This is a genomic window from Streptomyces sp. NPDC028419 (assembly GCF_055565515.1).
The window spans coordinates 1-113701 of record NZ_JBVHUE010000001.1 but is presented as its reverse complement, the minus strand read 5'-3'; the positions used below and the strand labels follow the sequence as shown (position 1 = coordinate 113701).

The following is a 113701-nucleotide window of genomic DNA, read 5'->3' as shown; positions in this document are numbered from 1 at the left end:
GCCGCCCGCTCTCCACCAACCAGGGGGTCATGCTGCGCGCCGCGGACGCGTACATGGACACCGAGGCCATCCGGGTGACGGCGTACGAGGCGGCGTGGCGCATCGACCAAGGGCTCCCCGCGCACGAGCACGCGCTGACCGCCGCCTGGTGGGCCTCGGAAGCGGGCAAGCGGGTCGTGCACGCGGGCCAGCACCTGCACGGCGGGATGGGCGCCGACCTGGACCACCCCGTACACCGGCACTTCCTCTGGGGGCGCCAGCTGGACGCGTACCTCGGCTGTGGCAGCGAACTACTGGCGGAACTGGGCGCCGTACTGGCGCAGGAGGGCTGAGGGATGAGAGCCGACGCGATGAGGGTGGGCGACAGCCTGCCGCCGCTGGAGATACCGGTCACGCGCACGCTGATCGTCGCGGGCGCGATCGCCTCCCGCGACTACCAGGACGTGCACCACGACGCTTCGCTGGCGCGGGAGAAGGGCTCTCCGGACATCTTCATGAACATCCTGACGACCAACGGGCTGGTCGGCCGCTACGTCACCGACCACCTCGGGCCGAGCGTCGTGCTGCGCAGGGTGGCGATCCGCCTCGGCGCGCCGAACTATCCGGGCGACACGATGACCCTCACCGGTACGGTCACCGCCGTCGCCGAGGACACCGTCGAGATCAAGGTGGTCGGCGCCAACGGCATCGGCCACCACGTCACCGGCACGGTCACCGCGACCCTGGCGGAGGGCGCGGCATGAGCGTCCACGCCCGGGACTCCCTCGGGGGCCGCGCCGCCATCGCCGGGATCGGCGCGACCGAGTTCTCCAAGGACTCGGGACGCAGCGAACTGCGCCTCGCCGTCGAGGCCGTGCACGCCGCGCTCGACGACGCGGGGCTCACCCCCGCCGATGTGGACGGCATGGTCACCTTCACGATGGACACCAGCCCCGAGATCACCGTCGCCCAGGCCGCCGGCATCGGGGAACTGTCCTTCTTCTCCCGCGTCCACTACGGCGGCGGGGCGGCCTGCGCCACCGTGCAACAGGCCGCGCTGGCCGTGGCGACCGGAGTCGCCGAGGTCGTCGTCTGCTACCGCGCCTTCAACGAGCGCAGCGGCCGTCGCTTCGGGTCCGGGGTGCAGCAGCGCGAGCCGTCCGCGGAGGGCGCGGCGCTCGGCTGGTCCCTGCCCTTCGGCCTGCTCACCCCGGCCTCCTGGGTGGCGATGGCCGCGCAGCGCTACCTGCACGCGTACGGGCTGACCCCCGAGGCCTTCGGACACGTGGCCGTCACCGGCCGCCGGCACGCCGCCACCAACCCGGCCGCCTGGTTCCACGGCAAGCCGATCACCCTCGCCGATCACGCCGCCTCGCGCTGGATCGTCGAGCCCTTGCGGCTGCTGGACTGCTGCCAGGAGACGGACGGCGGTCAGGCGATCGTCGTCACGAGCGTGGAGCGGGCCCGCGAGCTGCGCCGGGCACCCGTCGTCATCACCGCGGCGGCACAGGGGGCGGGGCGCCGCCAGGAGGCGATGACGAGCTTCTACCGGGACGACCTCACTGGCCTGCCGGAGATGGACGTGGTGGCCCGGCAGCTGTGGCGGACCAGCGGGCTGCGCCCCTCCGACATCGACGTCGCCATCCTCTACGACCACTTCACGCCCTTCGTGCTGATGCAGTTGGAGGAGTTCGGCTTCTGCAAGCCGGGGGAGGCCGCCGATTACGTCGCCGCCGACGCGCTCCCCCTCAACACCCACGGTGGCCAGCTCGGCGAGGCGTACCTGCACGGCATGAACGGCATCGCCGAGGCGGTGCGCCAGCTGCGCGGCAGCTCGGTCAACCAGGTCGCGGGCGCGGCCCACGCCCTGGTCACGGCCGGAACCGGGGTGCCGACCTCCGGCCTGGTCCTGGGTGTCGACGCCTAGGCCCTGTCGTCAAAGTGCCGTCTGCCTCGCGACGCCTGGCACGCACTCTCGCCGCACCGGGCGAAAGCCAAGTACGTCCAGTACGCGGGCTTCCGCCCGGCACGGCGAGAGCACGCACCAGACGCCGCGGGGCCGCCCTTCGGGCGACGACGGCACTTTGACGACAGGACCTAGGACGGCTCCGGGGCCCGGGCGGGGTAGGCCGCGGAGCGCCAGGTGCGCGGTCCCCCGCCTCCTCCACCTACAGGAGGTGGGGGAAACCCCCGGCCTACAACCTGAGAGGGACGCGGTTTCGGCACCTGCGGCCGATCCCCCGAGCTGCCGCCGCTCCTAGCGTGGGGGTATGACCACGCCAGTGTGCACGTACGCATCGAACCAGTCGTCGCACCCGTCGTCGTACCGGTCGCACCCGTCGTACCCGTCGTTCTCGTCGTACGTACGGACCCGGGGGACGTCCCTGATGCGTACGGCGCGCTCGCTGACCGCCAACCCGTGCGATGCCGAGGACCTGCTGCAGACGGCCCTCGCCAAGACCTACGTCGCGTGGGACCGGATCGAGGACCACCGGGCCCTCGACGGCTACGTCCGCCGGACCCTGGTCAACACCCGCACCTCCCAGTGGCGCAAGCGCAAGGTCGACGAGTTCTCCTGCGACGAGCTGCCCGAGACGGACGTGGCGCCGGCCGCCGATCCCGCCGAGGCGCAGGCACTGCGCGACGCGATGTGGCGCGCGGTGACCCGGCTGCCCGACCGGCAGCGGGCCATGGTGGTGCTGCGCTATTACGAGGACCTGAGCGAGGCCCAGACCGCCGAGCTGCTCGGGGTCTCGGTCGGCACGGTCAAGAGCGCCGTCTCCCGGGCCCTGGTCAAGCTGCGCGAGGATCCGGAGCTGACCCCGGTCCGCTGATGTTTCACGTGAAACAGCGACTCTCCCTCTCCGGGTAGTGACATGCCGAGCGGTACGTGAGCAGAATCGGCAGCATCCGTAGCCGCCGCAGCGCTGCAGCGCCCACCGGGAGGACGCTTTGCTGAGCACCATGCAGGACGTACCACTGCTTGTCAGCCGCATACTTCGACACGGCATGACGATCCACGGAAAGTCCCAGGTCACGACCTGGACCGGGGAGGCCGAGCCGCACCGGCGCAGCTTCGCGGAGATCGGTGTCCGAGCCACCCGGCTGGCCAACGCCCTGCGGGACGAGCTGGGTGTTCAGCAGGACGACCGCGTGGCGACGCTGATGTGGAACAACGCCGAGCACGTGGAGGCGTACTTCGCGATCCCCTCCATGGGGGCGATCCTGCACACCCTGAACCTCAGGCTGCCCCCCGAGCAGCTGGTCTTCATCGTGAACCACGCCGTCGACCGGGTCGTGCTCGTCAACGGCACCCTGCTGCCGCTGCTGGCTCCGCTGCTGCCGCACCTGCCCACCATCGACCACGTCGTGGTGTCGGGCATCGGTGACCGCTCGGTGCTCGACGGTCTGGGCGTCCAGGTGCACGAGTACGAGGACCTGCTGGCCGGCCGCCCGGACACCTACGCCTGGCCGGAGCTGGACGAACGCCATGCCGCCGCCATGTGTTACACCTCCGGCACCACCGGGGACCCCAAGGGCGTCATCTACTCCCACCGCTCCATCTACCTGCACTCCATGCAGGTCAACATGACCGAGTCGATGGGCCTGACCGACCGCGACACCAGCCTCATCGTGGTCCCGCAGTTCCACGTCAACGCCTGGGGCCTGCCGCACGCCACCTTCATGACCGGCATCAACATGCTGATGCCGGACCGCTTCCTGCAGGCCGCTCCGCTCGCCGAGATGATCGAGCGCGAGCGCCCCACGCACGCGGCGGCCGTCCCCACGATCTGGCAGGGGCTGCTCGCCGAGGTCACCGCGCACCCGCGCGACCTGACCTCCATGAAGCACGTGACCATCGGCGGCTCGGCCTGCCCGCCCTCCCTCATGGAGGCGTACGACAAGCTCGGCGTCCGCGTATGCCACGCCTGGGGCATGACCGAGACCTCCCCGCTGGGCACCATGGCCCACCCGCCGGCCGGTCTGAGCGCCGAGGAGGAGTGGCCCTACCGTCTCACCCAGGGACGCTTCCCGGCGGGCGTGGAACCGCGGCTCGTCGGCCCGGGCGGCGACGTGCTCCCCTGGGACGGCGAGTCCGCCGGCGAGCTGGAGGTGCGCGGCAACTGGATCGCGGGCGCCTACTTCGGCGGTGCGACGGGCGAACCGCTGCGTCCCGAGGACAAGTTCAGCGCCGACGGCTGGCTCAAGACGGGTGACGTCGGCGTGATCAGCCCCGATGGCTTCCTGACGCTGACGGACCGGGCCAAGGACGTCATCAAGTCCGGCGGGGAATGGATCTCCAGCGTCGAATTGGAGAACGCCATCATGGCCCACCCAGAGGTCGCCGAGGCGGCCGTGGTGGCCGTCCCGGACGAGAAGTGGGGCGAGCGGCCGCTGGCCACGGTGGTCCTCAAGGAGGGCGCGACGGTTGACTACGCCGGCCTGCGGGCCTTCCTCGCCCTGTCCATCGCCAAGTGGCAGCTGCCGGAGCGCTGGTCGATCATCGAGTCCGTACCGAAGACGAGCGTGGGCAAGTTCGACAAGAAGGTGATCCGCAAGCAGTACGCGGAAGGCGCCCTGGACGTCGCCACGCTCGACTAGCCGGCCCCGCGGCTGACCACGGGGGGCCCGGACGGCTCCGGGCCCGCCGGGTCAGCCGCGCGTGAGCCACGGCCGCAGCAGTTTGCTGACGGCGGGCATCGCGACGTACGTCATCAGGGTGCTGAAGACGACGGCGAAGGCGGCCGTCCGCAGCACGAAGTGCACGTTCACGAGGTAGGGCCCGAGCAGCGCGTTGCCGAGCAGCGAGATCGGGAAGATGGCCAGGCCCGAACTGACCGCCATCTTCCAGCGCGGCGGCGCCGGCCGGGTGGTACCGGGCTTGGCGAACCACGTCTCCATGCCGTGCAGTTCGCGCCGGGCTATCTCGGTGTGGTGATGGCCGTGGCAGTTGGCGAACCACTCGGACCGCTCGGCGGAGTCCTGCCACCGCTGGAAGGCCGCCTGATGGCGGAAGCGGTGGACGAGGAACCACGGCCCGCCCTCGGTCGCCGGGCGGAACAAGCCGTACCCGAGGTGGTCCGGGAAGGTCGCCGCGGTCTCCAGGATCCCGCGCGCCCAGACCTCGAACGCCTCCTCGTGGCCCGGCTCCACCTGCCGGGCGATGAGGAGGCTCACCTCTCCGTTGTCGGCGGGGACGGTGTGCTCGGTCGTGTCGATGATGGCCATCGGACCAGGGTGGCTAATTGGTCCCGATCTTGGCGAGCAGGTCCACGATGCGGCCCTGCACCTCCGCCGTGGTGGACCGTTCGGCGAGGAACAGCACGCTCTCGCCCGAGCCCAGCCGCGGCAACTCGGACGGGTCGATCCCGGCCGTCGTGTAGACGACGAGCGGGGTCCGGTTCAACTGCCCGTTGGCGCGCAGCCAGTCCACGATCCCGGCCCGCCGTCGACGGACCTGCATCAGGTCCATGACCACGAGGTTCGGCCGCATCCGGCTGGCCAGGTCCACCGCGTCGGTGTCGGCGCCCGCCCGCGCCACCTGCATCCCGCGCCGCTCCAGGGCGGCGGTGAGCGCGGTGGCGATCTCGTCGTGCTGCTCGATCAGCAGCACGCGGGAGGGGTGCTGCTCGCTGTCGCGCGGAGCGAGCGCCTTGAGGAGCACGGCGGGATCCGCGCCGTACGCCGCTTCGCGCGTCGCGTGCCCCAGCCCGGCCGTCACCAGGACGGGCACCTCGGCGGCGACGGCGGCCTGGCGCAGTGACTGAAGAGCGGTCCGGGTGATGGGTCCGGTCAGCGGGTCCACGAACAGCGCGGCGGGGAACGCGGCGATCTGCGCGTCCACTTCCTCGCGCGAGTGCACGATCACCGGGCGGTAGCCGCGCTCGCTCAGCGCCTGTTCGGTCTGTACGTCCGGGGCGGGCCAGACCAACAGTCGCCGCGGGTTGTCCAGCGGCTCGGGCGGCAGCTCGTCGTCCATCGGGCGCGGTGCGGGCCGGTTGACCACCTCGACGGCGCCACCGGGCCCGTCGAGCGGCTCGGGGCCCTCCGCGGCGCCGGCTTCGGGTGCTCCTATGGCGAAGGCCCGACCCTGGGGCGCGGGTTCGGACAGCCGCCGCCTGCGGCCGGAGCCGGAGTCCACGGCAATGCCCTGGCCCAGGGTGCTGCCCAGGGGGCGCACGCTGATCGGCTGGCCGGCCGGAGCCTGGGCCGCGGTGTCCGCGGACTGCCGGGCACCGGGCAGCGCCACCGAGGCGGCCGGCTCCTCCTCCTCGGGAGCGGTCCGCGCGGCAGGGACCGGCCAGGCGGGGGTGGCCGGTAGGGCCCGGCGGCGCCCGGTGGGCGACTCGGGGGAAGCGTCGGGCTCCGCCGTGACCGGCGGCGCGGCCTTGGCCGGTGCCGGGGGCGCGAGGGGGGCCTGCGGAACGGCAGCCTGCGGAGCGGCGGCCGCCTGCGGTGCGGCGGCCTGCGGGGCGAGGGGCTGCGGGCTGCCGAGCGCCCGCCGGACACCGGCGTTGCTGGTCCCGGTGCCGGGTACGGGAGCCGCGGGCGCCAGGCCCGTGGCGGGCACCGGCTGTGAGGGGCGGTCCGCCGCGTCGTTGCCCTGCGCGGGGCCCAGCGCGCGGCGGCGGCCCGCGGGGGCCTCGCCGGGCGGTCCCTGCACGGGAGCGGGCGGGAGGGCGGGCATGCCCTGCGGGGGCACCGGCCGCCGGGCCGGGCCGTCCGCGGGTCCGTTGCCGCCGGTGGCGCCCTCCGCGTCACCGCTGTCGCCGTCACCGGCACGGCCGCGCCGGCGACCCGTACCGAGACCGGCCGGGTTCACCGGGGACGGGGCCAGACCGCCGCCCGCGGGGGCGTCGGCGGCGTCCACGGCATCGCCCGCGCGGCGCCGCCCGGACGGCAGCGCGAGCGCGCCGCCCGAACCGGGCTCTGCCGCGGCGGGCTGACCGGAACGGACCTCGTCGTCGAGGAAGGCGTCCACGCCGCGCCGGGCCCGACGGCCACCGGGACCGTCCCCCGCGCCGTCCTTGCCCGCGTCGTCCTTGCCCCGGCCGACCGCCGCGGGCTCGGGCGGCGGGTCCGGCAGGGTCACCGTGCCCGCCCCCGCCCCCAGGGGAAGTTCCAGGACGAACGCACCGCCGGGCGCGCCGGGCACCTTCACGGTCTGGAGGACTCCGCCGTGCGCGGCCACGATGCCCCGCACGATCGGCTCGTGCACCGCGTTGCCGCCGCTGTACGGGCCGCGCACCTCGATCCGTACGACCTCGCCGCGCTGCGCGGCGGCGACCACGATCGTCGAGTCCGTGTAGCCACTGCCCTGAGGGGTCTTGCCGGTGGCGTCCACCCCGGCGACGTCCGCGATCAGGTGGGCCAGCGCCGTGGAGATCCGGTCCGCGTCCACCTCGGCCTCGATGGTCGGGGCGTGGACGGCGAACTGCACGCGCCCCGGCCCGATCAGTTCGACCGCTCCGTCGACGCCGGCCGTGACGACCCCGTCGATCAGCACCTTCTTCTTCGCGAGCTTCTCGGTGCCCGCGTCCAGCCGCTGGAAGCCCAGCACGTTGTCGACCAGCGTGGTCATCCGGGCGTAGCCCGCCGACAGGTGGTGCAGCAGTTGGTTCGCCTCGGGCCACAACTGCCCGGCGTCGTCCGCGGCCAGGGTGGCCAGTTCGCCCCGCAGCTCCTCCAGCGGGCCCCGCAGGGAGTCGCCGAGGACCGCCAGCAGCTGCGCGTGGCGCGCCGCCAGGGCGTCGTAGGGGCGCCGGTCGGTGAAGGTCATCACGGCCCCCACCAGCAGCTCTCCGTCGCGCACCGGTGAGGTCGTCAGGTCGACGGCGACGGGCTTGCCGCTCTTGTTCCACAGCACTTGTCCGCGCACCCGGTGCTTGCGTCCGCTGCGCAGGGTGTCGGCGAGCGGGGACTCGTCGAAGGGGAACGGGGAACCGTCGGCGCGCGAGTGCTGGATCAGGCCGTGCAGTTCGCGGTTGCCCAGGTCGGTCGCGCGGTATCCGAGGATCTGCGCGGCGGCCGGATTGACCAGCACCACGCGTCCCTCGGTGTCCGTGCCGACGACGCCCTCGGCGGCGGCGCGCAGGATCATCTCGGTCTGGCGCTGCGAGCGGGCCAGCTCGTTCTCGGTGTCGAGGGTTCCCGTGAGGTCACGGACGACGAGCATCAGCAGCTCGTCGCCCGTGTAACCGGGGCTCGGGTCGCGGTAGGCGTCGCGGCCGTCGAGGTTGGCGCTGGTGACCTCGACCGGGAACTCGCTGCCGTCGGTGCGGCGCGCGACCATGCGCGTCGGCGTGGCGCGCTGTTCCTTGTCCTCGTCGGGACGGCGCATGGAACCCGGGATCAGCTTCGAGTCGAATCCGGGCAGGAGGTCGAGCACTCCGCGCCCCACGAGTCCCGTTCCGGGACTCTCCAGCATCTCGAGCGCGATCGAATTGGCGTTGACGACTGTGCCGTTGGCGTTCACGAGCAACAGTGCGTCAGGAAGAGCGTCGAGTATTGCTGCGAGGCGAGCAGCGCCTCGGGATGGCCTGCTGCTCACGACGAGCTTCCTCCCTGACCACGACTACCGGCATGTCACGGGAGGAGTCTAAGGCCACCTCCCCCCGGCGGGGCGGCGGATGCGATGCCCGAGTCGGGCATATCCCGCATCCCGACCGCATCCTCCCTGGTCAGGAACGCGCACTCGGAAGCAGAGGTTCCAAGTCGTTCCACCGACGGATCTCGCACCCGTTGCTGCGGTCGAACCGGGCGTTCACCTCGTGTCCGTGCCAGGTTCCGGTGACCCGGGCGGTCGCCGGCCCGCCGTCCTGCTGGGTGCAGAGCTGCCGCTTCGAGACCGGGGCGAAGGGGTCTTTGCGTTCCTTGGCGAGTTCGGCGAGCCGCGCGCACGCCTTGGCCGCCTGCGGGTGCGTACCGCTCGGCGGCGGACCGCACTCCAGTCGGTACTCCCCGTCCGCGCGCGGATTGCCGGTGGAGGACACGCTGACGGTGAGCCGGTCGGGTGGCGCGAGCAGGCCCAGGGGCAGCGGTGGGAGGGGTCCGGTGGCGGCGGCGGCCAGGGCGGAGGTGGTGACGGCGAAGGCGGCGAGACGCAGCATGGGGCACTCCAGGTCGTCCGTACGTCGTACGCCTGCCCAACGACGCGCCCGCCCCGATGTTCCGTGGGCAATGCGTGCTCTTAAGGCTTTGCCCTGGGGGCTTGCTGCCTAGTACCGTAAGAGCGGATTGGTGAGCGGCCCTGCGCCTGTGTCATCATCTGCACGCACCTTCGTACGCGGGGGTGTGCTGGAGGCGTCGCCTAGTCCGGTCTATGGCGCCGCACTGCTAATGCGGTTTGGGGCTTACCCCCCATCGAGGGTTCAAATCCCTCCGCCTCCGCACCTCACCGAAGCCCCGGTCCTCTTGGACCGGGGCTTCGGTGCGTTCGGGGCGCGGTCGGTGCGTTCCGGGTGCGGGAGGCGGCGCAGACCCTCGCTGTCCGAGCCGTGGAGGCGCGGGGGACACCCGCCGGGGAATCACCCGTTCCAGGGCGTTTCCGCAGGTCAGGGGCCATGTGGCTAATGGATTTCGCGTCCCGCCGAGGTCCATGTATTGTTGTTCTCGCAAGGCCAACGGGGCGCAAAACCCCGGGAAGCACAAGCACTCGTAGCTTAACGGATAGAGCATCTGACTACGGATCAGAAGGTTGCAGGTTCGAATCCTGCCGAGTGCACAGCCCAAGAGGCCCCCTGGAGAAATCCAGGGGGCCTCTTGCGTTGAACCTGTCGGTGAGCCTGTCAACGGAACGAGGGGGGCCCTCATGGGTCTGTTCGGGAACGCGCACACGGTCGACCCCGTGTCGGCGCAGCGGGACTACGCGCGGCTGCTGGGGCACGGGGAGCAGGTGCACGCCGCGTACTTGTTGATACGCGACACGATCCTCTTCACCGACCGGCGGCTCGTGCTGGTCGACAAGCAGGGGATCACGGGCAAGAAGGTGGAGTACCACTCGGTGCCCTACCGCAGCATCACGCACTTCTCGGTGGAGACGGCCGGGCACTTCGATCTGGACGCCGAGCTGAAGATCTGGATCTCGGGCACCGCGGCGCCCCTCCAGAAGACCTTCACCAAGGGCGTCGACATCTATGAGGTCCAGGCGATCCTGACGCAGTTCGTCGCCCGCTAGCGAGAGCGGGCCGAATGAAATTTGGCCCGATGGTGGTATTGCAGGATGGGGTACCGTCTCGGTGAGGGGTCGCCGGAGTCGCCGGGATCCGCGGGACACCGGCGGGGCGGTAGGCACACGTGGACGACATCGACCGGGCGTTGATCTTGCGGCTGCAGGAGGACGCCGGACAGTCCTACGCCGCCCTCGGCACGGCCGTCGGGCTCTCCGCCGGGGCCACCCACGAGCGGGTGCGCAAGCTGCGCGAGCGCGGGGTCATCCGCCGGACCACCATCGACGTGGACCCCGCGGCCGTCGGCAGCGGGGTCCTCGCCTACGTCCACGTCGATTCCACCGCCTGGATGGGTGAGTCCGCGGCCGCCTTCGCGGCGATCCCGGAGATCCAGGAGGCCCACATCATCGCGGGCACCGCCTCGGTCCTGGTCAAGGTCCGTACGGCCACGACCGAGCGGCTCCAGGACGTGCTGCGCAGGCTCTACGCCATCGAGGGCGTGAGCGGCACCCAGGCGACCGTGGTCCTGGAGACCTTCTTCGAGCGGCCGCTCCCGCTGTGACCTGGCGGTGCACCGGCATGGGATGGAGCGGCGGGCAGCCCTCCATCGGCTGGTACGCCGAGGGCCGCGGCCCGGGGCCCGGAGCCGACGAGCGCAGGAGCGTGCTCGCCTACGGGCAGCGCCTGTCCTTCGTCGGCCGGGGCGAGCGGCGCTGCCTCGGCGTCCGCCGGGCCGGGAAGCGGACGCCGTGTCCCACCGCCGCCACCGTCTCCGAGCGCGCGGGCAACGCCCAGTGCCCCGAGTGCGCCAGGCTGGACCGGTCCTTCTCGGTGGCCGCCGACACCAACGTCGCGGATCCGCGCACCTACCGCGTCTACCTCGCCTGGTTCGGGCCCGGCCTGGTCAAGGTCGGCATCACCGCCGAGGAGCGCGGTCCGGACCGGTTGCGCGAGCAGGGCGCGGTGACCTGGAGCTGGCTCGGACGCGGACCGTTGATGGCGGCCCGGCGCACCGAGGAGCTGCTGCGGGCCGCCCTCGGGGTGCCCGACCGGATCGCCTACGCCCGCAAGCGCGCCGTACGGGCTCAGCTGCCACCCGCCGAGGAGCGGGCCCGGGAGGTGGCCGACCTGCACGCGCGGGCCGGCGCGCTCGCCGACTGGCCCGAATCGCTGGAGCGCACGGGGTGCGAGGTCGCCGACCACGCCGGGCTGTTCCGGTTGGACGCCCTGCCGGTGCCCGCGCGGGTGATCACCGGGATGATCCCCGGCGGAGCCGTCGACGGACTGCTGGTGGGCGCGGCCGGGCCGGACCTGCACTTCGCCGACGGGCTCGTGGTCGACACCCGGCTGTTGGCCGGCTGGGCGCTCGTCGCCCCGGAGGGGTCGCACCCGCCCGTGCCCGCGCCGTGGACGGACCTCGCGCCCCCGCCCGCCGCCGAGCAGGACGGGCTCTTCTGACCCCGGGCATGGACACGCGAGGGGGCCGCCGCCGAAGGTGGGTGCCATGAGCAACCAGTTGAGCGGCGCGGCGGCCGCGCCCGGTACGACCGGGTCGGTCCGTGCCTTCCGGGAGCGGCTCGGGCTCCCCGGGCTGATCGACGTCCACACGCACTTCATGCCCGAACGCGTGCTGGCCAAGGTGTGGGACTACTTCGACGCCGTCGGTCCGCTGACCGGCACGCGATGGCCCATCACCTACCGGCACGAGGAGCGGTACCGGGTCGACCTGCTGCGGGAGTTCGGCGTCCGGGCCTTCACGGCGATGCTGTACCCGCACAAGCCCGCCATGGCCGCCTGGCTCAACTCCTGGTCCGCGGAGTTCGCCGCCCGCACCCCCGACTGCCTGCACACCGCGACCTTCTTCCCCGAGGCGGGGGCCGAGGAGTACGTGCGCCGGGCGGTGGAGGGCGGCGCCCGCGTCTTCAAGGCACACCTCCAGGTCGGCGCCTACGACCCGAACGACGAGCTGCTCGACCCCGTCTGGGGGCTGCTCGCCGAAGCCGGTGTCCCCACGGTGATCCACTGCGGTTCCATGCCCACCCCGGCCGCCTTCACCGGGCCCGAGCCGCTGGCCCGGCTGCTCGCCCGGTACCCCCGGCTGCCGTTGGTCATCGCGCACATGGGGATGCCGGAGTACACCGAGTTCCTGGACCTCGCCGACCGCCACCCCGAGGTCCGCTTCGACACCACCATGGCCTTCACCGACTTCTCCGAGCGGATGAGCCCCTTCCCGGTCCGCGAGCTCGGGCGGCTCGCGGCGCTCGGCGACCGGATCCTGCTCGGCACCGACTTCCCGAACATCCCCTACCCCTACGAACACCAGCTGGCCGCCCTCGAAGGGCTCGGCCTCGGGGACGACTGGCTGCGCGCCGTCTGCCACGACAACGCCGCCCGGCTCTTCGACCTCTCCTGAGCATCGGAGAGGGGATTCTCAGGAGAATCACAGAAAGGGCCAAGGGGGCTTTCACCGGCGCAGGCGAGCGTGGGCGCCATGACTGCGACGACCACTTCCCACGCGTCCACGTCCACCAGCAACCCCATGGCCCTCGTCCGGCCCGATGGCGGCCCGTGCCGGGTCCTCGTCGTGGACGACGAGGCATCGCTGTCCGAGCTGCTGTCCATGGCCCTGCGCTACGAGGGGTGTGAGGTCCGCAGCGCGGGTGACGGAGCGGGTGCGGTGCGGACAGCGGCGGAGTTCCATCCCGACGTGGTCGTCCTCGACATCATGCTCCCGGACATGGACGGGCTGGCCGTCCTCGGCCAGCTGCGCCGCCGGCTCCCGCAGGTCCCGGTGCTCTTCCTCACCGCGAAGGACTCGGTCGAGGACCGCATCGCCGGTCTGACGGCGGGCGGCGACGACTACGTCACCAAGCCCTTCAGCCTGGAAGAGGTGGTCGCCCGGCTGCGGGGTCTGGTCCGCCGCTCCGGCGCGGCCCAGGCCGCGCGCGGCGAATCCGTGCTGGCCGTGGGCGACCTGCGGCTCGACGAGGACAGCCACGAGGTGAGCCGGGGCGGTCGGGAGATCCACCTGACCGCCACCGAGTTCGAGCTGCTGCGCTACCTCATGCGCAACCCGCGCCGGGTGCTCAGCAAGGCGCAGATCCTGGACCGCGTGTGGTCCTACGACTTCGGCGGCCAGGCCAACGTGGTCGAGCTGTACATCTCCTACCTGCGGCGCAAGCTGGAGAGCGGCCCCGGCCTCCCGCCGCTGATCCACACCCGGCGCGGCGCCGGATACCTGATCAAGCCGAGCGAATAGTGGCGCTGCGGATCCCCGGTCGGCGGCCCTGGTCCCTGCGGACCCGGCTCGTCGTCTCGGCCGTGCTGCTCATCGCGGTGGTGGGCGCGGCCATCGGTACCGTCACCATCCTGGTCCTGCGCTCCTACCTCGTGGGTCAGCTCGACCGTCAGCTCACCACCTCGGTGAACATGGCCTCCCGGGGACCCGGAGCCGAGAAGCCCACGCGGGACACCCTCGCCTTCGTCCTGGGACCCGGCAGCCCCTTCGGCGCGGCCGGAGTGCGCCTCGACTCGGACGGCAAGGTCATCGCGGCGGCCCGTAGCGTGCCCGCCGACGGCCCCGCCCCCGACCACCGCCAGACGCTCACCGATCCCCAGACCAAGGCCCTGCTGGAGGCAGCCGGGAAGGCCAGGTCGGGGGAGGAGCGGCCCGTCGACGTACGGCTGCACGGCCTGGGCAACTACCGCGTGCTCACCGCCGCCGACGGCAGCCTCGTGCTCGGCTTCCCCCTCGACGGGGTCGACTCCACCGTGAACACCCTGATCGGCGTGGAGGTCTGCGTCACCCTCGCCGGCCTGATCGCCGCCTCCCTCGCCGGGCAGGCGCTGGTCGCCGTGGCCCTGCGGCCGCTGCGCCGGGTCGCCGCCACCGCGACCCGGGTATCGGAACTGCGCCTGCACAGCGGCGAGCCCGCCCTCGACGAGCGGGTCCCGGAGGCGGAGGCGGATCCCCGGACCGAGGTCGGCCAGGTCGGCGCCGCCCTCAACCGGATGCTCGGCCACGTCTCCGCCGCGCTCACCGCCCGCCAACAGAGCGAGACCCGCGTCCGGCAGTTCGTCGCCGACGCGAGCCACGAACTGCGCACCCCGCTGGCCTCCATCCGCGGGTACGCCGAACTCACCCGCCGGGGCCGCGAGGAACCCGGACCCGACACCCGGCACGCCCTGGGCCGGATCGAGTCCGAGGCGACCCGGATGACCGGGCTGGTCGAAGACCTGCTGCTGCTGGCCCGGCTCGACGCGGGCCGCCCGTTGTCCTACGCCGCCACGGACCTGGCACCCCTGGTCGTGGACGCCGTCAGCGACGCCCGCGCGGCCGGACCCGAACACCACTGGAGACTGGAGCTGCCGTCCGAGGCGGCCCCGGTGGCCGCCGATCCGGCCCGGATCCAGCAGGTCCTGGTGAACCTGCTGGCCAATGCCCGCACCCACACCCCGCCCGGCACCACCGTCACCGCCCGTGTTTCACGTGAAACAACCTCCGTCCGCGTCGAGATCGAGGACAACGGCCCCGGCATCCCGAGCGAACTGCTCCCCCACGTCTTCGAGCGCTTCGCGCGCGGCGACGCCTCCCGTTCCCGCCACGCGGGCTCCACCGGGCTCGGGCTCGCCATCGTGCAGGCCGTCGTCTCGGCCCACGGCGGGACGGTCGGCGTCCGCAGCGCGCCCGGACGGACCCGCTTCGAGGTCCGGCTCCCCCTCCACACCGAGCCCGGACATCCGGCGGCCGTGGACGCACCGGCCGGCCACTCACAGACGGGCCACAGGCTCACCACACAGCCGTGACAGCCCGCCCCGCGAGAGTCGGTGCATGCCAACCGACCTCTTCCCCGGGACGGGGACCCTGCCCGCCCGGGCACCGCTCGCCCCCGTGCCCGGCGCGCCCGTACTCGACGTGGTCATCCCGGTCTTCAACGAGGAGAAGGACCTCGGCCCCTGCGTGCGCCGGCTCCACGAGCACCTGACGCGCACCTTCCCCTACGCCTTCCGCATCACCATCGCCGACAACGCCAGCACCGACCGCACCCCCGAGGTCGCGGACGCCCTGGCCCGGGCCGTCGCCGGAGTCCGCAGCACCCGGCTGGAGGAGAAGGGCCGCGGCCGGGCCCTGCGCACCGTCTGGTCCGCCTCCGACGCGCCGGTCCTCGCCTACATGGACGTGGACCTCTCCACCGACCTCAACGCCCTGCTCCCACTGGTCGCCCCGCTGATCTCCGGGCACTCCGACCTCGCGATCGGGACCCGGCTCGCCCGCTCCTCGCGGGTGGTGCGCGGCGCCAAGCGCGAGTTCGTCTCCCGCGCCTACAACCTGATCCTGCGCTCCTCGCTCTCCGCCCGCTTCAGCGACGCCCAGTGCGGCTTCAAGGCGATCCGGCGCGACGTCGCCGAGCGACTGCTGCCCCTGGTGGAGGACTCCGGCTGGTTCTTCGACACCGAACTGCTCGTCCTCGCCGAGCGCGCCGGGCTGCGCATCCACGAGGTGCCCGTCGACTGGGTGGACGACCCGGACTCCACGGTCCACATCGTCCGCACCGCCACCGAGGACCTCAAAGGGGTCTGGCGGGTGGGCCGGGCCCTCGCGGTCGGCGCCCTCCCCCTCGACCGGATCGCCCGCCCCTTCGGCGACGACCCGCGCGACCGCGCGCTCAGCGGAGTCCCCCGGGGCCTGGCCCGCCAGCTCATGGGCTTCTGCGCGGTCGGCCTCCTGAGCACCCTGCTCTACCTGGCGCTCTACTCCGCCTTCCGCGCGGGCGCCGGACCCCAGCTCGCCAACGGCGCGGCCCTGTTGCTCTCCGCCGTCGCCAACACCGCCGCGAACCGCCGACTGACCTTCGGCGTTCGCGGCCGTGACCGGGCTGTGCGCCACCAGGCCCAGGGCCTGGTGGTCTTCGCCATCGGGCTGGCCCTGACCAGCGGCTCCCTGGCCGCCCTCGGCGCGGCCACCACGACTCCCGCGCACGGCACCGAGCTGGCCGTCCTGGTGACGGCCAACCTCGCCGCGACCGTGCTGCGCTTCCTGCTCCTGCGCGCCTGGGTCTTCCCGGACCGCTCCGCCCCTGTGAAGGAGACCCTCCGATGACCGCGGCCGTGCCCCTGCTGGACTCACCCTTCCCCGAACGCGCCCCGGCGGCCGCGATCGCGCTGCGGCCCCGCTGGGAGCGCCCCGCGTTCCTCGCGCTCCTGCTCGTCACCGCCGTCCTCATGCTGTGGGACCTGGGCGCTTCCGGCTACGCCAACTCCTTCTACTCCGCGGCCGTCCAGGCGGGGAGCGAGAGCTGGAAGGCCTTCTTCTTCGGTTCCTCCGACGCGGGGAACTCCATCACCGTCGACAAGCCGCCGGCCGCCCTGTGGCCGATGGCCCTGTCCGTCCGGCTGTTCGGCCTCGGCAGCTGGCAGATCCTGGTCCCGCAGGCCCTCATGGGAGTCGGTACCACGGCCGTCCTCTACGCCGCCGTACGCCGCCAGTTCGGCCCGGTGGCCGGGCTGCTGAGCGGCTCGGTCTTCGCGCTCACCCCCGTGGCCGCGCTGATGTTCCGCTTCAACAACCCCGACGCCCTGCTGGCCCTGCTGATGACCGTCACCGTCTACTGCGTCCTGCGCGCCCTGGACGGCGCCCACACCAGGTGGCTGGTCGGGGCCGGTGTCGCGGTCGGCTTCGCCTTCCTCACCAAGACCCTCCAGGCGTTCGTCGTCCTGCCGCCGCTCGCCCTGCTCTACGCCGTCTGCGCGCCCACCCGGCTGCGCCGCAGGCTCGGCCAACTCGGCCTCGCCGCGCTCGCCATGGTGGCCGCCGGAGGCTGGTGGGTGGCCGTCGTCGAGCTGTGGCCCGCCTCCTCCCGCCCGTACATCGGCGGTTCGCAGAACAACTCCTTCCTGGAACTCACCCTCGGCTACAACGGACTCGGCCGGATCAACGGTGACGAGACCGGCAGCGTCGGTGGCGGCGCGCGGGCCGGTGGCGGTCCGGGTGGCGGCGGGGGCGGTGGTTGGGGCGAGACCGGCATCGATCGGCTCTTCTCGGCCAACATCGGCGGCCAGATCTCCTGGCTGCTGCCCGCTGCCCTGGTGCTGCTCGTCGCCGGACTGGTGATCACCTGGCGCGCCCGGCGGGCCACCGACTCCCTGGAGGGCATGGCCCGGGCGTCCTTCTTGGCCTGGGGCGGCTCCCTGCTGATCACCGCACTCGTCTTCAGCTACATGCAGGGCATCTTCCACGAGTACTACACCGTGGCGCTGGCGCCGTACGTGGCCGCGCTGACCGGCATGGGAGTGGCCGTGCTGTGGGAGGAGCGGGGTGGCCGGGCCGCCGGTATCACCCTGTCCGGTGTCCTCGCCCTGAGCGCGGTGTGGTCCTACGTCCTGCTCGGCCGGGCCGAGGGCCATCTGCCCTGGCTGCGCTGGGCGGTGCTGGTGGCCGGGCTCCTCGCGGCCGCGGCGCTGCTGGTGGGTGCCCGCCTCGGACGCCGGGCCGTGCTGGTCGCGGCCGCGGTGGGCGTCGCCGCCGTACTGGCCGGGCCCCTGGCCTACACCGTGGACACGGTGGGTACGGCGCACACGGGCTCGATCGTCACGGCCGGTCCCGCGGTCGCGGGCGGCCGGGGGCCGGGCGCCATGGGGCCGCGGTTCGCCGGGGCGGAAGGCGGGCCCGGCCGGGCCGGCTTCCCGCAGGGCGCTCCGCCGCGGGGCGCGGGCCTGGGCGCCGGGCGCGGTGCGGCGGCGGGCGGCGGGCCCGCGGGCCAGGGCGCCCCGGGCGGCGCCGGCGGCTTCGGCGGCGCTCCCGGCGGGAGCCGCGCGGGTGGCGGCGGGGGCATGGGCGGGTTGCTGGGCGGTACGAGGACGAGCGCGGCGGCCACGGCGGCCCTGCGCGCGGACGCGGACCGCTACACCTGGGCGGCCGCGGCCGTCGGTGCGCAGAACGCCGCGAGCTACCAGCTGGCCTCGGGCGAGCCGGTCATGCCGATCGGCGGCTTCAACGGCAGCGACCCGTCACCGACCCTGGCGCGGTTCCAGGCGTACGTGAAGGCCGGCAAGATCCACTACTTCATCGGTCAGGGCACGGAGGAGGGCGCCGAAACGGGCGCCGGCGGCCGGGCCGTCACCCGCGGCGGCGGGGGCCCCGGAGGCGGCACGAGCAGCGCCATCGAGACCTGGGTGAAGGCCAACTACCGCCCCACCACGGTGGGCGGAGCCACCTTCTACGACCTCACCCCGTCCTGAACCGACCACAACACGAGGGGCACCCTCTAGCATCATCAAGAGGGCGGACCGGGCATTCCGGGTCGATCCACCTGTCTTGAGGAGGGTGCCTCCATGGCCACCACGGCGGACCCCGTGACCATCCGGACCAGCGTGTGGCTGGCCGCGCGGCCCGCCTCCGGGGCCAGACGGCGCAGCGAGGACACCTCCGGACTGGACCGGGACCGGATCACCGGCGCCGCGGTCGGGCTGCTCGACTCCGACGGGCTCGCCCGCTTCTCCATGCGCCGCCTCGCGGGCCGGCTCGGAGTGACCGCGATGTCCCTGTACTGGTACGTCGACACCAAGCACGACCTGCTGGAACTCGCCCTGGACAGCGCCTTGGGCGAGCTCACCCTGCCCGCGGACTCGCCCGCCGGGGGATGGCCCGCCCGGCTGCGTTCGCTGGCCTGCGGATACCGCGGGCTGCTCGCCGAGCGGCCGTGGGTGGCGACGCTGGCCACCGAGTACCCCAACATCGGCCCGCACGCCCGGGCCTTCGACGCGGCGCTGCTGCGGCTGCTCGACGCCACCGGGCTGACGAACGCCGGCCGGACCGGAGCCCACCTCGCCGTGTCGCAGTTCCTGCACGGCTGTGGGGGTCCGGTCCGGCGGGCGCCCGAGGGCGACTTCCACTTCGCCCTCGACGTCCTCATCGCGGGCATCGAGGCGAAGACGGGGCCTTGGACGGGGCCTTAACCGATCGACTCGGAACGGGCCGGCACCTGGGCCTCGGCGACCGCGGGGGCGGCGGCCGTGCCGGCGGCCGGGGAAGCGGCGGCCGGAGCCTCGGCCATCGGCTTCGAGCGCAGTGCCACCTCCTTGATGAAGACCACCAGCACCAGCGCGAGCAGCGCGGTCGGGGCGGCGTAGAGGAAGACGTCGCCGACGCCGTGGCCGTAGGCGGACTCGATGACCGTGCGGAAGGGCGCGGGCAGCGTCTTCAGGTCGGGGATGGCCCCGCCGCCGGTGCCGCCGTGGCCCATGGCCGCGGCCTTCGGGCCGAGCTCGGCCAGGCCGTCCTTGACGTAGTGCGTCACCCGGTTCGCCATCACCGCGCCGAGCGCGGAGACGCCCACGGCGCCGCCGAGCGAGCGGAAGAAGGTGACGACCGAGCTGGCCGCGCCCAGGTCCTGGGGGGCCACCTGGTTCTGGGTGGCGAGGACCAGGTTCTGCATCATCATGCCGAGACCGAGGCCGGTCAGCGCCATGTAGATCGCGATGTGCCAGTACGGGGTGTCGTAGCGCAGGGTGCCGAGCAGGCCCAGTCCGGCGGTCAGCAGGACGCCGCCGGAGACCAGGAACGCCTTCCACTTGCCGGTCTTGGTGATGACCTGACCGGAAACCGTGGAGGAGACGAACAGGCCGCCGATCATCGGAATCGTGAGGATTCCGGACATCGTCGGGCTCTCACCGCGGGCCAACTGGAAGAACTGACTGAAAAACACGGTGCCCGAGAACATCGCGACGCCGACGAACAGCGAGGCGGCCGAGGCCAGCGTGATGGTCTTGTTGCGGAAGAGGCGCAGCGGGATGATCGGGTCGCTCGCCTTGGACTCGACGAAGAGGAAGAGCAGGCCGAGGACCACGGCCCCGCCGGTCATCGTCCAGGTCTGCCAGGAGATCCAGTCGTACGAGGTGCCGGCCTGGGTGACCCAGATCAGCAGCGTGGAGACGGCGGCGCTGATGAGGAAGGCGCCGAGCCAGTCGACCTTGACGTCGCGGCGGACGACCGGGAGCCGCAGGGTCTTCTGGAGCACGATCAGCGCGATGATCGCGAAGGGCACGCCGACGTAGAAGCACCAGCGCCAGCCGAGCCACGCGGTGTCGGTGATGACCCCGCCGAGCAGCGGGCCGCCGACGGTGGCGACGGCGAAGACCGCGCCGAGGTAGCCGCTGTAGCGGCCGCGCTCGCGCGGGGAGATCATCGCGGCCATCACGATCTGGGCGAGGGCGGACAGGCCGCCGACGCCGATGCCCTGGACCACCCGGCAGGCGATCAGCATGCCGGTGTTCTGGGACAGGCCCGCGACGACCGAGCCGAGGACGTAGATCACCAGGGATATCTGGACCAGCAGCTTCTTGCTGAAGAGGTCGGACAGCTTGCCCCACAGGGGGGTCGCGGCGGTCATCGACAGCAGGGCGGCGGTGACCACCCAGGTGTAGGAGGACTGGGTGCCGCCGAGATCGCTGATGATCTGCGGCAGCGCGTTGGAGACGATCGTGGAGGAGAGGATCGCCACGAACATGCCGAGCATCAGCCCGGACAGCGCCTTCATGATCTGCGGGTGCGTCATGGGTGCGCCGTCGGGCATGGGCTCCGACTGGCCGCCTCCCCGCACACCGGTGGGTGTGGTCGTAGCCATGTGAATCCTTACGTTCTAGAAGCTCGATCGGAGTCGGGCCAGCAGGGTGGTCAAGGTGGTGACGTCCTCGGCGGACCAGTCGCCCAGCGTCCGCTCCAGGGCGGCCGTGTAGCGGACGCCGAGTTCGCGGAGCAGGCTCCGGCCCGCCGGGGTGAGGCGCAGGATCCGGCAACGGCCGTCGCCGGGGTCGGCCTCGCGGGCGATCCAGCCGCGCTCGGCCACGTGAGCCACGTGGCGGCTGGTGACCGAGATGTCGATGGCGAGCAGCTCGGCGAGGCGGCTCAGCCGCATCTCGCCGTGCCGGTCGAGGACGGTGAGCACGGCTGCCGAGCCGGGCGGGCAGTCGGGCGGGAGGGTACGGGCGAGGTCGCGCTTGATCGCGCCGATCCCGGTGAGCTGGCGGGCCAGCTCTTCGTACAGCTCGTACTGCGTGCCGGTCCGTGTCGCGTCTCGCGTGAGCACCGCGCTCCCCTCCCCATCTTGTTGCTTTGAGCAACCATAGAAGCAGATGGTTGCTACAGGCAAATGAATCCGGGGTGGAGGGCGGTAAAGGAATCGGAAAACCCGCTAGGGTCCTGAGCCATGGCTGCACACACCAACTCCCAGGGCCCCGAGGGCAACTACGACCCCGCGGGCAGCACCCAGATGTTCCGTGCCTTCGTGGACGAGGCGGAGGCCGCCCGTCCGGCGGCCGCGGCCGCCTCGCACCGGCAGCAGGCTTCCAGGACGGGGGTGTGGCTGGCCGCGGTGGTCGCCCTCGTGGTCGTCATCGGCGTCGTCGCCTGGCTCGCGCTGAGCTAGAACGCCCGAGCGGGCGGCTCAGCTCCAGGTGGCGGTGACCCGCTGGGTCTCGATGTGCATGCCCAGGGGCACCCGCCAGGACTCCACGCACACCGTGTACGTCTGCGTCTTCGCCGCCCCGCCCGCGATCGGTGCGGGCAGGGGCTGGGTCGAGGTGATGGTGGCCCAGTCGATGCCGAGCGCGCCGATGATGTGGGTGGAGAAGGTCACCGTGCCCGAACGGGCCGCCGTGGTGCCCGTGTTGGTGAAGGTGACGCCGACCCGCTCGCACCAGCGGTCCGCGGCCGCCGACCGGGCGGGGGCGCCGAGCTGGATCCGGGCCGGGGTCGCCGCCGGGGGCTTGGGCGGCGGGGGCGTGGTCGAGCCACCGGAGCCGGCCGAGCCGCCGGACGTGCCGGAGCCGCCCGAGCCGCCTGACGTGCCCGTGCCGCCTGACGTGCCCGTGGCGGGTGGGGGTGCGGTGGTGCCGGGGGTGTCGCCGGGTCCGCCGGCCGGGGTGGATCCGGGGGCGCTCGCGGAGCCCGTGGGGGCGCCCGGGACGGCTCCGCCCGCGCCGGAGCCCGCGGTCGGCGGGTTTCCCGGGGCAGGGGGCGACGTACTGCTGGGCGGGGCGGAAGCGCCCGCGGGGCCGGCGAGGGGTTGGTACTCCACCGCGCCCTTGGGGGCCACGGTCTCCCCCGCGCCCCGCTCGGAGCCGGGAGCGGCGGCGCCCACCGCGACGTAACCGTCGCGCGGCGGACCGCCGCAGCCCGTCAGGGTCGCGGCGGTCACGCACACGGCAAGCAGGGTGAGCGATCCCTTTCGCATCGCGCCAGTTTTCCTGACGGATCGTCAATTGGGAAGCGCCCGCGGCATGGTTACCCGGCTCGCCCGACGTGCCCGCGGTCCGGGCTACTCGCCGATCAGGCCCTGGCGCAGCTGCGCCAGAGTGCGGGTCAGCAGCCGGGAGACGTGCATCTGCGAGATGCCGACTTCCTCGCCGATCTGCGACTGGGTCATGTTCGCGAAGAAGCGCAGCATGATGATCTGGCGCTCCCGGGGCGGCAGTTTGGCGAGCAGCGGCTTGAGCGACTCGCGGTACTCGACGCCTTCGAGCGCGGTGTCCTCGTAGCCGAGGCGGTCCGCGAGCGAGCCTTCGCCGCCCTCGTCCTCCGGTGAGGGCGAGTCCAGCGAGGACGCGGTGTACGCGTTGCCGACGGCGAGGCCGTCGACGACGTCCTCCTCCGAGACCCCGAGTACGGCGGCCAGCTCGGGCACGGTCGGCGAGCGGTCCAGCTTCTGGGCCAGCTCGTCGCTCGCCTTGGTCAGCGCGAGGCGCAGCTCCTGGAGCCGGCGCGGGACGCGGACGGACCAGGAGGTGTCGCGGAAGAAGCGCTTGATCTCGCCCACGACGGTCGGCATGGCGAAGGTGGGGAACTCCACGCCGCGTTCGCAGTCGAACCGGTCGATCGCCTTGATCAGGCCGATCGTGCCGACCTGGACGATGTCCTCCATCGGCTCGTTGCGGCTGCGGAAGCGGGCCGCCGCGTAGCGCACCAGGGGCAGGTTCAGCTCGATCAGGGTGTCGCGCACGTACGCCCGGTCGGGGCTGTCCGCCTCCAGCGCGGCGAGGCGGTGGAACAGGGAGCGGGAGAGCGTGCGGGTGTCATTGGGCGCTGTGGGCGCTGGCGGGGCTTCCGTGCGGTCGGACACAGCCGGCGTCTCGCTCTTGACGAGCGTGAGCACCTTGGAGCTGCCCTGTTCTACGGACATGCCACCCCCTTGGGATCGCGGACGGTCGCGGCGGGCGCGCCCGTCGGAGGAACGCAGCCTCCACCTGAATACCGGAGGCGGGGCTGCGGCAAACGCGGTTCCAGCAGAATGTCACATGTCGGCAACACGCTGTAGCGCCAAGTCGACATATAACTCCAGCGACAGAAGGGGTGTCAGCGGTTCTGTCGGTAAAGCGTCCGGAGGCTTTCACCCGTTCCGGTTACGCCTCGATCCTGTTTGCGGACCGCAGTCGCGCGAAGCTCCGGGCGAGCAGTCGGGACACGTGCATCTGGGAAACTCCCAGCTCCGCGCTGATCTGTGACTGTGTCAGGTTGCTGTAGTAGCGCAGCAGCAGGATCCGCTGCTCGCGCTCGGGCAACTGGACGAGCAGGTGGCGGACCAGGTCGCGGTGCTCGACCCCGGTCAGCTCGGGGTCCTCGTAGCCGAGCCGGTCGAGCAGGCCGGGCATGCCGTCGCCCTCCTGGGCGGCTTCGAGCGAGGTCGCGTGGTAGGAGCGGCCCGCCTCGATGCAGGACAGCACCTCGTCCTCGCCGATGCGCAGCCGCTCGGCGATCTCGGGGGTCGTGGGCATGCGGCCGTGGAGCGTGGTGAGGTCCTCGGTGGCCGCGTTGACCTGGACCCACAGCTCGTGGAGGCGGCGCGGTACGTGCACGGTGCGCACGTTGTCGCGGAAGTACCGCTTGATCTCGCCCACGACGGTCGGCATGGCGAAGGTGGGGAACTGGACCCCGCGTTCCGGATCGAACCGGTCGATCGCGTTGATGAGCCCGATCGTGCCCACCTGGACGACGTCCTCCATGGGCTCGTTGCGGCTGCGGAAGCGGGCGGCCGCGTACCGGACGAGCGGGAGGTTCGCCTCGATGAGGGCCCCCCGCACCCGGCTGTGCTCGCTGGTGCCCGGCTCCAGGCCCTTGAGCCGGCCGAAGAGCACCTGGGTGAGGGCCCGGGTGTCGGCGCCCCGGGTGCTGGGGGCGCGCGGGGCGAAGGGGGCGGTGGTGACCGTGGTGGTGGCGGTGCTGCTGGTGCTGGTGGCGGTGCTGGTGGTGCTGGTGACGGTGGTCGCCGTGTCCGCGTCGGACGGTGGATCGTCCTGGGGATCCTGCTGGGGTGGCACTTGAGGCGCAGTACTGGCCGGCACGGTCACGCCACCCCTTCAGTCAAGTTAACCAATCAGTCAAAAGCGGTCATAGCATCACAAGACATGTGCACTGTGCGCAAGCACCGTATATCGCCGTGTTGAGGGCAAGTTGGGCATTTGGCGGGTATCCAGGGGCAATGTGAAATCGAACGGCGAGCATGACCGGGGAACGCGAAAGGTCCCCCACCCGTCGGAGTGGGGGACCGGAGGTCCGGAAGCCGCAACGGCGTACGAGTTCAGCGCACCAGTTCGGTCATGAACTGGCCGATACCGGAAGCGGCATCCGAGATGCCCTGGAATCCGATCTGAACGAATTCCGCCGCTTTGACCGGTTGAGTGATGATCACATAGAGCACGAAGACGACGAGTCCGCCCACGACGATCTTCTTGATGTCCACGAGCGGGTTCGGCCTCCCCTGCCAATCCTTGCAACGTCGAGTGAGTCTAACCGCTCCGGTTCGATCACTCACCTGTCCTTTAAGGACCAATGACCTGACGGTCCAGGCCCTTTGCCGCTGCGGGGACGGGGGTGGGAGGGGCAGGATTGAAGACGAGCCCACCGGTTCTGGCAGGAAATCGGTGAGCTAGGGACAGGACCTCACTGCGGGGTCCGAGCCGCAAGCTTCCCCCCTGACTGCGGCTCGGGCTGGCAGGTCCCGTCCTCATCGGGGGAAGTGACTTGTCCCCCCGATGTCACTTCCCCCGTCCCCACCGTACGAAGGTCCCGACTCCGGTCGGGGCCTTCTGCGCGTTGGCCCCCCTATTCGATCTATTCGATGCCGGTCGCGAGGTTGGTCACCGGCGCCACCGTGTCCGTCAGGGGCGAGAGCTGGTCGGGCAGGGTCATCAGCTGGTTGAGCTGCTGCAGGGGCTCGCTGACCTTCGCGCCGATCTCCTGGACCGATCCCGGCGTCGCTCCCTCCGGCATGCCGGGGGCGGCGACCGGCAGGTCCGGCAGGGTGATCGGGGCGGCGGAGGCGACGGGGGCGGTGGCGGCGGCGAAGCCCGCCGTGGCGCCCGCGAGGGCCAGGGCGGCGAGCATGCGCTGGGTCTTGGTCATGCCGTGTCAACGGCCGAGCACCCGCCCGGTCACGCACGCCCGGTCCGACGCGGCCCCGGGCTCACCGGTGCGGAGTACGTCGGGGGCGCGTGGACGCGGCGCGGATCGACGGTTCCCGGAACGCCGAGAGCCCCGACCCTTGCGGGGCGGGGCTCTCGGACCAGAGCGGTAGCGGTGGGATTTGAACCCACGGATAGCTTGCACCATCACACGCTTTCGAGGCGTGCTCCTTCGGCCGCTCGGACACGCTACCGAGAGAGAGCTTAGCCCAAGGTGGGCCGTGCTCTGAAATCGATAGGCGGCGGGGGGTGAACGGTCCCCCGGAGGGTGCGGTCAGAGGTTCCGGAAGAAGCCCGTCAGCTGCTGCGCGCACTCCTCGGCGAGCACGCCGGCGATCACCTCGGGCCGGTGGTTGAGCCGGCGGTCCCGCACGAGGTCCCAGAGCGAACCGGCGGCGCCCGCCTTCTCGTCGCTCGCGCCGTAGACGACGCGCGCGATCCGGGACTGTACGAGCGCGCCCGCGCACATCACGCAGGGCTCCAGGGTCACCACGAGGGTGCACCCGGGCAGCCGCCACTCGCCGAGCCGCGCGGCGGCCCGGCGGATGGCGACCACTTCGGCGTGCGCGGTCGGGTCACCGGTCGCCTCGCGTTCGTTGTACCCGGTCGACAGGACGCTCCCGTCCGGGCCGAGCACGACGGCGCCGACGGGTACGTCACCGGCCGGTACCGCCCGGGCGGCCTCCGAGAGCGCCAGGCGCATGGAGGTCCGCCACGGGTCCCGGACCGGATCGGATCCGGCGCCGGGGTCGGATCCGCTACCGGTGCCGGGGTCGAGGTCGGGGTGGACAGGGGGGTCGGGAACGGGGTGGTGCGAAGGGCCCACTAGCGAACGGCCTCCAGCACCTCGGTCGCGCCGAGCGACTCGGCGATCTGCGAGAGCGCGTCCCCGTCGAGGTCCAGCAGTTCCTTGTGGCCCACTCCGAGGTCGTCGAGCAGCCGGGGGTCGCCGAGCGGCCCCGCGGGCACCGGCTCGACGCCGGTGTCCTCGTCGTCGTCGATGTCGTCCTCGGTGGAGGACCCTTGCTCGAACACGGCGACCACGTCCTCCTCGCCGTCCTCGGTGCCGTCGAGGTCCAGCTCGTCGAGTACGTCTTCCTCCTCGTCGCTGCCGAGCAGCTCTTCGGTGAGCATCGAGCCGTAGGAGCTGCGGGAGGCCGCGGCGGCGTTGGAGACGAAGATCCGCGGGTCCTCCTCCCCGTCCACGCGGACGACGCCGAACCAGGCGTCCTCCTGCTCGATGAGGGCGACCACCGTGTCGTCGTCGACAGCGGTGGAACGGGCGAGATCGATCAGATCGGTCAGCGACTCGACGTTGTCGAGATCCGTGTCGCTCGCTTCCCACCCGTCTTCGGTGCGCGCGAGCAGTGCGGCGAAGTACACCGTGACTCTCCCACTGGTGATAGGCGTGCCGGATGGAGGTCCCCCCGGCCGGAGGATGGGGTCGAACGGCCGTCGTGCTCGCCGTCGTGCCCCGCCCAATCGGCATCGTGGCAGAAACAGCGGCTTTGCGAGAGGTCTTCCGCGCTTGCGTCGTGCCGTGCCGTGTCGCCGGTGGGCTGCTCGGGGGGTGTCCGGCGGGGGCGCGCGGGTCGCTCGGGGGGCCTGTGCCGGGGGCGTCCGGGGTGGCGCGAGAGGCGTACGGGCGGGCGTGGCGGAGGTCGTGCGCGGTCGCGGGGATCCCCGTGCGGACACGGGGCGGGCGGGTCCGCGGGCGCCGTCCGCGCACCCGTCACCAGCGGAAGGTGCGCATCCGCATCTGCTGGCGCATCCGGGCCGCGCGGGCGCGTCGGGGCTGCACCCGGTCGCGCAGCTCACGGGCCTCGTTGAGATCGCGCAGGAACTGCGCGCGTCGCGCTCGTCGCTGCGCGGCGCTCTCCTGCGGCTGCGGTGCTTCCCTGTCCTCTTCGGTCGGCTGAACGTCGGGCATCGGCCACCACCCCGGCTGGTCCGGTCGTCCTCCTCCGCGTCGCGAAGCAGACCCCCCGCCCCCCACCTTCCCCCGGACCCGCGGGTTGATGCCAGTGGATCCGCGGCATCTCGGCAGGTCACACGAGCGGCCGGGCCGGGCGGGCGGGGGATCCGAGGAGCGGGCCCCGGGGCAGCTCCGCGGTGGGTCGGCGAGCCCGGCCCCGGATCGGGCCACGAGGTAGGTCACAGGCCGCGGCCCGTTCGCGCGGGCTCCGGGGGCGGTCCGCCCGGTTACTGTGGAGTCATGCGGATTCATGTCGTCGACCACCCGCTGGTGGCGCACAAACTCACCACTCTGCGCGATGAGCGCACGGACTCCCCGACCTTCCGGCGGCTCGCCGACGAGCTGGTGACCCTGCTCGCCTACGAGGCCACCCGGGACGTGCGCACCGAGCAGAGCGACATCACGACTCCGGTCGGCCCGACGACGGGTGTGAAGCTCTCCTACCCGCGCCCCCTCGTGGTGCCGATCCTGCGCGCCGGTCTCGGCATGCTCGACGGCATGGTGCGGCTGCTGCCCACCGCCGAGGTCGGCTTCCTGGGCATGGTCCGCAACGAGGAGACCCTGGAGGCCTCCACGTACGCGACGCGCATGCCCGAGGACCTCTCCGGGCGCCAGGTCTACGTCGTCGACCCGATGCTCGCCACCGGCGGCACGCTGGTCGCGGCGATCCAGGAACTGATCAAGCGCGGCGCCGACGACGTCACGGCCGTGGTGCTGCTGGCCGCGCCCGAGGGCGTCGAGGTCATGGAGCGCGAGCTGGCGGGCGCCCCGGTGACCGTCGTGACGGCGGCCGTGGACGAGCGCCTCAACGAGCACGGCTACATCGTGCCGGGCCTGGGCGACGCGGGCGACCGCATGTACGGCTCCGCGGAGTAGCACGGCAGCGGAACAGCCAGGCCCCACACCGGAGCGCCCCCGAGCACGGCTCGGGGGCGCTCCGGCACGTCAGCGGTAAGGCACGTCAGCAGGTCGCGGCGGGCGCGGGCCTCGGGTGGGCCAGGAGGGCCAGCGTCTTGTCCGCGTCCTCCTTCTTCGTCAGTTCCTTGAAGGAGTCGCCGAGGATCAGGTCGACGTCCGCGCCCTCGCGGGCGTCGGTCTGCGGTGTGGCGCCGGCCAGCTGCGCGCCGAGCACGGAGAAGACGGCCTTGTCGGTCCTGGGCGAGCCCAGCAGTATCCCGGCTCCGGTGACCTTCTTGTCGAAGTCGGCCGGGGCGTTGCCGACCTGGCCGATCAGGAAGCCGCGTTTCTTCAGTTCGTCGCCGACGGCCTTGGCCAGCCCCGCGCGCGGGGTGGCGTTGTAGACGTTGACGGTGATCTGGCCGGGCTGCGGCAGTGCGACGGCCGGGCTGGCCTTGGGCGCGGCGGCCGGTTCGCCCCGCGCGCCGCCCGTGGTTCCCGCCTTGGCGACCTTCGCGCAGTCCTTGGCGGCCGTGGCCACGGGGCGTTTGCCGTCGCCCCCGAAGACGCCGATGAGCTGCAGTGCCCCGTAGCCGAGCAGCGCGAGCGCGACGACCGCACCGAGCACGGCGAACACGATCCTCCGGCGACGCCGGGGACGGTGCATGCGGGGGTAGGCAGCTCCCGTGACGCGGTACTTTCCGCCCATGCCGGGGGGAGTGAGCATGCTCATGGGCGGCAGCGTAGTGCGGCCCGGTGACGATGCCTACTAAATGATCTGTTCATAGGCCAAGGGAGACCCGAAAGGCGCAATCCCGGGGATTCCCGGCACCCGACCCGGCTGCCTTGAGCAGCTACCCGGCCGGGACGCGGCGGGGACCCAGCCCATGCGGCGGGGACTCAGCCCATTTCGAGGACGCGCGCGTGCAGCACCTGGCGCTGCTGGAGCGCGGCGCGGACGGCGCGGTGCAGTCCGTCCTCCAGGTAGAGGTCGCCCTGCCACTTCACGACGTGCGCGAAGAGGTCGCCGTAGAAGGTCGAGTCCTCGGCGAGCAGCGTTTCCAGGTCCAGCTGTCCCTTGGTGGTCACCAGCTGGTCGAGCCGGACCGGGCGCGGGGCTACGTCCGCCCACTGCCGGGTGGTTTCCCTGCCGTGGTCGGGGTACGGCCGGCCGCTTCCGATGCGCTTGAAGATCACACGGAAAGCCTACCGGTCAAGGGCCTGCGGGCGCAGCCTCGCCTCCCTGGTGCAAAAGTGGCAGATAGCCCTATTACGGGAGTGATGCATGAGCGAGAGCAGCCACCAGAGCAGCGAAACGGCCGACCGGATCGTTTCCGGGTACGCCTTCACCGGACCGGCACTCGACCTGGGGGCGCTGCTCTGGGACGGGACCTGCCTGCCGGACCACCAGATCCGCATCCCGCTGTCCATGCTCAACCGCCACGGCCTGGTGGCGGGTGCGACCGGCACCGGCAAGACCAAGACCCTCCAGCTGATCGCCGAGCAGCTCTCGGCGAACGGGGTGCCCGTCTTCCTCGCCGACGTCAAGGGCGACGTCTGCGGCATCTCGGCCCCGGGCGTGCCCGGCGAGAAGGTCCAGGAGCGGGCGAAGGACGTGGCGCAGGACTGGCAGCCCACGGGTCACCCCTGCGAGTTCTACGCGCTGGGCGGGATCGGCCCGGGAATTCCGGTCCGGGCGACCGTGACCAGTTTCGGGCCGGTACTGATGTCGAAGGTGCTCCAGCTCAACCAGACGCAGGAACAGTCGCTCGGCCTCATCTTCCATTACGCCGATGCCAAGGGCCTGGAGCTCATCGACCTCAAGGACCTGCGGGCCACCGTCGCATTCCTCGTCTCCGACCAGGGGAAAGCCGAGCTGAAGGGGATCGGCGGGCTTTCCACGGTCACCGCCGGGGTGATCCTGCGCGCGCTCACGGCGTTCGAGCAGCAGGGTGCCTCGGAGTTCTTCGGGGAGCCGGAATTCGACACCAGTGAATTCCTCCGTACGGCCGCGGACGGGCGCGGCACGGTCTCCGTGCTGGAGCTGCCCGCCGTCCAGGACAGACCGCAGCTCTTCTCCACCTTCCTCATGTGGCTGCTCGCGGACCTCTACACCGACCTGCCGGAGGTCGGCGACCTGGAGCGGCCCAAGCTCGTCTTCTTCTTCGACGAGGCGCACCTGCTCTTCAACGGCGCGTCCAAGGCGTTCCTCGATTCCATCACCCAGACCGTCCGGCTCATCCGTTCCAAGGGCGTGGGCATCTTCTTCGTGACGCAGACGCCGAAGGACGTGCCCGCCGACGTCCTCGCGCAGCTCGGCAACCGGGTGCAGCACGCACTGCGCGCCTTCACCCCGGACGACGCCAAGGCCCTGAAGGCGACGGTGAAGACCTTCCCCCGTTCGGAGTACGACCTGGAGGAGCTCCTCACCCAGCTGGGCACCGGCGAGGCCGTCGTCACCGTGCTGAGCGAGAAGGGCGCGCCGACACCGGTGGCCGCGACCCGGCTGCGCGCCCCGCAGTCCCTGATGGGCCCGGTCGAGCCGGCCGTCCTCGACCAGGCGGTGAAGGCCTCGCTGCTCTACTCGCGCTACGCCGAACCGATCGACCGGGAATCGGCGTACGAGAAGATCGGCGCCGAACAGGCGGCCGCCGAGGCCGCGGCCGAGGCGGCGGCCGCCGCGGCGGAGGCGGAGAAGCAGGCGAAGGCGGCCGAGAAGGCGGCGCGCAGCGCTCCGAAGCCGGATCCCTCGCTGGCCGAACAGGTGGTGGGCAGCGGGCTGTTCCGCTCCCTGGCCCGCTCGATCGGGACCCAGCTGGGCCGGGAGATCTCCCGCTCGATCTTCGGCACGGCGAAGCGGCGCCGCTGAGGTCCCGGGCCCCGGGCCGGTGCTTCCAGGGGGAATCGAGCCATCCGGGTGACGTCGCCGTACCGGACGCTGAGAGACTCCTGGGATGCGGACCGAACTCACCGACACCACGTCCAGCCAGGTAAACCGGGCCCTCCTGGAGGCCCGCCGGGCCGTGGGCAGCCCGACCATGGGCCTCGTCCTGACCCTGGTCGTGGTCACCGACGAGGAGAACGCCTACGACGCCGTCCGCGCGGCCTCGGAGGCCTCGCGCGAGCACCCCTGCCGGATCATCGCGGTCATCAAGCGGACCTCGCGCGGTCCGCACAAGCTGCGCCAGACCCGGCTCGACGCGGAGCTGCGGGTCGGCTCGGACGCGGGCAGCGGGGAGGTCGTGCTGCTGCGGCTGCACGGCGAACTGACCGGCCACCCCGGTTCCGTGGTGCTGCCGCTGCTGGTGCCGGACGCGCCCGTCGTGGCCTGGTGGCCCGCCGACGCCCCGGCCGATCCGGCCCGGGACGCGCTGGGCGCGCTGGCCAAGCGCCGGATCACCGACGCGCAGGCGGCGCTGGACCCGGTCGCGGTGCTGGACGAGCGCGCCGCGGTGTACGCGCCCGGGGACACCGATCTGGCGTGGACCCGGCTGACGCCCTGGCGGGCGCTGCTGGCCGCGGCGCTGGACCAGAAGCCGCTCCCGGTGACCGGCGGGTCCGTGGAGAGCGAGGCGGACAACCCGAGCGCCGAACTGCTCGCCCGCTGGTTGGAGGACCGGCTCGGGGTGCCCTTCACCCGGGTGACCACCGAGGGGCCCGTCATCACCCGCGTCCGGCTGGAGACCACGGGCGGCGAGATACGGGTGGACCGGCCCAAGGGAGCGCTGGCGACGCTGGTGCTGCCGGGGAGTCCGGACCGTACGGTCGCGCTGAAGATCCGCAGCGACGCCGAGCTGATCGCGGAGGAGCTGCGGCGCCTGGACGCCGACGAGACCTACGGCTCGGCGCTGCGCCGGCGGCCGCTCCAGGCGGCGCTCTCGGCGTAGTGGTTGTCGTACACGGGCGAGGAGTCCTTGATGTCCTGGACGGTGGCCTCGCCCGCGTTGACCCGGCCCAGCAGCCGGTAGTAGTCGAAGCGGCCCATGCCGGGCGTGAAGCCGACGAGGACCTCCGCGGTGTGCCCGGCGGCGGGCGCGAAGGCGTGCTTGACGCCGGGCGGGACGGCGAGGAAGTCGCCCTTGCCCAGCGTCTGGACCTCGTCGTCGACCAGGACGTCGAGCTGACCCGAGGTCACGAAGAAGAACTCGGTCGCCTTGGTGTGGAAGTGCACCGGGGCGCCGGCCGCGCCCTCCTCGAAGACCGCGGTGTTGCAGGTCAGCGCGCCGCCGGTGGTGTCGGAGTCGGCGAGCAGGGTGATCAGGCTGCCGGGGGCGTCGGAGATGGCCTCGGCGGTGGCGGAGCGGGTCAGGTGCGCGGTGTGGTGTGCGGCTGCGGTGTTCATGTCCCCTAATCTACGGGCCCTGTTGACCGGATTCAGGGGCCAATTCCGGCACTGTTTCTCCGGTCAATTCCCGGCGGTCGGGACATGGGCGGCCGCCTTGGCGGCGGCCTTCGCCTCCTGCTTGTGCGCCCGTACCTTCGCGAGGGACTCCGGCCCGGTGATGTCGGCGGCGGACCGGTGGACCCCGGCGTCCCCGTAGCCGCCCGCGGCCTCGCGCCATCCCTTCGGCCGTACGCCGAGCCGCTTGCCCAGCAGCGCCAGGAAGATCTTGGCCTTCTGCTCGCCGAAGCCCGGCAGCTCCTTCAGGCGCCGCAGCAGCTCGGCGCCGGTCCCGACGCCGGTCCACACCGCGGCCGCGTCCCCGTCGTAGTGCTCGACCAGGTACGCGCACAGCTGCTGCACCCGCTTCGCCATCGACGCCGGATAGCGGTGGACGGCCGGCTTCTCGGACAGCAGCGCCGCGAAGGCGTCCGGGTCGTGGGCGGCGATCGCGTGCGCGTCCAGGTCGTCCGCCCCCATCCGCCGGGCGATCGTGTAGGGGCCGGTGAACGCCCACTCCATCGGTACCTGCTGGTCCAGCAGCATGCCGACGAGGGCGGCCAGGGGGCTGCGGCCGAGCAGGGCGTCGGCCTCCGGCTGCTGGGCGAGGCGCATCGTGATGTCCATGGCTCCAGCGTCGCGCGAGCCCGCGTTCCGCGCGCGGGGGACGCACCGCGCGCCTAGCGTGGGAGGGATGACCGGTGAGGGACCGCAGACTCAGGAGTCGATGGCGATGACCGATTTCCCGGAAGGCGCGCCGTGTTGGGCGGACGCGATGTTCACCGACGTGGAGGGTGCCAAGAGCTTCTACGGCGCGGTGCTCGGCTGGACCTTCGGCGATGCCTCCAGCGAGTACGGCAACTACACGCAGGCCTACGCCGACGGCAAGGCGGTGGCCGCCGTGGTCCCGCCGATGCCGGGGCAGGAGGGGACCTCGCAGTGGTGCCTCTACTTCGCCTCGCCCGACGCGGCCGCGACCGCGTCGAAGATCAAGGCGGCGGGCGGCGAGGTCTTGATGGAGCCGATGCAGGTCGGCACCTTCGGCACGATGGCGATCGCCAAGGAACCGAGCGGCGCGGTCTTCGGCGTCTGGCAGCCGGGGGAGCACAAGGGCTTCGAGAAGGTGGCCGAGCCGGGCGCGTACTGCTGGGCCGAGGTCTTCACCCGGGACGCGGCAGCGGCGGACGCCTTCCTGCCGAAGGTCTTCCCCTACACCTCGCACCAGGTCGACCTGGGTGACGGCCCGGAGGCCGAGGGCATGGACTTCAAGGTCTTCGGCCTGGGCGGCCCGGACAATCCGGTGCTGGGCCGGATGACGATGGGCTCGGAGTTCCCGCCGGAGATCCCGTCCTACATCCAGGTCTACTTCACGGTCCCGGACTGCGACGCGGCGGTGGCCAAGGCCACCGAGCTCGGCGGGACGCTGCACTTCGGGCCGATGGACAGTCCCTTCGGCCGCTTCGCGGCCGTCACCGACCCGCAGGGTGCGGCCCTCGCCCTGATCGACGTCACCACCACGGTGGGCGAGATGCCGAAGCTGGGCTGAGGACGACGCCGCCGGCGCGCCGGGACCGCTCAGCGCGCCGCCGGGGCCGCTTCGAGGGCCGCCTTGAGGTTGCGCAGGGTGGTCCGGATGTTGCGCCGCTGGAAGTCGGCGAAGGTGTGCCCGCGGGTCGCCACCCGGTCGAAGGCGTGGGCCACGGGGTCGGGCCAGGAGCGGCGGTCGTCGGTCCAGGTCTCCGTCACCCGGGTCCCGCCCTCGGCCGCCTCGAAGCGGTACTCCCAGGTGGCGATGGGTCCGGGCAGGCGCGGTCGCTTGAAGCCGATGGAGTGGACCCGGAAGCGGAAGAGCCGGTCCGGGTCGGCCGCCGTGACCGTGCAGCGGGTGGTCCAGCGGAAGGCGCCGCGCTTGTTGTGGCCGTCGAAGGACATGCCGACGTACGCGCCCTCCCGGCGCCCGTCGCGCAGGGTCGCCCCCAGGTTCTCCGGGCTCCAACTCCCCATGGCCACGGGGTCGGAGACGCGCAGGTAGGCGGTGGCCGGGCTGACGTCGATGAGGATGCTGTCGGACACGCTGAAGGTGCGGGGCATGGCACTCCGATCTCGTCTCTCGACGGCTCACGCTACCGCCGGAGCTACCGATCGGTAACCCCCGCGCCCGCGGGCCGGCCACCCGGGCTCGGCGCCGTCGGGGCGCCGGCACGTCGGCGTGCACGTCCGTGGACTTCACCCCGGAAAATCCCCGGTGGTTCGAGGTGCATTTGTCGACCTGTGGACTGGCGTAATACCTGCTGTCGCGGATACCGAAACTGTGTTCAAGCACCCGCCCGATCATGTCAATTCGAATAACTGAACCACAGCGGTGCCGCTCAAGGCCGTGGTACTGTCGAATCAGTTGCAGTTGTGGTTCCCAAAAGACGACAAGCGCTTCCGACCTGGTGTTTCCCAGCGGACGCGCTTTTTGTTTCCGGTGCTTTCCGGGTACGGGGCAATCATCGCGGCGATGCGGGGCTCGCACAGTGCGGCCCCCGGAACTGCCCCCGTTTGAAGGAGAAGTGGCATGGCTACTGGCACCGTGAAGTGGTTCAACTCTGAAAAGGGCTTCGGCTTCATCGCGCAGGACGGCGGCGGCGCCGACGTCTTCGCCCACTACTCGAACATCGCTTCCCAGGGCTTCCGCGAGCTCCTGGAAGGCCAGAAGGTCACCTTCGACGTGACGCAGGGGCCGAAGGGCCCGCAGGCGGAGAACATCGTCGGCGCCTGATCGCCGAGGCGAATTCGCCGGGGCCCGCACCTTGGGTGCGGGCCCCGGTTCGTTTATCTCCGTCCATCTCTGCGCCGCGTCGCCCCAGGAGGGCCTTCACCACCCGCGTCACCAGTAGGACCCCTGACCGGAATTGCCGGGCGGGGGCGCTTCCGGCCCGAGGAGGTACCACCATGCGTCTTGTGATCGCCCGTTTCCCCTTCGACCTGAGCAAGGGCGAAGTGGAGGCGTCCATGAAGGGCGTCGCACCCCAGCCGATCACCGTCGCCTCCGTGGCCTCGGTGACCATCGGCCGCCGGGTGTACCCCGTCAAGCAGGTCGGCCAGGTCATCACCCGTCAGGACCCGCGTGACTTCACGGCCAACGAAGTGGTCAGGGCGCTGACCCGGCTCGGCTTCACGTGTCAGCCCGCACTCGCCCCGGAGGAGCCGGCGCCCCCGTCCGGCGACGGCGTCAACCTCTGGTAGCCGCCCTCCCCCGCTGCCCCCGGCCGGCGGCCCGTGCGCGGTGGCTCAGGTGGCAGCGGGACGCGCGGCGCCGTGGAAGACCTCTTGGGTGTGCCAGACGCGGTGGTCCGCCGCGACGGTGGGGGCCCCCGGCTGGGGCCCGGTCAGCGGGCGGCCCGCGAGGTCTATGACGTGCGCGCGGGCGGCCGGGCTGTGGCCGACGAAGCGCTGCGAGACCAGGACGCGGTGGTCGTCGCCGATGCCGAGGGCGCCCTTGTCGAAGAGCTTGTGGTGCAGCGAACACAGGCACAGCCCGTTGGCGACGTCGTCCGGCCCGTCGAAGGCCCACCAGCGCACGTGGGCGGCCTCCAGCCCGACCGCCACGGCGCCGAGCCTGCCGTCGTAACCGCAGAAGGCGCACCGGTACTCGTAGGCGGTCAGCACCTGTTCCCGCATCCGCCGGTCGCGCTGCCTGCGCCCGGTGGAGGGCCGCCCGGTCCCGGCGGCCGGCTCCAGCTCCAGGCCGGTGGCCTCGCACAGCTCGTCGTGGAGCGAGGGCGGGAAGTTCAGGTCGAGCAGGGCGCGCGCCATCCGGTCGAGCAGCGCCGGTTCCCGCCGCAGGGCCGCCCGCAGCTCCGGGGCCAGCCGCCCCGCGGCGCCCGCCGCCCGCAGCTCCCGCACGCCGCTCCCGGGACTCCCGGGGCCGCGCACGGTCCGCACCTCCCACACGCCGTCGCCGACCAGGTGGTGGAAGGGGTACGCGGGCGTCGTCCGGTGGGGCGGCCCGTACTCGGCCAGCAGCCGCTTCAGGTCCTCCTCCACCGCGCTGTAGGGGAGTTCGCCGTCGGCGTCCTGCCGGAAGCGGGCGAGGGCGTACAGGAGCAGCAGCGGCTTGTGCGGAGCGCGCGCCCCGCTGCGGGTCCACTGCCTCAGCCGCGCGACGCGCTCCAGCCAGTCCATGATCCGCGATCGTATCCGCGCCCACCCCGCCCCGGCCCCCGGACCGGCAACGCCGAAGGGCCCCGCAGCAAGCTGCGGGGCCCTTCAACGTATTGCCCGGTGAGAGCAATGGCGGAGGATACGAGATTCGAACTCGTGAGGGGTTGCCCCCAACACGCTTTCCAAGCGTGCGCCCTAGGCCACTAGGCGAATCCTCCGCGACGAACAATACAAGACGTTGGGGGGTGCTCGCGAACGTGATCGCTCGCGGGGGATCCGTGGAAGGTCCGGGTGGGGTCCGGCTCGATTCCCGGGGCATCCATCGGCTAGGGTGGGGTCAGCCCCTCACGTGGCGCTATCTCACCCAACTCCCCCAGGGCCGGAAGGCAGCAAGGGTAAGTGGGCTCTGGCGGGTGCGTGGGGGGCGCTTTGCGTTCCGGGGCGGGTGCCGTGCCGGGGTCGGGCGGGAGCGGGAGTCCGCGGCGCCCCGTGATCCCCGCCCGCGATCCCGCCCGTGATCCTCGCTCGTGTTCCTCGTCTGCGTCGCGTTGTCGGCGGGCCCGGATAACCTCGTGAGTGTGTCGTCCCTTGCGCTGTACCGCCGCTATCGCCCCGAATCGTTCGCCGAGGTCATCGGGCAGGAGCATGTCACTGCCCCGCTGATGCAGGCCCTGCGCAACAACCGGGTCAATCACGCGTACCTGTTCAGCGGGCCGCGGGGGTGTGGCAAGACCACCAGCGCCCGCATCCTGGCGCGCTGCCTGAACTGTGAGCAGGGCCCCACGCCCACGCCCTGCGGGGAGTGCCAGTCCTGTCGCGACCTCGCGCGCAACGGGCCGGGCTCCATCGACGTCATCGAGATCGACGCCGCCTCCCACGGTGGCGTGGACGACGCCCGTGACCTGCGGGAGAAGGCCTTCTTCGGGCCCGCGGCGAGCCGGTACAAGATCTACATCATCGACGAGGCGCACATGGTCACCTCGGCGGGCTTCAACGCCCTGCTGAAGGTGGTCGAGGAGCCGCCGGAGCACCTCAAGTTCATCTTCGCGACGACCGAGCCCGAGAAGGTCATCGGGACGATCCGCTCGCGCACGCACCACTACCCCTTCCGGCTCGTGCCGCCCGGCACCCTGCGCGACTACCTCGGCGAGGTCTGCGGCCGTGAGGGCGCCACCGTCGAGGACGGGGTGCTGCCGCTCGTGGTGCGCGCCGGCGCCGGTTCGGTGCGCGACTCGATGTCCGTCATGGACCAGCTGCTCGCGGGCGCCACCTCCGACGGTGTGACGTACGCCATGGCCACCTCCCTGCTCGGCTACACCGACGGCTCGCTCCTCGACTCCGTCGTGGACGCCTTCGCCGCCGGGGACGGGGCCGCCGCCTTCGAGGTCGTGGACCGGGTGGTGGAGGGCGGGAACGACCCGCGCCGCTTCGTCGCCGACCTGCTGGAGCGCCTGCGCGACCTGGTGATCCTGGCCGCGGTGCCCGATGCCGGGGAGAAGGGGCTCATCGACGCCCCCGCCGACGTGGTGGAGCGCATGCAGGCCCAGGCCTCGGTCTTCGGGGCCGCCGAGCTGAGCCGCGCGGCCGACCTGGTCAACACCGGGCTGACGGAGATGCGGGGGGCGACCTCGCCCCGGCTCCAGCTGGAGCTGATCTGCGCCCGGGTGCTGCTGCCGGCCGCCTTCGACGACGAACGGTCCTTCCAGGCCCGGCTCGACCGGCTGGAGCGCGGCGGCGCCGCCTTCGCGGGTGCGGGCGTCGGCGCGGGCCCCGCCGCCGTGGCCCCGCTGCCCGCCGCCGCGCCCGCCGCGCCCGCCGCGCCCGTGTACGCCGCCCCGCCCGCCCCGGTCCCGGCGCCGGCCCCCGCCCCGGTCGCGCAGCCCGCGGCCGCCGCTCCCGCGATGGGATACGTCGCCGGTCCCGAGGCGCACGCCATGGCGCCCGCGGCCCCGGCTCCGGCCGCGGCCCCCGCGCCCGCCGCCGCGGCCCCCGCCCCGGGAGCCTGGCCCGGCGCGGCGCAGCCCGCGCGCGGGGCGTGGCCCAGCGCCGCCGCGCCCGGCGCCCCGGCGCCCGCCGTCGCTCCCGCGGCGCCGGCCCCGGCCCCGGTCGCCGCGGCTCCCGCGCCCGCCGCCCCGGTGGCCTCCGGGCCCGGGATGGCCGCCGGGGCCGGACAGGTCCAGGCGATGTGGCCCGGCGTCCTGGAGGCGGTCAAGAACAAGCGCCGCTTCACCTGGATCCTGCTCAGCCAGAACGCCCAGGTGGTCGGCTTCGACGGCGCCGTCCTCCAGCTCGGCTTCCCCAACCCCGGAGCCCGCGACAACTTCGCGAGCAGCGGCAGCGAGGACGTCCTCAAGCAGGTCCTGTCCGAGCAGTTCCAGGTCAACTGGAAGATCGAGGCCGTGGTGGGCGGCGGTCAGCCCGCCCCCGTCTCCACCTCCTACTCGGCCCCGCCGCCGTCGTACGCGCCCCCCGCCCCGGCCCCCGCGCACCAGCCGCCGCAGGCCGCGGCCCCGCAGCAGCCGGCGGCCCCGCAGCAGCCGGCGGCCCCGGCGTACCAGCCGCCGCAGGGCCAGGGCCAGGGCCACCAGCAGCAGCCCCCGGCCGCGCCCGCGCCCGTCCCGGTGCGGGAGCCCGTACGCCCCGAGGACGACGTACCGGAAGAGGACGATCCGGATCTCGTGGACAGCGCGCTGACCGGACACGACCTGATCGTGCGCGAGCTGGGAGCCACCGTGGTGGAGGAATATACGAACGAGTAGGGCCCCCTCATTGGGGTGGCCGCACGAAAGGCATCGTCGCAGGCGGGCTAGGCTGCACCCGTGAAGGTCCTCGTCATCGGCGGCGGCGCCCGCGAACACGCCCTGTGCCGCTCTCTGTCCCTCGACCCCGACGTCAGTGCGCTCTACTGCGCCCCCGGCAACGCCGGCATCGCCGAGGTGGCGGAGCTGCGCCCGGTGGACGCCCTCGACGGCGAAGCCGTGGCCCGGCTGGCCACCGAACTGGGGGCGGGCCTGGTCGTCGTCGGGCCCGAGGCGCCCCTGGTCGCCGGGGTCGCCGACGCCGTGCGCGCGGTCGGCATCCCCGTCTTCGGCCCCTCCGCGGAGGCGGCGCAACTGGAGGGCTCCAAGGCCTTCGCCAAGGACGTGATGGCCGGGGCCGGTGTCCCGACCGCCCGTTCCTACGTCTGCACCACCCCCGAAGAGGTGGACGAGGCACTCGACGCCTTCGGCGCCCCGTACGTCGTCAAGGACGACGGACTCGCCGCCGGCAAGGGCGTCGTGGTGACCGAGGACCGGGCCGCCGCCCGCGCCCACGCGCTGGCCTGCGACCGGGTGGTCATCGAGGAGTTCCTCGACGGCCCCGAGGTCTCGCTCTTCGCCATCACCGACGGCGTCACCGTGCTGCCGCTCCAGCCCGCGCAGGACTTCAAGCGCGCGCTCGACGGCGACGAGGGCCCCAACACCGGTGGCATGGGTGCCTACTCGCCGCTGCCCTGGGCCGACCCCAAGCTCGTCGACGAGGTCATGGCGAGCGTGCTCCAGCCGACGGTGGACGAACTGCGCCGCCGCGGCACCCCCTTCTCGGGCCTGCTCTACGCCGGTCTCGCGATCACCTCGCGCGGCGTGCGCGTCATCGAGTTCAACGCGCGCTTCGGCGACCCCGAGACCCAGGTGGTCCTCGCCCGGCTGAAGACCCCGCTCGCGAGCGTCCTGCTGAACGCGGCCCGGGGCACGCTGGACGCCGAGCCGCCGCTGTCCTGGCGCGCGGACGCGGCCGTCACGGTCGTCATCGCCTCCCACAACTACCCGGAGACCCCGCGCACCGGGGACCCGATCGAGGGCCTGGCCGAGGTCGCGGCCGAGGACGCCCCGACGGCGTACGTGCTGCACGCGGGCACCCGCCGGGAGGGCGACGCCGTCGTCAGTGCGGGCGGTCGCGTGCTGTCGGTGACGGCGACCGGTTCCGATCTGGCGCAGGCCCGCGAGAGGGCGTATAAGGCCGTCGCGCGGATCCGGCTGGCGGGTTCGCAGCACCGCACGGACATCGCGGCCAAGGCCGCCGAAGGCCGCTGAAGTCGGCCGCGGAGCACTGACCAGCGGGGTCTCCCCCACCCATCCATCACGCGGGCCCGGAGCGCACTCGACGCGCTCCGGGCCCGCGCGTGCGACTGCATCCGGCCGCGTTCGAACGCACCCAGCTTTACCCAAAGCCATTCCATCGGGTGATCGATGCCCCGTCCGCCTGACGGCCGCCCCGGCCCCAACTAGGGTGCGGCGCAAGCACTCCGGCACTTGGCCCACCGGCATTGCGATGTCAGTGGCGGGTGTCACAGTGGGGGAGTGACCAAGACCGTCGCAGGGCAGAGGGGGTGACGTCCGGCCGTGTCCGGAACCGTATCGACCAAGGTGGTGGGCGCGCAGTCCGCGCGCTCCCGGGCCCTGGCCGTGCTGCGCGTGCGCAGCAGGGCACTGGCCCTCGCACTCCTGCCCGCCGCCTTCGCGGTGGTCCTGGTGGCCGCGCGCACGACCGGGCGGCTGGCCGGTGACCCCTGGGGCACCGTCACCCTCGTCCTCTGCGTCGTCGCGGCGCTCGTGCTGCTGGTCGCCGGCGTGTTCGGCGCGGTGGTGCTGCGGGCCGCGCCCGCCGTGACACCGACGGTCGCGCTGGCCGAGGCCGCCGCGCCCGACCTCTACCGGATGGTGCGGGACCTGGCCGACCGGATGCAGGTGCCGGCGCCCTCCGCGATAGCCCTGACCCCCGACTGCGACAGCTGGTTGGAGGACCGTACCCACGCCGCGCACCGCAGGCGGGGCGCGGTCGCCGGCCGGCCGACCGCCCCGGAGACGGTGCCCGGCGCGGCTCCGGTCCTGGTGATCGGTTCGCCGTTCCTGTGGTGGATGCGGGTCGCCGAGCTACGGGCGGTGCTCGCCCCCGTCGTCGCGGGCACGGGCCCCTCCGCGCACCCCGACATAGCCGACGCCCGCCGTTTCGTGCGCGGGCTGGACGCGGCCGCCGACGTCGGCAACCGGCCCGGCCTCGGCTGGATCGGGCGGACGGCCCGGCTGCTGCTGCGGCTCTGCCGCACGGACGCGGCCGAGATGGAGCGCGGGGTGGCCGCGGCCGCCGCGGACCGGGCCCAGGGCGTGGACTACGGGCTGCGCATCGTCGCCCAGGAGCAGGTCGGCCTCGCCTACGCGGGCTGGGACCGGCTGCTGACCCGGGTGGCGCTGCCCGCCTGGCGGATGGGCCGCTGGCCCGCGCACCTCGACACCGGGGTGGTCCGCGCGCTGACCGAGCTGTCCCGGCGCGACCGGCTGGCCGAGGGGTTCACCTCCCGCCTCGGCGAGCGTCCCGCCTGCGATCTGCTGGAGCAGCCCGGGGTGGTCGACGAGGCGGCGTCGCTGCTGGCCGCGCGGCTCTTCCACGGCGGTCCGGCCGAAGTGGGTCCGGACTGGTCGCCGGTGGACTGGGCGGCGTATCCGGAGGAGGTCGTGGACCGCAAGTGGCGCACGGAGGCGGCCCGCCTGCACCACTCGCTGGACGTCCTGGCCGGGGCCGCGCCGCAGGGCGCGCCGGCAGGGGACGCGGTGACCGGACCGACGCTGGAGCGCGTGCTGCGCCACCTCGCCTCCGACGGGGCGGTCGGGGCCGACGGCGCCGACGCGGACGCACTGGCCGCGCGGCTCAGCGCGGACGTGGCGCGCGAGGAGCGGGCCGTGGCGGAGCGGGCCGGCGTGGGCGCCGGCGCGAAGGCGCGCGGCGCGGACGCGGTCCCGCTGTTCCCGCTGCAGGCCCCGCGCAGCGGTCGGGACCTGCTGGCCGACCACGTCATGGCCATGGTGTGCTGCGCGGCCGTGGACTCGGCGGGCGGTGCGCCGGGCCTGGACTGGCTGGACGGACCGGTGCTGTTGGTCGCCGGGGCGCGCTGCGCGGACCTGGCGCTTCCGGTGCTCGCCCTGGTGGAGGACGGTGACCCCGCCCCGCTGCGCGAGTGGCTCGCGGACCTGGGGATCCGGCCCGAGAAGCCGGTGCGGCTGGTCTGACGCGCCCGTCGCCCGCGCGCCGGGCGCGACCTCCGTGCCCCGGAAGAGGGCGCGGAGGGGAGCGCGTGGCGACCGTGGAGGCGTACGGGTCGCACGGATAAGCGGATGCGTATGTTCCGGTCACGTCAATTCGCGACGAACGGTGACGGAGTGCGTGCGTAATGTGATGTGCTGGGACCGGTCGCGGGCATGGACGCGGCGAGGTAGGGCATACGCGTTCGGGGGAGCGAGGGAGGGGAGCGATATGGGTGTGGACCAGATCCGGCGTTGGGAGTCAGGTGCGCTCGCGCACGCGGTGAACGACCCCTTCGGCCAAGGTCCGTTGCCCTGGTTCCGGGGCAGCGAGGTGTACATCGGCGACACCGGCCAGGTGCTTCCCTGGTACGTGGACCCCGCCCTGGCGCCCGGTCAGGTCCCCCGCGCCCGCACCAGCGGCCCCCGCACCGCCGACGACGTGCACCGCCAGATCAAGGGCTTCGCCTCCACCGGGGCCGTCGCCCCCGGCGAGGCCATCGACTTCCGCATCACCGTCGACCCGCCCCAGCAGTTCTCGGTCGACATCTACCGGATCGGCCACTACGGCGGCGACGGCGCCTCGAAGATCCACTCCAGTCCGCGGCTGTCGGGCATCGTCCAGCCCGCCCCGCTCACCGCCGACCGCACGGTCTCCTGCCACCACTGGTGGCTGTCGTGGCGGCTCCAGGTGCCCTCCTACTGGAACCTCGGCGCGTACGTCGCCGTCCTCACCACCGACGACGGCCACCGCTCGCACATCCCCTTCACGGTCCGCGACGACCACCCCGCCGACCTGCTGCTGCTCCTGCCCGACATCACCTGGCAGGCCTACAACCTCTATCCGGAGGACGGCCGCACCGGCGCGAGCCTCTACCACGCGTGGGACGACGAGGGCCGCCTCCTGGGCGAGGAGGAGGCGGCCATCACGGTCTCCTACGACCGCCCCTACGCGGGCGCGGGCCTGCCGCTCCACGTCGGCCACGCCTACGACTTCATCCGCTGGGCGGAGCGCTACGGCTACGACCTGGCCTACGCCGACACGGGCGACCTGCACGCGGGCCGCGTCGACCCGACCCGCTACCGGGGCCTGGTCTTCCCCGGCCACGACGAGTACTGGTCGGTCCCGATGCGCCGGACCGTCGAGCGGGCCCGCGACCACGGCACCTCCCTGGTCTTCCTCTCCGCCAACACCATGTACTGGCAGGTGGAGCTGTCCCCCTCACCGTCCGGGACCCCCGACCGGCTGTTGACCTGCCGAAAACGCCGCGGCCCCGGCCGCCCCGCCCTCTGGCGCGAGGTGGACCGGCCGGAACAGCAGCTGCTGGGCATCCAGTACGCCGGCCGCGTCCCCGATCCCGCGCCCATGATCGTGCGCAACGCCACCCACTGGCTCTGGGACGCCACCGGGGCCACGGAGAACGACGAGCTGCCCGGCCTGGTCGCCGGCGAGGCCGACCGCTACTTCCCGCGCACCCAGCTGCCCCAGCACCAGGACCGGATCCTGCTCGCGCACTCCCCGTACGACGACACCGAGGGCCACCGGCGCCATCAGGAGACCTCCCTGTACCGCGCGCCCAGCGGCGCCCTCGTCTTCGCCTCCGGCACCTTCGCGTGGTCCCCGGCGCTCGATCGCCCCGGCCATGTCGACGAGCGGGTGCAGAAGGCCACCGCGAACCTCCTCGACCGGATCTGCAAGCGCGACTGACGGGGGCGCGGGACCCCTGGGGCCGGCGGGCCGCACCCGATGCGGGAGAATGGGCCTGCGCTCGTACAGAACCACAGGGAGACCCCGTGTCCGGATTCGTCGAAAAGCCCGAGCCGGTGCAGGTGCCGGGCCTCGTCCACCTCCACACCGGCAAGGTGCGCGATCTCTACCGCGACGGGGACGACAACCTCGTCATGGTCGCGAGCGACCGGATGTCCGCCTTCGACTGGGTGCTGCCCACCGAGATCCCGGACAAGGGTCGCGTCCTGACGCAGCTCTCCCTCTGGTGGTTCGACCAGCTCGCGGACATCACGCCGAACCACGTCATCAGCACCGAGCTGCCGGCCGGCGCCCCCGCCGACTGGGCGGGCCGCACGCTGATCTGCCAGAACCTCGACATGGTCGCCGTCGAGTGCGTGGCCCGCGGCTACCTCACCGGCTCGGGGCTCGCCGAGTACGAGCAGACCCGGACCGTGTGCGGCCTCGCGCTCCCCGAGGGCCTCGTGGACGGCTCCGAGCTGCCCGCCCCGATCTTCACCCCGGCGGCCAAGGCAGCGGTCGGCGAGCACGACGAGAACGTCTCCTACGAGGAGGTCGCGCGGACCACCGGTCCCGAGACGGCGGCGCTGCTGCGTCAGGCGACCCTCGCCGTGTACGGGCGGGCCCGCGACATCGCCCGGGACCGCGGGATCATCCTGGCGGACACCAAGTTCGAGTTCGGCTTCGACAAGGACGGCGCCCTGGTCGCCGCCGACGAGGTGCTGACCCCGGACTCCTCCCGCTTCTGGCCCGCCGACCTGTGGGAGCCGGGCCACGCACAGCCCTCCTACGACAAGCAGTACGTCCGCGACTGGCTGGCCTCCCCGGCCTCCGGCTGGGACCGCCACGGCGAGCTCCCGCCGCCCGCGCTGCCGCAGGACGTGGTCGAGCGGACCCGTGCCAAGTACATCGAGGCGTACGAGCGGCTCACCGGCCAGAGCTGGAAGAGCTGGACCTGATCCGCGCCTCCCGGGCCCGCCGTACGCGGTGGGCCCGGGAGCGGGGTCGCCGGACACGCAGCCGGACAGGCAGCCGGACACGAAGAAACCCCTGGTCGATGACCAGGGGTTTCTTCCTCACAGAGCGGACAACGCGACTCGAACGCGCGACATCCACCTTGGCAAGGTGGTGCTCTACCAACTGAGCTATGTCCGCAAGCGCCGTAAGGCGAGACCTACTATACCCAACCCCGGGCCCGTGCGAGACGCACTGCCGTGTGCCGGTTCTCGGCGCCCAGCTTCGCCGCCGCCGAGGAGAGGTAGTTGCGCACGGTGCCCTGCGACAGCGAGGCCCGCTCCGCGATCTCCGCGACCGGCGCCCCGTCCGCCGCGAGCTCCAGGACCTCCGCCTCCCGGGCGGTCAGCGGGGAGTCCCCCGCGCTGATCGCGTCGGCCGCCAACTCCGGGTCCACGTAGCGCCCTCCGGCGTGCACGTCCCGGATGATCTCGGCCAGCCGCCGCGCCGACACGGTCTTGGGCACGAAGGCCCGCACGCCCGCGCTCAGGGCCCGCTTCAGGTGCCCGGGGCGGCCGTGACTGGTCACGATCATGGTCCGGCAGCCCGGGAGTTCGGCCCGCAGGGATGTGGCCACGCTCACACCGTCCGCCCCGGGCATCTGGAGGTCCAGCACCGCCACGTCCGGCCGGTGGGCCCGCGCCATGGCGAGGGCCTCGGGCCCCGTGGCCGCTTCGGCGACCACCAGCAGGTCGTCCTCCAGCCCCAGCAGCGCGGCCAGCGCACCCCGGATCAGGTGCTCGTCATCGGCGAGCAGCACCCGTACGGGACCCACCGCGCCGCCCGTACCGTCCGTCCCGCCGGCGGTGTCCGCGTTCACGTCCGTGCCTCCTCGTGCGTGTGCTCCGCCCGCGGCCGCTGCCCCGGCACCTCGGCCCGCAAGCGGAAGACGCCCGACCCGGCGGCCGGCACGGTCCCCGCCTCCAGCGAACCCCCCAGCGCCGCCAGCCGCTCCCGCAGCCCCGCGAGCCCCGATCCCCCTTCCCGACCGGCCCCGGCCGGCTCCGGCGGCGCCCCGTCGTTCTCGACGACCAGCACCACCGCCCCCTCGTCCCCGCCCGTCAGCCGGATCAGGCAGCCGCGGGCGTCCGTGTGCCGCAGGACGTTGGTGGTCGCCTCGCGGACCACCCAGCCCAGCACGGACTGCACCGCCACCGGCAGTTCCGGCGGCTCCGACAGCTCGACCCGGCAGTCGATGCCGGCGGCGCTCAACACCCCGCGCGCTCCCTCCAGCTCCACCCCGAGATCGGCCTCGCGGTAGCCCCGCACCACGTCCCGCACCTCGCGCTGCGACTCCCGCGCGATCCGCTGCACCTCGACCATCTGGTCCACCGCCTCCGCGCGCCCGCGCCGCGCCAACTGGACCGCCAGCTCGCTCTTGAGCGCGATCACCGCCAGGTTGCGGCCCATCACGTCGTGCAGGTCCCGGCCGAAGCGCAGCCGCTCCTCGGCGACCGCCAGCCGGGCCTGTAGCTCCCGCGCCCGGTCCAGCTCCCACACCGTGGCCAGCAGCCAGCTGGAGAAGGCGTGGGTGCAGTAGAGCAGCGGGCTGCTGAGCAGCACTCCGACCAGCAACCCGAGGGCCAACAGGCCGCCGTGGCCCAGCGCGAGGGCCGCCAGCGCGGTGGCGAGCGCCGCGGCCGGGGGCACGTACCGCGCGCGGCGGGCGGACTTGAGCGCCATCGTCAGCGCCGCGGAGCCGAAGCCGACCGCCCCGACCACCACCGTCGAGCCCACCTTCGGATCGAGCAGGGCGGGGTCCGTCATCAGGGCGAGCGGGACGACCACCACCGCGCCGCTGACCGCCGTGGTGGCGAGGGCCAGGCGCGCCGGGCGCTCGCGCCGGCCCACCACGAGGTCCAGCGCGCGCGAGGTGAGCAACCCGCACAGCGCGGAGTGCGCGCAGACCAACAGGAGGACCAGGACGCCGAGCCGGCCGCTCTTCTCGGACGACATGACCGGGAACAGCCCGATCGACAGGAACTCCGTGGCCGCGAAGAAGTGGAACGAACCGCGGGTGTACAGCTCGACCTTGGCCGCGCTGCCGCGGTCCTTCCACCACCCGGTCAACCTGGACACAGACCCGTTCCCCCCTGGTGGCGGCATCGCACGGCTCAGCGCCGCGGTTCCCAGCGGAACCACCGACCCACAGCAAACACCGTGCCGGCGATCCAGGCCAGCGTGGTCGCGGCCGGTGCGAGCAGGGCCGCGTCCCCGCCCGCCCAGCCCGCCCGCACCAGGGTCATCACCCCGCTCAGCGGCAGCAGTTCGGCCACCCGCCCGACGCCGTCGGGCAGCGAGTCGGCCGGCACGAACAGCCCCGAGCCGAGCATCGAGACGAGGAAGAGCGGGAGCGTGGTCAGGCCCGCGCTCTCCACATTGCGGGTGAACGCGCTGGTGAGGGCCGAGAGTCCGGCCAGCAGCACGATCCCGGCGAGGACCGCGGGGACGAGCACCGCGGGGGCGCGCGGGCCGGGCACGTGGAGTACGGGCGCCCCCGCGAGGACCAGGACGGCGCTCTGCGCCAGCGCCAGCACGGCGGCGGGCAGCGCGGTCCCGGCCAGGATCTCCAGGTCCCCGGCCTCGCCGGTGCGCAGCCGCTTGAGGACGAGCTCCTCGCGCCGGGCGACGTACGCCGAGACGAGGTTCATGTGGACGACGAGCAGCAGCACCGTGCCGATGCCGCCGGTCAGGGTGGCTTCGCCGACGGCGGCCGCGCCGTTCGCGCTGAGGGTGGAGCGCAGGGAGAGGACCAGCGCCAGCGGCATCAGCAGCGCCACGGACAGCGCGGCCCGGTTGCGGACCAGGAGGGTGATTTCGGACCGGCCGAGGGCGGCGATCCGCCGCGCCCTCAGGTCCGGGAGGCGCGGGCCGCCGGTCGCGCCGCGGGTCGCGGTCCCGCCCGTCGGGCTCATCGGCTTCCCGCCGTCGCGTCGGCGCGCTCGTCCGCGCGGCGGTTGCGGGCGATCTCCAGGAAGGCCTCCTCCAGCGAGGCGGAGCGCGCGTCCAGCCCGGCCAGCTCCACCGCGGCCCCCTCCGCCCAGCGCAGCAGCTCGCCGAGCGTCGACTGGAGCCGGTCGGTACGGATCTCCACCCGCTGCCCGTCGGCGGCGGCCCGCAGCGCCAGCGGCAGCCTGGCCGCCGCCACCCCCGCGGGCAGGGTGAACCGGATCCGGGCCGGCCGGGTCGCGCTCACCTCGGCCGGGGTGCCGGACAGGACGAGCTCCCCCTCGTGCAGGATCGCCAGCCGGTCCGCCAACTCCTGCGCCTCCTCCAGGTAGTGCGTGGTCAGCAGCACCGTGGTGCCCTCCTCCCGCAGGGCCCGCACCAGCGCCCAGGTCTCCCGGCGCCCTTCCGGGTCCATGCCGGTGGTCGGCTCGTCGAGGAAGAGCACCTCGGGCCGCCCGAGCAGGGCCAGCGCCAGATCGAGCCGCCGCCGCTCCCCGCCGGACAGCTGCTTGACCCGTACGTCCGCCCGCTCCCCGAGCCGCACCAGCTCCAGCACCTCCGCGCCCGGGCGGGCGCCGCTGGTGACCCCGGACCACATCCGGACGGTCTCCGCGACGGACAGGTCGGAGGGGAAGCCGCCCTCCTGGAGCATCACTCCGGTGCGGGGGCGCACGGCCGCCCGCCGGCGGAAGGGGTCGAGCCCGAAGACCCGGACCCGGCCCGCGCTCGGCTCGGCCAACCCCTCCAGCAGCTCGACGGTGGAGGTCTTCCCGGCCCCGTTGGTGCCGAGGAGGGCGAAGACCTCGCCGCGGGCGACGGAGAAGGAGACGCCGCGCACGGCCTCGAACCCGCCCGAATAGCCGCGGCGCACCCCCTCGGCTTCGATCACTGTCCGCTCGGTGTCAGTCATGACCCCAGCCTCCGGCCGGTTCCGGGAGCGGGTCAGTGCGCGCTGTCACCACGACCGATGACATTTGTCATCGCAGATCGGCAGACCCCGGGGCGCTCGGGGCGCGAGAGCCAACGCAGAAGGCCCCAGTCGATGACTGGGGCCTTCTGATGAAACTCTTGAATCAAGAGCGGACGACGAGACTCGAACTCGCGACATCCACCTTGGCAAGGTGGTGCTCTACCAACTGAGCTACGTCCGCAAACGCGCGATGATCGCTTCCCGAAGGGGGCCATCAAGCGGTTGCGAGCATCACTCTACCCGATCCACCACAGTGGTCGGTAAAGCGTGCAGAGCGGGTGACAGGAATTGCACACTGCGCCTTCCCCCTGGAAGAGGGATGTTCTGCTACTGAACTACACCCGCACGACCTTCGGGGCTTTGACCTGCGGTCTGGCCCCTCGGCGTGATCCACACACTAGCCGATCCCTGGGGGTGGATGGCAAATCGGGGGTCAGTGGGCGGCGTTGTACGCCTCGTAGACCTTCTTGGGGATGCGGCCGCGGGGCGGCACGTCGAGCTGGTTGGAGCGCGCCCAGGCGCGGACGACCGCCGGGTCGGGGGCGATCGACGTGTGCTTGAAGGTCTTCCCGGAGCGGGACTGCCGGCGCCCCGCCGCCACGTAAGGAGCCAGACCCTTGCGGAGCTTCTTTGCGTTGGCGACATTGAGGTCGATCTCGTACGACTTACCGTCCAGAGCGAAGACGACCGTTTCCGCCGCTTCTCCGCCGTCGATGTCGTCGGAGATCGTGACTACTACGCGCTGCGCCACGGATATCGGTCCCTTCGTGCGGCACCGGCACGGGTTGACGTGGGGTGATGCCGACTGTGTGGATGCTTCGGAGCATTGCTTCTTTCCCCCGGTTTTCGGGGGGATTCCTTTGTACCGTGATTCACGTTGTATAGCGAAGCCCAGTTAATTCGCTCCGCGTGTCCCGCCGCAATCCCGAGTGCGTGTTTTTCCGAGGGATTTTGCGAAGCGTTGGTGAAGCCGAAACCGCCCGACGGGGGTCTCCGTCCGATATCTACCCGCGTAGAAATTTTGGCCGGGTACGCTGATGGAACCGCCTTCGCACCAACCACCACACGGGAGTGCCCGATGGCACGCGTCGTAGTCGACGTCATGCTCAAGCCGGAGATCCTCGACCCCCAGGGCCAGGCGGTGCAGCGTGCACTGCCGCGCCTGGGCTTCGAAGGGATCGCCGACGTCCGCCAGGGGAAGCGCTTCGAGTTGGAGGTGGAGGGACCGGTCGACCAGGCCGCCCTCGACCGCATCCACAAGATGGCCGAAACGTTCCTCGCCAACACCGTCATCGAAGACTTCACCGTGAAGGTCGAGGCCTGACGGTGACCACTCGCATCGGAGTCGTCACGTTCCCCGGAACGCTCGACGACCGTGACTCGCTGCGCGCCGTCCGCCTCGCGGGGGCCGAGCCGGTCTCGCTGTGGCACCGCGACAAGGACCTGCACCAGGTCGACGCGGTCGTCCTCGCGGGCGGCTTCAGCTACGGCGACTACCTGCGCGCCGGAGCCATCTCCCGGTTCTCGCCGGTGATGGAGACCATCATCGAGCAGGCCAAGGCGGGCATGCCCGTCCTCGGCATCTGCAACGGCTTCCAGGTCCTCACCGAGGCCCACCTGCTGCCGGGCGCGATGCTCCGCAACAACCACCTGCACTTCATCTGCCGCGACCAGAAGCTGCGCGTGGAGAACGCGGAGACCGCGTGGACCAGTGACTACACCGCCGGCCAGGAGATCTCCGTACCGCTGAAGAACATGGACGGCCGCTACGTCGCCGACGAGCACACGCTCGACGAACTGGAGGCCGAAGGTCGCGTGGCCTTCCGGTACCTCGACGTGAACCCGAACGGTTCCCTGCGCGACATCGCGGGCATCACCAACGCCGCGGGCAACGTGGTCGGCCTCATGCCGCACCCGGAGCACGCGGTGGAACCGCTGATCGGGACCGGCCGCACCGACGGCCTCCCGTTCTTCACCTCGGTCCTGAAGAAGCTGGTCAGCGCATGAGCCTCGACACCGTCAAGAACGCCACCGAGACCCCGGACGCCTCCCAGCCCTGGAAGGAACTCGGCCTCAAGGAGGACGAGTACGCCCGGATCCGCGAGATCCTCGGCCGCCGCCCCACCGGCGCCGAGCTCGCCATGTACTCCGTCATGTGGTCCGAGCACTGCTCGTACAAGAGCAGCAAGGTCCACCTGAAGCAGTTCGGCGAGAAGATCCCGGAGAACGACGCGATGCTCGTCGGGATCGGCGAGAACGCCGGTGTCGTCGACGTCGGCCAGGGCTACGCGGTCACCTTCAAGGTCGAGTCGCACAACCACCCGTCGTACATCGAGCCCTACCAGGGCGCGGCCACCGGCATCGGCGGCATCGTGCGCGACATCCTGGCCATGGGCGCCCGCCCGGTCGCGGTCGTGGACCCGCTGCGCTTCGGCGCCGCCGACCACCCCGACACCAAGCGCGTCCTGCCGGGCGTCGTCGCGGGCATCGGTGGCTACGGCAACTGCCTGGGTCTGGCGAACATCGGCGGCGAGGTCGTCTTCGACGCCTGCTACCAGGGCAACCCGCTGGTCAACGCCGGTTGCATCGGCGTGATGAAGCACGAGGACATCCACCTCGCCAAGGCCTCCGGCCCCGGCAACAAGGTCATCCTCTACGGCGCCCGCACCGGTGGCGACGGCATCGGCGGCGTCTCGGTCCTCGCGTCCGAGACCTTCGACGACACGAAGCCCACCAAGCGCCCCGCGGTGCAGGTCGGCGACCCCTTCCAGGAGAAGCTCCTCATCGAGTGCACCCTGGAGATCTTCAAGGAGAAGCTGGTCGCCGGCATCCAGGACCTCGGCGGCGCCGGGCTCTCCTGCGCCACCTCCGAGCTGGCCTCGGCCGGTTCCGGCGGCATGCGCGTCGAGCTGGACACCGTCCCGCTGCGCGACGCGACGCTCTCGCCCGAGGAAATCCTCATGAGCGAGTCGCAGGAGCGCATGTGCGCGATCGTGGAGCCGCAGTACGTGGCCCGCTTCATGGAGATCTGCGAGAAGTGGGACGTCATCGCCACCGTCATCGGTGAGGTGACCGAGGGCGAGCGCCTGGAGATCTTCTGGCACGGCGAGCAGATCGTGGACGTGCCCCCGGGCACGGTCGCCCACGAGGGTCCGGTCTACAACCGCCCCTACGCGCGCCCCTCCTGGCAGGACGCGCTGCAGGCGGACGACGCGAACAAGCTGGCCCGTCCGCAGACCTCCGAGGAGCTGCGCGCGCAGGTCCTGGCCCTGGTGTCCTCCCCGAACCAGGCGTCGAAGTCGTGGATCACCGACCAGTACGACCGCTTCGTGCAGGGCAACACGGTGCTCTCGCAGCCCGAGGACGCCGGCATGGTCCGCATCGACGAGGTGACCAACCTCGGCGTGGCGATGTCCACGGACGGCAACGGTCGCTTCGCGAAGCTGGACCCGTACGCGGGCGCGCAGCTCGCGCTGGCGGAGTCGTACCGCAACGTGGCGGCGACCGGCGCCAAGCCGCTGGCGATCTCGAACTGCCTGAACTTCGGTTCCCCCGAGGACCCGGACGTCATGTGGCAGTTCGCCGAGGCCACCCGCGGTCTCGCGGACGGCTGCCTGGAGCTGGGCACCCCGGTCACCGGCGGCAACGTCTCGCTCTACAACCAGACCGGTGACACCGCGATCCACCCGACTCCGGTCGTGGCGGTCCTCGGTGTGATCGACGACGTCAACCGCCGCACGCCGATGGCGTTCGCGGAGGCCGGCCAGCTGCTGTACCTGCTGGGCGACACGGCCGAGGAACTGGGCGGCTCCGCCTGGTCCGAGGTCGTCCACCAGCACCTCGGCGGCCTGCCGCCCAAGGTGGACCTGGGCCGCGAGAAGCTGCTCGGCGAGATCCTCATCTCGGGCTCGCGCGACGGCATGATCGACGCCGCGCACGACCTGTCCGACGGCGGTGTCGTCCAGGCGCTCGTCGAGTCCTGCCTCAAGGGCGGCAACGGCGCGCGGATCGTGGTCCCGGAGGAGCTGGACGCCTTCACCTTCCTCTTCTCCGAGTCCGCCGGCCGGGCCATCGTGGCCGTCCCGCGCAGCGAGGAACTCCGCTTCACCGACATGTGCGGCGCGCGCGGCCTGCCCGCCACCCGCATCGGCGTCGTGGACGGCGAAGAGATCGAGATCCAGGGCGAGTTCACGCTCACCCTGGAGGAACTGCGCACCGCGCACGAGGCGACCATCCCGGCGCTGCTCGCCTGAGCCGCCGCTGCGTCGCGAGCCGAGCCCCCGTCCGGAACCGATCCGGGCGGGGGCTCGTCCGTTCGATCGAGCGGGCAGCCCGCACCGTCGTCGGTGCGGGGCCGGCGGGGGAACGGGGGCGACATGTCGCGCAGTCGGGGCCGATGGCTCCTCGGGGTCGGGTTGCCGGTGGTCCTGGTGGCCGCAGGGGTGGCCGGTTGGTTCGTCTACGACCGCTACGGGGACCGCGCGCGGAGCCGGTCCGAGATCACCACGGCCTGCCGGGGGCTGGTCGACCCGGACGTGGTGATGCGGGTTGGCGGGAACACGATGGACGCCGGCCCGGCGGGAGCGCAGCTGTGCGTGCTGCGGCGCGCGGTGACCTTCGAGGGCCAGCAGGAGATGCGGGAGTTCCTCTCCCTCACGGTGACCTCCTCCAAGGACGCCGAACCGGGCGACAGCCGCTTCGAACAGGGCCCGCGCAGCGTCACGGCGATCGCGAAGTGCGCCGATCCGACGGCGTCCGGCGCCGTGACCTCCGTGCGGGTGACCGCCGCGGCCGAGTGGGACGGTGTGCTCCGCGGCGAGCCCGACTTCCTGGCGGGGCTGGCCCGCGAGGCGGCCCTGCGCGCGGCGACGGAGGCGGGCTGCGCGGCCACCTTGCCGCCGGCCCCGAAGTCCTGACGGCGCGCGCGTCCCGGTGGACCCGGGACGCGTAGGGTCGGCCCATGCCGCCCGCCAAGAAGAAGCCGCGCACCTACGACCACGCCAGGACCCGCACGGCCGTCCTCGCCCAGTTCGGTCATGTCCGCGACGCCGTACGGGGGTTGGACCCCGAGCAGCTGGCCGGGCCGAGCGGGGTCGGGCACTGGTCCGTCGCCGAACTCGCCGCGCACATCGCCTGGATCGCCGACTCGCTGGCCGCCGGACTCGCCCGGCCGCCCGCCGCCGTCGCCGAACTGGCCGTCGAGGAGTGGCCCTCCGCCACGGCCTCCCTGGCGGGGAAGATCGCCGAGGCGGCGAAGGAGACCCTGGAGGGGGCCCCGCTCGCGGAGCTGTACGACCGGGCCGGGGCCCGGCTGGCCGAGGCGCTGGAGGCGCACCCCGGCAGCCGGGTCCTGGACCTGTGGATCGGGGCCATGACCCTGGCCGACTTCCTGGTCACCCGTACCGTCGAGCTGGTCGTGCACACCGATGACCTGCGGCGCGCCACCGGCATCGAGGTTCCGCTCGACCGCCAGGCCCTGGCCGCCTGCACCCGGCTGCTCGCCGACGCCCTCGCGGTGAAGGCGCCGGGCGGAGCGGTGGAGTTCCGCGTACCGCCCTTCGCGGTGGTCCAGTGCGTCGAGGGACCCCGGCACACCCGGGGCACCCCGCCGAACGTGGTGGAGACCGACCCGATCACCTGGATCCGGCTCGCCACCGGCCGTGAGGGCTGGGCCGAGGCCCTGGCGGACGCCCGGGTCCGGGCCAGCGGCGAGCGCGCCGACCTCCGCGCGCTGCTCCCCCTGATGAGCTGATCGGCCGACGCCCCGTGCGGTGCGGGATCAGGCCGGGTACGGGAGCAGTCCCGCGTCCGTCTTCTCCCAGGCCGCCCGCAACTCCGCGAGGCGGGCCGGCTCCAGGGCCGCCTTGTCGGCCTGCTCGCGCAGGTCCCCCGCCAGGTTGAACAGCTGGTCGCGGCCCCCCTTGCCGCGGTAGTACTTCCAGTCGCCCCGGCGCAGCGCCCGCTCCCCGCGCACCCGCCAGAACAGGTCGTGCTGCGGGGCCTTCTCGCCGCGCAGCAGGTACCCGGCCAGGCTCCTGCCGTCGAGCGGGTAGGCCCGGTCGGGACGGGCCCCGGCCAGCTCCAGCAGGGTCGCCGTCCAGTCCGGGGTGACCACCGGCACGTGGCTGACCTGGCCGCCGTCGATCCGGGCCGGCCAGCGGACGATGGTGGGGACCCGGATCCCGCCCTCCTGCAAGGCGGCCTTGTTGCCCGTCAGCGGCCAGTTGTAGGAGAAGCGCTCGCCGCCGTTGTCGCTGGCGAAGAAGACGAGGGTGTCGTCCTCCTGCCCGGAGCGCTTCAGCGCGGCGAGCACCTCGCCGACCGAGCGGTCGAGGTCCTCGACCATCTGCCGGTACTTCTCGACCGAGCCGCCGTCCTGGTGCCACAGCGCGCGCCCGTCCCCCGCCTTGATCCGGCGGACGACCTCCTGGCTCGCCTCGGTGTCGCCGTCGGCTATCCAAGGCCAGTGCGGGGTGGTGAAGTTCAGGTTCAGCAGCCACGGCTTGTCGTGGCGGCGGCCGACGTACTCGCTCGCCCGCTCGGTCAGGATCCGGGTGTAGTACCGCAGGTCCTTGTACTCGGCGTCGCCCTCGTAGAGGTCGTACTCGCCGCCCAGGCCCAGCTTGGAGTAGTACTCCAGGGCTCCGCCGAAGTTGCCGAAGAACTCGTCCCAACCGGACTTGGTGGGGCTGTAGTCGGGGAGGTAGCCGCAGTGCCACTTCCCGATCAGCGCGGTCGCGTAGCCGGCGGAGCGCAGCAGCGAGGCCAGCGTGGGGTGGGTGGGCTCCAGCCCCGCCGTCCTGTCGGCGATCGGCTCGGCCAGTCCGCCCTTGGTGCGGCCCGGGTAGCGGCCGGTGTAGAGGCTGAACCGGGTCGGCGAGCAGGTCGCCGACCCCGAGTAGGCGTCGGTGAAGCGGACTCCCTGGCGGGCCAGTCGGTCCAGGTTCGGGGTCTTGATGTGCGGGGCGCCGTAGGAGGACAGGTCGGCCCAGCCCAGGTCGTCGCCGAGGATGAACAGGATGTTCGGGCGGCGCCCGGAGCGGCCGCGGGCCGCCTTGAACTCCCGTTCCCGGGGCTGCGCGTACTGCGCCCCGGGCGCGGCGTCGGCGGCCGGGGCCGCCTGCGCCGGGGAGGCGGCGAGACCGACGGCGGCGGTGGCCGCGCCGGCTCCCACCGCACCGCCGAAGGCGCGCCGGGACAGCTCGGATCGGTTCGTGCTCACAGAGGTACTCCAGTCCAGGGCGGAGCCGCCGACGGAAGTCTCCGGCCGGCCCAGACAGAAAAGACCCAGAAAGGGTCAGAAAAGGGGAAAGAACCGCGAAATGTGAGTGGTTACGCGGAACAGCGACAGATAGCGCTCGCGACACGGACCAGGTCTACGTGGCGACGCTCGACGAGGGTGACGCGCAGGTCACCGAGGGGCTGCATGGAGGGGAGCTTGTGCGAACCCACAGGTACCTGTCAACCAGGGCATCCCGGATATCGAGACGGTCACCCTGCGTCCGGTTTACCGGACTGTCCGCACTGTGACATTTCCTGGCCTTCGCCAATTCGGACCAGTGGTCGATCTCGCCTACACTCAAAGCGTGCCTCGTGGTGATGGACGACTCAACCACGACCTGCTCCCCGGTGAGAAGGGCCCCCAGGACGCTTGCGGCGTCTTCGGTGTCTGGGCTCCGGGTGAAGAGGTCGCCAAGCTCACCTACTTCGGACTGTATGCACTGCAGCACCGCGGACAAGAGTCCGCGGGAATCGCTGTGAGCAACGGTTCCCAGATCCTCGTCTTCAAGGACATGGGCCTCGTGTCCCAAGTCTTCGACGAAACCTCCCTCGGATCCCTCCAAGGTCATATCGCGGTCGGTCACGCCCGCTACTCGACCACCGGAGCCTCCGTGTGGGAGAACGCGCAACCCACCTTCCGTGCGACGGCCCACGGCTCCATTGCCCTGGGTCACAACGGAAATCTGGTGAACACCGCCGAGCTGGCGGGGATGGTCGCCGACCTCCCCCGACAGGACGGCCGTGCCACCCAGGTGGCCGCGACCAACGACACGGACCTCGTGACGGCCCTGCTCGCCGGGCAGACGGACGACGACGGCCGCCCCCTGACCATCGAGGAGTCGGCCACCAAGGTCCTCCCGCTGGTCAAGGGCGCCTTCTCGCTCGTCTTCATGGACGAGGGGACGCTCTACACCGCCCGTGACCCGCAGGGCATCCGCCCGCTGGTCCTCGGCCGCCTGGAGCGCGGCTGGGTGGTGGCGAGCGAGACCGCCGCCCTCGACATCTGCGGCGCCAGCTTCGTCCGCGAGGTCGAACCGGGCGAGCTGATCGCGATCGACGAGAACGGTCTGCGTTCCTCCCGATTCGCGGAAGCGAAGCCCAAGGGCTGTGTCTTCGAGTACGTCTACCTGGCGCGCCCGGACACCGACATCGCCGGCCGGAACGTGTACCTCTCACGCGTCGAGATGGGCCGCCGCCTGGCCAAGGAAGCCCCGGCCGAAGCCGACCTGGTGATATCGACACCGGAATCGGGCACGCCCGCCGCCGTCGGCTACGCCGAGGCCAGCGGGATCCCGTACGGGGTCGGCCTGGTCAAGAACGCCTACGTCGGCCGGACCTTCATCCAGCCCTCGCAGACGATCCGCCAGCTCGGCATCCGGTTGAAGCTGAACCCCCTCAAGGAAGTCATCCGGGGCAAGCGCCTGGTGGTCGTCGACGACTCGATCGTCCGCGGCAACACCCAGCGCGCCCTGGTCAAGATGCTCCGCGAGGCCGGCGCGGCCGAGGTCCACATCCGGATCTCCTCCCCGCCCGTGAAGTGGCCCTGCTTCTTCGGCATCGACTTCGCCACCCGTGCGGAGCTGATCGCCAACGGCATGACGGTCGACGAGATCGCCACCTCCATGGGTGCCGATTCCCTCTCGTACATCTCGCTCGACTCGATGATCGAGGCGACGACCATCCAGAAGCCGAACCTCTGCCGGGCCTGCTTCGACGGCGAGTACCCCATGGAGCTGCCCGATCCGCAGCTGCTGGGCAAGCAGCTCCTGGAGACCGAGCTGGCCGGCGGCAAGGACGCCGCCGACGCGCTCCGTCGTCCCTGATCACGCACCCGCAGTAACCGCAGTAACGACACGAAAGCTCATCCCTGTCATGACAGAGAAGACCACCGGTGCCAGCTACGCAGCCGCGGGCGTCGACATCGAAGCGGGCGACCGCGCCGTCGAGCTGATGAAGGAGTGGGTGAAGAAGACGCAGCGCCCCGAGGTCCTCGGCGGCCTCGGCGGTTTCGCCGGCCTCTTCGACGCCTCCGCCCTCAAGCGCTACGAGCGCCCGCTCCTGGCCTCGGCGACCGACGGCGTCGGCACCAAGGTGGACATCGCCCGCCAGCTCGGCGTGTACGACACGATCGGCCACGACCTGGTCGCGATGGTCATGGACGACATCGTCGTCTGCGGCGCCGAGCCGCTCTTCATGACCGACTACATCTGTGTCGGCAAGGTCCACCCCGAGCGTGTCGCGGCCATCGTCAAGGGCATCGCCGAAGGCTGCGTCCTGGCCGGCTGCGCCCTGGTGGGCGGCGAGACCGCCGAACACCCGGGTCTGCTCGGTCCGGACGACTTCGACGTCGCCGGCGCCGGTACGGGAGTCGTCGAGTACGACGCCCTGCTCGGCGCGGACCGCATCCGTACGGGGGACGCCGTCATCGCGATGGCGTCGTCCGGGCTTCACTCGAACGGGTACTCGCTGGTCCGCCACGTCCTCCTCAACCAGGCCAAGATGGCGCTGGAGGGGCACGTGGAGGAGCTCGGCCGGACCCTCGGCGAGGAGCTCCTGGAGCCGACCAAGATCTACTCGCTGGACTGCCTGGCCCTCACCCGCACCGCCGAGGTCCACGCCTTCTCGCACATCACGGGCGGCGGCCTCGCGGCCAACCTCGCCCGGGTCGTCCCGGACCACCTGCACGCCACGGTCGACCGCTCGACCTGGGCCCCCGGTGCGATCTTCGACCTGGTCGGCCGCGCCGGCAAGGTCGAGCGCCTGGAGCTGGAGAAGACGCTGAACATGGGCGTCGGCATGATCGCCGTGGTTCCGCAGGAATCCGTGGACGTGGCCCTGACCGCGCTGGCCGACCGGGGCGTCGACGCCTGGGTCGCCGGCGAGATCCAGGGCCGCGGCGCGCACACCGAGGGCTCGACCCTCACGGGCGACTACGCGAGCTGAGCTCGGCAGGACCGGCGAAGGGGCCGGGAACGCACGGAAACCCGGTCCGGGGCTTTGGCCCTGGACCGGGTTTCCGTGTTGTTCGGATGCTGGTGGTGCGGTGTAGACGCTGGATGCGTCAAGCGCCGCGACGTTGCGCCGACGGACCGGACTCTTCGTCCTCGTCCTCGTCATCGCCGTTGTACAACTTCGCGTACTTGGCGTACGGGTCGTCGTCGTCGTCCAGCTCGTCATCGACCTCGACCGGCGCGCTGACAGGCAGCGGCTCCGTCGGCGATGCGCCCAGCTCATTGGCCAGACGCGAGAGGTCAGTCCCGCCGCTGTTGTACTTCAGCTGGCGGGCGACCTTTGTCTGCTTGGCCTTGGCCCGGCCGCGCCCCATGGCTCGACCCCCTCGGTGACGGGGCTCGACGGCCCCAGAGTCTGACACGCGTTCATGGTTCGGAGCGGGCTCTCCGTGGAGAGACCGTCCGTAGGGCTTTAACGGTACCTGCTTCCGCGGCCATACGGTACGCCGCCCGCATGACGTGCCCCGGCACAGTGCCTGCGAGACGCCCCGTACTCGCTGGTCAGCTGCGATTTTAACCCTATATTGGCGAGCGACCCGCCGAAGCGCAGTGAGTTCCGTCTCTCCGCAACCCCGGCGGGTGCACACGGGCCGAAAACCGGGGCCGGCGCCGGTCTCCACCGGGCGCCGACCCGTCGATCGAATCCGTTGACTAGCCCCGCGCGGCGCGCGCTTCGGCCATCCGCTGCTCGGCGATCCGGTCGGCCGCCGCAGCCGGCGGAATCCCGTCCGACTTCGCACGTGCGAATATGGCCAGCGTGGTGTCGAAGATCTTCGTCGCCTTGGTCTTGCAGCGGTCGAAGTCGAAGCCGTGCAGCTCGTCGGCGACCTGGATCACGCCGCCCGCGTTGACCACGTAGTCCGGCGCGTAGAGGATGCCGCGGTCCGCGAGGTCCTTCTCGACGCCGGGGTGCGCGAGCTGGTTGTTCGCCGCACCGCACACCACCTTCGCGGTGAGGACCGGCACGGTGACGTCGTCGAGGGCGCCGCCGAGCGCGCAGGGCGCGTAGATGTCCAGTCCCGCCAGCCGGATCAGCGCGTCGGTGTCGGCGACCGCCGTCACCTTGCCCGGGTGCTTGTCCAGGATCCGCTGCACGGACTCGGCGCGGACGTCGGTGATGACGACCTCCGCCCCGTCCGCCAGCAGGTGCTCCACCAGGTGGTGGCCGACCTTGCCGACGCCCGCGACGCCGACCTTGCGGCCGCGCAGGGTCGGGTCGCCCCACAGGTGCTGGGCGCTGGCGCGCATGCCCTGGAAGACGCCGAAGGCGGTGAGCACCGAGGAGTCGCCGGCGCCGCCGTTCTCGGGGGAGCGGCCGGTGGCCCAGCGGGTCTCGCGGGCGACGACGTCCATGTCGGCGACGTAGGTGCCGACGTCGCAGGCGGTGACGTAGCGGCCGCCGAGGGACTCCACGAACCGGCCGTAGGCCAGCAGCAGTTCCTCGCTCTTGAGGACGTCCGGGTCGCCGATGATCACGGCCTTGCCGCCGCCGTGGTCGAGCCCGGCGAGGGCGTTCTTGTACGACATGCCGCGGGCGAGGTTGAGGGCGTCGAGGACGGCCTCCTCGTCCGAGGCGTACGCGTGGAAGCGCGTACCGCCGAGGGCGGGGCCCAGGGCGGTGGAGTGAAGGGCGATGACGGCCTTGAGGCCACTGGCGCGGTCCTGGCAGAGCACGACCTGCTCGTGGCCGCCCTGTTCCGTGCGGAACAGGGTGTGCAGGACGCCGTCGGTCATTTCGGTCACGGTGGTGACTCCCATGGATGAGATGCGGCGGGAAGCGCCCTCCTGCGGGTGGGGAGGGCGTTGTTGGGAGCAGCGTAAGACCTGCGGGCCGCGCCGGAGCGCCCTGTCCGGGGATCGGACGGCCGTTCGGACTTCTGAGCGGATTTCTCCCCTGTCGGGGGCGCGCGGCGGCGTACGGGCGCCCGGCGCGGGGGAGTACGAGAGCGTGAGCGAATCCCCCGATCCCCGGCTGCCCAGCGCGCGCCGGGCACCGACCATCCCCTACGCGTCCTACCTGCGCGTGTACGAACCCCTGGCCGCCTTCGCGGAGCCGGAGCGCGCGCACTGGGCCGACTACGCCCGGCGCGGGCACACCCCGACCGCCCAGGACGAGCTGCGCCGGTCGCTGGCCGACCTGGTGCGCGTGCCGCTGGTCGGGGTGCCGGCGCACGAGAGCGCGGACGCCTTCACCGCGGAGTGGGACGGGGTGCTGCTGGTGTGTCCGTGGCGGACCCGGCTGCGGGGCTGGCTGGCGCTGCAGGAGTTGGTGGCCGACTTCCCGCGCCCGGTGCTGGACGCGGCCCTGCCGCCGGGGGTGCGCCGCCGGGCGGCCGAGGAGTACGACGCCTGGCGGGAGCGGAACCCGGACGCGCGCCCGTGGATCCGCACGGCGGTCTGGCAGGTCCCGCTGCGCTGGTTCGTCCTGGTCGCCGACGAGGAGCGGGAGTACGTGCCCGGGGAGTCGCTGCGCTACCGGACGCCGATGGTCCAGGCGCGCCGCAGGCTCGCGCGCGGGCTGCGGACCCTGCGCGAGGCGGAGGGGTACGGGGCGCTGGCGGACGGCCTGGTCGAGGTCGGCAGCTGGCTGGAGGAGTTCCATCCGCGCTCGATGGTCGAGCTGGACTACGGCGGGCTGGTCCACGGACTGCCGGCGGCGGGGCTGGAGCGGGACCGGTCGGCGGCGGAACTGGCGGCGGGCATCGCGGCGCTGCGGGCGGGGGACACCGAAGGTGCCGTAGAGACGTACGTCATATTGGCCGACCGTTGGCGGGCTGTTCGGGAGAGACTGTTCGCCAACTAGCCGTATCGTCCGAACGGCCACAACCCGTGGTACTTCAGGACGATTCACTCATTAGGGTCTTAGTGCCAGGACCTACGTCCCGATCCGGGCCATTGGCTCAAGCGTGACGGACCGCACTTTCCACACCCTTGCGCCCTTCCCCTACCCTCGTGCCAAAATAGGACAAGGAGTCCGGGGAGGGTTCCTTCCGCCCAACTTTGGGCGGATTGCTCGACATTGCACGCTATGGGGGGTCTAGCGACTCCTGATCGCTCTGTGACTGATCGTTACGGTGGGGTGACTGTCCGTTATGGGACGGTCCATCGGCTTCCGCCGCTGATGAACACCTCGGAGGGCAATTCCATCGGTTTGGCCGACGAGGCTGGACAGATGGTGTAGTTGTAGTGCCGAGGACAAGCCGTTCGTCCTATAACCGACTCGGCCTTCGTCTGTCCATTTCGGGCAACGAGGGCCAAGGTGCAGAATTTAGAGGAAAGAACCGAGATGGTTCGGTTCTCCCGAGGAGGCCGCTCATGACCGCTCGCACCCCTGATGCCGAGCCGCTGCTGACCCCGGCTGAGGTTGCCACGATGTTCCGCGTGGACCCGAAGACGGTCACTCGCTGGGCCAAGGCTGGCAAGCTCACGTCCATCCGCACCCTGGGTGGGCACCGCCGCTACCGCGAGGCCGAGGTTCGCGCTCTGCTCGCGGGAATTCCGCAGCAGCGCAGCGAGGCCTGAGGTCCCGCAGCACAACCTTTTACCGGGTCGATATCGGATCCCCCAATCCGATGAAACCCACATGGCTTCATACGGCCCTGGACCTGCCCCAACAGGTTCTTCAGCCGTCGGTCGCGCTGGACTCCGCCGGGTCCAGCGCGATCTTTTTTTATGCCCTGACGCGGGTGCGGATGTCGCGTCGGAGGGCCCCCTCGGGAGCGGGATGGGAGGGGGTGCCATTGCACATATTAAATCGAAGAGGCGTAGGCGCGTGATAAACGTGGGCGTCTCAAAAACTCATGTGGTGACTCCCGTCACAGCTAACAACTCTTGTACATCCGGCATTGCGCCCGTAATGGGGCTGGCCGGACGGCAGAGGTCACGCCGGAGAGGGACCTTCGGCCCCCGGCGGAGATTCCCGCCCCGCCTCCCGCTCCGCCTTCCGAGCGAGCCGCGTGAGCCGGTGGCAGAGGAGGCAGTGACGCGTGAGGTGGCGGCGTCCGCCCGAGGCCGCCAGGTGGGCTCTCAGGAGCGCTCTGAGCTCGTCACGGGCGTTCATGGGGGAAAGTGCACCTCCCGTGCCTGCGGCGGCCGTACGGCCCGCGATCTTCCCGGAGCCGGTCGTGCACGCCGTGCCGTGCCGTCGGGGAATGCGACAGGGCCCGTATCCCTGGGGGATACGGGCCCTGTCGTTACTGCGAACCTGACGGGACTTGAACCCGCGACCTCCACCTTGACAGGGTGGCGAGCTAACCAACTGCTCCACAGGTCCTCGTTCGCGGCCACTTGGTGGCTGCGAAACCGACTGTACAACAGCTGGGGGGGTGAGGTCGAACCCGATCACGCCGGGCGTCACGGAGCGAGGGCGTCGACCGCCTTCACGATGCGCTTGTCGGAGATCGGATAGGCCGTCCCGAGGGCGTGGGCGAAGTAGCTCACCCGCAGTTCCTCGATCATCCAGCGGATGTCCGTGACCGCCGTCGGCACCGGCCGGCCCTGGGGCAACTGCTCCAGCAGCCAGGCGTACTCGTCCTGCATCTCGTGGACCTTCTCCATGCGCGTGGTGTCGCGCTGGACCGAGGTCGGCATCTGCTGCAGGCGCCGGTCGGCCGCCACCAGATAGCGCATCAGGTCGGGCAGCCGCCGCAGCCCGGTGAGGGTCACGAAGCCGGCCGGCACCAGGGCCGCCAGCTGCTTCTGCACGTCCTGCACGTTCTTGACCAGGGTCAGGCTGTTCGTCGCCTTCAGGCGGCGCTCACAGGCCTGCCAGGCGGCCAGCACCTGCTGCACCTGGGCGACCGTGCGTACGGTCGTGTCCACCAGGTCGGTCCGCACCGCGTCGTAGAGCTTGCGGAAGCCCGCCTCGTCCCAGGCGGGCCCGCCGTGGTCGGCGATCAGCTTGTCGGCCGCCGCCGTCGCGCAGTCCTCGAAGAGGGCCTGGATGGAGCCGTGCGGATTGCGGGAGAGCGCCAGCTTCGCCTGGTTGCCCAGCTTGTCGGAGGCGAACTTGGCGGGGTTCACCGCGATGTTGAGCAGGATCAGCCTCCGGGTCCCGCGCCACATCGCCAGCTGCTGCTCGGCTTCCGTGTCGAAGAGCCGTACGCAGACGCTCGTGCCCGCGTCCACCAGCGCCGGATAGGCCTTCACCGGCTGGCCCGCCCGCCGGGTCTCGAAGACCTTGGTCAGGGTGCCGATGGTCCAGTCCGTCAGCCCGGTCCGCTCGATGGTCTCGCCGCCCGCGCGCTCGGCGGTCGCCGCGGCGGCCTGGGAGAGGGCCTTGCGCGCCTTGGGCCGCAGGCGCAGCCGCAGGGCCTCCAGGTCCTTGTCCTCGGCGAGGTTCTTGCGGCGCTCGTCGACGATCCGGAAGGTGATCTTGAGGTGATCGGCGATCCGGCTCAGGTCGAAGTCCTCGGCCGTGACCGGGACCCCGACCATCCGCTTCAGCTCGCGCGCGAGCGTCACCGTCAGCGGCTCCTGGAGCGGTGTGGCGGTGTCCAGGAAGCGGGTCGCGAAGTTGGGCGCGGGCACGTAGTGCCGGCGGATCGGCTTGGGCAGCGAGCGGATCAGCTCGGTGACGATCTCCTCGCGCAGGCCCGGGATCTGCCAGTCGAAGCCCTCGTCGGTGACCTGGTTCAGCACCGTCAAGGGGATGTGCACGGTCACGCCGTCCGCGTCCGCGCCCGGCTCGAACTGGTAGGTCACCCGGAACTTGAGCGGGCCCTGGCGCCAGGAGTCCGGGTAGTCGTCCTTGGTGACCCCGGCGGCCTTCTCGGTGAGCAGCATCTCGCGCTCGAAGTCGAGCAGCTCCGGCTCGTCCCGCTTCTTGTGCTTCCACCAGGAGTCGAAGTGCGCGCCCGACACCACGTGCTCGGGGATCTTCTGGTCGTAGAAGTCGAAGAGGGTCTCGTCGTCGACCACGATGTCCCGGCGCCGGGCCCGGTTCTCCAGCTCCTCGACCTCGGTCAGCAGCTTGCGGTTGTCGGCGTAGAACTTGTGGTGCGTGCGCCAGTCGCCCTCGACCAGCGCATTGCGGATGAACAGCTCGCGCGAGACCTCGGCGTCGATCCGGCCGTAGTTGATCTTCCGCTGGGCGACGATGGGGACGCCGTACAGCGTGACCTTCTCGTACGCCATCACCGCCGCCTGGTCCTTCTCCCAGTGCGGCTCGCTGTACGTGCGCTTGATCAGGTGCTGGGCCAGCGGCTCGACCCACTCGGGCTCGACCTTGGCGTTGACCCGCGCCCACAGCCGCGAGGTCTCCACGAGCTCCGCGGACATGACGAATTTGGGCTGCTTCTTGAACAGCGCCGAGCCCGGGAAGATCGCGAACTTCGCGGAGCGCGCGCCCAGGTACTCGTTCTTGTCGGTGTCCTTGAGCCCGATGTGCGAGAGCAGACCCGCCAGCAGCGACACGTGGATGTGCTGCTCGGGGGCGTCGGCCTCATTGACGTGGATGCCCATCGTCTTGGCGACCGTGCGCAGCTGCGAGTAGATGTCCTGCCACTCGCGGATCCGCAGGAAGTTCAGGTACTCCTGCTTGCACATCCGGCGGAAGGAGGAGGAGCCGCGCTCCTTCTGCTGCTCGCGGACGTAGCGCCACATGTTCAGGAACGAGAGGAAGTCGCTGGTCTCGTCCTTGAATCGGGCGTGGTTCTGGTCGGCCTGGGTCTGCTTGTCCGAGGGCCGCTCGCGCGGGTCCTGGATCGACAGGGCGGCGGCGATGACCATGACCTCGCGCACGCAGTTGTTCTTGTCCGCCTCGACCACCATGCGGGCCAGGCGCGGGTCCACGGGCAGCTGGGACAGCTGGCGGCCCATGGGCGTGAGCCGCTTGCTGTGGTCCTTCTCGGCCGGGTCGAGCGCGCCCAGCTCCTGGAGCAGCTGCACGCCGTCGCGGATGTTGCGGTGGTCCGGCGGGTCGATGAAGGGGAACTTCTCGATCTCGCCGAGGCCCGCGGCGGTCATCTGGAGGATGACGGAGGCGAGGTTGGTGCGCAGGATCTCCGCGTCCGTGAACTCCGGACGCGAGAGGAAGTCGTCCTCGGAGTACAGGCGGATGCAGATGCCGTCGGAGGTGCGGCCGCAGCGGCCCTTGCGCTGGTTGGCGCTGGCCTGCGAGATCCGCTCGATCGGCAGCCGCTGCACCTTGGTGCGGTGGCTGTAGCGGGAGATGCGGGCGTTGCCCGGGTCGATCACGTACTTGATGCCCGGGACGGTCAGCGAGGTCTCGGCGACGTTCGTCGCGAGCACGATGCGCCGTCCCGTGTGCTGCTGGAAGACGCGGTGCTGCTCGGCGTGCGAGAGCCGTGCGTAGAGGGGGAGGACCTCCGTGAAGCGCAGGTTGCGCTTGTTCAGCGCGTCCGCGGTGTCGCGGATCTCGCGCTCGCCCGAGAGGAAGACCAGGATGTCGCCGGGCCCCTCGGACTGGAGCTCGTCGACCGCCTCGCAGATCGCGGTGATCTGGTCGCGGTCGCTGTCGTCGCCGTCCTCTTCCAGGAGCGGGCGGTAGCGCACCTCGACCGGGTACGTACGGCCGCTGACCTCGACGATCGGGGCCTCGCCGAAGTGCCGGGAGAAGCGCTCGGGGTCGATCGTCGCCGAGGTGATGATCACCTTGAGGTCGGGGCGCTTGGGCAGCAGCGTGGCCAGGTACCCGAGCAGGAAGTCGATGTTCAGCGACCGCTCGTGGGCCTCGTCGATGATGATCGTGTCGTAGGCGCGCAGCTCGCGGTCCGTCTGGATCTCCGCGAGGAGGATGCCGTCGGTCATCAGCTTCACGAAGGTCGCGTCCTGGTCCACCTGATCGGTGAACCGGACCTTCCAGCCGACCGTCTGGCCGATCTCGGACTTCAGCTCCTCGGCGATCCGCTCCGCGACCGTGCGTGCGGCGATCCGGCGGGGCTGGGTGTGCCCGATCATGCCCCGGACGCCGCGCCCCAGCTCCATGCAGATCTTGGGGATCTGCGTGGTCTTGCCGGAGCCGGTCTCGCCGGCGACGATCACGACCTGGTGGTCGCGTATCGCCTCGGCGATCTCGTCCTTCTTCTGGCTGACCGGGAGGTTCTCGGGATAGGTGACCTCGGGCATGCGCGAGGCGCGGCCGGCCAGTCGCGCGGCGGCCTTCTCGGCCTCCGCGGCGATCTCGTCGAGCACGGCCTGCTTGGCCTCGGGCTTACGGATGCGGCGGGCGCCTTCGAGGCGGCGGCCGAGGCGGTGCGCGTCACGGAGGGAGATCTCACCGAGAAGCGTCTGCAGGGCGGCGAAGGAAGTAGACATACCTGGTCGAGGATCTCACCCGTGGGCGTCGGGTGGCGAACGCATTTGTGGGACGGCCCCGTACCATTTCCGGACGAGTCACCCGAAGTGACCCCGCCGTTTCCCTGAGAGGCCCGCCATGTCCCGCCCCGGTCCGCGCCTGTGGTGCCTGCTCGGCGCCGTCCTCGCGGTGCTGCTGGGCTGCGCGGCGCAGGGACCGGCGCAGCCGCCGGGTCCCGCGGCGGCCTCCGCGAGCGCCTTCGCGCGCGCGGCGGACGGGAGCCACGCCGCGGCGGCCGCGCACGCGGTTCCCGACCGGGGCCCCTCCTGCGCGCCGGGCGACCCCGACCGGGGGCGGGTGCCCGCGCTGCCGCTGCGCGGGCCCGGGGACCACGGCTGCACGCCGCTGGCGCGGTGGGCCCCGGACCAGGTCGAGCACGCCCGGGGCGCCCCCGTACGAGCGCCCGCGCGCGGCCCGGACCGGGCGGCGCCGGGCCCGCTGGAGCTGTCCGTGATGCGGGTCTAGGAGGACCGGTACCCCCGGTCCGTCCTCGTCCCCTCCCGTACGTCACTCCGGAGCACCCGCATGCCTTCCTCCTCAGGTTCCGCACGTCCGTCCCGCAAGCCCCTGCTGATCTGCGCCGGGGTCGCGCTCGCCGCCGTCACCCTCGGCATCGTCTCCTGGCAGGCCACCTCCACCGAGGACGCCGGCGCCACGCGCTCCTCCGCGTCCGCGCCCGAGGTCCCCGACGCCAAGGCCGAGCTGATGAAGCTGGCCCGCCGCGACGCGAACGACAAGCTCACCACCGGGCGCGCCGACGCGCCCGTCGTCCTCATCGAGTACTCCGACTTCAAGTGCGGCTACTGCGGCAAGTTCGCCCGCGACACCGAACCCGAACTGGTGAAGAAGTACGTCGAGGACGGCACCCTGCGCATCGAGTGGCGCAACTTCCCGATCTTCGGCGCCGAGTCCGAGGCCGCCGCGAAGGCCGCCTGGGCCGCCGCCCAGCAGGACCGCTTCGGGGCCTTCCACGCCGCCGCCTACGCGGACGGGGCCAAGGAGAAGGGCTTCGGCGAGGCCCGGCTGCTGGAGATCGCCAAGGAGGCGGGCGTCCCCGACCTGGACCGCTTCGCCAAGGACATGGGCGGCGAGCAGGCGGCCGCCGCCGTCGCCGCGGACCAGGAGGAGGGCTATCGCATCGGCGTCACCTCCACCCCGTCCTTCCTCGTCAACGGGCAGCCGATCGCGGGCGCCCAGCCGGCCTCGGCCTTCGACGCGGCGATCACCAAGGCGAAGCGGGCCGCGCAGGCGGCCGCGAAGTGAGCGACATCGGATACCTGGCCGCCCTGCTGGGCGGTCTGCTCGCGCTGCTCAGCCCGTGCAGCGCGCTGTTGCTGCCCGCCTTCTTCGCGTACTCCATCGATTCCACGTCCCGGCTGCTGGCCCGGACCGGGATCTTCTACGCCGGGCTCGCGACCACCCTGGTCCCCCTGGGCGCGGCCGGTTCGTACGCGGGCCGCTTCTTCCACGGCAACCGGGACGCCCTGGTCCTCTTCGGCGGCTGGCTGATCATCGCGCTCGGTGTGGCGCAGGTGCTGGGCATGGGCTTCGCCCCGCGCCGGCTCTCGGAGCTGTCGGGCCGGATCCGCCCGACGACCGTGCTGTCCGTGTACGCGCTGGGCGCGGTCTACGGGTTGGCCGGCTTCTGTGCCGGGCCGATCCTGGGCAGCGTCCTCACCGTCGCGGCGGTGAGCGGCAGCCCGGTCTACGGCGGTCTGCTGCTCGCGGTGTACGCGCTGGGGATGGCCCTGCCGCTCTTCCTGCTGGCCTTGCTCTGGGAGCGGTTCGACCTCGGGCGGCGGCGCTGGCTGCGCGGCCGGGTGATCCGGGCGGGCCGCTTCGAACTGCACACCACCACGCTGGCGTCCGGCCTGTTCTTCATCGCGCTCGGCGCGATGTTCCTGGCGTACGACGGCGCGAGCGCGCTGCCGGGGCTGCTGGACGTGGACGACTCGTTCGCCGTGGAGGAGTGGGTGCGCTCCGCCGCGGACGCGGTGCCGGACTGGGCGCTGCTCGGGCTGGTCGTGGCCGGGGCGCTGGTCGCGGGCCTGGCGCAGTGGCGCCGTAAGTCCCGGACCGCCGACGGGGCGGAGCCGGAGGAGGGATGACGCAGAAGGCCCCGTCCGATGGACGGGGCCTTCTGTACTGGTGGCTGGGGCCGGGGTCGAACCGGCGACCTATCGCTTTTCAGGCGATCGCTCGTACCAACTGAGCTACCCAGCCACGAAACTCTTGCGAGCTTCAGCGAACCTGACGGGACTTGAACCCGCGACCTCCACCTTGACAGGGTGGCGAGCTAACCAACTGCTCCACAGGTCCTTGCTATGTGCGAGCGCAAGTCTCGCACATGGTGTTGCGTACCCCCAACGGGATTCGAACCCGTGCTACCGCCTTGAAAGGGCGGCGTCCTGGGCCACTAGACGATGAGGGCTAAAGGCCCGCCTAGGCACTTTCCAGCGCGTCGGGGACGTGAGAAGCATATGGGATCGGGGCGGCGATCGCCAAAACGGTTTCCCCCACCCGATCCGCGGCTCCGCCGCCCCGGCCTGCGGGTCAGCCCCAGCCCAGCTCGTGGAGGCGTTCGTCGTCGATGCCGAAGTGGTGGGCGATCTCGTGCACGACGGTCACGGCGACCTCGTGCACCACGTCGTCGGGCGCCTCGCAGTAGCGCAGGGTCGGGCCCATGTAGATGGAGATCCGGTCGGGCAGCACCCCGGCGTACCACTCGCCGCGCTCGGTGAGCGGCGTCCCCTCGTAGAGGCCCAGCAGTTCCGGATCGTCCGCGGGAGGTTCGTCCTCCACGAACACGGCCACGTTGTCCATCACCCGGGTCAGTTCGGGCGGGATCCGGTCCAGGGCCTGGGCCACCAGCTCTTCGAAGTCGTCGCGCGTCATCTGCAGCACCCGCCCATTGTCCGGGAGCCGGGCGCCGACCGGGAGGGATGCGCCCCGGCGCGTGAGAATGGGCCGCATGGAAATCCCCGTGGGAGACCCGGTGGGGGCGAGCGCCCCGCCGGGCCCGGAGCGGCAGGGACCGGTGCTCGCCGCCGTCTCGGCGGGAGGTGTGCTCGGGGCCTCGGCGCGCTACGGACTCGCACTGCTGTGGCCGGCCACGCCCGGGGCGTTCCCCTGGGCGACCTTCTGGACCAACGTGATCGGCTGCGCGCTGATCGGCGTCCTGATGGTGCTCGTCGCGGAGGACGTGCGCACCGGGCCGCACCCGCTGCTGCGGCCCTTCCTCGGGGTGGGCGTGCTCGGCGGCTTCACCACCTTCTCCACCTACGCCCTCGACGTCGAGCGGCTGCTGGACCGGGGCGCGGCCGGTACGGCCCTGGCCTACGCCGGGGCGACGCTGGCCGGGGCTCTGGGCGCGGTGTGGGCGGCGGCGGCGCTGACCCGGCGCGCGGTGGGCGGCCGACCGGCGGCCGGCGGGGACGGGGCGGTGCGGGCGTGAACTGGCTGTTGGTGGTGATCGGCGCGGCCGTCGGGGCGCCGCTGCGCTATCTGACGGACCGCGCGGTGCGGCCGCGGCACGACTCGGTGTTCCCCTGGGGGACGTTCGTGGTGAACGCGGGTGCCTGCCTCGTGCTGGGCGCGCTCACGGGCGCCGTGCTGGACGGGGCGGCCTCGTCGCGGCTGAGCCTGCTGCTGGGGACGGGCCTGTGCGGGGCGCTGAGCACGTACTCGACGTTCTCCTACGAGACCCTCCGACTGGCCGAACGGGGCTGGAAGTTCCTCGCGCTGGCGAACGTGGCCGCGTCCGTGCTGGTCGGACTGGGCGCCGTACACCTGGGGTTGCGGGTGGCGCGGGCGCTGGCCGGGGGCTGAGCGCCGGGGCGCGTGCAGCCGGTGGCGCAAGGGGCGTGTCTCTTACGGGGCAAAGAGAGTTGGGCACATTGACCCGTTCACCGCGGAACCCTGCCCCGTCCCGGAGGTGCCACCCGTGCGCCACTTGTCCGCTCCCGTCCGACTGGCCGTCGCCACCCTCGCGCTCGCGGCCACGGCGGGCTGCATGAGCGTCGGCGCCGACGCCGCCAAGCCCGGCGCCACCTCCCCGGCCGGCCACCGAGGAGCCGCCGCCGACTCCGAGGGCGCCTCCGCCGGGGGCAGGGCCGGCGGGGCGCACGGCAGCGGGCACGACAAGAAGGGCGCCGCGGGCGACAAGGGGAGCGCCATGGGCCCCGACGGGAAGGCCCTGCCCCCGGGCGCCTCGGCCAGCCCCGGCGCCGTGACGGCGGGGCTGCCCGGCGGCCCCTCGCCGTCGGCCGGACCGGGCGCGGCGTCCGGCGGGGGCGCGGGCGGACCGGTGGGCCCCGGCCCCGGGACCCAGCTGCCGCCCTCGGCGGGCGGGACGACCACGGGGGCGGGTGGGACGAGTGGGGGTTCACAGCCCTCCGCCACGCCCTCGGCGGAGCCTTCGCCTGTGACTCCGCCCACGTCCCCGTCCCCGTCGCCGGAGCCCTCGGCGAGTCCCGGGGGGTAGTCCGGCGCCCTCTCCGGGCCGTGCCGTACGGGTGCGCGTGATGCGTACTCCCGTTCGACGCAGTGACGTTCTTGCAGGTCAGCGGCCTCGTGGTCGGGGTGACTTGCCAGAGTGGGGGGAGGGTGCGTATGGTTATAGATCGTTTGATCCCATTGCCCGGCGCCGAATCCGAAGAGCGCCGCGTGGCGCGTACTCTCCCCTACCGTGGCTGACCGCATTGAGGCGGTCGATTTGCGATTCACGGAGTTTGGGCGCGTGCCGAGACTCCGGAAGGTTTCGCATTTCGCATGTCCATTTCCAGTTCTGACCGTCCCGTCATGCCCGAGAACGACTCCATCGACGCCGCCCAGGCCATCGAGTCCGTCGAGATCGTCGAAGCAGTCGACACCCACGTGATCGACCCGACCGTCACCGACTCGCTCGCCGCCGACATCGATGCAATTGAGGCCGACATGACGAACGACCAGTCCATCGACGCCGTCGCAGCCGACGAGGCCGCCGACGCCGAGCCCACGATTACCTTCGGCGACCTCGGTCTGCCGGACGGGATCGTCCGCAAGCTCGCGCAGAACGGTGTCACCGCCCCCTTCCCGATCCAGGCCGCGACCATCCCGGACGCCCTGGCCGGCAAGGACATCCTCGGCCGTGGCCGCACCGGCTCCGGCAAGACCCTCTCCTTCGGTCTGCCGACCCTGGCCTCGCTGGCCGGCGGCACCACCGAGAAGAAGAAGCCCCGCGCGATCATCCTCACGCCGACCCGCGAGCTCGCCATGCAGGTCGCCGACGCGCTCCAGCCGTACGGTGACGTGCTCGGCCTGAAGCTCAAGGTCGTCTGCGGCGGTACCTCGATGGGCAACCAGATCTACGCCCTGGAGCGCGGCGTCGACGTCCTCGTCGCCACCCCGGGCCGTCTGCGCGACATCATCAACCGCGGCGCCTGCTCGCTGGAGAACGTCCAGGTCGCCGTCCTCGACGAGGCCGACCAGATGTCCGACCTGGGCTTCCTGCCCGAGGTCACCGAGCTGCTCGACCAGATCCCCGGCGGCGGCCAGCGCATGCTCTTCTCCGCCACCATGGAGAACGAGATCGGCACGCTCGTCAAGCGCTACCTGTCGAACCCGGTCACCCACGAGGTCGACAGCGCGCAGGGCAACGTCTCGACCATGAGCCACCACGTCCTCGTCGTGAAGCCGAAGGACAAGGCGCCGGTCACGGCCGCCATCGCCGCCCGCAAGGGCCGCACGATCATCTTCGTCCGCACCCAGCTGGGCGCCGACCGCATCGCCGAGCAGCTCATCGAGTCCGGCGTGAAGGCCGACGCGCTGCACGGCGGCATGACGCAGGGTGCCCGCACCCGCGTCCTGGAAGACTTCAAGAAGGGCTACGTCAACGCGCTCGTCGCGACCGACGTCGCCGCCCGCGGCATCCACGTCGACGGCATCGACCTGGTCCTGAACGTGGACCCGGCCGGCGACCACAAGGACTACCTGCACCGCTCGGGCCGTACCGCCCGTGCCGGCAAGTCGGGTGTCGTGGTCTCGCTGTCCCTGCCGCACCAGCGCCGCCAGATCTTCCGCCTGATGGAGGACGCGGGCGTCGACGCCTCGCGCCACATCGTCGGCGGTGCGGGCGCGTTCGAGCCCGAGGTCGCCGAGATCACCGGTGCCCGCTCGCTGTCCGAGGTCCAGGCCGACTCCGCGAACAACGCCGCGAAGCAGGCCGAGCGCGAGGTCGCCGACCTCACCAAGCAGCTGGAGCGCGTCCAGCGCCGCGCCGTGGAGCTGCGCGAGGAGGCCGACCGCCTCGTCGCCCGTTCCGCCCGTGAGCGTGGCGAGGACCCGGAGGCCGCCGTGGCCGAGGTCGCCGAGGCCGCCGTGGCGGAGGTCGCCGCCGAGGCCGCCGCCGCCGCTGCCGCCGCCGAGGCGCAGGCCGTCCAGCGCCGTGACGAGCGCGGCAACTTCGAGCGTCGCGACGACCGCGGCGAGCGCAGCGGCCGTGGTGGCTTCAACCGTGACGACCGCGGTGACCGCGGTGGCGACCGTGGCGGCTTCCGCTCCGGTGGCGACCGTCGTGACGACCGTCCGTCCGGTGGCTTCCGTCGTGACGACCGCCCCTCCGGTGGCTTCCGCTCCGGTGGCGACCGTCGTGACGAGCGCCCCTCGGGTGGCTTCCGTCGCGATGACCGTCCGTCCGGTGGCTTCCGCTCCGGTGGCGACCGTCCCACCGGTGGTGGCTTCCGTCGTGACGACCGTCCGTCCGGTGGCTTCCGCCGCGACGACCGTCCCTCGGGCGGCTTCAACCGTGACGACCGTGGCGGCGACCGCCCGGCCGGTGGCGGCTTCCGTCGCGACGACCGTCCGTCCGGTGGCTTCCGCTCCGGTGGCGACCGTCCGGCCGGTGGCGGCTTCCGCTCCGGTGGCGACCGTCCCTCCGGTGGTGGCTTCCGTTCCGGTGGCGACCGTCCGACCGGTGGTGGCTTCCGTCGTGACGACCGTCCCTCGGGCGGCTTCAACCGTGACGACCGCGGTGGCGACCGTCCCTCCGGCGGCTTCCGCTCCGGTGGCGGCGACCGCCCCTACGGCCGCCGTGACGACCACCGTCCGTCGAGCTCCGGCTCCTCCTTCGGTGGCGACAGCGCCCGTCGCGACGACAAGCCGCGCTGGAAGCGCAACGGCTGATCGTCGGCCCAAGTGACACCTGACGCCTGACCCCAGGCGTCCGCTCGGCCCCCACGGCACTTTGGTGCGGTGGGGGCCGACGTGCGTCCACGGCCGGTTCCCCGGCCGGCGCCGGCGGCTCCCGGCGGGGTTTGTATCGGGCGGGCATCGGGGACCGCTTGGTCGGGCATCGGTCGCGCGCACCGCGCGGTGCGCGGCTGCGGCCGGAGCCGTGCTCTGCCTATCGTTCATCAGGGGCCCCGCCCTTCACGGGCACCCCGCCCGCGCCGCCGAACAGGAGCCGCCCGCAGTGTCCTCGCCCGAGCCCCCCGTGCGCGTGCTCCTCGTGGAGGACGACGACCTGATGCGCCGGTCCTTCACCATCGCCCTGGAGCGCTACGGCTACGCGATGAAGGCCGCCGCCGACGGACTGACGGGGCTGGAGCTCTTCCGCGAGGAAGCCTTCGACCTGCTGGTCCTCGACGTGATGCTGCCCGGCCTGGACGGCATCGGCCTGTGCCGCAAGGTCCGGGAGACCAGCCTCGTACCGATCCTGATGATGTCGGCCCGCGGTGACGGGCTCGACGTCGTCGCCGGCCTGGAGGCCGGGGCGGACGACTACGTGGTCAAGCCCGTGGACACCTACGTACTCGTGGCCCGCATCCGCTCGCTGCTGCGGCGGGCGACCTACGCGCCCACCCCGCCCCCGGGCCGGCCCGCGGACCCCGAGGGGGACGTGCTGGTCTTCGGGGACCTGACCATCGACACCGGCGGCCTGGACGTCTCCCTCGCCGGCAGCCCGGTGGCGCTCACCCCGACCGAGCTGCGGCTGCTGCTGGAGTTCGCCGCCCACCCCGGCATCGTGCTGGAGCGGCACACGCTGCTGCGCGACGTGTGGGAGTACGGCTGGGACGGCGACAGCCGGGTCGTGGACCTGTGCGTGCAGCGGCTGCGCGCCAAGGTCGGCCGGGACCGGATCGAGACGGTCCGCGGCTTCGGCTACAAGTTCAGGCGGTGAACGCGGTGAGCGCGCCGAGCGCGGCGCGTGCAGTGCGCCCCCCGGGCGGCCGGCGGCCGCGCCGCGGCCTGCCGCTGCGCTGGAAGATCGCCGCGCTGGCCGCCGCCACGGCGTGCCTGGTCGCGGTGGCGGTGGGCCTGCTGGTGCACCTGTGGACCGCGCACGACATCCGCAGCCGGGCCGAGCGCGACGCCTTCAACGGGGTGTACGCGGCCATGGACACCTACCGGCGCACCGGCGCCCTCCCGAGCGGCGCCGAGCTGGATCCGCCCGACCTGCCCTACGCCCTGCGGGACCCGACCGACGGCGACCGCCACGTCGCCTACGGCGGCAGCCTCCCCGGCAGCATGGACCCGACGGTCTGGGGCGCGCAGCGCACCGGCGGGCCGGGCAGCCCCGTGCTCGCCGTCCACGTCGCCATCACCACGGAGTTCCACGAGCTGTACCGGCTGGACGCGACCATGGCGGTGGCCTCGCTGATCGCCCTCGCGCTGACCACGCCCCTGGCGTTCTACGGCTCCGGGCTGCTCGGCCGACGGCTTCGGCAGGTCTCCGAGACCGCGGGCCGGATCTCCGCCGGGGACCTGGACGCCCGTACCGGACCCACCAAGGGCCGCGACGAGGTCGCCGACATCGCCGCCACCGTCGACCTCATGGCGGACACCCTCAGCCGGCGGCTGCGCGACGAGCGCCGGTTCACCGCGGACGTCGCCCACGAGCTGCGCACCCCCGTCGGCGGTCTGCTGGCCGCGGCCGACCTGCTGCCGGCGGGCGAGACGGAGGACCTGCTGCGCGCCCGGGTGCGCGATCTGCGGGGCCTGGTCGAGGACCTGCTGGAGATCTCCCGGCTGGACGCGGGAGCCGAGCGGCCGGTCCGCGCCCGGGTCCCGCTCGCCGCGGTGGTCACGGAGGCGGTGGCCCGTACGGGCTTCGACGCCGAGGTCACGACCGCTGCCCACGAGTCGGGCGCCGGAACCGTGGAGACCGATCCGCGCCGCCTCGAACGGATCGTCGCCAACCTCGTCGTCAACGCGCACCGGCACGGGGGCGCGCCCGTGCGGGTCACCGTCGACGCGGGGGCCCGTACGGTCGTCGTGCGCGACCACGGGCGCGGCTTCCCCGCGGACCTGCTGGCCGGCGGCCCGCGCCGCTTCCACACCGGCGCCGCCGAGCGCGGTACGGGCCACGGGCTGGGCCTGACCATCGCCGTGGGCCAGGCCCGGGTCCTCGGCGCCGAGCTGCTCCTGGAGAACGCGCCGGACGGCGGCGCCGTCGCCACCGTGCGGCTGCCCGGCTGAGGTCCCGCCTCCCCTACACGACCGGTACGCGGCGGAGCGCCGACCGATACACGACGGACCGGGCGCCGATACGTTCCCCGGACACCCTTCGGAGTGCACCTTCCGCGCCCGTAGAGGAGTCCTTCGTGACCGCCGAACCCCTTGCCCCGTACGCACCGCACGTGAGTCCCGGGACGGCGGCCGCCACCACGGACCTGACCAAGGTCTACGGCAGCGGCGACACCCGCGTCGTCGCCCTGGACCGGGTCAGCGTCTCCTTCCGCGAGGGCGAGTTCACCGCGATCATGGGCCCCTCCGGCTGCGGCAAGTCGACCCTGATGCACTGCGCCGCCGGGCTCGACTCCTTCAGCTCGGGATCCGTGCGCATCGGGACCACCGAACTGGGCGCGCTGAACGACCGCCAGCTCACCCAACTGCGCCGCGACCGGGTCGGTTTCATCTTCCAGGCGTTCAACCTGCTGCCCACGCTGACCGCGCTGGAGAACATCACGCTGCCGCTGACCGTCGCGGGCCGGCGGCCCGACCGGGCCTGGCTGGACCGGGTCGTCGCCATGGTCGGCCTGTCCCAGCGCCTCGGCCACCGGCCCGGCGAACTCTCCGGCGGGCAGCAGCAGCGCGTCGCGGTGGCCCGGGCGCTGGTCTCCCGTCCCGCGATCGTCTTCGGCGACGAGCCCACCGGCAACCTCGACTCGCGGGCCGGGGCCGAGGTCCTCGGCTTCCTGCGGGATTCGGTGCGCGAGCTGGGCCAGACCGTGGTCATGGTCACCCACGACCCCATCGCCGCCGGCTACGCGGACCGGGCGCTCTTCCTCGCGGACGGACGGCTCGTCGACGAGATGGCGCGGCCCACCCCGGAGCGGGTCCTGGACCGGATGAAGGCGTTCGACACCCGCGCGCACACCGCCGGCTGACCGTCCGCAACCGCGCCGCCCGCCCCTCTGCCCGCCCCTCTGCCCGTCCGCCAGGCCGCCCGCCCGTCCGCCCGCTCGCACCCGCCGAGCCCGCACCCCTCACAGGACCCGCCCCATGTTCCGAACCGCCCTGCGCAACGTGTTCGCGCACAAGGCCCGCCTGCTGATGACCGCGTTCGCGGTCATGCTCGGCGTCACCTTCATCACCGGAAGCCTCGTCTACGGCGACAGCCTGAACCGCGCCGCCACCACCCGGGTGAGCGACGCCTTCCGCGACGTCGACGTCAGCGTCTTCGCCCGCGACAGCCGCGCGGGCGGCGGACCGCGGGCGGGCATCGACGCCGCGACCGTGGCCGAGCTGGCGAAGGTCGAGGGCGTCCGCACCGCCTCGGGCCGGGTGAAGGGCTTCGCCGCCGTCGCCGACCGGGACGGCCGCCTGCTCGGCAGCGGCGCGGAGCACAAGGCCGCCAACTTCGCCCCGGGCCCGGACGGGAAGGACCCCGCCCACCACTTCACCCAGGGCTCCGGCCCGACCCGCGACGACCGGATCGCCCTCGACGAGAAGACCGCCGCGAAGGGCGGCTACCGCGTCGGCGACACCGTCCGCGTCGGTACGAACGAGGGCGCCGCCGGCTACACCCTCAGCGGGATCTTCCGCGCCGACGGGCCCGAGACGTCCGGCGGCGCCAGCCTGACGCTGTTCACCGACGCCACCGCCCAGCGGCTCTTCCTCCAGAGCGGCCGCTACGAGAACGTCGTGCTGACCGCCGCGCCCGGCACGAGCGCCCAGCAGCTGCTCGGCCAGGTCGAGGCGAAGCTGCCGCAGGGCCTCGACGCGGTCACCGGAGCCCAGCTCGCCCGGATCCAGACCCGCCTCGCCACCGGCGAGAGCGACACCATGGGCCAGATCCTGTTGGGCTTCGCGGCGGTCGCCGTCTTCGTCGCGACCTTCCTCATCTCCAACACCTTCACCATGTTGGTCGCCCGGCGCACCAGGGAGCTGGCCCTGATGCGGGCCGTCGGCGCCTCGCGCCAGCAGGTGCGCCGCATCCTGCTGACCGAGACCCTGCTCGTCGGCGCGCTCGCCTCCGCGGCGGGCATCGCCCTGGGCACGGGGGTCGCCGTGCTGCTCCAGAGCGCCTTCGCCACCGACGGAGCGCCGGCCGCCCCGCTGGTCCTCACCCCGACCACCGTGCTCGTGGCCCTGCTGGTCGGCACCGCCCTGCCGATGGTCTCCGCCTGGCTGCCGATCCGCCGGGCCATGGCCATCCCGCCCGTCGCCGCGCTCGGCGCGGCCGAGCCCGCGGCGCCCGCGCGCACCGCCTCCCCGCGCACCGCCCTCAGCGCCGCGCTCGCGCTCACCGGCGCCGTCGCCGTGGTCTACGGCGCCCTCAGCGCGGCGCAGGACAACCGGCTGGTCATCGGCTGCGGCGCGGCCCTCACCCTGGCCGGGGCGATCGGCTTCGTCCCGCTGCTGTCGCGCCCCTTCGTCGCCCTCCTGCGGCCGCTGCTGACCCGGCTGCACCCGGTGTACGGGGACCTCGCCGCCCGCAACACCGTGCGCGACCCGCGGCGTACCGGAGCCACTGCGGCCGCGCTCGCCATCGCCCTCACCCTCGCCTCCGGCCTGTCCGTCCTCGGGGCCTCCGCCGCCCAGTACCTCGACCGGGCGACCACGCACGACTTCGCCGCCGACTACCTGGTGAAGCCCGCCGAGGGCGCCGCGGGGCTGACCCCCGCCACCGCGGCGCCGCTCGCCAAGGTGCCCGGTCTCGCCTTCAGCCCGCTCAACCAGTCCACCCAGTACCGGCTGGCGGGCGCCCCGTCCGTGCTGACCGGCGTCGACCCGACCACCATCGGGCGGCTGCTGCGGTACGACGTGATCGAGGGCTCCCTGGACTCCCTGGCCAAGGGCCAGATCGCCGTGGCCGACTTCAAGGCGGCGAAGGAGGGCTGGCACGTCGGCCAGAGCCTCCCCCTGGAACGACCGAAGCCCCAGCCGGAGGCCGGTGCTCCCGGTGGCGAGCAGGAGCAGGACGCGGGAGCCCGGCGCGGCTCCGTCACCATCGGCGCGATCTACCGGGCGGACGAACAGAGCAAGCTGCTGCCGAGCATCACCGCCCCCGACTCCCTCGTCGCCCGCTACGACCCCGCCCCGCACACCGACGGCATCCTGATCGACACCGGCGCCGGCGCCGACCGGGCCGCGCTCGGCAAGGTCACCCGCGCCCTCGGCGACAACCCCGCCCTGGCCGTCCTCGACGAGGCGGACCTCCGGGCCCGCGAGAGCGGCGGCATCGGCCAGCAGCTCAACGTCTTCTACGCCATGCTCAGCATGGCCCTGGCCATCGCCGCCCTCGGCATCGCCAACACGCTCGCCATGTCCGTACTCGAACGGCGCAGGGAGATCGGCACGCTGCGCGCCCTCGGCGTGGACCGCCCCGGGGTGGCCCGGATGATCCGCCTGGAGGCCCTCGTCCTCGGCGCGCTCGGCGCCTCGGTCGGCACCGCCCTCGGCGTCTTCCTCGGCTGGGCGCTCGGTCGCACCCTTCAGGAGAGCGTCGTGGGCTACGCCCTGGTCATCCCCTGGGGCCGCCTCGCGCTCGGCGTGCTCGTCGCCATGACGGGCGCACTGCTCGCCTCGCTCTGGCCCGCCCGCAGGGCGTCCCGCGTCGACATCCCGGCGGCGATGACGGAGCAGTAGCGGCCGGCCCCGGAAACGACTGAGCGCCCCACCTGACCGAAACCGGGTGGGGCGCTCTGTGAGCTGTAGGCCATGTCGGACTCGAACCGACAACCAACGGATCGCAAGTCCCGGCAAGATCATGCCGGGCCGTTGCGCTCGGTCCGGCAGAGTCCGGACGTGCCTGGTCAGACGGATGCGGCGTGCTGCTGGATCCGCTCCAGCCCCCGCCCTCCCATCGCGACCGCTCACGCATCGCTCACGCATCGGACCCCGGTGACCTGGCCTCTCGCCGCCCGCAGGGGCCTGTCTGTCAGGCCCCGAGACGGCGGAGGAACTCGTCCTCGTCCACAACCTCGATGGCCTGGCCGGCGTCGAGGAGAGCCTGCGCGGCGAGGTTGATCTGCTGGCTGGCGGACGGCCCCGGGCCAGGGCGAACGCAACCAGAACTGCAACCAGCCCTGATGCCCTGTGGGCCCGCCTCGTAAGGCTGGTGTCTACTCGCGGTGGGCGGGGTGCCCGTCGGCGAGGAGACTGCCGTAAGCCAGGCACAGCACCGGGAAGCCGAGTGCGTCCAGGGCCAGGCGCGCCGTCGCGGCGTTGGACGGCCGGTGCTCCGCCGCGGCGTCGATCAGATCGATGACGTAGTGCAGGCCGCCGCCAACGAGGGCGAACCACACCTGGTTCTTGCTGAACGTCTCACTGTGCGCGGGGACCCGGCGGGCCGCGGCCTGCTGAATCTGCTCGCGGGTGACTTCGTGCCGTGTGCCCTCGGACAGGAATGTGGTGGTCAAGAGTGTGTCCTCGCGGGTCGGGGTTGCGCCGGAGTGCATCGTAGGGGCCCGTCCGCTGGTGCTACGGCTTGACGGTGAACAGAAGCGAGGCGGCCTTCGGGGCATCCGGCTCCCTGTCCCGTCGGGCGATCTGCGGTACGCGGCGACCGAGTCGCCCAGCCCGTCGAGGGCCTCGGGGCAAGCCCGCTCGACCAGCGCGAGCATCCGCCCGACGGCCGCCTTCTTCCACCGCTCGGGCACCCTCGCCCACGGCGCTGGCGGCGACCTCCACACGATCAAGGAGACGCTCCGCCACTCCACGATCACGCTCACCTCGGACACGTACACGAGCCTGCTCCCCGAGGTCTGAGCACCCGCCGGTTGGCGTTGAAAGTCCCGCCAGGTGGGGGTGCCGGGGGGCCGGACGGCGCGACGACCATGATCACCGTCAGCGCACCCCACCAAGGGAGAAGCACATGAAGAAGGTCTTTGCCGTCGCCGGTCTGGCGCTCGGCGGCGCGGCCCTGGTCGTCGTCACGCAGGGCACGGCGCAGGCCGCCACCGCCCCGCAGGCCGTCGTCACCACCGAGGCCGTCCAGGGGCCGTCGGATGTGCCGATGGCCATCGGCTCCCTGCTGGGCAAGGCCGGCAAGGCCGTCGGCAACGTGGCGGGCAAGGCGTACGTCCACGCCAAGGCCGCCTGCCCGTCGGTCGCCGAGGCGGCCGGCCAGGTCACCGACCACCTGGGCATGGTGAGCCCGGCCGGTCTGCCCGACGGCGTGTCGGCCGAGGCGGTCTTCGACAAGTGAGGGTCGACCTCGCGGTCAGAAGGGCGGCGCTCCTCGTGGGTGCCGCCCTTCTGGGCCTCCACTTCGCCGTCGCGTCCTTCTCACAGATGCCCATCACGCCCTTGAAGCTCCGGTACTTCCCCACGGCCGCCGCCTACTTGGAGCCGTACTTCACCCAGAACTGGATGCTCTTCGCTCCCGACCCGCTCTCCGACGACCGGGGCGTCCTGGCCCGCGCGCGCTGCCCCGATCACACCGAGACCGCCTTCTACGACGTGACGTCCAAGTACGTCCAGAGCGCTCAGAGCAGCAGGTTCTTCCCCTCGCGCATGTCCCGGCTCGTCACCGGCAACGTCCAGCAGCTCAATGGCGGAGACCCGGTGCTCTCACGCCTGCGGGAGGCCGAGAAGGCCAAGGAGAAGCCTCAACTGCCACTTCTGCCCCACGAGAAGACCTCGCAGAAGGAAGCCCGGCAGTTCCTGGCGCGCTACGCGCTGACCCAGCTGCCGGCCACGGTCTGCGCGGGCGGCCCCGAAAGCATTCAGCTGCGCATGTACGTGCACACGCCGCCTCCCTGGTCGAAGCGGAACGACCGCTCCGCCCAAGGCGGGATCGAGGCCTACGACTTCGACTGGACGAAAGCCGACGATCTGAGATGAACAAGTTCCTCCCCTTCCTGGACCGGGCGGTCAGCACCCCGGTGGGCGTGCTCGGCATCAGCGGGACGCGCGTCCTGCTGGGCTTCGTCGGGTTCATGTTCTACGCGAGCCAGTACGGCGACCGCGCCTACCTGTTCGGACCGCAGGGGGTCCTGCCCTGGACGGAGTTCGTCGGAAAGCTGAACGACACCGGTACCTTCAGCCTCTACGCACTGAGCTCCTCACCACTCTGGTTCGAGCTGCTCTTCCACGCCGGCATGCTCGCGGCGCTGGCTGTCACGATCGGGGTCGGCGGACGGCTCGGCCTGGCCGTTCACTGGGTCCTGCTGTGGTCGCTCTACCAGCGCCTGCCGGTCCTGCTCGACGGCGGTGACAACCTCGCGTACCTCGTGATCCCGATGCTCCTGCTGACCCGCTGCTACGACCGCCTCGCCCTGCCCACCGGTCTCGCCCGCCGACTGGCCGAGCGGGTTCCGGGACTCCTGCGGTCGCTGTCCACGCCCCTGCACCACCTCGGCCTGCTCGCAGTCGCCACGCAGCTCTGCCTGGTCTACGTCGTCAGCGGCCTCTACAAGGTCCAAGGGCGGATGTGGCAGGACGGCACCGCGCTCTTCTACGTCCTGCGCGTGTCCGAGTTCAAGCTGCCCGGAGTCTCCTCCCTCGTCTACGAGAACGACGTGCTCGTGGTGCTCGGCACGTACGTCACCACGCTGTTCCTCGTGTACTTCCCCCTCGGGATCCTGGTGCCGAGGCTGCGGCCCTGGGCGGCTGTCGCTTCCATCGGGTTCCACCTCTCGATCGCCGTGCTGATGGGGCTCACCGGGTTCGCGCTGACGATGGTGGCCTGCGACATGATCTTCCTCAGCCGCCCCCTGGAAGCGGCCCTGCGGCGTACGAGCGCGATCGTCCGACGGGAGCACCGCTCCCCCGTGCCCGACGGCCCCGACGCAAGCGCACCGGTGCTCGCCTTCGACGGCGACTGCGGCTTCTGCCAGGCCTCCGTCACCCGGATCAACGCCTCGGCCCGGCCGGCCATCGAGGCGGTCCCCTGGCAGTTCCTACCCGAGGAGATCACCGCCCCCCACCTGGAGCGGCTCGACCGGGAAGTCCTGCTCTTCCAGGACGGCCGCGTCCTGGCCGGTGGCGCGCAGGCCCTCGCCGCGTACGTGGGGCACTCGCCGCTGCGCCGCTACCGCCTGGCCGCCGCCGTGCTGGGCCTCCCCGGCGTACGGGGATGCGCGCGGCTTGGATACCGGGCAGTGGCCCGCAACCGGCACCGCATGCCCGGCAGCACGGGAACATGCGCCGTGCCCGCAACCCGCCCCTGAAGGAGAGACCGCCATGTCCCGCACACCCACCTTCGTCATCGGCAGCGATCACGAGGCGCGCGCCACCCACGGTCACGACGCCACCCGGTACGTGCAGATCGGATCGCTGACCAAGGTCGTCACCGGCACCGTCCTCGTGCGCCTGGCGCACGAGGGGGTCCTGGGCCTCGACGACCCGGTGGAGCGGTGGCTCCCGGCGGCGCCGGGGACCGGAATCACCCTGCGCAACCTTGCCGATCACACCTCGGGGCTACCCCGGCTGCCGCCGCACGTACGGCGCCGGGACCCGTACCGCGCCTTCGACCAGGCCGCCCTTGGCGGGGTCCTGCGCGATCTCGACCGCCTGGTCACCGCACCGGCGGGTCAGCGGGAGGAGTACTCGAACCTCGGATACGCGGTGCTGGGGGCCGCGATCTGTGCCGCTGAGGGTTTGCCCTACGAGGAGGTGGTCCGCGGTTACGTGCTCGATCCCCTGGGCATCGGAGAGGTCACGGCGTACCCCCCGGACGAAGGGCGGCTGCTGGCGACCGGCCTCTTGGGGCACCCGGTGGAGCCGTGGACGATGACGGGGGCCGTCCTCCCGGCCGGGGGCCTGTGGGCGACCGCCACGGCCGCCGCCCGGCTGGTCACGGGACTGCTCGTCGAGCGGACCCTCGGCGAGCCCGCCCCGTCCTGGCAGCGAACGGGCGGGGTCACCTGGCACAACGGAGCCACCCGCGGAGCCTCGGTGTTCGCGGGCGCGCTCGCCGACGGCCGCTGGATCCTGGTCCATCGTCTCGGCGGATCACCGCAGGCCACCGACCAGATGGGGGCCGAGCTGCTGTCCCGGCGGGAACCGTGACCTGGGCCCCCGCCGCGCACCGGGTGCCATGCGGCGTGCGGCGACCCCCCTCGCTGCCGCCGCACGCCCGGCCAACCGTGCCGCCACGCAGTCCCGCACCGCCACCACCGCACAGCGGTAGCCGTACCCGCCGATCGGCGGGTACGGCCTCATCCCACGGTTGCGGAGCCCGTTCTTGTCCACCGCTTACAGTGAGCCTGTAAAGTCGATAAAGAGGCATTAGGTGGGCGCGTGCACGGGTCAGGGGAAACGGCTGCGGTGCGAGTCGTGGTCATCGACGACGAGGCGTTGATGCGCTCCGGACTGCAGATGATCCTGGGGAGCGCCCCGGACATCGACGTCATCGCGACCTGCGACGGACCGGCAGCGCTGCCGACGGTCACCCGCCACGGTCCGGATGTCGTGTTGCTGGACATCCAGATGCCCGAAATCGACGGCCTCACCGTCTTGGCGCAACTGGTAGCCCTGCCGAGCCCGCCGGTCATCGCCATGCTCACCGCGTTCGGCTCGGACGACCTCGTCCACACCGCGCTGCACCAGGGCGCGGCCGGATACCTGTTGAAGGACACCGACCCCGACCAGCTGGTGCGGGAGGTACGGGCCCTCGCCGCGGGCGGCCGGCCCCTGTCCTCCCACGTGGCGCCCGTGGTCGTCGACGGCTTCCTCGCCCACGGCACCATGGACAACGACGCGACCCGCGCGGTCGCCGCGCTGAGCTCCCGGGAGCGGGAAGTCCTGGCGCTGCTCGGCGAAGGCCTGACCAACACGGAGATCGCTCAGCAAGTGCACCTGGCTCCCAGCACCGTCAAGGACCATCTCAGCGTGCTGATGGCCAAGCTCGGTTGCCGGGGCCGGGTCCAGGCGGCCGTCGTCGCGGAACGCGCCGGCCTGCTGCGCCACCTCCGGAGCACGGCATGAGCCCGCGGCGATGGCTGCGCGAGCGGACCCGGCTGCCCAGGCTGCCCCAGTGGCTGCCGTGGCTGGTACTCGGAGTCGCCGGCCCCGCCGTCCAGAGCACGCTCAAGGTGGCCTCCTACCACGCCTCGTACGATCCGCTCAAGGTGGCGGCCTTGCTCGCGACCCCGGTGATCCTGCTCGCGGCACACCGCGCCCCGCGCCTGGTCTTCCTCGCCACCATCCCTTCGCTGTACTGGGGAGGGGACATCGCGGCCCTGTCGGCCCTGTACGCGGTGGCACGGAACAGCCGTCGGAGGTGGGTGCCGGTCCTCTGCTCCGCGGTCTTCGCCTGCGTCTTCCTGCTCGCGATGCACCCGAACATCGCTTTCAGCTCCACCGTGGCCTTCTTCCGCGTGATGGCCTTCGGGATCCTGTGCATCGTCCCCGTCACCCTGGGGATGCTGGCCCGCACCCGCCGCGAGCTCTCCACCCGACTGGAAGAACTCGAAGCGGCGCGCGAACGTGAGGACGCCCTGCTCACCGCGCAGGTCCTGGCCACCGACCGGGCCCGTCTGGCCCGCGAGATGCACGACGTCATCGCGCACCAGGTCAGCCTGATCAGCGTGCGGTCCGCAGCGCTCCAGGTCACCACCGACGACTCCCGGGTCCGCGAGGACGCCCGCACGATCCGGGAACTGGCCTCCACCACCCTGGGCGAACTGCGGGAGATGCTCGGCGTCCTGCGCACCTCCGGGGGCACCGGCGAGGTCCACGCACCGCAGCCCAGCCTTGCCGACCTGCCCCAGCTCATCACCGACAGCGGCCTCGACGTCGACCTCCGGATGGAGATCCCGCTGGTGGGCCCGGCCACTGCGGTCTGGTCCCAGACGGTGCAGCGCACGGTGTTCCGCACTGTCCAGGAGGGTCTTACCAACGCCGCCAAACACGCACCCGGCACGCGTGTGCACGTACACCTCTACGAGACGGACCAGCACCTGCACGTGAAGATCCGTAACGGCCCACCCGCACCCGGAACCGTCCCCCTGGGCCTGCCCGCCAGCGGCCTGGGCCTCATCGGGCTGCGCGAACGCGCCCAGCTGGCGGGCGGCACCCTCCGCGTCGCCCCGACCGAGGACGGCGGCCACCTCCTGCACGCCGTCTACGCACCCTCCGGCTCCACGTTGTGCGGGGACACCGCACCGGTGACCGTGATGACGAGTACCCGCTCCTCCTCCTAGCCAGGGGATGACGGGCCATCCGCTCACGCATCGCTCACGCACGCGCCCGGAAACGACTGAGCGCCCCACCTGACCGAAACCAGGTGGGGCGCTCTGTGAGCTGTAGGCCATGTCGGACTCGAACCGACAACCAACGGATTAAAAGTCCGCTGCTCTGCCAATTGAGCTAATGGCCCGCGGAGTGCTCACCCCAGAGCATAGCCGGAGAGGGGCGCGAGGCCGATCGGGTATCGCCCGGAGTGGCTCCGGCGGTTTCCCGCCACGAGCCGTTCGGGCGAACGGCCGGATGCGGGTGGCGGGTTCGTCGGGTCGCCGCCGCCCCGGTGCGTCAAACCCCCTGCGTGCGCGGCCAGTCGGTCAGCAAGGTGTGCAGGGCCGCGGTGATCCGGCTCCAGGACTCGGGGACGGCGCGCGGGTGGCCGAAGGAGCCGGTGGCCTCCAGGGCCGCGAAGCCGTGGAAGGTGCTGCGCAGCAGCCGGACCGCGTCGGTGAGGTCGGGTTCGGGCAGCGCGTAGGAGTGCAGCATCGACACCGTGAGCTCGATCATCCGCTGGTGCCCGGGCGAGGCGGCGATCACGTCGGGCGGGAGCCGCAGCTGGGTGGCGGCGTACCCGCCGGGGTGCGTGAGGGCGTAGGCGCGGTAGGCGTCGGCGAAGGCGGTCAGCGCCTGCTCCCCGGCGCGGCCGGCCAGTGCCTCGCCGAGCCGGTCGGCGAAGTCGGCGGCCGACCGCACGGCGAGGCGGGTGCGCAGGTCGTCGAGGCCGCGGATGTGGGAGTAGAGGCTGGCGTCCTTGACGCCGAAGCCGCGGGCCAGGGCGGAGACGGTGACCTGGTCGAGGCCCGCGGAGTCCGCCAGCTCGGCGGCCGCTTCGACGATCCGGTCGGGGGTCAGGCCTGCTCGGGACAACGTCCGGCTCCTTGAGTGGGTCTCTGTAATCGACGATAAGTATTAATCATTTGCCTAGGTGTCCTAGGTAAATCTACCGTGGGTGTCATGAAGGCACTGACCGAGAAGGACATCCGGGGCTCGTTCGTGAACTGCTCCAAGGGCGAGGCGGCCCGGATCCCGCTGCCGCGGGACCTCGCCACCCGGCCGTGGGAAGACCTCGACTTCCTCGGCTGGCGCGACCTGTCCGCCCCCGACCGCAGCTACCTGGTGACCGGCGGGACCGACGGCGGCGGACCGGTCGGGGTGACGCTGCGCTTCCCGTCCGTCAAGCGCGGGGCGCTGCACCGCAGCATGTGCGGCCTGTGCCTGACGATCCACCCGGGCAGCGGCGTCTCGCTGATGACCGCCCGCAAGCGCGGCAAGGACGGCCGCGAGGGGAACTCGCTCGGCCTCTACATGTGCACTGACCTGGCCTGCTCGCTCTACGTGCGGGGCAAGAAGCTGCCGGAGCCGGGCGGCCGCTTCGAGGAGACGCTGACCGTGGACGAGCAGATCGAGCGGATGACGGGCAATCTGGCCGGGTTCCTGGCCAAGCTGTGAGGCCCCGGGCGGCCCCGGGCCGTTAAGTGGTCGAGGGGCCGTCCCGGATGGCGTAGAGTTGGGTTTACCGACGCGGGGTGGAGCAGCTCGGTAGCTCGCTGGGCTCATAACCCAGAGGTCGCAGGTTCAAATCCTGTCCCCGCTACCAAAGCCCTCAGGGGCGAAGACGAAGGCCCGGATCCTCACGGATCCGGGCCTTCGTCGTTCCCGCACCGGGGCGCCCGGCCGTGCGCGCGGTTCACCCGGACGCTCCGGCCGCCTCGCCCGCCGCCGCCGGAGCCCCCAGGCTTGGGGGGCGAGGCGGCAGCGGCCCGCGCCCGTACGAGGGAGCCGGCAGGAGAACACCTTGGTGGGGCTGGGTCAGCAGGGCGAGACGAGCGGCGCGGAGACCACCGGTGCGAACCGGCTGATCCGGCGCTTCGTGCGGACGCTCCCGGTGCTGCTGGTCCTCCTCGGTCTGATCTTCGACCTGGCCACCCCGCCCAACTACACGGGCTCGCCCTTCTTCTCCGCCGCCCCGCTGGTCGCCGCGCCCCTCTTCGCCCTCGGTACGACCGTGCTGACCGGCGCCTTCGCCTCGCTCGCGGTGGTCGCGTTGCACCTCCACAACGGCACCACCTGGCGGGCCGAGGCCATCACCGAGCTGATCACCGTCCTGACCGTCTCGGTGCTCGCCATCCTCATCAACCGGGTGGTCCGGCGCAGCGGCGCCCAGCTCGCCTCCGCGCGCGGCATCGCCGAGGCGGCGCAGCGCGCGGTCCTGCCGACCCCCGCCGATCGGATCGCCGGCCTGCACATCGCGGCGCGTTACGTGGCGGCGGAGGCGGACGCCTTCATCGGCGGGGACCTGTACGCCGTACAGGACACCCCGTACGGCGTGCGGCTGGCCGTGGGCGACGTACGGGGCAAGGGGTTGGGCGCGGTGGAAGCGGTGGCGGTGGTCCTCGGGGCCTTCCGGGAGGCGGCCGAGCAGGAGCCCGCGCTGGAGGGGGTGGCCCGGCGCCTGGAGCGGGCGCTGGCCCGGGAGGGCAACCGGCGCGACAGCCTGGACGCGGTCGAGGGGTTCACCACCTGCGTGCTGGCCGAGGTCCCGCGCGGGACCGGGACCCTGCGGATCGTGAACCGGGGGCATCCCGAACCGCTGCTGCTCGGCCCGGACGGCTCCTTGGCGGTGCTGCGCCCGGGCGAGCCGGCGCTGCCGCTGGGCATGGGGGAGCTGGGCAGTTGGCCCGACCGGGCCGAGGAGTGGGACTTCCCGGCCGGTGCGACCCTGCTCCTGCACACCGACGGGCTCAGCGAAGCCCGGGACGGGGCGGGGCGGTTCTACGATCCGCCGGCCCGACTGCGGGGGCGGATCTTCCCGGGCCCCGAGGAGGTGCTGGACGCGCTCATCACCGACGTGCGCCGCCACACCGGCGGCGGGGCGGCGGACGACATGGCGCTGTTGGCGGTGGCCCGGCCGGGGGAGGGGCAGCCGGTGCGGCGCAGGACGGTACCGGTGGTGCGGCGTGACGGCGATACCGCGTGACGGCGATACCGCGTGACGGTGGGTGAGCGAAAGGGCGCGCTCCGCAAGCCGTTTGACGGACCGTCATGAAAAGCGTGTGGCTGGAGGTACACAAAAACCTGTGCCCTTTTGTCACTGTTCAGTAGGTAAAAGGTGGGAAAGCTCAGCCCAAAGCCGGTCGGCGGGTGGCCGATTGGTATGAACGATCAATCGCAACTGCTTGGAATCACTCCCTGGTGTCTATTACCGTTCGATAACGCAGCGCGGTCGCCACAACCGTCGCAAGAGACGGCACAGTGCGCGTGCGCGCGGATTTCGAGGAGTGTGCCCCGGTGCCGTCCCAACTGCCCGGCCCCGACGGCGTCGAGGTCCAGGAATCCCCCACCGCCGGTGCTTGGGGCGAGTGGAATCCGACCGAGGACTCGGCCCGCCCGGTGCGCGGCAAGCACCGCGTGGCGCGCCAGCGCGGCGGACTGGCCCGCAGCTCCACCGTGCTCGGGGTGGGCGTCATCGCGGCCGTCGGCGCGGGCGGCATCGCCACCGCGCAGGGCCGCCCGCAGGTGGCCATCAGCATCCCGTCGCTGGGCGACCTGGGCGACCTGACCGGCTCCGACGACGCGGCGGGCGAGGGCGCGGGGCGCGCCGCGGACGGTTCGGCGAACGGGATCGTCCGCAGCGCCGCCGAGGGCGCGCACCAGGGCTTCGCCGCGGGCGCGCACCAGGGCCAGCAGCAGCGGGCCTCCGGTTTCGACGCGGGCGAGGTGCTGCGCCACCGGATCCTGCAGCAGGCCGAGTCCCAGCAGGACTCCGCCGCGGCCACGGCCAAGGCGGAGGCCGAGCGGACCGCGCAGCAGGCCGCCGCCGAGGAGGCCAAGCAGAAGCAGGCCGCGGCCCAGGAGGCCGCGCGTGCCACGGCGGAGGCGGAGGCCAAGGCCCAGGAAGAGGCGAAGGCGAAGGCGGCCGCGGCGCAGCAGCAGTCGGCCGACGCGGGCCCGTCCGCCTCCGGCCCCTCCGGTTCCACGCCCGCGCCCGCCGGCGGGTACGCGCTCCCCACCTCGGCCTACACCCTGACCTCGCACTACGGCGACGCCGGCTCGATGTGGTCCTCCGGCATGCACACCGGGCTCGACTTCGCCGCGCCGACCGGCACCCCGGTCAAGGCGGTGCACGACGGGAAGATCATCTCCGCGGGCTGGTCCGGCTCGTACGGCTACCGGATCGTGCTCCAACTCTCCGACGGCACCGAGGTCTGGTACTGCCACCTCTCCTCGATGTCGGTGACCTCGGGCACGGTCTCCACCGGCGAGACGATCGGCCGGGTCGGAGCCACCGGCAACGTCACCGGACCCCACCTCCATCTGGAAGTGCGTACGGACGGGGCGACGCGTGACCCGCTGGCATGGCTCCAGGGCAAGGGCCTGAACGTCTAGGACCGGGAACGGGAACGGGGGCGGAGACGGGAGCGGTCACCGGGACGGGAGCGGTCACGGGAGGGGACAGTTCCTCCATGACGGCCGCCCTGGCCAGCACCGGGCCCGCGGCCGCCCGGGCCCGCCACAGCCGCTCCAGCAACTCCCGCTCCCGGTCCACGAAGTCCGCCACGCGCCGCGGACCGCCGCTACGGGCCCCGTCGCGCAGCAGGGCGAGCGCGGCCGCGTCCGCCGTGTAGGCGGCGACCACCCGGGCCGCCGGCCGGCCGCCCGCGCTCCGGGCCAGCGCCCGGGCCAGCGCCCGGGCGGGCACCGACGCGAGCGCGGCCGCCTCCGCGGGGCCGAGCCATCCGGCGCCCGCGTAGACCCGCAGCTCGCGCGCGACCGTGCGCAGTTGACCGCGCCGGATCCGGACGGCAAGCCCCACCAGGGCCGCGAAGACCGGGACCATCACGCAGCCGTAGACGACGTAGAAGCCGTACGCGCCCAGCTCGGACGAGCTGTTCCACAGGGCGTGCGCTCCCATGGCGAGCCCCAGCCCCAGCGGCGGCAGCCAGGTCCGGACCGGGCGGCGGGCGCTGCGCGCGGCCAGGCCCAGGCCGAGCCCGGTCAGCGCGGTGAACAGCGGGTGGGCGAAGGGCGACAGCATGATCCGGACGAAGAAGGTGGCCGCCGTCGTGGAGTCGAGCACGGTGGTGCCGCTGTCCAGGTCCTCGCCGAAGGCGTTGCCGAGGTAGAGGATGTTCTCGGTGAAGGCGAAGCCCGTGGCGGTGAAACCGGCGAGGACCAGCCCGTCCGCGGGACCGGTGAAGTGTCGTCTTCGGAAGGTGAACACCAGCAGCAGCGCGGCCGCCTTCGCGCTCTCCTCGACGACGGGGGCGACCGCCACCGAGCCGAGCCGGTCGGCGGCGGAGGGATCGGTGGCGGCCGCGACCATCCACTCGCTCGCGAAGTTGTTGGCCACTATGGCGATCAGCGCCGCGGTGCAGGCCCCCCACCCCGCGCAGAACAGCAGCCGGGACCAGGGCAGCGGCGCTGCCCGCCCCAGCCACCGGAACGCCGCCATGAGCGGCGCCACCGGGAGCAGGGCCAGCCCGAGCCCGACGAAGAACCCGGCGGTGCCGGTCTGTTCCCGTACGAGCTCCAGGATGGCCACGCCGGACAGGGCCACGCAGGAGAGCAGGGCGACGAGCACGCACGTGCGGACCGCGCCCGACGGACGTGCGAGCACACCGGGGAGCGCTCGGAACACGTCATCACCCTAGCGAGCGGCTCCGACACGCGCAGTGACGTTGGCCGTTATCCCCGTTACGGGGTACGGCGGAACAGAAGGTCGTGTACGACGTGCCCCTTGTCGAGCCCCTGGCCCTCGAAACGGGTGAGTGGCCGGAAGTCGGGGCGCGGTGCGTAACCGCCGTCCGCCTGCGTGTTCTCGAACAGGGGGTGCGCGCCGAGGACTTCGAGCATCTGCTCGGCGTACGGCTCCCAGTCGGTCGCGCAGTGCAGCACGGCCCCGGGGGCCAGCCGGGTCGCGGCCAGGTCGAGGAACTCGGGCTGGATCAACCGCCGCTTGTGGTGGCGGGCCTTGGGCCACGGGTCCGGGAAGTAGACGCGCAATCCGGCGAGGGAGTCGGGCGCCAGCATCTCGCGCAGCAGGATGATCGCGTCGCCGTTGGCGACCCGGATGTTGTCGAGGCCGCCGCGCTCGGCGAGCGCGAGCAGGTTGCCCTGGCCGGGCGTGTGCACGTCGGCGGCCAGGATCCCGGTGTCCGGGTCGGCGGCGGCCATCTGCGCCGTGGCCTCGCCCATGCCGAAGCCGATCTCCAGGACGACGGGGCGACCGTCGAAGAGCTTGTTCAGGTCGATGACCTCGTGCCCGTCGATGTCCAGGCCCCAGGTCCCCCACTTGCGGCGCAGCGCCTCGCCCTGGCCGGTGGTCACCCGGCTGCGGCGCGGCTGGAAGCTGCGGATGCGGCGCTCGTGGTGCGAGCCCGCCGGGTCGGGCGCGGGCCCGTCGGGAAACCGGGGCTCCGTGCGCCAGCGCGGCGGAACGTGGGGAGCCGCCCCCTCGGGGGCGTCGGGGGTACCGGGCTGCGGATTCAGTGACTCAGACACAATGCCCCGATTCTACGACCCGCCCGTCTCCCCCACGCTTCGAAGGACCCCGCTTCGGAGGCCTCCGCTTCGAAGTCCTCCGCCCGGCACCCGGGTACGGGCCGGCTCAGCCCCGCAGCATCCGCAGGGCGCGGCGGGCCACCGCGCTCCCCACCGGTAGCGCGCCCGTCACCCCGGGCAGCGCCACGTCCACCAGGTGCACCGCGCCGGGCGTCTCCCGGACCAGGACCTCGTCCACCGGCGTCCCGTCCGGGCGGACGGCCCGCGCCCGCAGCCCGGCGGCCCCCGCCGCGGGTACGAGGTCCGCCCGCGACACCCCGGGCAGCACCTTGCGCACCGCCTCCACGAACTCCCCCGCCCCCGACTCCGCCCCCGCCGCGACGTGGACCTCGCCGTCGATCCCGCGGAGCAGGTGGACACCGGGGAAGGGGTGCGTCGGGTCCGGGAGCGCGTCGATCGGGCCGCGCAGCAGCGAGGGCCGCGCCAGGTCGTAGTACTCCCCCCGGAACGCCGAGATCCGCACCCCCGGGTCGTCCCCGGCCAGCCGGGCCACCCGGTCGCTGCGCACCCCGGCGCAGTTCACCAGCACCTTCGCCCGCAGCACCTCGCCGGAGGCGGTCCGCACCGCGACCCGGCCCGGCCGCCGCCGGATCCCCTCCGCCCGCGCCCCGTACCGGATCTCCGCGCCGGAGGATCGTGCGAGCTGCGCCGCCAGCCGTCCGTGGTCCACGACCGCGGTCGTCCCGACCCGGATCGCGGCCAGTGCGCGGACTTCCGGCTCGTACTCCCTGATCTGCGCCGGGCCCAGCTCCCGCACCGGAACCCCCAGCCGGCGGCCCCGCTGGACCAGCGCGTGCAGCCGCGGCAGCTCGGCCCGCTCCGTGGCGACGACCAGCTTCCCGGTCACCTGGTGCGGCACGCCGTGTTCCGCGCAGAACGCGGCCATCTCGGCCGCGCCCCGCACCGCGAGCCGGGCCGTGAGGGATCCGGGCCGGTGGTGGATCCCGCTGTCCACGACCCCGCTGCCGACCGCCCCGCCGCGGCGCCCGCCGTGGAGCCCGTCCTGGCGCCCGCCGCGGGGCCGGACCGCTTCGGCCCCCCGCTCCTCCAGCACCACGACCCGCGTGCCGGGGGCGAGGCGCGACAGCGCGTGCGCCGTCGACAGGCCGACGATCCCCCCGCCGATCACCAGCACATCGCAGTCCACGTCGCTGCCACCTCCCACCCCCGCATACTGCACCCCACCACTGACAACGCGGCGCGGCAGCCGTGCGCGGACGCCCTACGCCGGAGTCACCAGCAGCGGCCGGGCCCGCTCGCGCAGCTCGGCCACGCGCGGCTCGTCGCCGTACGGTTCCAGCCGGTGCAGCAGGTCCCGTACGTACTCCGTGGTGCGCGCCGAGGAGATCCGGCCCGCGACCTCCACCGCCCGGGTCCCGGCCGCGCAGGCGGCGTCGAGGTTGCCGGACTCCAACTCGGCGACCGCGCTCACCACCAACCGCAGCCCGTGCGAGCGGACGTACTCCTCGGTGGGGCGCGACAGCGCCTGCTCGGTGAACCGCCGTACCTGCCGGGGCAGTTTGAGGTCCCGGTAGCATTCCGCCGCATCCGCCGCGAAACGGTCGTACGAGTAGAAACCGAGCCAGGTCGGATCGGGGTCCCCCTCCCGCGCCCGCTCCAGCCAGCCCTCCGCCGCCCGCAGCGCCCCGCCGGCGGCCACCGGATCGCCCGACTTCGCGTGCGCCCGGGCCTCCACCAGCCGGAAGAAGCTCATGGTGCGGGCCGTGGCCAGCCCCCGGTTGCGCTCGACGGCGGCCTGCGCGAGGTCCACCCCCTCGTCCGGGAAGTCCCGGTAGGTGGCCTGGAGGGACATCGAGGCCAGGACGTACCCGCCGAGCGGTACGTCGGCGGCCGCGCGGGCCAGCCGCAGCGCCTGGATGTAGTACCGCTGGGCCGCCTCCTGCTGGCCGGTGTCGAAGGCCATCCACCCGGCCAGCCGGGTCAGCTCGGCGGTCGCCCCGAACAGCGCCCGACCCACCTCGTCGGTGTAGGAGCCCAGCAACAGGGGGGCCGCGTCCACCCGCAGGCACTCGGGGACCATCGAGGAACGCCAGTCCCCACCGCCGTACTTGGAGTCCCAGCGGCGCGCGTCCTCGGCCGCCTCGCGCAGCTTGGCCACGTCGCTGTGGCCGACCCGCTGCGGGGTCGGGTCCGGGGAGTGCGCGGCCGTCGGCTGGCCGGGCGCGCGGGGCGTTTCGGCGCCGGACTGCGCGGGCACAAAGGAGGTCGGCGGCGATGTGACCGGGACCGCGGGGCCACCACCCGGAGCACCGCCCGCCGCGCCGCTGCCCGTCGTGCCGCCCGTACCGCTCGCTCCTCCTGTGCCGCCCGTACCGCCCGTACCGCTTGTCCCTCCCGCAGCACCTGTACCGCTCGCAGCACCCGTACCGCTCGCACCTCCCGCCGCACCGTCCGAGAGAGGGGGGGCCGGAGCATTGGCCTCACGCGCCACCGAGCCGTCCGCCGGAGATATCAACCAGCGCGAGGCGGGCGTCGCGTACGCCGCCACGGAGAAGGAGCCGGCCAAGGACTGCCAGATCCCGCCGCCCCCGCGCCGGCCCGCGAGGTCGAGACGGTAGAGGTCGGTGGCCGAGCGCACCGCCGCGCCCACGTCGCGCGGGAAGGCGAGGCCGACCTCGGGCGCGGGGTCCGCGTCCGCCAGTCCGATCTCGTGCAGCGGTACCGGTCGCCCCAGCTTGGCGCCGATGGCGGCGGCGATGAGATGAGGGGCCGCGCCCTGCGGCACCATGCCCTTGGACACCCACCGGGCGACCGAGGTCTTGTCGTACCGGAGCGTCAGTCCACGCTGCGCCCCGAGGTCGTTGACCCGCCGGGCCAGCCCCGCGTTGCTGATGCCCGCGAGGGCGAGGACGGCGCCGAGCTTCTCGTTCGGCTCACGGAGCTCCCTGGACATGCGCCACCCCTCGTCACACACGTGGAACGCAGACCGTCGTCGGGGCATAGGCGCCCGGCAACGTAAACCCAGCGTAGTTCGCCGCATCCCAAGCGTTAAGGCCCCGCCTTCCGGATGGCGAGATTGTTGTCCGTACGCACAGTCGGGGCCGGGGTCGTGCCCGGGGCGCACGTGTCAGTGCGTGCTCCGCCCGTGTGGCCGTGCGCCCGCCCGTGCGCTCTGCCCCGCCCCGGGGCCCGGCGATTCGATGTGCGGTGCGTGGGTCGGCCCGACGCGTGGATCCGGCGGGCCGGGAGGGACCGCCGCCTCAATCCCCGCGGGTGGCGGTACGGTCCGGGAGGTGGACGCCGCTTCCCGGACCGCGCCCCCGCGCGGGCACTCAGTACGGCCGAAGAATGGCCGAAACCGACCTATGGGGCGGTGGGCACGGAACGCCAAATACCGCGTGGGCGGGGCGTGTTCGTTTGCATGTGCGCCCCCCTTAACCACTCTCGCACGCCTGTCTCGTGGCAGCATGGACCCGAGCCACCCGGGGTCCCGCCGTCCGGCCGTCCGGCCCCGGTCACGTGCCCACGGGCTGGGGAGACGGCTATGCGGTGGTTGGTGGGCTGGAGCAGTATCGCCGCAAGCTTCGGCACGGTCGGGCGCGTCGGCGAGCCCGGCCGGGGGCCCGACGGGCTGAGCGGCGGCCTCGCGGACGTCCCGCGCACCTCGTACGCCTCCCACTCCCCCTACGCCTCCACGGGTCCGGTCGGTTCCCCGGGATCCGCCGGCGCGTACGGCGCCTACGGCGAGCCCGACGAGTACACCGAACGCACCCTGCACCCGGTCGGCGCCCAACTCCTGTGGGGCGACCCCGACCCGCTGTGGGCCGTCGGCGACTGGCGCCCCGACGAGATCCGCACCGTCACCGCCGACCCCGCCGACCCCTTCACCCGGCTCGCCGTCCTCGGCTGCTGCGGCGCCAGCGACGCCGAACTGCGCCGCGCCCTCTACGCCGCCCGGGGCGGCGCCCTGCGCCACCTCACCCAGTGGCCCGGCAGCTACACCGCCGTCGTCCAGGCCGGCCGCCGGATCACCGTCGTCGGCGACCTCGCCGGCGCCCGGCCCGTCTTCTACACCCCCTGGGCGGGCGGAACGGCGTACGCCACCGCGGCCCTCCCCCTCGCCGACCTGATCGAGGCCCAGCTCGACATCGGCCACCTCGCCGCCCTGCTGGCCTGTCCCGACAGCCCCGAGGCACTGGGCGACGGCACACCGTACGCGGGGGTGCGCCGGATCCCGCCCGGGCACGCGATCATCCTGCGCGAGGGCTCCCGCGAGATCACCGGCTACGAGCCCGTCGCCTCCCTCGCCGTCGCCGCGCCCGAGATGGAGGCCGAGGCCGCGACCGAGGGCGTGCGGGAAGCACTCGTCGACGCGGTGCGCGCCCGGCTCACGGCGCCCCGCCATGCCCCCGACACCCTGCCCCACGACCCCGGGCCGGTTCCCGGCATGGGCCCCGCCGACCGTCGCGCCGCCCGCGGCGCCCCCACCGCCGGCGTGGGCGCCGACCTCTCCGGCGGCAGCGCCTCCGCCACCCTCGCGCTCCTCGCCGCCGGACTGCCCGGCGCCCCCGGCACCGTCCTCGGGCACGGCTCCGGGGCCGGCGAACGCCTGCTCGCCGTCACCTTCAACGACCTCGCCACCCCGGGGGGCCGCGAGGGCGAGCTCGAACGGGCCCACGCCATCGCCGCCGACCCCCGCCTGCACCACGTCGTCGTCGCCGCGGCCGAGGAGGCCCTCCCGTACGCCGACCTCGACGGCCCCCTCACCGACGAACCCGGCCCCTCCCTCGTCCTCGCCGCCCGCGACCGGCGCCGACTGGCCTCGGGCAGCGCCGACCACTTCGTCGGCCACGGCGCCCGCCAGGTCCTCGACGCGCACCCCGCCCGGCTGGCCGACCTCCTCATGGACCGCCGCAGACGCCACCTGCTGCGGCCCGTCGCCGCGCTCGCCCGCTCGGCCGGCGCCGAAGGCCAGTCCTCCGGCCAGTCGCTGCTCGTCCCCCTGACCGTGTACTCCGCCGCCCGCCGCCTCGCCCGTACGCCCTACCGCGCGGGCATGGAAGCGGCCGCCGCCCGGCTGCGCGAGGGCCTGCTGCCCCGGAGCGCCGCCAGCCCGCTCGACGCCTCCCTCGCCGCCCTCACCTGGTGCCGGCCCGGGCCCGCCGCGGGCTGGCTGACCGGCGAAGCCCTCGCCGAGGTCGCCGTCCGGCTCGCCGCGGCCGCGGGCCGGCCCCCGCTGTCGCTGCGCCCCGGGGAGGCCCGGGCCCGCTCGGTCCTGGCCCGGCACGCGGCCGACCACCGGGTCTTCGAACAGGCCGTGGAGGTCCGCAGCCAGCGGCTGCACGCCCCCTTCCTCGACAACCAGGTCGTGCGCGCGGCCCGCGCCCTGCCCGAGTCCCTGCGGGTCCAGCCCGGTGCCCGCGCCGCGATCCTGCGGACCGTCCTCGCGGGCACGGGCGTGCGCGAACTCCCGCCCGGTTGGGGCGCCCCGGCCCACTCCGCCAACGAAACGGCGGTCCGGCTCGGGCTGCGCGCCGCCCTCGACCCGTTGCTGGCGCTCTTCACCGCCCCGCTGTTGGCGGACGCGGGCCTGATCGAGGCGCGGGTCATCCAGCAGGCCCTGATCGATGCGGCCCAGGGCCATCCGGTCCCGCTGGACGGCCTCGCCGAACTGGTCTCCGTGGAACTGTGGCTGCGCCGCCTCCTGGCCCGCCGCGGCACCTGCTGGACGGGCACCTCCTCCCCCCGCCGCCGCGCCGTCCCCACCGGCATCCCCCTCCGCCGCCCGGCCCTCTCCTAACGGCCTCACGGCGCCTACGGCGTGCCCTCAAACGCCGGGCGGGCTGGATGTGGCCCGCTGGCGTGCCCTCAATCGCCGGGCAGGCTGGATGGTGCCTTCGGTGGGCTCTCGTTCTCCGGTGGGCGGGGTGGTCGCTCCGGGGGGCCCTCAATCGCCGGGCAGGCTGGGTGTGGCCCGCTGGCGGGCTCTCAATCGCCGGGCAGGCTGGATGGTGCCTTCGTCGGGCCCTCGTTCTCCGGTGGGCGGGGTGGTCCCTCCGGCGGGCCTCAATCGCGGGCCGGGCCGGGTGGATTCAGCCTCGCCGGCGTTTGAGGCGCGGGTCCGGGCGGAGCCCGGTTTCGGGAAGGGGCGGGGAGGGGAACGGCCCCGCGCAGCGGAACCCCCACCCCCCGCCCCCACCCCCAAGGCAAAATGACCCCGTGCGGTACCTGATCCTCGGCAACACCCAAGCCCGTGACGATTCCGGCTCCCCCCTCCCCATCGGCGGCGCCCGCCTCCGCGCCCTCCTCGCCTCCCTCGCACTCCGAGCCGGCGCCCCCGCCGTTCCCGTCTCCGTCCTCATCGACGAGATCTGGGCCGAGGACCCGCCCCACGACGCCCCCGCCGCCCTGCAGGCCCTCGTATCCCGCCTGCGCCGCACCCTCGGCGGCAAGGACACCGTCCAGGCCGACCCCACCGGCGGCTACCGCCTGTCCGCCACCCGGGACGACGTGGACCTGTACGAATTCCAGCGCCTGGCCCGCCAAGCCGCCCGGGCCCTCTCCGCGCCCCCGCCCGGAGCAGCGTCCCCGCCCGGAGCAGCGCCCCCCGCCGACATCCTCCGCACCGCCGAGGCCCTCCGTACCGCCCTCGCCCTCTGGCGCGGCCCGGCCCTCGCCGACCTCCCCGACCCCGCCACCCGCGCCGCGCACGCCATCGGCCCGGAGGCCCAGCGCGCGGCCGCCGTCCGCGACCTCATCGAGGCCGAACTGCGCACCCCCACCACCGATCCGGCCACGCTGCTCCCCGAGATCGAGGCGCTGATCGCGGCCCACCCGTACGACGAGCCCCTGCGCGCCCAGCAGTTGCGCGCCCTGCGCGCCGCCGGCCGCACCGCCGACGCGCTCGCCGCGTACGACCGCACCCGCCGCGCCCTCGCCGAAGACCTCGGCACGGACCCCGGCCCGGAACTCACCGCCCTCCACGCCGACCTCCTCCGCCCCACCGCCACCCCCATCCCCACCCCCACCTCCGCGCCACCGACCACACCCCCCACCCCCACCGAGCGCCGCGGCAACCTCCGCCCCCGGCTCACCTCCTTCGTCGGCCGCGAACCCGAACTGGCCGCCCTCCACACCGACCTGTCCCGCGCCCGCCTCGTCACCCTCACCGGCCCCGGCGGCTCCGGGAAGACCCGCCTCGCCGAACACGCGGCCGCCCGCCACGCCGAGCGCACCGACCCCGCCACCCCGGCCACCCCCACCGAACCGGTCTGGCTGGTCGAGCTGGCCCGCCTCGACCACCCGGCGGCCGTCCCCGGCGCGGTCCTCAGCGTCCTCGGCCTGCGCGACACCGTCCTCGTCGGCCGCGAGAAGCCCGTCGCGCAGGACCCCACCACCCAACTCCTGGAACACTGCGCCCAGCGCCGCCTGCTCCTCGTCCTCGACAACTGCGAGCACGTCATCGGGGCCGCCGCCGAGCTGGCGGAGCGGCTGCTCACGCACTGCCCGGGCGTGCGGATCCTGGCCACCAGCCGCGAGCCCCTCGGCGTGCCCGGCGAGAACGTCCGCCCCGTCGAACCCCTCCCGCCCGACCACGCGCACCGCCTGTTCGCGGAGCGCGGCGCCGCCGCCCGGCCGGGGTTCTCCGTGGCGGACGCCCCGCACGCCGTCGCCGAGATCTGCGCCCGGTTGGACGGGTTGCCGTTGGCGATCGAGTTGGCGGCGGCGCGGCTCCGGTTGTTGACCCCGCGGCAGATCGCGGACCGGTTGGACAACCGGTTCCGGTTGTTGACGAGCGGGAGCCGTACGGTGCTGCCGCGCCAGCAGACGCTGCGGGCGGTGGTCGACTGGTCGTGGGAGCTGCTCGACGCCGACGAGCGCACGGTGCTGCGCCGCCTGTCGGTCTTCGCCGGCGGCTGCGACCTGACCGCGGCCGAAGCCGTCTGCGCCCGGCGCGACCCCGACGCCCCGTCCGGGACGGACATCACCGACATCGCGGACGTGGCCGACGTACTCGGCGCCCTGGTCGACAAGTCCCTCGTCGTGGCCGAGCCAGCCCCGGTCCGGGTCTCGCCCGGGGGTTCTGCCTCCGCCGACGGCGCCACCGCGATGCGCTACCGCATGCTGGAGACCATCCACGAGTACGCCGCCGAGCGCGCCGCCGAGGTCCCCGCCGATCTGGCCGCCACCGTCCGCCGGCACACCGCGCACTTCACGGCCCTGGCCGAGGAAGCGGAACCCCGCCTGCGCTCCGCGGCCCAGCTCCCCTGGATCGTGCGGATCGAGGCCGAGCTGGACAACCTGCGCGCCGCCTTCACCGCCGCGGTCTCGGACGCCGACCTGGAGACCGCCCAGCGGCTCGTCTTCGCCCTGGGCTGGTTCTGGTGGCTGCGCAACTACCGGACCGAGGGCGCCGAGTGGGCCGGCCAGGTGATCGAGCTCGACCCGGTGGAACCGGCCGCCGACACCCCCGCGTACTGGCGCTGGATGCGCCTCCAGCTCCTCCACGTGTTCCTGCTGTCGGAAACCCGCCCGATCGGGGAGTTCCGCACGCCCGAACGCCTGGCCCTGGCCGAGCGCATCCAGCGGGCCTTCCGCCGACCCGGCCCGGAGGCCGCCCGCTTCCCCGGCATGCTGTGGCCGCTGACCTGCTACCTCACCGGCGACGCCCTCGACTTCCACGCCGGGCTCGACGAGACCGTCGCGAACTGCCGTGCGCACGCGGGCGAGTGGGAGCTGGGCGTGACCCTCATGCTCCGTACGCACGTCGCCATCGACATCATCGGCGGACTGCCGACGGTCGACGCGGACCTGGCGGAGCTCCACGAGATCGCCCGTCGTGTCGGTGACCGTTGGACCCGCGCCCAGGTCTCCAGCGCCGCCGGCGAGGTCGCGCTCTCGCGCGGCCGGTTCGACTGGGCGCGCGCCGAGTACGAGGAGTGCCTGCGCCTCGCCCGCGAGGTCGGCTCGCACTTCGAGGCGCCGTTCGCGCTCGCCCGGATCGCCGAGACCGCCTACTGCCTGGGCGACTCGGCGGACGCCCTGCGGCTGCTGGCGGAAGCCGACGCCGAGGCGTACGACACCCAGGTGACCGACGTCCTGGCCTTCTCCCACCTCCTCGGTGGGATGATCGCGCTCGACCAGGGCGATCCCGTCCGGGCGCGCGCCGAGTACGAGCGGGCCGCGGTCGAGTCGCTGCGGGCGAACGTGCCGCCGCAGTTCGTGGCGGGCCTGGCGAATCTGGACGCCCGGCTCAAGGCGCTGGAGGAGGGCCCGGCCGCCGCACTGGCCGTGATCGTGCCGACGCTGGAGAAGGCGCTCACCGAGCACTGCGCGGAACGGGTGCTGGCCGTCCTCGCCGAAACGACCGCGGCGCTGCTGGCGGACCTGGACCGGCCCGCCGGGTCCGTACGCGCGCTGGCCGCGGCCACCGCCTGGCGGGGCGGGTTCCCGCGCTCCGTACCCGAAGAGGCCCTGGTGCACGACCTACCGGCCCGCAACAGCTCCGCCCTCGGCCCGTCCACCTACGACCACGAGGCCAGGACGGGCACCACCCTCTCCCCCCGAGCCCTCCTCACCGACCTCACCACCCCCACCAGCCCGTGAGCCGCCACGCCGACCTCACCCCTCCGTGACCGCCGGCCCCCCTCAGCCACAGGCGGGACTGCTGGCCCCTATCCAGCCCCGCCGGCGCTTGAGGCGCCCCCGGAGCCCCCACTCAGCTACAGGCGGGACTGCTGGCCCCCTTCCAGCCCCGCCGGCGTTTGAGGCGCCCCCGGAGGGCCGCACTAAGCCGCAGGCGTCCGGCGGGCCTCACTTCTCCGGGACCGCTGGGCCCCTTCCCAGCCTCGCCGGCGTTTGAGGCGCCCCGGGAGGGCCCACTCAGCCGCAGGCGGGACTGCTGGCCCCTATCCAGCCTCGCCGGCGTTTGAGGCGCCCCCCGGAGGGCCCACTCGGCCGCAGGCGCTCGGCCGGGTCACCGACAGCTGATCACCGAGTCGGCCCAGGCGGCCAAGGTCAGATCGGCACGTCGATCGGCGTGCTCCACCACCAGCCGCAGCGTCTTGCGACCGGTGAGCGGGACCTCGACCGGCACCGCGGGCTCGCCGTAGGACAACGGGCCCGACCGCCACAGCCGCACCCCGTCGCCGTACACGGAGAAGCGCACGGCGCCGTCACCCGGCAGGGACAGCCCGTCCACCCCGGCCCGCGCGGAGAAGGAGCTGCACACCCGGTTCAGGGTGATCTCCACCGAGGACCGGGCGTTGACGGTGATCCCCTGCCCGTAGCGCCGGTCGCCGACCACCAGCCCCCACCGCTGCCACACCCAGCTGCTGCGCCAGGTCTGCACCTCGGGCCCGTCGTGGTCGCCGAGCGCGGACTGCTCCAGCCGCACCAGCTGGTAGCCGGTCGCGGGAACGGGCCGCGGGCTCGGCTTCGGCGAAGGCCGCGGGGGACTCGGCGTCGCCCGCGAAGGGCTCGGCTTCGCGGGGGTCGGCGCGGCCGGCGAGGCCGACCGGGGCGGCGACGGCGAGGGCGCGCGCGGCGCCGAAGCGCGCGGCGACGGTACGGGCGCCCGCACGACCGGCGGCTGCGGCGCGGGCGCATCGGGCTCCGGGGAGAGCGGAGCCGGGACGTGCGGGAGGGCGGGCGCGACGGCGGTCGGCTTCGGCGCCACCTGGGCCTCGGGCTTCGCGTCGTCCCCGGCCAGCGCGAACACCACCCCGGCCGCGGCGGCCACCACCACACCGGCGGCGATGGCGGCCTTGGCGGGAAGCCCCAGCCCTTCGGAGGCCAGCGCCCCCGCACCCGAGGCCCCGGCCCCGGACCCACCGGCGGCCCCCGCCGCCCCGGCCCCGGCCGTCGAACCCCCCGCGGCCGCCGCGGCGGCACCCGCACCGCCCGCGGCCACGACCCCACCGGCCACCACCCCGGCCGCCTTGACCGCGTACCCGGCGGCGAACCACCCGATGACCGCGACCGGAAGCAGCGCCGGGATCCCGGCATTGACGTCCTTGAGTTCACCGGCGACCAGCCGGCACTTCACGCACTCCTCCAGGTGCTTGCGCAGCCCCCGCTCGGCCCGCACCCGCAGCCCGCCCCGGGCATGGGCGCCCAGCCGGTCGGCGTAGCGGGCGCAGTCCCCGCCCTCGCTCAGCGCGGTGCTCACATGCGCCTGGAGGTAGGCCTGCTTGAGCCCCTCCCGGGCCCGGCTGGCCAGCACCGCCGTGGCGTTGGCGGTCAACCCGAAGAGCGGGGCGATCGCGCTCGGCGAGGCCTCCTCGACGGTGGTGTGCCACAGCACGGCCTGCCACCGCTCGGGCAGGCTGCGGAAGGCCTGCATGGCCAGCGACTGCTCGGCCTCGTGCATGGCCCGTACGTCCGCGCCCAGTTCCAGGGCGTCCGCGCCGGGCGCCAGCCCCGTCCCCGCCTCGACTCCCGCGCCGGCCTGCTCCGCGAACAGGGCGAAGTCCTCGACGAGCTGCTCCCGCTTGGCGGTCTTCGTCCAGGCCGCGGCGACCCGACGGACCGTGGTGAGCAGGTAGGCGCGCACCGCCTGGTCGGGCCCGGCTCCGCCGCGCACCGCCTGGAGGGTCCGGGCGAACACCTCGGCGGTCAGGTCGTCGGCGGTGTGCGCGTCGCGGCAGCAGGAGCGCGCGTAGCGGCGTACGGGATCGGCGTGCCGCCGGAAGAGCTCCTCGTAGGCGCCGTCGTCACCCCCGCGCATCCGCGCGATCAAATCGGCGTCGGACGGAGGTAGTTCCGCACCGGCCGCACCAGCCGCACCGGCCGAGCCCCCCGCGGACCCCACCGCGCTCGTACCACCGCTGGTCCGGGCGCCGCTCGGTTCGCGTTGGGCGGGGACCTGCCGGGCGGGCAACGCACCCGCGTCGGACTCGCCGCCGGGGCCCTCCGCACCGGAGCCCGGATCTTCCCGCCCGTCAACGCCCATCGCGCAAGCCCCCGCAGGACACACTCAGCCGGTACACCGAACCAGCGTGTCACACGGCGACCGCGCACCGGACCGCTCCGGACGGCATCCACTCCTCCGGGCAGGATTCGGCGAATTCCCGCACCTCACCTCACCCGTTCGGGTGAGCCTCCGTTCGAGGGACCCGCTCCACGGTCTTCACCCGCAGGAGCCGCACGCGCGGCCGGTCCACCCGGTTTCCCGGCGGACCGACCGCGCGACGGCGACGCGGCCGTGACGGTCCGCTCAGACGGTCCGCGAGCGGAGCCCCTCCAGCAGGATGTCCAGCAGCCGGGCCGAGGCGGCCGCCTGCTGGGCCGGGTCCGGCAGTGCGGGCGCGGCGGTGGCGATGACGAGCAGGACATCGGCCACCGTGACGTCGCGGCGCAGTTCACCGGCCTCCCGGGCGCGGTCGACCAGCCGGCCGACGACCTCCAGGAGCGCACCGGCGCCCGCGTCCTGCGACGGCTCGTCCTCGATGGAGGTGCGCCCGCCCACGACCCGCAGGTCCGGCTGGCCGCCGACCACCACGGCCTGCCGCTGCTGCGGCACCCGCGCCGTGTCCACGGCCTCCAGCACGTCCTGGCCGTCCTCGCTGGCCGAGCCGACCCGCAGCACCTGCGGCGGCAGCAGCCGCCCGGCGCCCGAGGCGACGGAGGTGCGCAGGAAGCGCGACAGCGCCTGCCACGGCTCCTCCTCCTGACCGAGCGCGGCCCTGGCCTGCTCGGTCAGTCGGGAGGTCTCCTCCTCGGCTATCCGCCGGACCAGGACGTCCTTGCTCGGGAAGCGCCGGTAGACGGTGCCGACACCGACGCGGGCGCGCCGCGCGACGTCTTCCATCGGAGCCCCGTAGCCCAGTTCACCGAACACCTCGCGCGCGGCGCGCAGGACGTGCTCGAGGTTGCGCTGTGCGTCGACCCGCAGGGGCGTGGAGCGGCCCACGCCGTGCGAGGTTCCACCAGCGATCACACGAGTGGCGCCCTCGGCCGAGAGCGCGGTCGCAGACCCATGGAAATCGGAAATGTTCATATGTTTCCCCCGGTAATCATTTGTCTCCCCCCGGAGACAGTCCCCGCCTTCGTGTCGAGGGGGGCCACAGTCATGTGGGCCCTGGTCCTAACTCCTCGACGGGCTACGAACATAGTTGAGCCAGAGTCAATTCAGAAGAGGCAGCTCCGTACGGACCATCGCTCGATCGGAGCATTGACCCCCACTTTTCCGTTCCAAGCCCCCGGAATCACCCCCTCCGCACTGCCTGACCTGCGCACCTCACCCCCCATCCACATCTGTGAACCAGCCCTCCACACCCCCACCTCCGGTCACACAATTTGTCGAGCCTGTGGACAAACTCCCGGCCACGTTGCGTCATGGGATGGTGAAGGCTGCTAACTCCCGGGGCTCGGCCCCCGGCACCCCGCCCCGGACACGCATCCTCGTCGTCGGCGGAGGTTACGTCGGCATGTACACGGCGCTCCGGCTCCAGCGAAAGCTGAGAGCCGACGAGGCCGAGGTCACGGTGGTCAGTCCCGAGCCGTACATGACCTACCAGCCCTTCCTCCCGGAGGCGGCCGCCGGCTCCATCTCCCCGCGCCACGTCGTCGTACCGCTGCGCCGCGTGCTGGACCGCTGCCGCATCATCGTGGGCGAGGCCCGCAGCATCGACCACGCCAAACGGACCGCGACCATCACCACCCTCGCCACCGCCGAGGAGGGCACCGGCGCCGTCGAGATCGAGTACGACGAGATCGTCCTCGCCCCCGGTTCGGTGTCCCGCACGCTCCCCATCCCGGGACTCGCCGAGTACGCCATCGGCTTCAAGACCGTCGAAGAGGCCATCGGCCTGCGCAACCACGTCATCGAACAGATGGACATCGCCTCCTCGACCCGCGACCCGGCCATCCGCGACGCGGCCCTGACCTTCGTCTTCGTCGGCGGCGGATACGCGGGCGTCGAGGCCCTCGCGGAGCTGGAGGACATGGCCCGCTACGCCGCCCGGTACTACCACAACATCAAGCCCGAAGACATGAAATGGGTGCTGGTGGAGGCCAGCGACCGGATCCTCCCCGAGGTCGGCCCCGACATGGGCAAGTACACGATCCGTGAACTGCGCGCCCGCAACATCGACCTGCGCCTGGAGACCCGCCTGGAATCCTGCGCGGACCGCGTCGCCGTCCTCAGCGACGGAGCCCGCTTCCCCACCCGCACCGTCGTGTGGACCGCGGGCGTCAAGCCCCACCCCGTCCTCGCCGCCTCCGACCTGCCCCGCAACGAACGCGGCCGGCTCGCCTGCACCGCCTTCCTCACCGTCGCGGGCGTCGAACACGCCTGGTCCGCCGGAGACGCGGCCGCCGTCCCCGACATCACCGCCGCCGCACCGGGCACCGAATGCGCCCCCAACGCGCAGCACGCCGTCCGCCAGGCCAAGGTGCTCGCGGACAACCTGGTCCACGCCCTGCGCGACGAAGTGCTCACCGAGTACGCCCACAAGTACGTCGGCTCCGTGGCCTCCCTCGGCCTCCACAAGGGCGTCGCCCACGTGTACGGCCGCAAGCTCAAGGGCTACCCGGCCTGGCTCATGCACCGCGTGTACCACCTGAGCCGCGTCCCCACCTTCAACCGCAAGATGCGCGTCCTCGCCGAATGGACCCTCTCCGGGCTGTTCAAGCGCGAGATCGTCTCCCTCGGGTCCCTCGAACACCCCAGGGCCGAATTCGAACTCGCCGCGGGCGGCGGACCCAAGGAACCCCCGCCCCCGCCCGCCCCCAACCCCCCGAAGGACAACCAGCGCTGACGTTGTCAGTGTGGTCGGCCACACTGGACGTGTGACCATAGGTGGGCTCACACCTGCACAGAGTGACACCGCCGAGCGACCGACCACGAGCGATGTAGCGACCAATAGCGACACCACGAGGCTTGAACGCAGTGAACTTCACGCGCTGGAGCGCCCGGTTTCCAGGAACGCAGCGCCGCGCCGCCGCCCGGAACGAACATGCCGCAGCCCAGGCCAAGCGGGGCGAAGGCTCCGTCCCGGCAGCCCGCGGCGTCCGCGCCGACCCCACCGGCAGTGGCACCGAGCGGAGCCCGTCCCCCCAGGACGGCGACCCCGCAGGCCCCACGGACCCCACCGTCTCCGGGACCGGAACCGGATCCGCCGCGGCGCTCGCCGCGGTGCCCTCCCTCGACGTGCTCTCCGTGCGCGAGGTCCTCGGGTGCCTCCCGGCCCGCGTCGCGCTCGTCCACGGTCCCGAGCACCGCATCGCCTACGTCAACGACGCCTACACCGCGGGCTTCGGCCCCCGGCCCACCGGCGCCGCCGCCCACGAAGCCCTGCCCGAACTCGGCGAGCTCGGGCTGCTCCCGCTCCTCGACCAGGTCCTGCGCAGCGGCAAGCCCCGTACCGCCAAGAACCGCAAGGCACCCGGCGGCAGCTCCTACACCGCCACCTGCACCCCCGTGGACTTCCCCGAGGCCGACGGCGCGGGCCGCAGCGCGGGCGTGCTGATCCACCTCGCCGACGTCACCGACCACGCCGAAGCCGTCGAACGGCTGCGCACCGCCGAGCGCCGCCAGCGCGAGGCCGTCGTCACCCTCCAGCGCTCCCTGCTCCCGCAGGAGCTGGAACAGCCCGACGACCTGCGCATCGCCGCCACCTACCAACCCGGCGGCACCGAGGCCGCGGTCGGCGGCGACTGGTACGACGTCATCACCCTCGGCGCCGGCCGCACCGCCCTCGTCATCGGCGACGTCATGGGCCGGGGCGTCCGCGCCGCCGCCGTCATGGGCCAGCTGCGCACCGCGGTGCGCGCCTACGCCCGGCTCGACCTGCCCCCGCACGAGGTGCTCCAGCTCCTCGACGGACTCGCGGCCGAGATCGACGCCAGCCAGATCGCGACCTGCGTGTACGCCGTCCACGACCCCAGCGAGGGCCTGCTGGCCTACGCCTCCGCGGGCCACCTGCCCATCCTCGTCCGCGACGAGGACGGCACCGTCCGGCGCGCCGCCGACCCCACCGGGCCCCCGCTCGGCACCGGGGGCTGGCTGCACACCTCCGGCACCATCGCGCTGGGGCCCGGCTCCACCGCGGTCCTCTACACCGACGGCCTCGTCGAGCGCCGGGGCGAGGACATCGACGAGGGCGTGGCCGCCCTGGAACGCGCGCTCTCCGGCGCCCTGGGCACCCCCGCCGTCATCTGCGACCGGCTGATGCGCGCCCTGGGCGTGGACGCCGATCACGACGACGACGTCGCCGTGATGGTCCTCCAGCAGCCCGCCCGCGTCGGCTCGGAGGCGGAGCTCTTCCACAACGCGGCCCTGGAGCTGCTGGGCGGCATCGAGGCGGCCCCGCGGGCCCGGGCCTTCGCCCAGGGCGTCCTCGCCTCCTGGCGCTTCCCGATGGAGCTGTGCGACCTCGGGGTGCTGGCCGCCAGCGAGCTCGTGGCGAACTCCCTCCAGCACGGCACCCCGCCGATGCGCCTGCGCCTGCGCCGTACGGACCGACGCCTGATCATCGAGGTCACCGACGGGGACGACCACCTGCCGCGGCGCCGGCGCGCCGAACCGGCCGACGAGACGGGCCGCGGCATCTCGATCGTCGCGACCATCGCCTCCTCGTGGGGCACCCGGCGCACCCCGGGCGGCGGCAAGGCCGTCTGGTGCGAATTCGCCCTCCCGGACAAGAAGCCGGGCGAGTAGGCGCGAGGCCGAGGAGCCGGACGCACGGAAGGCCCCGGTCCGACGGGACCGGGGCCTTCCATGCGTCCTGCGTACGATCGCCCGTTACGCCGAGACGGGCTCGGCGACGGCCGCGGCCCGCGGGGCCGACACCTGGGCCGGCGCGGCCTTCAGCAGCGACGGGTTGTCCTGCACCGGCGTCAGTCGCTTGCCGAGCCGCAGCGCGAGCCAGGCGATGCCGAGCGAAACCACGACGAAGATCCCGATGTAGAGCATCGGCACCCCGGCACCGACCGGCACGCCCAGCGGCCCGAGCGCCAGCGCCATCTGCTTGACCAGGGCGAAGGCCGAGTTGTACTGGCCGACCGAACCCTCCGGCGCCAGGTCCGCCACCAGCGGAGCCAGCGTGGGCGACAGCATGGCCTCACCGATGCCGAAGAGGGCGTACGTCGTGATGAACGCGGCGGCGGCCATCATGGCGCTGCCGTGCCCCAGACCCGAGAAGCCGGCTATGAGCCAGGCGCCCGTCCAGATCACGCCGACCAGGGCGATGACGCGCGAACGACGACGCTTCTCGACCAGCCGCAGCACCACGAACTGCGCCACGACGATCGCACCCGTGTTGGCGGCCAGCGCGAAGCCGAGCGTGGAGGGGGAGATCCCGGCCGCTTCGGTACCGAAGGCGGCGAGACCGGACTCGAACTGCCCGTAGCAGGCGAAGAAGATCACGAAGCCCAGCACGCAGAGCTGGACCATCGCCTTGTGCTCCAGCAGCCGCTTCCAGCCGCTCCCACCCGCCTGGGCGGGGTCCTTCGGCACCGCGTCCTTGATGCTCGGCGCGTGCGGCATCCGCACGGTGGCGATCACGCCCGCCAGCACCAGGAACATCACGGCCTCGATGCTGAACAGCAGGGTGAAGCTGCCGGGACGCTCCACGTCCACGATCTGCCCGCCGATGAGGCCGCCGATGCCCAGACCCAGGTTCTGCATGAAGAACTGGAGCGCGAAGGCACGGGTCCGGGTGCTCGGGGTGGAGCACCACACGATCATCGTGGCCAGCGCGGGCTGCATGACGGCCTGACCGGCCCCCAGCGCCAAGGCGGACAGCAGGATCGGTACGACGCCGGTCGACAGCCCCAGCGATATCGCGCCCACCGACGCGGCCACCGCCGCGCCCATGACCACGGGGACGGGCCCGCGCCGGTCGATGATCCGACCGGTGAGGGGCAGCGCGAGAAGGGCGCCCAGGGCGAACGCCACGAAGGCGCACGTCGCCGTAGCCGCGCCAAGATCCCGCACCTGCGCCACGTAGATATAGAGGAACGGAACCGTGAAACCGATACCGAACGCGGTCAGCGCGTTACCGGCCTGGATCCTCCGCATCGCAGCGCCCATCACCTTGGTCACTTCTCACCTGCCTTCACTACTGAAGCCTGAAGACTTCATACCTAAAGTTCGATCCTTAACTCTACACACCGAAGGAGTTAGACGCCAATGGGCTCGTGCCATACTTCGGACCATGGGTGACACCCCCGACGGCACTACGCCCGTCCACGAGCCGAGCCTCGATGAGCAGATCGCCGTCTACCAGCGCGAATTCCAGGACCTCGACCCCCAGGTCGAGAAGGTCGTGTCGGCCCTGAGCCGCCTCAACCGCCGGATGAACGTCGCGTACGGCCGCCAGACGGCGGCCCTGGGCATCAGCAACGCCGAGTGGGAGGTCCTCAAGGCCCTCGTGCTCGCGGGCGACCCCTACCGGATGGGCCCGAGCGAGCTGGCGAAGCAGCTGGGCCTGACGCCCGCCGCGATGACCCACCGGATCGACCGCATGACCGCGGACGGTCTGGTGACGCGGGAGCGTGACGAGTCCAACCGGGTCCGCGTGATCGTGGAGCTGACGAACGAGGGCCGCAGCAAGTGGCTCGACGCGATGCGCGCGGCCACGCTCTTCGAAGAGGACCTCCTCCAGGACCTCTCCACCGCGGAGCGCGCCCTGCTCGGCGACATCCTCACGCGCCTGCTGGACCGGGTCGAAGGCCTCCAGTCGCCCGCCTGACCTGGCACGCGAACCCGGGGTTGACACCGACCCCGCGAGTCCGTAAGGTTCTCCGAGTTGTCCCGTAGCCGGAACGGTTCTGTGACAGCAGATGACGCCGCCTCGTAGCGGCACCCAACTCAGCACGATCTCCCACCGGGAACGAATTCGGCATGCCCGAATTCCAACCGGGGCCCGATTATGAGCCACCCGGGAAATCCGATAGAGTTTGGGAGTCGGAACGGCCCAACAGCCGCGAAGACAAAGCCCGCTGACTGGGAGTCAGGCCCGAAAGGATCTGATAGAGTCGGACTCGCCGGAAAGGGAAACGCGAAAGCGAGAACCTGGAAAGCGAAAAGCAGGATCCCGCTTCGACCGGGAATCGGACACGAAAGAGTCTGATAGAGTCGGAAACGAAGAACGAAGCCCGGAGGAAAGCCCGAGAGGGTGAGTACAAAGGAAGCGTCCGTTCCTTGAGAACTCAACAGCGTGCCAAAAATCAACGCCAGAAGTTGATACCCCGTCCACTTCGGTGGATGA

100 protein-coding genes, 13 tRNA genes, 1 other RNA gene and 1 pseudogene (1 of these 115 cut by a window edge) are annotated in these 113701 nt (G+C 72.7%); 65 read left to right on the top strand and 50 right to left on the bottom strand.

All coding sequences use genetic code 11. The features are described from left to right. From ACZ4UB_RS00575 to ACZ4UB_RS00555, 5 genes are all read left to right on the top strand, one after another. Positions 1–332: the 3' end of an acyl-CoA dehydrogenase family protein gene (locus tag ACZ4UB_RS00575; protein WP_468067367.1), read on the top strand. Its footprint begins 724 nt before the window's first position; only the last 332 of its 1056 coding nucleotides appear in the window; the start codon falls outside the window, past its left edge; it ends in the stop codon at positions 330–332. A gap of 18 nt (positions 333–350) precedes the next feature. Further along, positions 351–743 (top strand): MaoC family dehydratase, encoded by a 393-nt coding sequence (locus ACZ4UB_RS00570; RefSeq protein WP_468067716.1) that lies wholly within the window; start codon positions 351–353, stop codon positions 741–743. Further along, positions 740–1906 (top strand): lipid-transfer protein, encoded by a 1167-nt coding sequence (locus tag ACZ4UB_RS00565; protein WP_468067366.1) that lies wholly within the window; start codon positions 740–742, stop codon positions 1904–1906. Before ACZ4UB_RS00570 ends, ACZ4UB_RS00565 begins: the two co-directional genes overlap by 4 nt. A gap of 343 nt (positions 1907–2249) precedes the next feature. Next, entirely contained in the window at positions 2250–2813 is a 564-nt protein-coding gene (locus ACZ4UB_RS00560) for a SigE family RNA polymerase sigma factor (RefSeq protein WP_468067364.1), read from the top strand. A gap of 118 nt (positions 2814–2931) precedes the next feature. After that, a complete protein-coding gene (locus ACZ4UB_RS00555; RefSeq protein WP_468067363.1) occupies positions 2932–4581 on the top strand; it encodes a long-chain fatty acid--CoA ligase in 1650 nt (549 codons plus the stop codon). Positions 4582–4632: 51 nt separating this feature from the next. On the opposite strand, the gene ACZ4UB_RS00550 is transcribed toward ACZ4UB_RS00555, so the two are convergent. From ACZ4UB_RS00550 to ACZ4UB_RS00540, 3 genes are all read right to left on the bottom strand, one after another. Further along, entirely contained in the window at positions 4633–5208 is a 576-nt protein-coding gene (locus tag ACZ4UB_RS00550; protein ID WP_468067362.1) for an antibiotic biosynthesis monooxygenase, read from the bottom strand. A 13-nt stretch (positions 5209–5221) separates the two neighbouring features. Next, on the bottom strand, positions 5222–8530 hold the full coding sequence (locus ACZ4UB_RS00545) for a response regulator (RefSeq protein ID WP_468067361.1): 3309 nt from the start codon (positions 8528–8530) through the stop codon (positions 5222–5224). Positions 8531–8660: 130 nt separating this feature from the next. Next, positions 8661–9089, bottom strand: a complete 429-nt coding sequence (locus ACZ4UB_RS00540) for an SSI family serine proteinase inhibitor (RefSeq protein ID WP_468067360.1) — start codon at positions 9087–9089, stop codon at positions 8661–8663. Positions 9090–9278: 189 nt separating this feature from the next. Between ACZ4UB_RS00540 and ACZ4UB_RS00535 the strand changes: the two genes are divergently transcribed. From ACZ4UB_RS00535 to ACZ4UB_RS00485, 11 genes are all read left to right on the top strand, one after another. Beyond that, positions 9279–9369: transfer RNA gene (locus tag ACZ4UB_RS00535), tRNA-Ser, on the top strand. A 261-nt stretch (positions 9370–9630) separates the two neighbouring features. Then, positions 9631–9703 (top strand) — tRNA-Arg (locus ACZ4UB_RS00530). Positions 9704–9790: 87 nt separating this feature from the next. Beyond that, complete coding sequence (locus tag ACZ4UB_RS00525) at positions 9791–10156, top strand: PH domain-containing protein (RefSeq protein ID WP_330331580.1); 366 nt, start codon at positions 9791–9793, stop codon at positions 10154–10156. 119 nt (positions 10157–10275) lie between these two features. Next, positions 10276–10710, top strand: coding sequence for an Lrp/AsnC family transcriptional regulator (locus tag ACZ4UB_RS00520; protein ID WP_468067358.1), 435 nt, complete (start codon positions 10276–10278; stop codon positions 10708–10710). A gap of 17 nt (positions 10711–10727) precedes the next feature. After that, complete coding sequence (locus ACZ4UB_RS00515) at positions 10728–11606, top strand: DUF2797 domain-containing protein (protein WP_468067357.1); 879 nt, start codon at positions 10728–10730, stop codon at positions 11604–11606. 46 nt (positions 11607–11652) lie between these two features. Continuing rightward, entirely contained in the window at positions 11653–12561 is a 909-nt protein-coding gene (locus tag ACZ4UB_RS00510) for an amidohydrolase family protein (RefSeq protein WP_468067356.1), read from the top strand. 78 nt (positions 12562–12639) lie between these two features. Next, complete coding sequence (locus ACZ4UB_RS00505) at positions 12640–13407, top strand: response regulator transcription factor (RefSeq protein ID WP_354378951.1); 768 nt, start codon at positions 12640–12642, stop codon at positions 13405–13407. Then, positions 13404–14954, top strand: coding sequence for a sensor histidine kinase (locus ACZ4UB_RS00500; protein WP_468067715.1), 1551 nt, complete (start codon positions 13404–13406; stop codon positions 14952–14954). Before ACZ4UB_RS00505 ends, ACZ4UB_RS00500 begins: the two co-directional genes overlap by 4 nt. A gap of 25 nt (positions 14955–14979) precedes the next feature. Beyond that, positions 14980–16248: a bifunctional glycosyltransferase family 2/GtrA family protein gene (locus tag ACZ4UB_RS00495; protein WP_468067355.1), complete on the top strand. Its 1269-nt coding sequence runs from the start codon at positions 14980–14982 to the stop codon at positions 16246–16248. After that, positions 16245–18386: a glycosyltransferase family 39 protein gene (locus ACZ4UB_RS00490; RefSeq protein WP_468067354.1), complete on the top strand. Its 2142-nt coding sequence runs from the start codon at positions 16245–16247 to the stop codon at positions 18384–18386. Before ACZ4UB_RS00495 ends, ACZ4UB_RS00490 begins: the two co-directional genes overlap by 4 nt. A 93-nt stretch (positions 18387–18479) precedes the next feature. Beyond that, positions 18480–19103: a TetR/AcrR family transcriptional regulator gene (locus ACZ4UB_RS00485; RefSeq protein WP_468067353.1), complete on the top strand. Its 624-nt coding sequence runs from the start codon at positions 18480–18482 to the stop codon at positions 19101–19103. Positions 19104–19120: 17 nt separating this feature from the next. On the opposite strand, the pseudogene ACZ4UB_RS00480 reads toward ACZ4UB_RS00485, so the two are convergent. Together ACZ4UB_RS00480 and ACZ4UB_RS00475 are read right to left on the bottom strand one after the other, a co-directional pair. Further along, positions 19121–20701, bottom strand: a pseudogene (locus ACZ4UB_RS00480) (MDR family MFS transporter); the annotation flags it as partial. An 84-nt stretch (positions 20702–20785) separates the two neighbouring features. Beyond that, positions 20786–21190, bottom strand: a complete 405-nt coding sequence (locus ACZ4UB_RS00475) for a MarR family winged helix-turn-helix transcriptional regulator (protein WP_354379034.1) — start codon at positions 21188–21190, stop codon at positions 20786–20788. A 162-nt stretch (positions 21191–21352) separates the two neighbouring features. Between ACZ4UB_RS00475 and ACZ4UB_RS00470 the strand changes: the two genes are divergently transcribed. Further along, complete coding sequence (locus ACZ4UB_RS00470; protein WP_354378956.1) at positions 21353–21571, top strand: hypothetical protein; 219 nt, start codon at positions 21353–21355, stop codon at positions 21569–21571. Between the two features lie 18 nt (positions 21572–21589). Here ACZ4UB_RS00470 and ACZ4UB_RS00465 read toward each other — a convergent pair whose 3' ends face one another. The 9 genes from ACZ4UB_RS00465 to ACZ4UB_RS00425 all read right to left on the bottom strand — a co-directional run bounded on the left by ACZ4UB_RS00465 (position 21590) and on the right by ACZ4UB_RS00425 (position 27531). Further along, a complete protein-coding gene (locus tag ACZ4UB_RS00465) occupies positions 21590–22378 on the bottom strand; it encodes a hypothetical protein (RefSeq protein ID WP_468067352.1) in 789 nt (262 codons plus the stop codon). Between the two features lie 84 nt (positions 22379–22462). Next, positions 22463–23323 (bottom strand): RNA polymerase sigma factor SigF, encoded by an 861-nt coding sequence (locus ACZ4UB_RS00460; protein WP_467960345.1) that lies wholly within the window; start codon positions 23321–23323, stop codon positions 22463–22465. A gap of 220 nt (positions 23324–23543) precedes the next feature. Beyond that, positions 23544–24482, bottom strand: a complete 939-nt coding sequence (locus ACZ4UB_RS00455) for an RNA polymerase sigma factor SigF (protein ID WP_468067351.1) — start codon at positions 24480–24482, stop codon at positions 23544–23546. A gap of 236 nt (positions 24483–24718) precedes the next feature. After that, positions 24719–24880 carry a hypothetical protein gene (locus tag ACZ4UB_RS00450; protein ID WP_351050749.1) on the bottom strand — a complete coding sequence of 54 codons (162 nt, stop codon included), beginning with the start codon at positions 24878–24880 and terminating at the stop codon, positions 24719–24721. Positions 24881–25251: 371 nt separating this feature from the next. Beyond that, positions 25252–25542 (bottom strand): hypothetical protein, encoded by a 291-nt coding sequence (locus ACZ4UB_RS00445; protein WP_467960349.1) that lies wholly within the window; start codon positions 25540–25542, stop codon positions 25252–25254. Positions 25543–25708: 166 nt separating this feature from the next. Further along, positions 25709–25795, bottom strand: a tRNA-Ser gene (locus tag ACZ4UB_RS00440). Between the two features lie 80 nt (positions 25796–25875). Next, positions 25876–26304, bottom strand: coding sequence for a tRNA adenosine(34) deaminase TadA (gene tadA / locus ACZ4UB_RS00435; RefSeq protein WP_468067350.1), 429 nt, complete (start codon positions 26302–26304; stop codon positions 25876–25878). A 122-nt stretch (positions 26305–26426) separates the two neighbouring features. After that, a complete protein-coding gene (locus ACZ4UB_RS00430; protein ID WP_354378962.1) occupies positions 26427–26984 on the bottom strand; it encodes a tRNA adenosine deaminase-associated protein in 558 nt (185 codons plus the stop codon). 349 nt (positions 26985–27333) lie between these two features. Then, positions 27334–27531, bottom strand: a complete 198-nt coding sequence (locus tag ACZ4UB_RS00425; RefSeq protein WP_354378963.1) for a hypothetical protein — start codon at positions 27529–27531, stop codon at positions 27334–27336. 285 nt (positions 27532–27816) lie between these two features. On the opposite strand from ACZ4UB_RS00425, the gene upp reads away from it, so the two are divergent. Further along, positions 27817–28452 carry a uracil phosphoribosyltransferase gene (upp, locus tag ACZ4UB_RS00420; protein ID WP_354378964.1) on the top strand — a complete coding sequence of 212 codons (636 nt, stop codon included), beginning with the start codon at positions 27817–27819 and terminating at the stop codon, positions 28450–28452. 85 nt (positions 28453–28537) lie between these two features. Here upp and ACZ4UB_RS00415 read toward each other — a convergent pair whose 3' ends face one another. Beyond that, entirely contained in the window at positions 28538–29206 is a 669-nt protein-coding gene (locus tag ACZ4UB_RS00415; RefSeq protein WP_468067348.1) for a LytR C-terminal domain-containing protein, read from the bottom strand. Between the two features lie 167 nt (positions 29207–29373). Continuing rightward, positions 29374–29670 (bottom strand): type II toxin-antitoxin system VapB family antitoxin, encoded by a 297-nt coding sequence (locus tag ACZ4UB_RS00410; protein WP_330331599.1) that lies wholly within the window; start codon positions 29668–29670, stop codon positions 29374–29376. A gap of 88 nt (positions 29671–29758) precedes the next feature. Here ACZ4UB_RS00410 and ACZ4UB_RS00405 point away from each other — a divergent pair, with 88 nt between their 5' ends. Continuing rightward, on the top strand, positions 29759–31342 hold the full coding sequence (locus ACZ4UB_RS00405) for a helicase HerA-like domain-containing protein (RefSeq protein WP_468067347.1): 1584 nt from the start codon (positions 29759–29761) through the stop codon (positions 31340–31342). A gap of 85 nt (positions 31343–31427) precedes the next feature. Beyond that, entirely contained in the window at positions 31428–32360 is a 933-nt protein-coding gene (gene opcA / locus ACZ4UB_RS00400) for a glucose-6-phosphate dehydrogenase assembly protein OpcA (RefSeq protein WP_399264647.1), read from the top strand. On the opposite strand, the gene ACZ4UB_RS00395 is transcribed toward opcA, so the two are convergent. Together ACZ4UB_RS00395 and ACZ4UB_RS00390 are read right to left on the bottom strand one after the other, a co-directional pair. Further along, entirely contained in the window at positions 32309–32815 is a 507-nt protein-coding gene (locus ACZ4UB_RS00395) for a cupin domain-containing protein (RefSeq protein WP_468067346.1), read from the bottom strand. The genes opcA and ACZ4UB_RS00395 overlap by 52 nt on opposite strands. A gap of 63 nt (positions 32816–32878) precedes the next feature. Continuing rightward, positions 32879–33481: an HhH-GPD-type base excision DNA repair protein gene (locus tag ACZ4UB_RS00390; protein ID WP_468067344.1), complete on the bottom strand. Its 603-nt coding sequence runs from the start codon at positions 33479–33481 to the stop codon at positions 32879–32881. A 106-nt stretch (positions 33482–33587) separates the two neighbouring features. Here ACZ4UB_RS00390 and ACZ4UB_RS00385 point away from each other — a divergent pair, with 106 nt between their 5' ends. Then, complete coding sequence (locus ACZ4UB_RS00385; RefSeq protein WP_468067714.1) at positions 33588–34400, top strand: VOC family protein; 813 nt, start codon at positions 33588–33590, stop codon at positions 34398–34400. 29 nt (positions 34401–34429) lie between these two features. On the opposite strand, the gene ACZ4UB_RS00380 is transcribed toward ACZ4UB_RS00385, so the two are convergent. After that, positions 34430–34945 carry an SRPBCC family protein gene (locus ACZ4UB_RS00380; RefSeq protein ID WP_468067343.1) on the bottom strand — a complete coding sequence of 172 codons (516 nt, stop codon included), beginning with the start codon at positions 34943–34945 and terminating at the stop codon, positions 34430–34432. Positions 34946–35414: 469 nt separating this feature from the next. On the opposite strand from ACZ4UB_RS00380, the gene ACZ4UB_RS00375 reads away from it, so the two are divergent. Continuing rightward, on the top strand, positions 35415–35618 hold the full coding sequence (locus ACZ4UB_RS00375) for a cold-shock protein (protein ID WP_354378971.1): 204 nt from the start codon (positions 35415–35417) through the stop codon (positions 35616–35618). Positions 35619–35791: 173 nt separating this feature from the next. Beyond that, positions 35792–36085, top strand: a complete 294-nt coding sequence (locus ACZ4UB_RS00370; RefSeq protein ID WP_354378972.1) for an SCO5918 family protein — start codon at positions 35792–35794, stop codon at positions 36083–36085. A gap of 45 nt (positions 36086–36130) precedes the next feature. Here the strand turns inward: ACZ4UB_RS00370 and ACZ4UB_RS00365 are convergent, their stop codons facing one another. Both ACZ4UB_RS00365 and ACZ4UB_RS00360 read right to left on the bottom strand, forming a co-directional pair. After that, positions 36131–37024: a phosphorothioated DNA-binding restriction endonuclease gene (locus ACZ4UB_RS00365; protein WP_468067342.1), complete on the bottom strand. Its 894-nt coding sequence runs from the start codon at positions 37022–37024 to the stop codon at positions 36131–36133. 109 nt (positions 37025–37133) lie between these two features. Beyond that, positions 37134–37221: transfer RNA gene (locus ACZ4UB_RS00360), tRNA-Ser, on the bottom strand. Between the two features lie 118 nt (positions 37222–37339). Here ACZ4UB_RS00360 and ffs point away from each other — a divergent pair. The 6 genes from ffs to ACZ4UB_RS00330 all read left to right on the top strand — a co-directional run bounded on the left by ffs (position 37340) and on the right by ACZ4UB_RS00330 (position 45765). Further along, an RNA gene (gene ffs / locus ACZ4UB_RS00355) (signal recognition particle sRNA small type) lies at positions 37340–37438 on the top strand. Between the two features lie 143 nt (positions 37439–37581). Beyond that, positions 37582–39762: a DNA polymerase III subunit gamma and tau gene (locus tag ACZ4UB_RS00350; RefSeq protein WP_468067341.1), complete on the top strand. Its 2181-nt coding sequence runs from the start codon at positions 37582–37584 to the stop codon at positions 39760–39762. A gap of 60 nt (positions 39763–39822) precedes the next feature. Further along, entirely contained in the window at positions 39823–41076 is a 1254-nt protein-coding gene (purD, locus tag ACZ4UB_RS00345; RefSeq protein ID WP_468067339.1) for a phosphoribosylamine--glycine ligase, read from the top strand. 309 nt (positions 41077–41385) lie between these two features. Continuing rightward, positions 41386–43047, top strand: coding sequence for a M48 family metalloprotease (locus ACZ4UB_RS00340; protein ID WP_468067338.1), 1662 nt, complete (start codon positions 41386–41388; stop codon positions 43045–43047). Between the two features lie 244 nt (positions 43048–43291). Then, entirely contained in the window at positions 43292–44767 is a 1476-nt protein-coding gene (locus ACZ4UB_RS00335; protein ID WP_468067336.1) for a N,N-dimethylformamidase beta subunit family domain-containing protein, read from the top strand. An 86-nt stretch (positions 44768–44853) separates the two neighbouring features. Further along, on the top strand, positions 44854–45765 hold the full coding sequence (locus ACZ4UB_RS00330) for a phosphoribosylaminoimidazolesuccinocarboxamide synthase (protein WP_468067334.1): 912 nt from the start codon (positions 44854–44856) through the stop codon (positions 45763–45765). A gap of 123 nt (positions 45766–45888) precedes the next feature. Here the strand turns inward: ACZ4UB_RS00330 and ACZ4UB_RS00325 are convergent. From ACZ4UB_RS00325 to ACZ4UB_RS00290, 8 genes are all read right to left on the bottom strand, one after another. Continuing rightward, positions 45889–45961 (bottom strand) — tRNA-Gly (locus ACZ4UB_RS00325). A 22-nt stretch (positions 45962–45983) separates the two neighbouring features. Next, the gene (locus ACZ4UB_RS00320; protein ID WP_468067713.1) at positions 45984–46595 is read right to left on the bottom strand and encodes a response regulator; all 612 of its coding nucleotides are present in this window, start codon (positions 46593–46595) and stop codon (positions 45984–45986) included. 41 nt (positions 46596–46636) lie between these two features. Next, a complete protein-coding gene (locus ACZ4UB_RS00315) occupies positions 46637–47899 on the bottom strand; it encodes a sensor histidine kinase (RefSeq protein ID WP_468067333.1) in 1263 nt (420 codons plus the stop codon). A gap of 35 nt (positions 47900–47934) precedes the next feature. Next, entirely contained in the window at positions 47935–48735 is an 801-nt protein-coding gene (locus tag ACZ4UB_RS00310) for an ABC transporter permease (protein WP_468067331.1), read from the bottom strand. Continuing rightward, the gene (locus tag ACZ4UB_RS00305) at positions 48732–49679 is read right to left on the bottom strand and encodes an ABC transporter ATP-binding protein (protein WP_468067329.1); all 948 of its coding nucleotides are present in this window, start codon (positions 49677–49679) and stop codon (positions 48732–48734) included. Before ACZ4UB_RS00305 ends, ACZ4UB_RS00310 begins: the two co-directional genes overlap by 4 nt. Positions 49680–49847: 168 nt before the next feature. Continuing rightward, positions 49848–49920 (bottom strand) — tRNA-Gly (locus tag ACZ4UB_RS00300). Positions 49921–50012: 92 nt separating this feature from the next. Further along, positions 50013–50084 (bottom strand) — tRNA-Gly (locus tag ACZ4UB_RS00295). Positions 50085–50172: 88 nt separating this feature from the next. Further along, positions 50173–50490 (bottom strand): histone-like nucleoid-structuring protein Lsr2, encoded by a 318-nt coding sequence (locus ACZ4UB_RS00290; protein WP_354378979.1) that lies wholly within the window; start codon positions 50488–50490, stop codon positions 50173–50175. Positions 50491–50817: 327 nt separating this feature from the next. Between ACZ4UB_RS00290 and purS the strand changes: the two genes are divergently transcribed. The 5 genes from purS (at position 50818) to ACZ4UB_RS00265 (ending at position 55491) form a co-directional block, all read left to right on the top strand. Continuing rightward, positions 50818–51063 carry a phosphoribosylformylglycinamidine synthase subunit PurS gene (purS, locus tag ACZ4UB_RS00285; RefSeq protein ID WP_030009438.1) on the top strand — a complete coding sequence of 82 codons (246 nt, stop codon included), beginning with the start codon at positions 50818–50820 and terminating at the stop codon, positions 51061–51063. 2 nt (positions 51064–51065) lie between these two features. Further along, a complete protein-coding gene (purQ, locus tag ACZ4UB_RS00280) occupies positions 51066–51746 on the top strand; it encodes a phosphoribosylformylglycinamidine synthase subunit PurQ (protein ID WP_468067328.1) in 681 nt (226 codons plus the stop codon). Beyond that, positions 51743–53992 carry a phosphoribosylformylglycinamidine synthase subunit PurL gene (gene purL / locus ACZ4UB_RS00275; RefSeq protein ID WP_468067327.1) on the top strand — a complete coding sequence of 750 codons (2250 nt, stop codon included), beginning with the start codon at positions 51743–51745 and terminating at the stop codon, positions 53990–53992. Before purQ ends, purL begins: the two co-directional genes overlap by 4 nt. 123 nt (positions 53993–54115) lie before the next feature. Then, positions 54116–54655, top strand: a complete 540-nt coding sequence (locus ACZ4UB_RS00270; protein ID WP_468067326.1) for a hypothetical protein — start codon at positions 54116–54118, stop codon at positions 54653–54655. A 44-nt stretch (positions 54656–54699) separates the two neighbouring features. Further along, positions 54700–55491, top strand: a complete 792-nt coding sequence (locus ACZ4UB_RS00265) for a maleylpyruvate isomerase family mycothiol-dependent enzyme (protein ID WP_468067325.1) — start codon at positions 54700–54702, stop codon at positions 55489–55491. A 27-nt stretch (positions 55492–55518) separates the two neighbouring features. Here the strand turns inward: ACZ4UB_RS00265 and ACZ4UB_RS00260 are convergent, their stop codons facing one another. Both ACZ4UB_RS00260 and ACZ4UB_RS00255 read right to left on the bottom strand, forming a co-directional pair. Then, on the bottom strand, positions 55519–56961 hold the full coding sequence (locus tag ACZ4UB_RS00260; protein ID WP_468067324.1) for a sulfatase-like hydrolase/transferase: 1443 nt from the start codon (positions 56959–56961) through the stop codon (positions 55519–55521). 110 nt (positions 56962–57071) lie between these two features. Beyond that, entirely contained in the window at positions 57072–57167 is a 96-nt protein-coding gene (locus tag ACZ4UB_RS00255; RefSeq protein ID WP_354378985.1) for a putative leader peptide, read from the bottom strand. A gap of 158 nt (positions 57168–57325) precedes the next feature. Between ACZ4UB_RS00255 and purF the strand changes: the two genes are divergently transcribed. Together purF and purM are read left to right on the top strand one after the other, a co-directional pair. After that, positions 57326–58843 (top strand): amidophosphoribosyltransferase, encoded by a 1518-nt coding sequence (gene purF / locus ACZ4UB_RS00250; RefSeq protein WP_351048873.1) that lies wholly within the window; start codon positions 57326–57328, stop codon positions 58841–58843. A 49-nt stretch (positions 58844–58892) separates the two neighbouring features. Then, complete coding sequence (gene purM, locus ACZ4UB_RS00245; RefSeq protein WP_468067323.1) at positions 58893–59963, top strand: phosphoribosylformylglycinamidine cyclo-ligase; 1071 nt, start codon at positions 58893–58895, stop codon at positions 59961–59963. Positions 59964–60081: 118 nt separating this feature from the next. Here purM and ACZ4UB_RS00240 read toward each other — a convergent pair whose 3' ends face one another. Both ACZ4UB_RS00240 and ACZ4UB_RS00235 read right to left on the bottom strand, forming a co-directional pair. Beyond that, complete coding sequence (locus tag ACZ4UB_RS00240; protein ID WP_468067322.1) at positions 60082–60345, bottom strand: DUF3073 domain-containing protein; 264 nt, start codon at positions 60343–60345, stop codon at positions 60082–60084. A gap of 337 nt (positions 60346–60682) precedes the next feature. Further along, a complete protein-coding gene (locus ACZ4UB_RS00235) occupies positions 60683–61789 on the bottom strand; it encodes a Leu/Phe/Val dehydrogenase (protein WP_354378989.1) in 1107 nt (368 codons plus the stop codon). Positions 61790–61979: 190 nt separating this feature from the next. Between ACZ4UB_RS00235 and ACZ4UB_RS00230 the strand changes: the two genes are divergently transcribed. Further along, positions 61980–62834: a DUF8083 family protein gene (locus tag ACZ4UB_RS00230; protein WP_468067321.1), complete on the top strand. Its 855-nt coding sequence runs from the start codon at positions 61980–61982 to the stop codon at positions 62832–62834. A gap of 512 nt (positions 62835–63346) precedes the next feature. Further along, positions 63347–63553, top strand: coding sequence for a developmental transcriptional regulator BldC (bldC, locus tag ACZ4UB_RS00225; RefSeq protein ID WP_003949541.1), 207 nt, complete (start codon positions 63347–63349; stop codon positions 63551–63553). A gap of 358 nt (positions 63554–63911) precedes the next feature. Here bldC and ACZ4UB_RS00220 read toward each other — a convergent pair whose 3' ends face one another. The 3 genes from ACZ4UB_RS00220 to hrpA all read right to left on the bottom strand — a co-directional run bounded on the left by ACZ4UB_RS00220 (position 63912) and on the right by hrpA (position 68308). Continuing rightward, positions 63912–64091, bottom strand: a complete 180-nt coding sequence (locus ACZ4UB_RS00220; RefSeq protein WP_468067320.1) for a DUF6274 family protein — start codon at positions 64089–64091, stop codon at positions 63912–63914. A gap of 139 nt (positions 64092–64230) precedes the next feature. Further along, positions 64231–64304: transfer RNA gene (locus tag ACZ4UB_RS00215), tRNA-Asp, on the bottom strand. Between the two features lie 80 nt (positions 64305–64384). Then, complete coding sequence (gene hrpA / locus ACZ4UB_RS00210; RefSeq protein WP_468067319.1) at positions 64385–68308, bottom strand: ATP-dependent RNA helicase HrpA; 3924 nt, start codon at positions 68306–68308, stop codon at positions 64385–64387. 118 nt (positions 68309–68426) lie between these two features. Between hrpA and ACZ4UB_RS00205 the strand changes: the two genes are divergently transcribed. Genes ACZ4UB_RS00205 through ACZ4UB_RS00195 form a run of 3 tightly spaced genes read left to right on the top strand, consistent with a single transcriptional unit; the run spans position 68427 to position 70456 of the window. Further along, positions 68427–68813 carry a hypothetical protein gene (locus tag ACZ4UB_RS00205; protein ID WP_468067318.1) on the top strand — a complete coding sequence of 129 codons (387 nt, stop codon included), beginning with the start codon at positions 68427–68429 and terminating at the stop codon, positions 68811–68813. A gap of 60 nt (positions 68814–68873) precedes the next feature. Further along, the gene (locus ACZ4UB_RS00200) at positions 68874–69611 is read left to right on the top strand and encodes a DsbA family protein (RefSeq protein ID WP_468067317.1); all 738 of its coding nucleotides are present in this window, start codon (positions 68874–68876) and stop codon (positions 69609–69611) included. Further along, positions 69608–70456, top strand: a complete 849-nt coding sequence (locus ACZ4UB_RS00195) for a cytochrome c biogenesis CcdA family protein (RefSeq protein ID WP_468067316.1) — start codon at positions 69608–69610, stop codon at positions 70454–70456. Before ACZ4UB_RS00200 ends, ACZ4UB_RS00195 begins: the two co-directional genes overlap by 4 nt. A 38-nt stretch (positions 70457–70494) precedes the next feature. On the opposite strand, the gene ACZ4UB_RS00190 is transcribed toward ACZ4UB_RS00195, so the two are convergent. From ACZ4UB_RS00190 to ACZ4UB_RS00175, 4 genes are all read right to left on the bottom strand, one after another. Continuing rightward, positions 70495–70571, bottom strand: a tRNA-Phe gene (locus ACZ4UB_RS00190). Between the two features lie 22 nt (positions 70572–70593). Beyond that, positions 70594–70667: transfer RNA gene (locus tag ACZ4UB_RS00185), tRNA-Asp, on the bottom strand. 39 nt (positions 70668–70706) lie between these two features. Continuing rightward, positions 70707–70779 (bottom strand) — tRNA-Glu (locus tag ACZ4UB_RS00180). 122 nt (positions 70780–70901) lie between these two features. Further along, entirely contained in the window at positions 70902–71252 is a 351-nt protein-coding gene (locus ACZ4UB_RS00175; protein WP_354378996.1) for a metallopeptidase family protein, read from the bottom strand. A 67-nt stretch (positions 71253–71319) separates the two neighbouring features. Between ACZ4UB_RS00175 and ACZ4UB_RS00170 the strand changes: the two genes are divergently transcribed. From ACZ4UB_RS00170 to ACZ4UB_RS00135, 8 genes are all read left to right on the top strand, one after another. Beyond that, positions 71320–71802: a FluC/FEX family fluoride channel gene (locus ACZ4UB_RS00170; protein WP_468067315.1), complete on the top strand. Its 483-nt coding sequence runs from the start codon at positions 71320–71322 to the stop codon at positions 71800–71802. Further along, positions 71799–72176, top strand: coding sequence for a fluoride efflux transporter CrcB (gene crcB / locus ACZ4UB_RS00165; protein WP_468067314.1), 378 nt, complete (start codon positions 71799–71801; stop codon positions 72174–72176). Before ACZ4UB_RS00170 ends, crcB begins: the two co-directional genes overlap by 4 nt. A gap of 115 nt (positions 72177–72291) precedes the next feature. Further along, complete coding sequence (locus tag ACZ4UB_RS00160; protein WP_468067313.1) at positions 72292–72831, top strand: hypothetical protein; 540 nt, start codon at positions 72292–72294, stop codon at positions 72829–72831. A 287-nt stretch (positions 72832–73118) separates the two neighbouring features. Further along, positions 73119–75509 (top strand): DEAD/DEAH box helicase, encoded by a 2391-nt coding sequence (locus tag ACZ4UB_RS00155; RefSeq protein WP_468067312.1) that lies wholly within the window; start codon positions 73119–73121, stop codon positions 75507–75509. Positions 75510–75852: 343 nt separating this feature from the next. Next, positions 75853–76506, top strand: coding sequence for a two-component system response regulator CseB (gene cseB, locus ACZ4UB_RS00150; RefSeq protein WP_468067712.1), 654 nt, complete (start codon positions 75853–75855; stop codon positions 76504–76506). Between the two features lie 68 nt (positions 76507–76574). After that, positions 76575–77804 (top strand): sensor histidine kinase, encoded by a 1230-nt coding sequence (locus ACZ4UB_RS00145; RefSeq protein ID WP_468067710.1) that lies wholly within the window; start codon positions 76575–76577, stop codon positions 77802–77804. A gap of 125 nt (positions 77805–77929) precedes the next feature. After that, positions 77930–78715, top strand: a complete 786-nt coding sequence (locus tag ACZ4UB_RS00140) for an ABC transporter ATP-binding protein (protein WP_468067311.1) — start codon at positions 77930–77932, stop codon at positions 78713–78715. Between the two features lie 115 nt (positions 78716–78830). Then, positions 78831–81419 carry an ABC transporter permease gene (locus ACZ4UB_RS00135; protein WP_468067310.1) on the top strand — a complete coding sequence of 863 codons (2589 nt, stop codon included), beginning with the start codon at positions 78831–78833 and terminating at the stop codon, positions 81417–81419. A gap of 476 nt (positions 81420–81895) precedes the next feature. Here ACZ4UB_RS00135 and ACZ4UB_RS00130 read toward each other — a convergent pair whose 3' ends face one another. After that, entirely contained in the window at positions 81896–82192 is a 297-nt protein-coding gene (locus ACZ4UB_RS00130) for a hypothetical protein (protein ID WP_468067308.1), read from the bottom strand. 58 nt (positions 82193–82250) lie between these two features. Here ACZ4UB_RS00130 and ACZ4UB_RS00125 point away from each other — a divergent pair, with 58 nt between their 5' ends. The 7 genes from ACZ4UB_RS00125 to ACZ4UB_RS00095 all read left to right on the top strand — a co-directional run bounded on the left by ACZ4UB_RS00125 (position 82251) and on the right by ACZ4UB_RS00095 (position 87922). Then, the gene (locus ACZ4UB_RS00125) at positions 82251–82541 is read left to right on the top strand and encodes a hypothetical protein (RefSeq protein WP_468067737.1); all 291 of its coding nucleotides are present in this window, start codon (positions 82251–82253) and stop codon (positions 82539–82541) included. 106 nt (positions 82542–82647) lie between these two features. Beyond that, positions 82648–82980, top strand: coding sequence for a hypothetical protein (locus ACZ4UB_RS00120; protein ID WP_468067306.1), 333 nt, complete (start codon positions 82648–82650; stop codon positions 82978–82980). 35 nt (positions 82981–83015) lie between these two features. After that, on the top strand, positions 83016–83618 hold the full coding sequence (locus ACZ4UB_RS00115) for a DUF5819 family protein (protein WP_468067305.1): 603 nt from the start codon (positions 83016–83018) through the stop codon (positions 83616–83618). Beyond that, complete coding sequence (locus ACZ4UB_RS00110) at positions 83615–84946, top strand: DCC1-like thiol-disulfide oxidoreductase family protein (RefSeq protein WP_468067304.1); 1332 nt, start codon at positions 83615–83617, stop codon at positions 84944–84946. The genes ACZ4UB_RS00115 and ACZ4UB_RS00110 overlap by 4 nt, the downstream gene beginning before the upstream one ends. Before the next feature lie 13 nt (positions 84947–84959). Continuing rightward, on the top strand, positions 84960–85787 hold the full coding sequence (locus ACZ4UB_RS00105) for a serine hydrolase domain-containing protein (protein WP_468067303.1): 828 nt from the start codon (positions 84960–84962) through the stop codon (positions 85785–85787). Positions 85788–86045: 258 nt separating this feature from the next. Then, on the top strand, positions 86046–86705 hold the full coding sequence (locus ACZ4UB_RS00100) for a response regulator (RefSeq protein WP_468067302.1): 660 nt from the start codon (positions 86046–86048) through the stop codon (positions 86703–86705). Continuing rightward, a complete protein-coding gene (locus ACZ4UB_RS00095; protein ID WP_468067301.1) occupies positions 86702–87922 on the top strand; it encodes a sensor histidine kinase in 1221 nt (406 codons plus the stop codon). Before ACZ4UB_RS00100 ends, ACZ4UB_RS00095 begins: the two co-directional genes overlap by 4 nt. Positions 87923–88025: 103 nt before the next feature. On the opposite strand, the gene ACZ4UB_RS00090 is transcribed toward ACZ4UB_RS00095, so the two are convergent. Next, positions 88026–88098 (bottom strand) — tRNA-Lys (locus tag ACZ4UB_RS00090). Between the two features lie 152 nt (positions 88099–88250). Next, positions 88251–88829 (bottom strand): TetR/AcrR family transcriptional regulator, encoded by a 579-nt coding sequence (locus ACZ4UB_RS00085; RefSeq protein ID WP_468067299.1) that lies wholly within the window; start codon positions 88827–88829, stop codon positions 88251–88253. An 87-nt stretch (positions 88830–88916) separates the two neighbouring features. On the opposite strand from ACZ4UB_RS00085, the gene ACZ4UB_RS00080 reads away from it, so the two are divergent. The 4 genes from ACZ4UB_RS00080 (at position 88917) to ACZ4UB_RS00065 (ending at position 92348) form a co-directional block, all read left to right on the top strand. Next, the gene (locus ACZ4UB_RS00080; protein WP_468067298.1) at positions 88917–89411 is read left to right on the top strand and encodes an FBP domain-containing protein; all 495 of its coding nucleotides are present in this window, start codon (positions 88917–88919) and stop codon (positions 89409–89411) included. A 71-nt stretch (positions 89412–89482) separates the two neighbouring features. After that, positions 89483–89559, top strand: a tRNA-Met gene (locus tag ACZ4UB_RS00075). A 207-nt stretch (positions 89560–89766) separates the two neighbouring features. Next, entirely contained in the window at positions 89767–90939 is a 1173-nt protein-coding gene (locus tag ACZ4UB_RS00070; protein ID WP_468067709.1) for a PP2C family protein-serine/threonine phosphatase, read from the top strand. 311 nt (positions 90940–91250) lie between these two features. Further along, a complete protein-coding gene (locus ACZ4UB_RS00065; RefSeq protein ID WP_468067297.1) occupies positions 91251–92348 on the top strand; it encodes a M23 family metallopeptidase in 1098 nt (365 codons plus the stop codon). On the opposite strand, the gene ACZ4UB_RS00060 is transcribed toward ACZ4UB_RS00065, so the two are convergent. The 4 genes from ACZ4UB_RS00060 to ACZ4UB_RS00045 all read right to left on the bottom strand — a co-directional run bounded on the left by ACZ4UB_RS00060 (position 92257) and on the right by ACZ4UB_RS00045 (position 97437). After that, a complete protein-coding gene (locus ACZ4UB_RS00060) occupies positions 92257–93600 on the bottom strand; it encodes a PrsW family intramembrane metalloprotease (protein ID WP_468067296.1) in 1344 nt (447 codons plus the stop codon). The two genes, ACZ4UB_RS00065 and ACZ4UB_RS00060, sit on opposite strands and share 92 nt — an antisense overlap. 56 nt (positions 93601–93656) lie before the next feature. Continuing rightward, entirely contained in the window at positions 93657–94463 is an 807-nt protein-coding gene (gene trmB / locus ACZ4UB_RS00055; RefSeq protein ID WP_354379007.1) for a tRNA (guanosine(46)-N7)-methyltransferase TrmB, read from the bottom strand. A gap of 106 nt (positions 94464–94569) precedes the next feature. Then, complete coding sequence (locus ACZ4UB_RS00050; RefSeq protein WP_468067295.1) at positions 94570–95670, bottom strand: FAD-dependent oxidoreductase; 1101 nt, start codon at positions 95668–95670, stop codon at positions 94570–94572. A 75-nt stretch (positions 95671–95745) separates the two neighbouring features. Then, a complete protein-coding gene (locus tag ACZ4UB_RS00045; protein ID WP_468067294.1) occupies positions 95746–97437 on the bottom strand; it encodes a sporulation protein in 1692 nt (563 codons plus the stop codon). A 591-nt stretch (positions 97438–98028) separates the two neighbouring features. Here ACZ4UB_RS00045 and ACZ4UB_RS00040 point away from each other — a divergent pair. Together ACZ4UB_RS00040 and ACZ4UB_RS00035 are read left to right on the top strand one after the other, a co-directional pair. Next, complete coding sequence (locus ACZ4UB_RS00040; protein WP_468067293.1) at positions 98029–100284, top strand: asparagine synthase-related protein; 2256 nt, start codon at positions 98029–98031, stop codon at positions 100282–100284. A gap of 419 nt (positions 100285–100703) precedes the next feature. Next, entirely contained in the window at positions 100704–104090 is a 3387-nt protein-coding gene (locus ACZ4UB_RS00035) for an ATP-binding protein (RefSeq protein WP_468067291.1), read from the top strand. Positions 104091–104460: 370 nt separating this feature from the next. Here ACZ4UB_RS00035 and ACZ4UB_RS00030 read toward each other — a convergent pair whose 3' ends face one another. Both ACZ4UB_RS00030 and ACZ4UB_RS00025 read right to left on the bottom strand, forming a co-directional pair. Further along, on the bottom strand, positions 104461–106437 hold the full coding sequence (locus ACZ4UB_RS00030) for a sigma-70 family RNA polymerase sigma factor (protein WP_468067290.1): 1977 nt from the start codon (positions 106435–106437) through the stop codon (positions 104461–104463). A gap of 264 nt (positions 106438–106701) precedes the next feature. Then, positions 106702–107484, bottom strand: a complete 783-nt coding sequence (locus ACZ4UB_RS00025; protein WP_354379013.1) for a TetR/AcrR family transcriptional regulator — start codon at positions 107482–107484, stop codon at positions 106702–106704. Between the two features lie 343 nt (positions 107485–107827). Here ACZ4UB_RS00025 and ACZ4UB_RS00020 point away from each other — a divergent pair, with 343 nt between their 5' ends. After that, positions 107828–109246: an NAD(P)/FAD-dependent oxidoreductase gene (locus tag ACZ4UB_RS00020; protein WP_468067289.1), complete on the top strand. Its 1419-nt coding sequence runs from the start codon at positions 107828–107830 to the stop codon at positions 109244–109246. Between the two features lie 131 nt (positions 109247–109377). Then, positions 109378–111147, top strand: coding sequence for an ATP-binding SpoIIE family protein phosphatase (locus ACZ4UB_RS00015; RefSeq protein ID WP_468067708.1), 1770 nt, complete (start codon positions 109378–109380; stop codon positions 111145–111147). Between the two features lie 84 nt (positions 111148–111231). Here ACZ4UB_RS00015 and ACZ4UB_RS00010 read toward each other — a convergent pair whose 3' ends face one another. Further along, complete coding sequence (locus tag ACZ4UB_RS00010; protein ID WP_468067707.1) at positions 111232–112521, bottom strand: MFS transporter; 1290 nt, start codon at positions 112519–112521, stop codon at positions 111232–111234. A 124-nt stretch (positions 112522–112645) separates the two neighbouring features. Here ACZ4UB_RS00010 and ACZ4UB_RS00005 point away from each other — a divergent pair, with 124 nt between their 5' ends. Beyond that, positions 112646–113182, top strand: a complete 537-nt coding sequence (locus ACZ4UB_RS00005; protein ID WP_385781140.1) for a MarR family winged helix-turn-helix transcriptional regulator — start codon at positions 112646–112648, stop codon at positions 113180–113182. Positions 113183–113701: the final 519 nt, after the last annotated feature.

Bases quoted from the DNA above. Each gene is read 5' to 3' on its own strand.
- ACZ4UB_RS00270 (WP_468067326.1), top strand. From the start codon at position 54,116: ATGTCGCGCAGTCGGGGCCGATGGCTCCTCGGGGTCGGGTTGCCGGTG.
- ACZ4UB_RS00565 (WP_468067366.1), top strand. From the start codon at position 740: ATGAGCGTCCACGCCCGGGACTCCCTCGGGGGCCGCGCCGCCATCGCC.
- ACZ4UB_RS00170 (WP_468067315.1), top strand. From the start codon at position 71,320: ATGGAAATCCCCGTGGGAGACCCGGTGGGGGCGAGCGCCCCGCCGGGC.
- ACZ4UB_RS00390 (WP_468067344.1), bottom strand. From the start codon at position 33,481: ATGGACATCACGATGCGCCTCGCCCAGCAGCCGGAGGCCGACGCCCTG.
- ACZ4UB_RS00380 (WP_468067343.1), bottom strand. From the start codon at position 34,945: ATGCCCCGCACCTTCAGCGTGTCCGACAGCATCCTCATCGACGTCAGC.
- ACZ4UB_RS00490 (WP_468067354.1), top strand. From the start codon at position 16,245: ATGACCGCGGCCGTGCCCCTGCTGGACTCACCCTTCCCCGAACGCGCC.
- cseB (WP_468067712.1), top strand. From the start codon at position 75,853: ATGCGCCGGTCCTTCACCATCGCCCTGGAGCGCTACGGCTACGCGATG.
- ACZ4UB_RS00405 (WP_468067347.1), top strand. From the start codon at position 29,759: ATGAGCGAGAGCAGCCACCAGAGCAGCGAAACGGCCGACCGGATCGTT.
- ACZ4UB_RS00560 (WP_468067364.1), top strand. From the start codon at position 2,250: ATGACCACGCCAGTGTGCACGTACGCATCGAACCAGTCGTCGCACCCG.
- ACZ4UB_RS00570 (WP_468067716.1), top strand. From the start codon at position 351: ATGAGGGTGGGCGACAGCCTGCCGCCGCTGGAGATACCGGTCACGCGC.
- ACZ4UB_RS00445 (WP_467960349.1), bottom strand. From the start codon at position 25,542: ATGACCAAGACCCAGCGCATGCTCGCCGCCCTGGCCCTCGCGGGCGCC.
- ACZ4UB_RS00335 (WP_468067336.1), top strand. From the start codon at position 43,292: ATGGGTGTGGACCAGATCCGGCGTTGGGAGTCAGGTGCGCTCGCGCAC.
- ACZ4UB_RS00385 (WP_468067714.1), top strand. From the start codon at position 33,588: ATGACCGATTTCCCGGAAGGCGCGCCGTGTTGGGCGGACGCGATGTTC.
- ACZ4UB_RS00510 (WP_468067356.1), top strand. From the start codon at position 11,653: ATGAGCAACCAGTTGAGCGGCGCGGCGGCCGCGCCCGGTACGACCGGG.
- tadA (WP_468067350.1), bottom strand. From the start codon at position 26,304: ATGCGCCTGGCGCTCTCGGAGGCCGCCCGGGCGGTACCGGCCGGTGAC.
- ACZ4UB_RS00370 (WP_354378972.1), top strand. From the start codon at position 35,792: ATGCGTCTTGTGATCGCCCGTTTCCCCTTCGACCTGAGCAAGGGCGAA.
- purL (WP_468067327.1), top strand. From the start codon at position 51,743: ATGAGCCTCGACACCGTCAAGAACGCCACCGAGACCCCGGACGCCTCC.
- ACZ4UB_RS00265 (WP_468067325.1), top strand. From the start codon at position 54,700: ATGCCGCCCGCCAAGAAGAAGCCGCGCACCTACGACCACGCCAGGACC.
- ACZ4UB_RS00470 (WP_354378956.1), top strand. From the start codon at position 21,353: ATGGCTGCACACACCAACTCCCAGGGCCCCGAGGGCAACTACGACCCC.
- ACZ4UB_RS00305 (WP_468067329.1), bottom strand. From the start codon at position 49,679: ATGACTGACACCGAGCGGACAGTGATCGAAGCCGAGGGGGTGCGCCGC.
- ACZ4UB_RS00105 (WP_468067303.1), top strand. From the start codon at position 84,960: ATGTCCCGCACACCCACCTTCGTCATCGGCAGCGATCACGAGGCGCGC.
- ACZ4UB_RS00200 (WP_468067317.1), top strand. From the start codon at position 68,874: ATGCCTTCCTCCTCAGGTTCCGCACGTCCGTCCCGCAAGCCCCTGCTG.
- purS (WP_030009438.1), top strand. From the start codon at position 50,818: ATGGCACGCGTCGTAGTCGACGTCATGCTCAAGCCGGAGATCCTCGAC.
- ACZ4UB_RS00365 (WP_468067342.1), bottom strand. From the start codon at position 37,024: ATGGACTGGCTGGAGCGCGTCGCGCGGCTGAGGCAGTGGACCCGCAGC.
- ACZ4UB_RS00030 (WP_468067290.1), bottom strand. From the start codon at position 106,437: ATGGGCGTTGACGGGCGGGAAGATCCGGGCTCCGGTGCGGAGGGCCCC.
- hrpA (WP_468067319.1), bottom strand. From the start codon at position 68,308: ATGTCTACTTCCTTCGCCGCCCTGCAGACGCTTCTCGGTGAGATCTCC.
- ACZ4UB_RS00465 (WP_468067352.1), bottom strand. From the start codon at position 22,378: ATGCGAAAGGGATCGCTCACCCTGCTTGCCGTGTGCGTGACCGCCGCG.
- opcA (WP_399264647.1), top strand. From the start codon at position 31,428: ATGCGGACCGAACTCACCGACACCACGTCCAGCCAGGTAAACCGGGCC.
- ACZ4UB_RS00220 (WP_468067320.1), bottom strand. From the start codon at position 64,091: ATGAACGCCCGTGACGAGCTCAGAGCGCTCCTGAGAGCCCACCTGGCG.
- ACZ4UB_RS00120 (WP_468067306.1), top strand. From the start codon at position 82,648: ATGAAGAAGGTCTTTGCCGTCGCCGGTCTGGCGCTCGGCGGCGCGGCC.
- ACZ4UB_RS00310 (WP_468067331.1), bottom strand. From the start codon at position 48,735: ATGAGCCCGACGGGCGGGACCGCGACCCGCGGCGCGACCGGCGGCCCG.
- ACZ4UB_RS00095 (WP_468067301.1), top strand. From the start codon at position 86,702: ATGAGCCCGCGGCGATGGCTGCGCGAGCGGACCCGGCTGCCCAGGCTG.
- ACZ4UB_RS00045 (WP_468067294.1), bottom strand. From the start codon at position 97,437: ATGTCCAGGGAGCTCCGTGAGCCGAACGAGAAGCTCGGCGCCGTCCTC.
- purM (WP_468067323.1), top strand. From the start codon at position 58,893: ATGACAGAGAAGACCACCGGTGCCAGCTACGCAGCCGCGGGCGTCGAC.
- ACZ4UB_RS00010 (WP_468067707.1), bottom strand. From the start codon at position 112,521: ATGGGCGCTGCGATGCGGAGGATCCAGGCCGGTAACGCGCTGACCGCG.
- ACZ4UB_RS00240 (WP_468067322.1), bottom strand. From the start codon at position 60,345: ATGGGGCGCGGCCGGGCCAAGGCCAAGCAGACAAAGGTCGCCCGCCAG.
- ACZ4UB_RS00020 (WP_468067289.1), top strand. From the start codon at position 107,828: ATGGTGAAGGCTGCTAACTCCCGGGGCTCGGCCCCCGGCACCCCGCCC.
- ACZ4UB_RS00235 (WP_354378989.1), bottom strand. From the start codon at position 61,789: ATGGGAGTCACCACCGTGACCGAAATGACCGACGGCGTCCTGCACACC.
- upp (WP_354378964.1), top strand. From the start codon at position 27,817: ATGCGGATTCATGTCGTCGACCACCCGCTGGTGGCGCACAAACTCACC.
- ACZ4UB_RS00005 (WP_385781140.1), top strand. From the start codon at position 112,646: ATGGGTGACACCCCCGACGGCACTACGCCCGTCCACGAGCCGAGCCTC.
- ACZ4UB_RS00025 (WP_354379013.1), bottom strand. From the start codon at position 107,484: ATGAACATTTCCGATTTCCATGGGTCTGCGACCGCGCTCTCGGCCGAG.
- ACZ4UB_RS00460 (WP_467960345.1), bottom strand. From the start codon at position 23,323: ATGTCCGTAGAACAGGGCAGCTCCAAGGTGCTCACGCTCGTCAAGAGC.
- ACZ4UB_RS00110 (WP_468067304.1), top strand. From the start codon at position 83,615: ATGAACAAGTTCCTCCCCTTCCTGGACCGGGCGGTCAGCACCCCGGTG.
- ACZ4UB_RS00080 (WP_468067298.1), top strand. From the start codon at position 88,917: ATGAAGGCACTGACCGAGAAGGACATCCGGGGCTCGTTCGTGAACTGC.
- ACZ4UB_RS00425 (WP_354378963.1), bottom strand. From the start codon at position 27,531: ATGCCCGACGTTCAGCCGACCGAAGAGGACAGGGAAGCACCGCAGCCG.
- ACZ4UB_RS00040 (WP_468067293.1), top strand. From the start codon at position 98,029: ATGCGGTGGTTGGTGGGCTGGAGCAGTATCGCCGCAAGCTTCGGCACG.
- ACZ4UB_RS00375 (WP_354378971.1), top strand. From the start codon at position 35,415: ATGGCTACTGGCACCGTGAAGTGGTTCAACTCTGAAAAGGGCTTCGGC.
- ACZ4UB_RS00395 (WP_468067346.1), bottom strand. From the start codon at position 32,815: ATGAACACCGCAGCCGCACACCACACCGCGCACCTGACCCGCTCCGCC.
- ACZ4UB_RS00525 (WP_330331580.1), top strand. From the start codon at position 9,791: ATGGGTCTGTTCGGGAACGCGCACACGGTCGACCCCGTGTCGGCGCAG.
- ACZ4UB_RS00505 (WP_354378951.1), top strand. From the start codon at position 12,640: ATGACTGCGACGACCACTTCCCACGCGTCCACGTCCACCAGCAACCCC.
- ACZ4UB_RS00550 (WP_468067362.1), bottom strand. From the start codon at position 5,208: ATGGCCATCATCGACACGACCGAGCACACCGTCCCCGCCGACAACGGA.
- ACZ4UB_RS00135 (WP_468067310.1), top strand. From the start codon at position 78,831: ATGTTCCGAACCGCCCTGCGCAACGTGTTCGCGCACAAGGCCCGCCTG.
- ACZ4UB_RS00495 (WP_468067355.1), top strand. From the start codon at position 14,980: ATGCCAACCGACCTCTTCCCCGGGACGGGGACCCTGCCCGCCCGGGCA.
- ACZ4UB_RS00255 (WP_354378985.1), bottom strand. From the start codon at position 57,167: ATGCAGCCCCTCGGTGACCTGCGCGTCACCCTCGTCGAGCGTCGCCAC.
- ACZ4UB_RS00485 (WP_468067353.1), top strand. From the start codon at position 18,480: ATGGCCACCACGGCGGACCCCGTGACCATCCGGACCAGCGTGTGGCTG.
- bldC (WP_003949541.1), top strand. From the start codon at position 63,347: ATGACCGCTCGCACCCCTGATGCCGAGCCGCTGCTGACCCCGGCTGAG.
- ACZ4UB_RS00155 (WP_468067312.1), top strand. From the start codon at position 73,119: ATGTCCATTTCCAGTTCTGACCGTCCCGTCATGCCCGAGAACGACTCC.
- ACZ4UB_RS00540 (WP_468067360.1), bottom strand. From the start codon at position 9,089: ATGCTGCGTCTCGCCGCCTTCGCCGTCACCACCTCCGCCCTGGCCGCC.
- ACZ4UB_RS00415 (WP_468067348.1), bottom strand. From the start codon at position 29,206: ATGAGCATGCTCACTCCCCCCGGCATGGGCGGAAAGTACCGCGTCACG.
- ACZ4UB_RS00515 (WP_468067357.1), top strand. From the start codon at position 10,728: ATGGGATGGAGCGGCGGGCAGCCCTCCATCGGCTGGTACGCCGAGGGC.
- ACZ4UB_RS00205 (WP_468067318.1), top strand. From the start codon at position 68,427: ATGTCCCGCCCCGGTCCGCGCCTGTGGTGCCTGCTCGGCGCCGTCCTC.